Here is a 113,616-nt window from a genome sequence, read left to right as displayed (position 1 = left end):
GCGCGCGCCGGCCAGGCGCCGGCCGACCTTTCGATGATGTCGCAGACGGCCACGCTGAAGGGCCAGGCCAGCGAGCTGTGGACGCCGCTCGACGCCTCGAAGTTCAAGCACTACGACGACCTTCTGCCGCGCTTCATCAACAAATATCCGGACGGGCGCGTCGCCGGCATCGGCGCCGTGGCCTGGTACATCACGCTGGTGTCCAACACCGACGTGTTCAAGGAGGCGCCGACTTCCTGGGCCGCCTTCTGGGAAGAGGACAAGAAGGACAAGCTCGGCCTGCTGGCGCTGGCCTCCAACTCCTTCCTGCTGGACGTGACCGCCAAGACCTTCATGGGCGGCTCCAACGCCCTCGACACCGAAGAAGGCCTGGAGAAGGCCTTCGCCAAGCTGGCCGAGGTGAAGCCGAATGTGCGGCTGTGGTATCGCGACGAGGCGCAGTTCGAGCAGGCGCTGAAATCGGGCGAAATCCCGATGGGACAATACTACCACGACGTCACCGGCCTCGCGATCGCCGACGGCTTCCATGTCCGCTCGACCTTCCCGAAGGAAGGCGGCATCCAGGATTCCGGCAACTGGGTTCTGTCGAAGGCGTCCAAGAAGGTCGACGAGGCGCATGCCTTCATCGACTACATGACGCAGCCCTCGATCCAGGGCCTGATGTCGCGCAAGGTCGGCACCGCGCCGACGCTGGAGCGCAAGGTGCTCGACCTGACCGACAAGGAATTCGCGGCGGTGTCGTCCGAGATAGAGCCGATCATCCCGCGCTACGACCTCTATGTGTCGAAGGCCGACTGGATCAACCAGAAATGGACCGAGCTGATCGTCGGCTGAGAGGCCGGCTCGCGTAGCGGATCCATCGTGCCGCCGGCACGGTGACAGGCCGCGGGAGGAGGAGCGGGTTTGCGTTCCCCCTCCCCCCCATAAGCCGCTGCCACTTCCCGTATCGGCGCGAGGCCCTCGCCGCCGGGGAACATCCGGAACCGGAGATTTTGGAGAAGCAATGCCCGGCCTTTCCATCAATGCCGTCACCAAGCGCTTCGGCGACTTCAGCGCCGTGGACGACGTCAGCCTGTCGGTTCCGCACGGCACCTTCGTGTGCCTGCTGGGGCCGTCCGGCTGCGGCAAGACCACGTTGCTCAGGATGATCGCCGGGCTGGAAGAGCCGACGAGCGGCACCATCGCGCTGGACGGGGCCGACATCACCGACGTGCCGACCCACAAGCGCAATTTCGGCATGGTGTTCCAGTCGCTGGCGCTGTTTCCGCATCTTTCGGTGGGCGACAACATCGCCTATGCGCTGCGCATCCGCGGCGCCTCGAAAGGGGAGCAGAAGCAGCGGGTCGACGAACTGCTTACCCTGATCCATCTCACCGGCTTCGCCGACCGGCCGGTGGCCAAGCTTTCCGGCGGCCAGCGCCAGCGGGTCGCCATTGCACGCGCGCTGGCGCTCTCGCCGAAACTGTTCCTGCTCGACGAGCCGCTGTCGGCGCTGGACGCCAAGCTGCGCGAGGCCATGCAGGTGGAACTGCGCCAGCTCCAGCAGCGGCTCGGCATCACCACCATCGTCGTCACCCATGACCAGCGCGAGGCCATGACCATGGCCGACCTGGTGGTGGTGATGGGCAACGGCCGCATCCTGCAGGCCGCGCCGCCGACCGAGATTTACCGGCGGCCGGCGGACGCTTTCGTGGCCGACTTCATCGGCATCACCAACCTGCTGCCGGCGGAGGCCGACAATGCGGGCCGCGCCACCGTGCTGGGACATGCGGTGCCGGGGCTGAAGCTGCCCGCCGGCGCCAACAAGGCCTCCCTCTCGGTACGGCCGGAGGACGTGCGCATCGTCGCCCCCGGCGCGGGCGCGCTCGACGGCAACGTCACCTTCGTGCGCGATCTCGGCGGCACCATCGAGACCTTCGTGCAGGCGGGCTCCGCCACCATCGTGGCGGTTGCCACGCCGCGCGAAAGACCCGACGTCAGCGTCGGCCAGTTGGTGGGCATCGCGCTGCCGGCGGAAAGCTGCGTGGTGCTGAAGTCATGAGGCGCGAGCCGCCCAGAACCGCCGCCGACTACGCGCCGCTGGCATTCCCTGCGCTGATGCTCACGGTGTTCTTCGTGGCGCCGTTCTCGATCATGATCGCGGTGAGCTTCTTCCGCCGCGACCCGGCCGGCTTCTACAAGCCGGATTTCGTGCTCGACAACTATGCGCGCTTCCTCACCGCCTTCTTCGGCTCGGTGCTGGGCTTCTCGCTGATGCTGGCGATCCTGGTCGCAATCTGTTGCGTGACGATCGGCTTCCCCTTCACCTATCTGCTCACCCGCTGCGCGCGCCGGGTGCAGACGGTGTGGCTGGTGTGCCTCCTTTCGGTGCTGTCGCTGTCGGAGGTCATCATCGGCTTTTCCTGGTCGACGCTGTTTTCGCGCACCGCCGGCATCACCAACATCTTCGTCGCGCTCGGCCTGATGGACGAGCCGGTGGCGCTGCTGCCGAGCTTCGGCGCGGTGCTGACCGGCATGGTCTACCAGGCGCTGCCCTACACGATCCTGGTGCTCTATCCGGCGCTGGTGCGGCTCGACCCGACGCTGCTGGAGGCAGCGCGCACGCTGGGCTGCTCGCCGCTGCAGGCCTTTTTCAACGTGGTGACGCCGGCGCTGCGCAATTCCATCGTGGCCACGCTCATCATGGTCTTCGTCTTCGCGCTGGGTTCCTACCTCTTGCCGCAGATTCTCGGCCGGCCCCAGCACTGGACGCTTTCGGTGCTCATCACCGACCAGGCGATCTACCAGTCCAACATGCCCTTCGCCGCGGCGATGGCGGTGTTCCTGGTGCTGATCTCGCTGGCGCTGGTGGGGCTCACCCTTTTGATCGGACGCCGGGAGGAGGCATCGTGAACACCTTGCTGCGCCGCGCCTTCTTCGTCGCCGTTGGGCTGTTCCTGGCCGCACCGCTCATCGTGGTGGCCGGCGTGTCGGTCAACCAGCGGCAGGAGCTGACCTTTCCGCCGCGCGGCTTCTCGGCCGCCTGGTATGCGCAGATCTTCACCGACCCGGAGTGGCGTGCGGCGCTGATCCATTCGCTCACGCTGGCCGTCACGTCCGCTGCGATCGCGGTGGCGATCGCCCTGCCGCTGTCCTGGTTCCTGTGGCGGCGCATCGCGCCGTGGGCGAACGTCTTCCGCCTGCTGGGGATCGCGCCCTTCATCCTGCCGCCGGTCATCACCGCGCTCGGCTTCCTGTCCTTCTGGGCGACGGTCGGACTGTTCGGCCAGTTCTTCACCGCCATCATCAGCCACGCCATCTTCTTCGTGACCTTGCCGCTGGTCACGCTTTCGCTGGGCTTCGCGGCGATCGACCGCTCGCTGGTGGAGGCGGCCGCCACCATGGGCGCCGACGACCGCACGATAGCGCGCACCGTGGTGCTGCCGCTGATCCTGCCTTACCTGGTCTCCGGCTACGCCTTCGCCTTCGTGCTTTCGCTCAACGAATATATCGTGGCCTACATGACCATCGGCTTCACCACCGAGACGCTGCCGATCAAAATCTTCAACGCGCTCCGCTACGGCTACACGCCGACCATGGCCTCGGTGTCGGTGTTCTTCGTGGCCCTGGCGGCAGTGGTGTTCGGCCTGATCGCCGCCTTCGGCGACATCCGCAGGCTGCTGGGCGCCATGGGATCGCAGGAGTAGCTCAACTGAACGCCGCGGCCGGCGCCAGACGGTCACGGCGCAGCCACCGCGCCAGAAGCAGCACCGCCACCACCGCCAGGCCCAGCGCCAGCCCGATCCAGATGCCAATGCCGGCCATGCCGAAATGGAAGGCCAGCAGCACGCCGAGCGGCAGGCCGACGCCCCAGTAGCCGATGGCGGCGTAGATCATCGGCACGCGGGTGTCGTGCAGGCCGCGCAGCATGCCGGCCGCCACCGCCTGCGCGCCGTCGAAGACCTGGAACAGCGCCGCAAACGCCAGGAACGACACGGCAAGGCCGATCACATGGGCATTGGCGGGATCGGCGACATCGATGAAGGCGCGTATCAGCAGGTGCGGCGCCAGGATCATGGCGAGCCCGGTCAGCGCCATGAAGGACACGCCGATGACGAAGGAGGTCCATCCGGCCCGGCTGACGCCTTCGGGATTGCGCGCGCCATGCGCCAGCCCGACGCGCACCGTGGCGGCCTGGTTGAGGCCCAGCGGCACCATGAAGCTGATCGAGCCGATCTGGGTGGCGATGGCGTGGGCGGCCAGCGAATCGGCGTCGATCAGCCCCATGAGCAGGGCCGAAACGTTGAAGATCGTGACCTCGAAGGCCAGGATGCCGGCAATGGGGAGGCCCAGGCGCAAAAGCGTGCGCAGACGGGGCCAGTCGGAACGCCAGAAGCGGCCGAAAATCTGGTAGCGGCGGAATTTCTTCTCGACCACGACCACCAGGGCAAGCCCGGCGAACATCAGCACCGAAGACAGCGTGGTGGCGAAACCCGAGCCGGCAATGCCCATGGCCGGCGCGCCGAGATTGCCGAAAATGAACATCCAGTTGAGCAGCACGTTGCAGGCCACCGCAAGGAAGACGATGACAAGCGCCCAGCCCGGGCGCTCCAATGCCGAGATGAAGGAGCGCAGCACGATATAGCCGTAGAAGGGCAGCACCGCCCATTGCAGCCAGCGCAGGTAGATGCCGGCCTGGTGGGCCAGCGCCGGTTCCTGCCCCATGGCCAGCAGCACCGCCTCGCCGTGCCACAGGAACAGCCAGATGGGCACGGCGGCGAACACGGCCAGCCACAGGCCCTGGCGCACGGTGCGGCGCAGGTCGCGCACCGAATGCGGCATGCTGCCGAGCTTCGTCGCCATCATCGGCGAGGTGGCGAGGATCAGGCCGAGGCCGAAGATCATCGGCATGAAATAGAGGTTCGAGCCGAGAGCGCTGGCGGCGAGCGCCTGCGGCCCCAGCCGCCCCATCATCATCACGTCGGTGGCGGTCATGGCGGTCTGGCCGAGATTGGTCAGAACCATGGGCCACGCCAGCGCGACGGTGGCCCTGATTTCGGAGCGCCAAAGATTTGCCGGTGCGCGGGCGCCGGCCTGGATCGCAGACATCTTGTTCTTCCGGCCGCGGCGCGTCGGCGCAAAGCCGGAAGCCGCACGTCCGGCAGCGAGCGTCGAAATGGAGCGCTGCGCCGCCTTTGCTTGTTCAACTTCAGCGCGCGTGCACCGCATGGCCACGCGCAAGGCCAGGGTTTGTGCACGCAAGCGCCGGATATGGCAAGGGGAGCCGGCAAGGAAAAGAATGGGCCACGCCTCAGACGATGGCGTCCAGCGCCCGCCGCTGACGATGCATCTCCAGGAAGATGCGGTAGTCGCGGTCGAAGCGCGCGGCTGCGTCGGGACCGGGCGAGCGCATCTTCCCGCCCTGCTGCATGGCCGTGCAGGCGGCGGCAAGATCGCCATAGAGGCCGGCTGCGGTGGCCGCCACCATGCCGGTGCCCAGCAACACCGCCTCGTCGGCCAGCGGTTCGACCACCGCGCAGCCGGTGGCATCGGCATAAAGCTCCATCAGCAGCGGATTGCGGGTGTGGCCGCCGGTGATGTGCAGCGTATCGATCAGGTAGCCGTTTTCGTTCAGCGCCTCCAGCACGTGGCGCAGGCCGAGCGCGATCGCCACCGCCGTGCGCCAGTAAAGCGCGCACAGGCTGTCGAAGGAGGAATCGAGCTTCAACCCGCTGATGACGCCGACGGCGTGCGGATCGGCCAGCGGCGAGCGGTTGCCGTGGAAATCGGGCAGCACGTGCAGGCGGCCGGCAAAGTCCGGGCCTTCCGCCGCACGCAGTTCCATCACGCGCCGGGCGATCCTGCCGTGCATGGCAGCATCCGGCTCGCCGCCGGCGCCATGCCAGCGGATGATGTGGTCGAGCAGCGCGCCGGTGGCCGACTGGCCGCCTTCCGAGAGCCACAGGCCGGGCAGCGCGGCGCCGAAATACGGCCCCCACACCCCGGCGAAGGGCCGCGGGTGCTGCGACATGGCCATGACGCAGCTCGACGTGCCGGCGATGAGGGCCAGGTGCCGGCTGATATTCTTCTTGTCGCCGGCGAAGCCGCCCAGCACGCCGAGCGCACCCGCATAGGCGTCGATCAGACCCGCACCCACGCGGCAGTTCCCGGTGAGGCCCAGCGCGGACGCCGCGTCGGCGGTGAGCGGGCCAAGATCGGTGCCGACCGGGCTGGCGCGCTCCGGCAGGCCGCCATGCTCGAACAGATCGGCAAGCCCGACTTGGGCGAAGAAATCGCGCTGCCAGCCGGGCTCCTCATGCGCCAGATAGGTCCATTTGGCCGTCAGCGTGCATTGCGAGCGCGCCAGCGAGCCGCTCGCCTTCCAGGTCAGGAAGTCGGCCAGATCGAAAAAATAGCCCGCCCGCGACCATGTCTGCGCAAGATTGCGCTTGAGCCACATCAGCTTGGGCGTTTCCATCTCGGGCGACATCACCCCGCCGATATAGTCGAGCACCCGGTGGCGGCTGGCAGTGCATTCGTCGGCCTCGGCAAGCGCCCGGTGGTCGAGCCACACGATGGTGTCCCAGCGATCCTCGCCGCCGGTGGAAACGCTGAGCTGGCTGCCATGCCGGTCGCGCGCCACCAGCGAGCAGGTGGCATCGAAGGAGATGCCGGCCACCTCGGCGGCGGCGACGCCGGCCTTTTCGCGCGCGCCGCGCACGGCAGTGCAGACGGCCGCCCAGATGTCCTGCGAGTCGTGCTCGGCATGGTCCGGCTTCGGCCGGTTCATGGCGATCGGGTGCTCGGCCCGGCCAAGCATCCGGCCCGCGGCATCAAGGATGCCGGCGCGAGCGCTCCCGGTGCCGACATCGACAGCGCAGACGATTCCGTTGTTCAAGACGTTGCTTCTTTCGCTCCCAAGGCCACGCGGCGGCGTCGAGCGAGACTATAAGGTGCCGGCATGGGGAGGCAAGCCGCCCTTGCCGGCCGGGAACGGCTACCCGGCCAGATAGCGCCCCAGCACGGCGCGCGCACCGTCCGCCCACAGGCTGCCGAGCGCTGCCGAGAATGCACCGATAAACACGGAGGAACGGCCGACGTCCCCGTAGATGTCGTCCATGGCAAGCCATGCGGCGGGATCGTCTTTCGCCGCCCGGGCGGTTTCCTGCATGCGGTCCCAGTTCGGGTCGTTGGGCTCTATGGCCGCGCCGGAATCGGTGGTGCCGAAGCAGTAGCGGCACCACAGCGCCGATTCCAGCGCCAGGCCGGCGATGCCCTGCCCCGCCTTCAGCCGGTCGGCGATGGTGGGAATGATGAATTTCGGCTGGCGGTTGGAACCGTCGAGGCAGAGCCTGCGCACCGTGTCGCCGATCTCCGGATTGGAGAAGCGGTGGTCGATCTGCCGGAAATACTCCTCCAGGCTGGTGTCGGGCACCGGCGGCACGGTGGGGATGATCTCCTCGCGCTCCAGCTTTTCAAGGAAGCCGCGCACCAGCGGCTCCTGCATGGCCTCGTGCACGAAATGGATGTCCATCAGCCCGGCCGGATAGGCGATTGCCGCATGGCCGCCGTTGAGGATGCGTATCTTCATCAGCTCATAGGGCGAGACATCGCCCACGAACTGCACGCCGACTTCTTCCAGCGCCGGCCGGCCATCGGTGAAGCGGTCCTCCAGCACCCATTGCCGGAACGGTTCGCAGAACACCGGCCAGGCGTCATCCAGGCCGAATTCGCCGGCCAGTATGGCGCGCTCGCGGTCGGTCGTGACCGGGGTGATGCGGTCGACCATGGAATTGGGGAAGGCGACCTGCTCGCCCACCCAGTCGGCCAGTTCGTCGTCGACCAGCCTGGCAAGGCCGATCACGCCGTCGGCGGCGACCCGGCCGTTGTGGGGGATGTTGTCGCAGGACATGACCGTGAAGGGCACGATGCCGTTGCGCCGGCGCTGCACCAGCCCCGCCAGGATAAGGCCGAACACCGTCTTCGGGTTGGCCGGATCGCCGGCATCGGCCACGATGCCCGGATGGGTCGGGTCGAAGCGGCCCGAGGCCGGGTCGATGAAATAGCCGCCCTCGGTGATGGTCAGCGACACGATCCTGATGCGCGGGTCGGCCAGCCGGGCGATCGTGGCGGACATTTCCGCCGGCTCCACGAAGTCGATCATGGCGGCGGTGACGCGGGCCGACCGGCCCTTCTCGTCCTGCTCGACGACGGTGGTCAGCCAGTCCTGCGCGGCCAGCTTCTGGCGCGCGGCCCGCTCCGCGGCGAATACGCCGGCGCCGACGATGCCCCAGTCATGGCCGGCGCCTTTGTTGAACAGATCGTCGAGATAGACGGCCTGGTGGGCGCGATGGAAATTGCCGACGCCGAAATGCAGGATGCCGGGGGTCAGCGCGGCGCGGTCGTATTTCGGGCCGGCGACCCCGGAGGGAAGGGCTGCGAGCGTCTTGTCAGAGAGTTTCGTGGTCATGGCATGTCTCGCTGTGAAGGCCCCCTCCGCATCCCTGCGGCCTCACACCGCCCTTCCCTCCGCGTCGAAGCGGTGCATGCGGCGCTCGTCCGGCGTAAGGTAGACCGTGTCGCCGTGGTTGACGGTGACCTCGCCGTCGGCGCGCACATTGATGGTGCCCTGGCCGTCGGTGTGGACATGGACGAAGGTGTCGGAGCCCAGGTGCTCGGCCACGCCCACCGTGCCCTTCCATTCGCCGGCCGTGGTGGAGATGGCGATGTGCTCGGGGCGGATGCCGACGCGAACGGCGCCATGTTTCGAGGCGGCCGGGCCGTCGACGAAGTTCATGCGCGGCGAGCCGATGAAGCCGGCCACGAACAGGTTGGCCGGCTTGCGGTATAGCTCCAGCGGCGTGCCGACCTGCTCGATGTTGCCGGCGTTCAGCACCACGATCTTGTCGGCCATGGTCATGGCTTCGACCTGGTCGTGGGTGACGTAGATCATCGTCGTCTTGAGCTGCTGGTGCAATTCGGAAATCTCCAGCCGCATGGTGCCGCGAAGCGCCGCGTCCAGGTTGGAGAGCGGCTCGTCGAACAGGAAGGCGGTGGGCTGGCGCACGATGGCGCGGCCGATGGCCACGCGCTGGCGCTGGCCGCCGGAAAGCTGGCCGGGCCGGCGTTCCAGATAGTTGCTGAGATTGAGCACGCGGGCGGCTTCCGCCACCTTCTTGTCGATCATGTCCTTGCTTTCGCCGGCCATCTTGAGCGGGAAGGCGATGTTCCTGGCCACCGTCATGTGCGGGTAGAGAGCGTATGACTGGAACACCATCGCCAGCTTGCGCCTTGCCGGCGCCTCGTTGGTGACGTCGCGCCCGTCGATCATGATGGTGCCCGAGGTGGTGTCCTCCAGCCCCGCGATCAGGCGCAGCAGTGTGGACTTGCCGCAGCCCGACGGGCCGACGAAGACCACGAACTCGCCGTCCTCGATCTCGAGGTCGATGTCGGGGATGATGGTCGTCGCGCCGAAGGACTTGCTGACATTCCTCAGGACGATGTTGCCCATGTCGCTTCTCTCCTACTTCACCGCGCCGAAGGTGAGCCCGCGCACGAGCTGACGCTGCGAGAACCAGCCCATGATGAGAATGGGCGCGATGGCCAGCGTCGAGGCCGCCGAAAGCTTCGCCCAGAACAGCCCCTGCGGGCTGGAGAAGGAGGCGATGAAGGCGGTGAGCGGCGCGGCGTTGGTGGTGGTGAGCCGGATGGTCCAGAAGGATTCGTTCCAGGCCAGGATGATGTTGAGCAGCAGCGTGGAGGCGATGCCCGGCACCGCCATGGGGGTGAGCACATAGACGATCTCGCCCCACAGCGTGGCGCCGTCCATGCGCGCGGCCTCCAGGATCTCGCCCGGAATCTCGCGGAAATAGGTGTAGAGCATCCACACCACGATGGGCAGGTTGATGAGCATCAGCATGACCGTCAGCCCGATGCGGCTGTCGAGCAGTCCCCAGTCGCGGAACAGGAGATAGATCGGCACCAGCACGGCCACCGCCGGCATCATCTTGGTGGACAGCATCCACATCAGGATGTCCTTGGTGCGCTTGGTCGGCGAGAACGCCATCGACCAGGCCGCGGGGATGGCCACGATCAGCGCCAGAATGGTGGAGCCGACCGACAGGATGACGGAATTGAGGAACGGCTTGAAGTAATTGTACTGCGCCTGCACCTCGCGATAGCTCTCCAGCGTGCCGGACGGGATCAGGTTGAACCCGGCGATCGCCTCCGGCTCGGTCTTGAACGAGGTGACGATGGCGTAGAGGATCGGGAAGAAGAGCAGCAGCGCGACCGCCCAGGCCAGCACCGTCCAGCCGATCCTGCTGCGTGTGGAAACCATGCGTGCCATGCGCTTTCTCCCCTAACGATCCAGGTTCTTGCCGACGGCGCGCATCAGGAAGATGGCGACGATGTTGGCCAGCACGACCGCGATGATGCCGCCGGCCGAGGCGCCGCCCACGTCATAGCCCAGAAGGGCGGTGCGGTAGATGAGGAACGGCAGGTTGGTGGTGGCATAGCCGGGGCCGCCATTGGTGGTGACCAGGATTTCCGCATAGACCGCCAGCAGGAAGATGGTCTGGATGAGGATCACCACGGTGATGGCCCGCGACATGTGGGGAAGCGTGAGATAGATGAAGCGGCTGGCGGGGCCGGCGCCGTCCATCTCGGCCGCTTCCTTCTGCTCGGTGTCGAGCGACTGCAGGGCGGTGAGCAGGATCAGGGTGGCGAAGGGCAGCCATTGCCAGGCCACGATCAGCACGATCGAGAACAGCGGATAGGAAGCGAACCAGTCGACCGGCCTCATGCCGAGCGACCGCGAGATATCGGCGAACACGCCGTAGCCGGGGTGCATGATCATGTTCTTCCAGATCAGCGCGGCCACCGGCGGCATGACGAAGAAGGGCGAGATCACCAGGATGCGCACGATGCCCTGGCCGAAGACGGGCTGGTCGAGCAGCAGCGCCAGCGCGATGCCGCCGATGACCGTGATGAGAAGGACGCCGACGACGATGACCAGCGTGTTCCAGATCGACTGGAAGAAGGCGGGGTCGGTGTAGAAGAAACGGTAGTTGAACAGACCGGTGAAGCTGACATTGGCCGGGTTGAGCAGATTGTAGTTCAGGAAGGAGAACCACAGCGTCATGGCCAGCGGCACGACCATCCAGATCAACAGCAGGACGACCGAAGGCGCCATCATCAGGCGCGCCAGGGTGCGGGTCTGTCGAGTCGCCATGGCTCCTTCCCCTTGGTTCGACGATCCTGCGCGAGACGGGACGCCGTCATCTTCGAATCAGGATGCCGTTCCCTCGAACCGTCATCCTGAGCTGTCTCCTTGCCGGAGCGCTGCCCTTCTCCGAAAACCGCTGCGCGTTTCGGAAGCATGCCCCAAAAGCGGCCGCCCGCACAGATGCCGGGCGGCCGAAGGCGCCGGGAGGAGCCCTATTTGATATAGCCGGCCCTGGTCATCTCGCGCACCGAGGCGGACTGGGCCTGGGCTAGCGCGTCGTCCACCGACATCTGACCGGCAAGGGCTGCCGAGAAGAGCTGGCCCACCGTGGTGCCCAGTCCCTGGAACTCGGGGATGGCGACGAACTGCCCGCCGGTATAGGGCACCGGCTTGACGCTCGGCTTGGTGATGTCGGCAGCGTCCATGGCCGCCAGCGTCGGGCCGGCGAAGGGCGCGGCCTTCTGGTATTCCGGGTTCTTGTAGAGCGAGGTGCGGGTGCCGGGAGGTGCGGAGGCCCAGCCCTCCTTGGAGGCGACCAGTTCGGTATAGGCCTTGTCGGTGGCCCAGGAAACGAACTTCTCCGCCGAAGCCGCCTTCTGCGAGGAGGCGGGGATGGCCAGGTTCCACGACCACAGCCAGTTGCCGTGATTGTCGACGCCTTCCTTGTTCGGGAAGATGGCATAGCCGACCTTGTCGGCCACGGTCGAGTTCTTCGGGTCGGAGACGAAGGAGGCGGCCACGGTGGCGTCGATCCACATGCCGCACTTGCCCTGCTGGAACAGCGTCAGGTTCTCGTTGAAGCCGTTGGAGGAGGCGCCCTCCGGCCCGGCATCCTTCATCAGGTTGACGTAGAACGTCAGCGCGTCCTTCCATTCGGGCTGGTCGAACTGCGGCTGCCACTTCTCGTCGAACCAGCGCCCGCCGAAGGAATTGTTCATGGCGGTCAGGAAAGCCATGTTCTCGCCCCAGCCGGCCTTGCCGCGCAGGCAGATGCCGCTGATGCCGGCCGAGCGGTCGGTGAGCTTGCGCGCCGCATCCCCGATGAAATCCCAGCTCGGCTTGTCAGGCATCTTCAGGCCGGCCTTCTCGAACAGGTCGGTGCGGTACATGACCATGGCGGATTCGCCGTAGAACGGCGCGGCATAGAGCTTGCCGTCCACCGTCAGGCCACCCCGGATCGCCGGCAGAAGATCGTCGACGTCGTAGTCCGCGCCCAGATTGTCGAGCGGCAGCAGCCAGCTCTGCTTGGCCCAGATCGGCACTTCGTAATTGCCGATGGTGACGATGTCGTACTGGCCGCCCTTGGTGGCGATGTCGGTGGTTACGCGCTCGCGCAGCACGTTCTCTTCCAGCGTCACCCATTGCACGTCGATGTCGGGGTTCTTCTTCTTGAAGTCGTCCGTCAGCCTCTGCATGCGGATCATGTCGCCGTTGTTGACCGTGGCGATGGTGATGGTTTCGGCATGCGCGGCAAAAGCGAGCGCGCTCGCGGAGCACAGGCCGAGGACGAGGGTGCGCAGTTTCATGAAAATTCCTCCCGAAACAAAGTGAGCATTTGCTGTTTCTGTGGGCAATTACTCACTCTCTGTGATTTATGTCAAGGCGGATTCGTTGCTGCGCCGCACACGAAGGGCGCGACCCGCAGGTCGTCCAGTCGCCCCATCGCGTGAGATAGGGCGCGGCGGTCGAGTGGAAACGGGCGAAAATGCCGGAACGGGAAGAGCCGCTCAGCCGAGCAGGGCTGCGGCGGTGCGCTCGTCGGTGATGAGGCCGTTGACCAGGCGCCGGTTCACGGCGGCAAGGATGCCGGGCAGCTTGCGCTCGCCCATGGCCAGTGCCACCACCAGAGATTTCTCGCGGGAGGGCAGCGGGGCGGAAGCGACGCGCTCGTTGGTGATGCCGTCGATCATGCGACCTTCGCGATCGAACACCCAGCCGACGATCTCGCCGACGGCCCCGGCCTTCTGCAGCGCCCGCAATTCGCTCTCGGAGATGAAGCCGTCCTCGTAGAGCGGCGCCTTCGGGCCGAGGTCGCCGATACCGACGAAAGTGACGTCGGCACGCGCGGCCAGCGCCAGCGTCGGCTGGATCATCGGCTGGCCGAGCAGCATCGCGCGCTCCTCCGGCGACGAGGCGATGACCGGCAGCGGCATGGGGAAGGACCGCGCCTTTATGCGGTCGGCCATGGTGAAGATGACGTTGTAGAAAGCGGCCGAGCCGTCGGGCGAGATGTTGCCGGTCAGCGACACCACCTTGTGCTGCGGGCATTCCATCGGCGGAAGCTGCTCGATCGCCGCCTTCAGCGTGCGGCCGGTGCCAATGGCCATGACGATGGGCCGCTCCGAGCGCAGGCGCCGTTCGATCTCGGCCGCTGCCGCGCCGGCGATGCCGATGGTCGTGGAACTGGAATCGGGATCGCTCGGCACCACCTCGACCAGGTCGAGCGCGAAGCGCGAACGCAGATGCTGGGCAAAATCCAGGCATTGCGCGATCGGATGATCGACGCGCACCTTGATGAGCCCTTCGGACACGGCGAGCGAAACCAGGCGCTGCGCAGTCTGCCGCGAGATGCCGAGCTTGGCAGCGATCTGATCCTGCGTGTTGCCCGCGACGTAGTAGAGCCATCCGGCCCGGGCGGCATCATCGAGCCGCGTGCTCACGCTGTCCTGCCGCGCACTCATCCGCACTTCCTCCGAAGCGCTACTTTGCCAAGGATTTCATTGCTGCGCAATTATCTATTTCAAACGACAATTGCTCGCATCGCCAAGTGAGAAATCCGCTCGCGCCCGAGACGGATGCAATCCGACCCTCAGGCATCGCGCCGCCGCCGCAAGCTCCTGTTGCGGCGGCGGCAGACATGTGATGGTATGAAAAAAACCGCAGTTTCCGATCTGACAATCCAAAATGACAAATGGATGAAGGGGAGTTGCATGATGTCCACCAAAAGCAGAAGTTTTTCACGTCGCCGCTTCCTCGGCGGCAGCGCCGTCGCGTTCGCGGCCGGCATGCTGGGAATGCCCTTCGTGCGCACGGCGCGGGCGCAGGCGCCGACCTTCAAGGCGGGCGTCATCACCTCGCTGTCGGGCGACAACATCCTGGGCGGCAACCTGACCAAGCGCGGCTACGACCTGTGGGCCGACGCCATCAACGCCAAGGGCGGCGTGGAGGTCGGCGGCGATCGCTTCAAGGTCGACATGTTCTACGGCGACGACCAGAGCAACCCGGCGACCGGCGCCGACGCCGCCGAGCGGCTGATCGTGCAGAACGAGGTGGACGTGCTGTTCGGGCCCTATACCAGCGGCTCGACCATCGCCGTGCAGCCGATCTGCCAGAAATACCAGGTGCCGATGATCTCCGGCTCGGCGGAATCGCCGAACGTGTGGAAGGCCAAGCCCGAGTTCAACTTCGGCATCATCCCGTCCGTGGACACCACGTCCGGCATGTCGCTGGCGGTGCTGGCCAAGCTGTCCAACCCGCAGGCCAAGACGATCGCGGTGATCGGCGTCAACGAGCCGTTCTCGAAGGAGACGGGCGAAGGTTTCCGCGACGGCGTCAAGGCCGCCGGCCTGGACCTGGTTGCCTATGAGCTGGTGCCGCCGGAGGGCGACCTGACGCCCGTCATCTCGAAGATCGCCGCGCTCAATCCCGACATCGTCGCCGTGGGCGGCCACGAGGAACCGCTCATCAATGTCGTGAAGACGTCGAAATCGCTCAACTTCCGGCCGAAGGCGCTGATCATGCATTACGGCGTCACCAATCCCGCCTTCGCCCAGGCGCTGGGCGCGGACGCCGACGGCACGACGGGCGTGGCGGTGTGGCTGCCGACGGTGCCCTACAAGGACGATCTGTTCGGCACGGCCAAGGAATTCGCCGAAATGGCGCAGAAGAAGTCGGGCTCGGAGCCGGACTACACGGAAGCCGGCTGCGCGGCCAGCGGCCTGGTGCTGGGCGACGCGCTGAAGCGGCTGGGCAAGAAGCCGGCGCTCAAGCCGGAGGACCGCGTGGCGCTGAAGGACGCGATCGCCGAGACCGACATCCATACCTTCTACGGGCCGATCAAGTTCGAGAAGGAAGGCAACCACTATCACGACAATGTCCAGCCGGTGCCGGTGCTGATCCAGATTCAGGACGGCAAGACGGTTGCGGTCGGGCCGAAGGAAGCGGCGGCCGCGCCCTTCATCTACCCGCTGCCGGCATGGAAATAAGCCGCGTTCCGGCGGGGCGGGCGGCAGGATCGCCCGCCTCGCCGTCGGCGGAGCCGCCGCCGGCCGTGCTTTCCCGGTATTCTGACAGACGGACGGTGTCGCGTTGGACCTCTTTCTCCAGACCCTGCTGAACGGACTTCTGATCGGCGGCGTCATCGCCACCTTCACAATAGCCTTCCAGCTCGCCTTCGGCGTTCTGCACGTCATCGACTTCGCCGTGGGCGGCTGGGTGGTGCTGGGCGGCTACCTCGCCTACTACATGGCGGCGGGGCTCGGCGTGGACGGCTTCCTGGCCATTCCCGTGGCCTTCGTGCTGTTCGGGGCGGTCGGCTACCTGATCGGGCCGATCCTCTACAATGTCCGCAACAGCCGTACGGCGCGCCCGGAACTGATGGCGCTGGCGCTCACCTTCGGCCTGTTCACGCTGCTGCGCGGCGGCATGCTGACCTTCTGGGGCTTCAACACCCGCAGCGTGCCGACGGCGCTGAGCGGCGAGAGCCTCGCCATCGGCCCGGTGACGGTGCCGCTGATCCGCGTGGCGGCGGCCGTCTTCGCCGTCGTCATCGCCGGCGGGCTCTTCATCTTCCTCTACCGCACGCGCTACGGGCTGGCGATCCGGGCCACGGCCGAGAACCGCCAGAACGCCGCGCTGATGGGCGTCAACATCCGCAGGCTGAGCGCCAATGTCTACGGGCTCTATGCCGGCATCACCGCCATGGCCGGCGTGCTGATGGGCTCCATCTATTCCGTCAATCCGGAAGTCGGCCTGCGCTACACGCTGTTCGCCTTCTTCGTGGCGGTGCTCGCCGGCCTCGGCTCGGTCGGCGGCGCGCTGGTGGCGGCGCTGCTTCTGGGCGTCATCGAGGCCTACGTGTCCACCTATGTGGGCTCCAGCTATTCGTTGCTGGCGATCTTCGCCACGCTGTTCCTGGTCCTTCTGGTGTCCCCGCGCGGGATACTCCAGCGCGGATTGTGAAGGTGGGCCCGACCATGAAGCGAAGCTGGGCCGGCCTTGTCATCCTGATCGCGGCGCTGGCGGTGCTGGCGCTGCTGCCCTTCACGGTCAACAACTACTGGCTGCGCATCGCCACCGGCGCGCTGATGTGGGCGGGTCTGGCCTGCTCCTGGAACATTCTGGGCGGCTATGCCGGCTACATCAATTTCGGCCATTCGGCCTTTTTCGGGCTGGGCGCCTATGTGACGGCGCTGTTGATGGGCGACCCGCTCGGCCTGCCCTTCTTCGCCACCATTCCGGCCGGGATCGTGGTGACGGCGATCTTCGCCGTCATCATCGGCGCGCCGACGCTGCGCCTGCGCGGCGCCTATTTCGCCATCGCCACCTGGGCGTTCGCGGAGGTGCTCATCCAGTTCGCCACCGTGGTGGACTTCACCGGCGGCATAGGCGGCCTCGGCCTGCCGCCCTTCCTCGACGAGCGCTTCTTCTACTTCGCCATGTTCGGCGCGGCCGCCCTCACCTACCTGCTGACCTGGGCGCTGTTCGAGCGCTCGCGCTTCGGCCTGAAGGTCAAGGCCCTGCGCGACCACGAGCCGGCGGCGGAGGCGATGGGCATCAACACTGCGCTCGTAAAGCTGCAGACCTTCGTGCTGAGCGCGGTGACGGCTTCCGTGTTCGGCTCGATCTTCGCCTACTGGGTCACCTTCATCAATCCCAGAAGCGTATTCGGCGGCGACATCACCGACCAGATGGTGGTGATGGTGCTTTTGGGCGGGCTGGGCAGCCTGTGGGGGCCGGCCATCGGCGGCGTGGGGCTTTTCGTGGTCAACCGGCTGATCTGGATGAACTGGGGCGACACGGCCTTCTACATCGCCATCCTCGGCGCGGCCATCGTGCTGGTGGTGCTGTTCCTGCCCAACGGCATTGCCGGCCTGTTCGCCCGCCGCGGCGCCCGCTCCGTGACCGTGCTGGACAAGGCGGTCGGCAAGCTCGTCGGCGGCGCCGGAGGGCAGCGATGAGCGCGGCGCCCCAAATCATGCCGATGAAGGACGCGGGCCGGGCCGCCGACCCGATCCTAACCGTGCGCGACCTCTACCGGCACTTCGGCGGCATCAAGGCCGCCAACGGCGTCAGCCTTGAGGTCGGCCGCCGCGAGATCGCCGGCCTGATCGGCCCGAACGGCTCCGGCAAGTCCACCCTGTTCAGCCTCGTGGCCGGCACGGTGAAACCCGACCGCGGCCAGATCCGCTTCGACGGCCACGAGATCGCCGGCATGAGCGCGCACGCCATCGCGCGGCTGGGGCTTGCGCGCACCTTCCAGATCCCGGCCATGTTCGACAACATGACGGTGACCGAGAACCTCCTGGCCGCCGCCGCGCAAGGCCACTGGCCCGGCGCGCACGAGCGGGCGGCCGACACGCTTTCCCTGCTCAAGCTGGAGCCCGTCGCCGACAACCGCGCCTCCGACCTTTCCGGCGGCCAGCAGAAGCTGCTGGAATTCGGGCGCGTGGTCATGCGCCAGGCGAGCCTCATCCTGCTGGACGAGGTGACGGCGGGCGTTCACCCCAACATTCGCAAGATCATACTGGAAGCCATCGCCCGGCTGCGCGAGCGCGGCATCTCCTTCCTCGTCATCGAGCACGACATGGAGATGGTGCGCAACGTATGCGACCGCATCATCGTCATGGATTCGGGGCGCGTGGTGACCAGCGGCGTCTTCGAGGACATCGTGCGCGATTCCGAAGTCATGCAGACCTATCTGGGACGTCCGCAATGACCAGGCTCGCCGCCGAAAACATCGTCACAGGCTACGGCAAGCAGGAGATTGTCCACGGCGTGTCGCTGACGGCGGAGGCCGGCGAGATCACCTGCATCTTCGGGCCGAACGGCTGCGGCAAGTCCACGCTGCTCAAAGCGATCGCCGGCGCGCTGCCGGCATGGGAAGGCAGCGTCAGCCTGAACGGCGCGGTGCTGTCGCAACTGCCCGTCCACGAAGTGGTGCGGCAAGGGCTGGTGCTGATGCCGCAGGGCGGCGGCGTGTTCCCGCGCCTGACGGTGATGGAGAACCTGCGCATGGGCGGCTATGCCATTGCCGACAAGCGGCTGGTGGAAAGCCGCATCGAGGCGCTGATCGGTCAATATCCCTCGCTGGCGCGGCGGCGGCGCACGGCGGCCGGCTCGCTCTCCGGCGGCGAGCAGGCGATGCTTGCGCTCGCCCGCGCGCTGGTTTCGGAGCCGCGCTTCATCGTGCTCGACGAGCCGTCCGCCGGCCTGTCGCCGGCCATGGTGATCGAGACGCTGGAACGGATCACCGGGCTCACCGCCCAGGGCATCGGCATATTGATGGTGGAGCAGAACATCCGCGAAGCCATGCCGATCGCCGACAAGCTCTATATCCTCGCCGCCGGCGAGACGCGCTTCGAGGGCACGCCCGGGGACGTGCGCGACGACCGCCAGATCATGGACATCTATATGGGCGGCGCGTAGGCGAACGCCGCCAATCGCCGCCCTTGCAGGCCCGTTCGCCCTTGCCGCACCCCGCCGCTTCCGCTAGGACGCCGCTGTCCCCGGTCGTCCAGGTTACCTGGATGCCGCGATCGACGAGAGCGCAGGAAGACGGCGAGAAAAAATGGCTGACCGGTCCGAAAAGATGAAGGCGCGGCTGCCGCGCGGCCTGGTCGACCGCACTGCGGAGGACATCCGCGCGGTCGAGAAGATGATGGCGACGATCCGCTCCGTCTACGAGCTTTACGGCTTCGAGCCGGTCGACCAGCCGCTGATCGAATATACCGACGCGCTCGGAAAGTTCCTGCCCGATCAGGACCGGCCCAACGAGGGCGTCTTCTCCTTCCAGGACGACGACGAGCAATGGCTGTCGCTGCGCTACGACCTGACCGCGCCGATGGCCCGCTTCGTGGCCGAGCATTACGACCGGCTGCCGAAGCCTTACCGCAGCTACCGCTCCGGCTGGGTGTTCCGCAACGAGAAGCCGGGGCCGGGGCGCTTCCGCCAGTTCATGCAGTTCGACGCCGACACGGTGGGCACGCCCGGCGTGGCGGCGGATGCCGAGATGGCCATGATGATGGCCGACGTGATGGAAGCGCTGGGGATCAAACGCGGCGACTACGTCATCCGCGTCAACAACCGCAAGGTGCTCGACGGGGTTATGGAGGCGATCGGCCTCGGCGGCGACGGCAATGCCGGGCGCCGGCTCACGGTGCTGCGCGCGATCGACAAGCTGGACAAGGTGGGCGCCGACGGCGTGCGCGCACTTCTGGGCAAGGGCCGGCTCGACGAAAGCGGCGACTTTACCAAGGGCGCGGGGCTGGAGGACGGCCAGGCCGATCGGGTACTCTTGCTCACATCCGCCGCGGCGGGCGATCTCGCCCACACGCTCGACAAGATGAAAGGGGCGGTGGAAGGCTCGGCCCGCGGCGCCGAGGGCGTGCAGGAACTGGCCGATATCGGCGCCATGCTGGCCGCCGCCGGCTATGACGACGGCCGCGTCAACATCGATCCGTCCATCGTACGCGGGCTCGAATATTACACCGGCCCGGTCTACGAGGCCGAACTGCTGGCCGAGATTCCCAACGACGAAGGCAAGATCGTGCGCTTCGGCTCGGTCGGCGGCGGCGGCCGCTATGACGGGCTGGTGTCGCGCTTCCGCAACGAGCCGGTGCCGGCCACCGGCTTTTCCATCGGCGTCTCGCGCCTTATGACGGCGCTGAAGAACCTCGGCAAGCTCGATATGTCCGACGTTGTGGCGCCCGTGGTGGTGCTGGCGATGGACAAGGATACGGAAAGCCTCGGCCGCTACCAGAAGATGGTGTCGGACCTGCGCAAGGCGGGCATCCGCGCCGAAATGTATCTCGGCGGCGCCGGCATGAAGGCGCAGCTCAAATATGCCGACCGGCGCGGCAGCCCGGTGGCGGTGATCCAGGGCGGCGACGAGCGTGCCCGGGGCGAGGTGCAGCTCAAGGACCTGATCGAGGGCGCGCGCCTGTCGGCCGAGATCGCCGACAACGCCGAATGGCGCGCCGCGCGCCCGGCGCAGGCAACCGTCGCAGAGGCCGATCTGGTGGCCGAGGTGCGCAAGATCCTCGACGCCCAGGCCGAAGACCGCAGACAGGCAGGACAATGAACAAGGCCGCCTGCCGGGGGCCACGCCGCCCATGATCCCGCGCTATCCCTCCGTCGCCGCCGAGGTGACCAAGCTCTTCGCCGAGCGGGGTGCCGCCATGGTCGAGGTGCCGGTGTTACAGCCGGCCGATCCGTTTCTCGACATCGCCGGCGAGGATCTGCGCCGCCGCATCTTCCTGACCGAGAGCGAGACCGGGGCAAGCCTGTGCCTGCGGCCGGAATTCACCATTCCGGTGTGCCTCGACCACATCGCCGCCCAGGCCGGCACCCCGCGCCGCTATGCCTATCTGGGCGAGGTGTTCCGCCAGCGCCGGGAGGGCGGCAACGAGTTCTTCCAGGCCGGCATCGAGGATCTGGGCGACCCGCAGACGGCGGCCGCCGATGCGCGTTCGGTGGCGGATGCGCATGAACTGCTTTGCCGGGCGCTGCCCGGCCGCGCGCTCGCCGTCACGCTCGGCGACCAGTCGGTGTTCGAGGCGGTGCTGGCCGCGCTCGGCCTGCCGCGCGGCTGGCGCATGCGGCTGGCCCGCGCCTTCGGCTCGCACCAGATGCTGGAGGCAGCCCTGGCCGACCTTGCCGACCCGCCGCGCAATGGCGGCCTGCCGGCCGAGGTGGCGGCCCTGGCCGCAGATGCCGACATGGAAGGCCTGAGCGCCCACATCGCCGGGGGCATGGAGGAGGCCGGCCTGCCGGCTTCCGCCGGGCGCACGCCGGCCGACATCGCCCGCCGGCTGATCGAGAAGGCGCAATTGCGCAGCGTGCGGCTTTCCGAAGAGGCGTTTTCGGCCCTGAAGGCTTTTCTGGCCATCGAGGCGCCGCTTTCCGACGCCACCGCCGCGCTGGCGGATTTCGCCGCCGAGGCCGGGCTGTCGCTGGGGCCGGCGCTGGAGATCTTTGCGGCGCGCGCCGCGGCGATCGCGGAACACGGGCTGGCGGGCGAAGCGATCAGCTATGACGCGGCCTTCGGCCGGCCGCTCGACTACTATACCGGCCTGGTGTTCGAGATCGCGGCACGGGACGGCGACGGCTCCCCCGAACCTGCCCACGACCGTCCGCTGGCGGGCGGCGGCCGCTACGACCGGCTGCTGACGCTGCTCGGCGCGGAAGCGCCCATTCCCGGCGTCGGCTTCTCCGTCTGGCTCGACCGGGTCGAGGCCCTGCGGGAGGACGCGCGATGAGCGTGACGCTGGCGATCCCCTCCAAGGGGCGGTTGAAGGAGCAGGCGCTGGAGGTGCTGGCGCGCGCCGGGCTTGCCGTGCGCCTGCCGCAGGACGAGCGCCGCTATCACGCCCGCGTCGAGGGGCGCGACGACATCGACGTGGCGTTTCTGTCGGCCTCCGAGATCGCCGGCGAGATCGGCCAGGGCGCCGTGGACCTCGGCATCACCGGCGAGGACCTGCTGCGCGAAACCCTTGCCGACTGGCAGGCGCGGGCCGAGATCGCGGCGCGGCTCGGCTTCGGCCATGCCGATGTCGTGGTGGCGGTGCCCGACATGTGGCTGGACGTCGACACCATGGCCGATCTGGACGACGTGGCCGCCGACTTCCGCCAGCGCCATGGCCGCCGCCTCAGGATCGCCACCAAATACTGGCGGCTGACGCAGCAGTTCTTTTCCGGCAAGCACGGCATTCAGGTCTACCGCATCGTGGAAAGCCTCGGCGCCACCGAAGGCGCGCCGGCGGCCGGCTCGGCCGACATCATCGTCGACATCACCTCCAGCGGCTCGACGCTGCGCGCCAACCGCCTCAAGGTGCTGGCCGACGGCGTGGTGCTGGCCTCCCAGGCCTGTCTCGTCGCCTCGCGCCGGGAACGCACGGATGCCGATGCCGCCTGCCTGCGCGATATCGCGGTCAGGGTGGCGGCCGCGGTCGGCCGCAGCGGCTGAAGGCGCTCGACGCTGCGAAGCAGCGGGGTCATGCGCCTCGTCCTGCTGCATTGCACAAAACGCAGGGCTTCCATTCCAAATACGCAATGGAACTACGGGCCGATCCCGCCTATACAGGCCTCATCGAATTCCGCCGGGGACTTCCTCCTCCCAGAACCCGGTGGATACGGCCAGCATCTCCTCCTCCCGATGCCTGGCCGACCTATATGACGCCCGCCGCACCTCCTCCCGCGGCGGGCGTCATGCTTTTGGGCCCACCGATTTTCAAATCACCCGTGAAATGGCCGGGTCGGCATTCTTTCCACCCATCGGGGATTTGCGCCGGCCGCGCGCACTGCTAGGCTGTCGACGGCGCAGGGGTGCTGCCGGGCATCAAAATTTTGGGCCAGGTTCCGGTTGCCGGTTCCATGCCCAGGCGGAGGAGACCCATATGGCGACCGACCAGCCAGTTCCCGGCACGGCCGAACAAGGCCGCGACGAGGCCGCGGCAACCTTCATCGCGCCGCGCGACGGCCTTTCGCATGTGGCGGGCGACCGTTCGGCGCCGCTGCTCGAAAAGACCATCCCCGAGCTGCTGGCCGAGACGGTGCGCAGGCAGGGCCCGCGCGACGCGGCCGTTTTCCTTGCCCAGGACAAGCGCTTTTCCTGGGACGAACTGGGCGAGACAGTGGACGCTTTCGCCGCGGGGCTGCTTGCTCTCGGCCTCGACAAGGGCGACCGCATCGGCATCTGGTCGCCCAATCGCTGGGAATGGCTGGTGACGCAGTTCGCGACCGCGCGCGCCGGGCTGATCCTGGTCAACATCAACCCCGCCTACCGTCTGGCCGAGCTGGAATATGCGCTGAACAAGGTGGGTTGCCGGGCGCTGGTGACGGCCGCCCAGTTCAGGGCCTCGGACTATCTGGACATGCTGGCCAGGCTGGCGCCCGAGTTGCATGCGGCCGAGCCCGGCAAGCTCTCCGCGGCGCGGCTGCCGTCGCTGGAAATCGTCATCCGCATGGGCGAGGACAGCACGCCCGGCATGCTGAACTTCGGCGACGTGCTGGCCATGGCCGGCCGCGACGAATATGAGCGGCTCGACGCCATCACCGCGACGCTGCGGCCCGACGAGGCCATCAACATCCAGTTCACCTCCGGCACGACGGGAGCGCCGAAGGGCGCCACGCTCAGCCACCGCAACATCGTCAACAACGGCAACTTCGTCACCGCGGCGATCAGGCTGACCGAGGACGACCGCCTCTGCATCCCCGTGCCGTTCTATCATTGCTTCGGCATGTCGATGGGCTCGATGGGCTGCGTGACCAAGGGAACGACCATGGTGTTCCCCGGCGAAGGCTTCGACGCCGGGGCGACGCTGCAGGCGGTGGCGCAGGAGCGCTGCACCGGCCTCTACGGCGTGCCGACCATGTTCGTGGCCATGCTCGACCATCCGGACTTCGCAGGCTTCGATCTTTCCAGCCTGCGCACCGGCATCATGGCCGGCTCGCCCTGCCCCATAGAGGTGATGAAGAAGGTGGTGTCGCTGATGCACATGGGCGAGGTGACCATCGCCTACGGCATGACCGAGACCAGCCCGGTGTCGTTCCAGAGCAATGTGGACGATCCGCTGGAAAAGCGCGTCTCCACCGTCGGCCGTATCCAGCCGCATGTCGAGGTCAAGATCGTCGATTCCGAGGGCCGGACCGTGCCGGTGGGCGCGCCGGGCGAATTGTGCACCCGCGGCTATTCGGTGATGAAGGGCTATTGGGAGGACGAGGAGAAGACGGCCGAAGCCATCGACGAGCAAGGCTGGATGCACACCGGCGACCTCGCCACGCTGGATGGGGAAGGCTATTGCAACATCGTGGGCCGCGTGAAGGACATGGTCATCCGCGGCGGCGAGAACATCTATCCGCGCGAGATCGAGGAGTTCCTGTACCGGCACCCGAAGGTGAAGGAGGTACAGGTGTTCGGCGTGCCCGACGCCAGATATGGCGAGGAACTGGCCGCCTGGATCGTGACCGTGCCGGGCCAGACGCTGACGGAGGACGACATCAAGGCGTTCTGCGCCGACCAGATCGCCCGCTACAAGGTGCCGCGCTACGTGCGCTTCAAGGACAGCCTGCCGATGACGGTGACCGGCAAGGCACAGAAATTCCTCATGCGCGAGGCGATGATGGAGGAACTGGGCCTGACCGACGTCAGGACGGCATAGGCATTTCGGCATCCGCACCCGGCGCGGGCGCCGGCGCGCCGCCGTGGATGGCCCGGATAAAGCCCGCCAACTCCAGGCATTCGCCCTGCCGCGGCCCGTTGCGACGCCAGGCGAGGCAAACGGTGCGGGAGGGCGCCGGCTCGATGAAGGGCAGGACGCGGACGCCGCGCAAGCCCTGGGCCGGCTCGAGCGCCATTTCCGGAAGCAGCGTGACGCCGAGGCCGTGCGAGACCATCTGCAGCAGCGTGGTCAGGCTGGTGGCGCGGTAGCTGGTCATGGTGGCCGGGCGCACCCGCCCGCAGACGGCCAGCGCCTGGTCGCGCATGCAGTGCCCGTCCTCCAGCAGCATCAGCCGCTCCAGCACCGCGCTTTCCGGCGCGACCGGCGGGGCGACGAGATGCGGGTCGGCGGCGGGAACGGCCAGGAAGAAACGGTCGCAGAACAGTTCCTGTGCGGCGATGCTTGGAAAATCCAGCGGCAAGGCGGCGATGAAACCGTCCAGCCGACCCGCCGAGGTTTCCTCCACCAGCGCGGCCGTCACCGCCTCCCGGATCTCGATCAGCAGCGAAGGATGGCGCCGCTTCAGCTCCGGCAGAATGGCGGGCAGCAGGAAGGGCGCAACGGTGGGGATGATGCCCAGCCGGAACCGGCCCGCCATCGCCAGACGGTCGCGATGCATGGCCGCCTCCATCTCGCGCACTTCTGCAAGAATGCGCTCGATACGCGGCCTCAGTTCCTCGGCCTCGCCGGTCATGCGCACCACGCGGCCGGATCGGTCGAACAGCATGCAGCCCAGCCTCTCCTCCATCTCGGCGACCTGGGAGGACAGGGCCGGCTGGCTTACTCCCATCAACTCCGCCGCGCGCCCGAAATGCAGGGTCTGCGCGAGCGCGTCGAAATATTCCATCTGGCGCAATGTGACGCGTATCATAACGATAGATTATCGCAGCGAACAGGAAAGGCAATTTGCTTTTATGGGCGCGGCAGCCTAGTCTAGAATCATTCCAGATTCTTCCGGGCGTTGGCCCATCGGCGCAGGCCGAGGCGAGGCAAGGCCGGAGACGACCCGACCAGAACCAAGGAGAGAAGCCAAGCATGACGAAACCGACCATGACCACTTCGGCCGGCGCGCCGATTGCGGACAACCAGAATTCGCTGACGGCAGGCGAGCGCGGTCCTGTGCTTCTGCAGGACTACCAGCTCATCGAGAAGCTGGCGCACCAGAACCGCGAGCGCATCCCCGAGCGCGCCGTCCACGCCAAGGGCTGGGGCGCGCATGGCACGCTCAAGATCACCGGCGACATTTCCAGATACACCAAGGCCAAGGCGCTCCAGCCGGGCGCCGAGACGCCGCTCATCCTGCGCTTCTCCACCGTTGCGGGCGAGATGGGCGCGGCCGACGCCGAGCGCGACGTGCGCGGCTTCGCCATCAAGTTCTACACCGAAGACGGCAACTGGGACCTGGTCGGCAACAACACGCCGGTGTTCTTCGTGCGCGACCCGCTTAAGTTCCCCGACTTCATCCACACCCAGAAGCGCCATCCCAAGACGAACATGCGTTCGCCGACCGCCATGTGGGACTTCTGGTCGCTCAGCCCCGAAAGCCTGCATCAGGTCACCATCCTGATGTCGGACCGCGGCCTGCCGACCGACGTGCGCCACATCAACGGCTACGGCTCGCATACCTTCTCGCTGTGGAACGACGCCGGCGAGCGCTATTGGGTGAAGTTCCACTTCAAGACCATGCAGGGCCACAAGCACTGGACCAACGAGGAAGCCGAAAAGGTCATCGGCAAGACCCGCGAGTCCACGCAGGAGGACCTGTTCAACGCGCTGGAGCGCGGCGAATTCCCGCGCTGGAAGGTGCAGGTCCAGATCATGCCCGAAATGGACGCGGAAAAAACGCCGTACAACCCGTTCGACCTCACCAAGGTGTGGCCACATGCCGACTATCCGCCCATCGACATCGGCATCATGGAGCTGAACCGCAACGCGGAGAACTATTTCGCCGAGATCGAGAACGCGGCCTTCTCGCCGTCGAACATCGTGCCGGGCATCGGCTTCTCGCCCGACAAGATGCTGCAGGCCCGCGTCTTCTCCTATGCGGACGCGCATCGCCACCGGCTGGGCACGCATTACGAGTCGATCCCGGTCAACCAGCCGAAGAACGAGGTGCATCACTATCACCGCGACGGCCAGATGAACGTCTATGGCGGCATCAAGACCGGCAATCCGGACGCCTATTACGAGCCGAACTCCTTCGGGGGACCGGTCGAGCAGCCCGCCGCCAAGGAGCCGCCGCTGCGCATCTCCGGCGATGCCGACCGCTACAACCACCGCATCGGCAATGACGACTATTCGCAGCCGCGCGCGCTGTTCAACCTCTTCGACGAGGGTCAGAAGAACCGGCTGTTCTCAAACATCGCAGCCGCGATGGGCGGCGTGCCGGAATTCATAGTAGAGCGCCAGCTCGGCCATTTCGACAAGATCCATCCAGACTACGGCAACGGCGTGCGCAAGGCGCTGTCCGCCGCCGACGGCAAGGAACGGCCGGCGATCTCGGTGACCGAGAACACCCCGCAGGAAGCCGCCGAATAGGACGGCCTGCCCGAAAAGACGAAAAAGCGCGGAGCGATCCGCGCTTTTTTCATGGGGAGAAAGAAAGTCGCGCCGGAGCCGCCGATCTGTCGCCGGCGCGATGACCTATTGCACGGATCCGACCAGCACCGCCTGGCCGTCGCGGATCGATACCCAGCGGCCGGTGTTGTCGACGGCCTGCCGCTTGAGGAAGTGGTAGCCCGTCTGGTTCCACGGACGGACCTTGTCGGTGAGGTTGTCGAGGACGAAGTCGCCCTGGTCGGTCCGCACCGTCAGCACGGCATGGCCTTCGCCGTCGGGCTTGCGCACCACGGTGATGAGCAAATCGGCCAGCGAGATGCCGAGCCGGTTGAGGCGGCGGCGCTTCTCCAGCACATAGTCCTCGCAATCGCCGACGCCCTTGTCGGGATAGGCCCAGACCTCTTCCTTGCCGTATATTTCCATGTCGCTCAACGGCCTGACGGCTGCATTGACCGCAGCGGTGACGCCGGTAAGCTTGCGCCAGAGCGCGTTCGTCATCGGCGCCGGCGCCAGATCGCGCGGGCGGATCGAGCATTCCGTCGGACGGGCCCTGCAGAAGTCGTAATGGCCGATGGGTTGCGATGTCGGGCCGCCGGTCGCCATCGCCCCGGCCGCAGTGGCCGGCACCGAAGCCCAACCGAAAGCGGCCATCCCGATCGCCGCAGCCAAATAGCGCAAACCCGACGCCGCCGGTGAGGAATTCATTGTCCCCGCTCGCCCCTGTTCGTTAACGAAACGTTAAGGGCGCTTTACAGCGCGTGTCAATTCGTCTTCGCGATGGATTGCCGGGATGGTTACCCGCACGGGCGCAAAAGCGTCCATTCTGCAACACGCGACCGGTTCCGAGCGGAGCCGGTGCGGCCTTGCGGTCCCGCAGGGCCGGATCACATGCGGGCGACGCAGACAGCCGTGTGGCCGGAACTGACAAAGCCGAGCTGGCTGGCGGCGCCCCGCGACAGGTCGAGCATGCGGCCGCGCACGAAGGGGCCGCGGTCGTTGACGCGCACGATCACGCTCTTGCCGTTGCGCTGGTTGGTGACTTTCAGCCGCGTGCCGAAGGGCAGGGAGCGATGGGCGGCGGTGAGGGCGGAAGGGTTCATGCGCTCGCCGGAAGCGGTACGGGAATGGAGGGCGTACCAGGAAGCGCGGCCGCATTGCGCGGCGGAGGCGGCGGGGGAAGCGGAAGTGCCAAGCGCGAGGCCGGCAGCGAGGGTTGCCGCGGCGAGCGCGGCGCTTTCGATGATCTTCATGCAGAAGGACTTGGCTCCGTTGAATGAATGGGAGCCGTTAAGACGGGAAATGAGGCAGCAAATGCGGCGAACTGCCGGCTGTTCCAAGATACGGGAACAACTTTGGAGTCCTCCGGAAACAGTTTGTCAGAGAATTTTGGCGATTCTGGAAAGGAATCATTCAGAATTCGTCCGGCCTTCCGAGGTGACCGGGAGTCGATCGTCACGACTGGGAATGGATCATCAGCCGGTCGGGATCGCCGATCTTCAGGTGACGATCGGGCTCGATTCCGATAATGCCCACAGAGCTTGCGGCCCGCTGCAACCGCTTTCCTGTTGCTGTTGCCGCCGATGCGATCCGGCGCACCGTCCGGACCCGGCGCGTTTGCGGTACGCGGCGCAACGGGCTAGAGCAGCAGAGGCAGCGCAGGCGACAAGCAGCACTGCCGCTTTCGGAGAAGACTGGTCATGCCGTCCACCCTCACCATCGCCATCGACGGCCCGGCCGGTGCGGGCAAGGGCACGCTGGCGCGCCGGCTGGCCGACTACTACCACCTGCCGCATCTCGACACGGGGCTGACCTATCGCGCCGTGGCGCAGATGCTGCTGGCCAAGGGCTGGCCGCTCGGAGATGCGCCGCACGCGGTGGAAGCGGCACAGATGGTCGATCTCGGCCGCCTCGACAAGGCGACGCTTTCGGCCCATGCCGTGGGGGAAGCGGCGTCCAAAGTCGCCGTCATCGCCGAGGTGCGCAAGGTCCTGGTCGACAAGCAGCGCGCCTTCGCGCGCCAGCCCGGCGGCGCCGTGCTGGACGGCCGCGACATCGGCACGGTGGTCTGCCCCGACGCCGCGGTGAAGCTCTATGTGACGGCAAGCGCCGAAGTGCGCGCCAGGCGCCGGCTGGCGGAGATCGAGGCCAAGGACGGCACCGGCGACTTCGCCACCATTCTGGCCGACATCCTGCGCCGCGACGAGCGCGACATGGGCCGTGCCGACTCGCCGCTGAAGCCGGCCGCCGACGCGCACTTGCTCGACACGTCGGAAATGTCTATAGAGGCCGCGTTTCTGGCGGCCCGCGCCATCGTGGACGATGCCATGGCCAAGAGAGATGCGATCTGATCGGTTTTTCTTCCCTTTCCCTTGAGGAAATGAGGTAGGATAGCCACATCGGACCGGAACCAGCCTGCCAGCATTCTTGCATAGCGCCGCATTTGCCGCCACGGGCGGCCAGAACCCCAGGGTTCGGAACGCCGGCAGGCCAACGCAACGCTAACCACGGCGCCTGCCCCGGACGGGGCATTTCAGGAGACCATATGTCAGTAGCGAACCCTACTCGCGATGATTTCGCGAGCTTGCTCGAAGAATCATTTTCCGCCGGGCATTCCGGCGAAGGCCAGGTCGTGCGCGGTATCGTCACCGCCATCGAGAAGGACATGGCCATCATCGACGTCGGCCTGAAGGTCGAAGGCCGCGTGCCGCTGAAGGAATTCGGCGCCAAGGGCAAGGAAGGCAGCCTCAAGGTCGGCGACACGGTGGAAGTCTATGTCGAGCGCATCGAGAATGCGCTGGGCGAGGCGATGCTGTCGCGCGACAAGGCCCGCCGCGAGGAGAGCTGGGTCAAGCTCGAAGAGAAGTTCAGCAAGGGCGAGCGCGTCGAAGGCGTCATCTTCAACCAGGTCAAGGGCGGCTTCACCGTCGACCTGGACGGCGCCGTGGCCTTCCTGCCGCGTTCGCAGGTCGACATCCGCCCGATCCGCGACGTCACCCCGCTCATGCACAACCCACAGCCCTTCGAGATCCTCAAGATGGATCGCCGCCGCGGCAACATCGTCGTTTCGCGCCGCACGGTTCTGGAAGAGTCGCGCGCCGAGCAGCGTTCGGAAATCGTGCAGAACCTCGAAGAGGGCCAGGTGGTCGAGGGCGTGGTCAAGAACATCACCGACTACGGTGCGTTCGTCGACCTCGGCGGCATCGACGGCCTGCTGCATGTCACCGACATGGCATGGCGCCGCGTCAACCATCCGACCGAGATCCTGTCCATCGGCCAGACGGTCAAGGTGCAGATCATCCGCATCAACCAGGAGACGCACCGCATCTCGCTCGGCATGAAGCAGCTCGAGAGCGATCCGTGGTCCGACATCGGCACCAAGTTCCCGATCGGCAAGAAGATCCGCGGCACGGTCACCAACATCACCGACTACGGCGCCTTCGTGGAGCTGGAGCCGGGCATTGAGGGCCTGATCCACGTTTCAGAAATGTCGTGGACGAAGAAGAACGTGCACCCCGGCAAGATCCTGTCGACGACGCAGGAAGTCGACGTCGTGGTGCTCGAGGTCGATCCGGCCAAGCGCCGCATCTCGCTGGGCCTCAAGCAGACGCTGGAGAATCCGTGGGAGGCTTTCGCCCGCAACCATCCGGTGGGCTCGACCGTCGAGGGCGAGGTCAAGAACAAGACCGAGTTCGGCCTGTTCATCGGCCTGGACGGCGACGTGGACGGCATGGTGCACCTGTCCGACCTCGACTGGAACCGTCCGGGCGAGCAGGTCATCGAGGAGTATCAGCGCGGCCAGATGGTCCGGGCCCAGGTGCTCGACGTCGACATCGACAAGGAGCGCATCTCGCTCGGCATCAAGCAGCTCGAGCGTGATGCGGCCGGCGACGCCGCCGCTTCCGGCGAGCTGCGCAAGAACGCCGTCGTGACCTGCGAAGTGACCGGCATCAAGGACGGCGGCATCGAGGTGCGGCTGGTCGAGAGCGGGCTGGAGACCTTCATCAAGCGCTCCGACCTGTCGCGCGACCGCGACGAGCAGCGCCCCGAGCGCTTCACCGTCGGCCAGAAGGTCGATGCGCGCGTCATCGCCTACGACAAGAAGACCCGCAAGCTGCAGGTCTCGATCAAGGCGCTGGAAATCGCCGAAGAGAAGGAAGCGGTGGCCCAGTACGGCTCGACCGACTCCGGCGCTTCGCTCGGCGACATTCTGGGCGCCGCGCTCAAGAAGCAGGGCGGCAACTAAGCCCGCTCCCGTACGCGCCGTTCTCAACGGCGCGACACCAAGTCGAAAAAAACCCGCCGGAGCGATCCGGCGGGTTTTTTGTCCCTAGCCGACGAATTCGGCGCTAGAGTATCCGTTTTGGTCAAGGAAGTTATGGGGCCCATTTGCGGTGGTCCCTGAGCAGTGCGTTTGCGAGGACGATCAGCTTTCGCATGATGGCGGTGATGGCGACCTTGGAGGCTTTGCCGGCGGCCTTGAGCCCATCGTAGTTTGCCTTGAGGTCTGGATTGAAGCGCGTGGCGACGAGGGCCGGCATGTAGAGGGCCTGGCGAACGTTGGCCCGACCGCCTCTGATGAAGGCGCGGCCTGTCCATTTTCCAGACTGGCGTGCGACCGGGGCGAGGCCAGCGAGCGATGCAGCCTGGGTGTTTTCGAGGGTGCCGAGTTCGGGCATGTCGATGATCAGCGCGAAGGCGGTGATGGCCGAGACGCCGGGGATCGATACAAGGATGTCGAAGCGGTTGGCTAGGTCAGGATCGGCCTTGATGAGCTTCATGATCTCGACTTCGATCGCGGCGAGCTGGCGCTCGATCTGCCTGAGTTGCTCGCCATTGTGACGCTTGAGGATGGGTAAGGTCAGGTTCTTTGCTCTGTTCTTCGCCGCCGTGCGGTTTTTCACCAGCGCCTCGCGGGCCATGGAGAGATCCTTGAGATCATTAAGGAGCGGGCCGCGCGTCGGTCGGGCCTCGAGGTCGAGCAACATCCCCATGCGCGCCAGCATGGCGGCGTCGAGCCGGTCGGTCTTGGCAAGCCGGCCGGTGGCCTCGGCGAAGCGCCTTGCCTGACGCGGATTGACCTTGACAAGGGCGAAGCCGCCATCCGCCAGCCTCCGCTCGAAGGCTCGGTGATAAGGACCGGTCGGTTCGTAGACGATGCGGGTGTCAGGCTGTGCCAGCCACGCCAGGAATGCTCTATGGCCGGCCTTGTCGTTGCCAAAGCGGCGGCTTTTGCCATCGCTCATGCGGTGGGCGTCGAGATGGTTTTTCGAGATGTCGACGCCGATGGTATCGTTCATCATCTTTCGCTTGTCCTGTGCTTGTCGTCCGCAGCCGAACTGCGGGTATCCGTTCAGGCCTCAAGAGAAAGACGAGGGCGATCACACTCTAGCTCGACCCGTCAACGGTCAGCATTTCAACGATCCGACCCTCGCCGCCGACGAGGGGCTGCTACCCCTCCCGGCGGTCCCTTCTTCGCCCGTTCGGCAGCAAAAGTCATAAGACAAGCAATTCCAGGAAAAGTGGGAACCGGTTTTCCGTCCGGAATTGCGTCAAAACAAAGGGTTAGAGCGTTTCCGCGATTCGGAGAAAAGCGGAAGCGCTCCAGAGCATGTTGCTGCCAAGCGGAATCACCTGCGTCGCACACATGCGGCAAAATCAATCAGATAGACCATGATGTCGTCCGAAAACCGCTTCACGCTTTTCGGCATCATGGTCTAACGGCGCTTCAAGGCCTCGGCGAGCGCCGCCCCCAGCGCGCCCTGGGACTTGCCGCCCTGCCCGCCCGCCGCACCGGCGCGCGGCGGCTGACGCTGGGCAGAGGCGTGCTGCTGTGGCCTGGCATTGCTGTTTCGCCCCTGCGGCTGCCTGTCCGCGCCCCCGTCCTTGCGCATGGTGAGGCCGATGCGCTTGCGCTTGATGTCGACCTCGACCACGCGCACCTTCACCACGTCGCCGGCCTTGACCACCTCATGGGCGTCCTTGACGAAACGGTCGGCGAGTTGGGAAACATGCACCAGCCCGTCCTGGTGCACGCCGATGTCGACGAAGGCTCCGAAGGCCGCGACATTGGTGACGGTGCCTTCCAGCAGCATGCCGGGCTTCAGGTCCTTGATGTCGTCCACGCCCTCGGCAAAGGTCGCGGTGCGGAAGCCGGGACGAGGATCGCGTCCGGGTTTTTCCAGTTCGGCGATGATGTCGCGCACCGTCGGCAGGCCGAAGCGCTCGTCGACGAAGACGCGCGGGTCGAGCGCCTTGAGGGCCGCGCTGTCGCCCATCAGCGCGCGCACGTCGCGCCCGCAGGCGGCGACGATCTTCTTGGCCACGCCATAGGCTTCCGGGTGCACGGAGGAGGCATCGAGCGGCTCGGCGCCGTTGGGAATGCGCAGGAAGCCGGCGCATTGCTCGAAGGTGCGCTGGCCGAGCCGCGCCACATCCATCAGGCCGCGCCGGCTGGCGAAGGGGCCGTTGGCGTTGCGGTGGGCGACGATGGCCTCGGCGAGCGAGGCGCCGAGGCCGGAGACGCGCGCCAGCAGCGAGGCGGACGCGGTGTTGAGGTCGACGCCGACGGCGTTCACCGCATCCTCCACCACGGCGTCGAGCGCGCGCGCCAGCCGGAACTGGTCGACGTCATGCTGGTACTGGCCGACGCCGATGGACTTCGGCTCGATCTTGACCAGTTCGGCCAGCGGGTCCTGCAGGCGTCTTGCGATGGAGACGGCGCCGCGCAGCGACACGTCGAGGTCGGGGAATTCGGCCGCCGCCGTCTCCGACGCCGAATAGACCGAAGCGCCGGCTTCCGAGACGATCACCTTGAGCGGCTTGGGCCCGGACACACCCGATGGCATGTCGCCAAGCATCTCGGCCACCAGCTTCTCGGTCTCGCGGCTGCCGGTGCCGTTGCCGATGGCGACCAGTTCGACGCCATGCTTGCGGATCAATGCCGCAAGCATGGCCTGCGTGCCGCGCAAATCGTTCTTCGGCGGGAACGGGTAGACGGTCGTCGTGTCCACCAGCTTGCCGGTGCCGTCCACCACCGCCACCTTGACGCCGGTGCGGATGCCCGGATCGAGCCCCATGGTGGGCCGCGAGCCGGCCGGAGCTGCCAGGAGCAGGTCCTTCAGGTTACGGGCGAAGACGTGGATCGCCTCTTCCTCGGCGCGCTCGCGCAGGTCGCGCATCAAATCGAGCGTGAGGTGCAGGTTGAGCTTGACGCGCCATGTCCAGCCGGCGACCTCGGCCAGCCATTGGTCGCCCGCAAGCTGGCGGCCGATACCGTAGGCGTCCGCCACCATGCGCTCGGCCGGTTTGACCGGCGAGGTATCGTCGGCGTCCAGCTCGATGTCGAGGGCCAGCACCTCCTCGTTGCGGCCGCGCAGCATGGCCAGCGCCCGGTGGCTCGGCACGCCGGCCCAGCGCTCGACATGGTCGAAATAGTCGGAGAATTTTGCTCCGGCTTCCTGCTTGCCGTCGACGACCCGGGACCGGAGGAAGGCGCGATCCTTCATGTAGGTGCGCAACCTGCCGACAAGATCGGCGTTCTCGGCAAAAAGCTCGGCCAGAATGTCGCGCGCGCCTTCCAGTGCCGCTTTGATGTCCGGCACCTCTTCGCCGAGATAGGCGGCTGCCAGTTCGGCCGGCACGGCGGCGCGATCGGCCAATATGGCCTCCGCCAGCGGCCCCAGCCCACGCTCGCGCGCGATCTGCGCCTTGGTGCGGCGCTTGGGCTTATAGGGCAGGTAGATGTCCTCCAGTTCGGCCTTGGTGGCAGCCCCTGCGATCTTGCCTTCCAGCTCAGCCGTCAGCTTGCCCTGCTCGCGGATGGAGGAAAGGATGGTCTCGCGCCGCGCATCCATCTCGCGCAGGTAGACGAGCCGCTCGTCGAGCAGGCGAAGCTGGGTGTCGTCCAGCCCGCCGGTGACCTCCTTGCGGTAGCGCGCGACGAAGGGCACCGTGGCGCCCTCGTCCAGCAGCGAGATGGCCGCAGCGGCCTGCTCCGGCCGGGCGTTGATCTCGGCGGCGATGATTGCGGCGAGGCGTTTGGTGTCGGTGGCCATGGAAATCCCGGAATCATGGAACGGGCAGCGACCATAGAACCATTGCCGGACGGCGGCCAGCGCCGGTTTTCCACAGTGCGGCACGAGCGCGCGACGGGCCGGAGCAGATTGACGAAACCGGTATGGCTGGCTAGCCTGCGCGCGGAATTGGTTCCGCCGCAAGGCGGATGAAAAGGGAACGCGGTGCGGTCGGGAAACCGGCCAAAACCGAGACTGCCCCCGCAACTGTAACCGTTGAGCCTTTTTCCAGCACGCCACTGTCTGCCACGCGCGGCCGGGAAGGCGGAGGAAGGCCGAGACACGGAAGTCAGGAGACCTGCCTTTTCCAGTCACCCAAGCCTGGCCACGGGGTGTGGTTCGGCGCGGTCGTCCGTGGCGGTGACACTGAAGTGTTGCCGCATGCTGGAAACGGCCGGGGGTGGATGCGACAAGCCTGTCCGCGATCCGTCCTGCAGACCAGACCCGCTGCGGTTCGTCATGAACCTCGGGGCGAAGCATTTTCGCCGCCGATCCTTTTTGGGGGCGGATTTGAAGAAGACCATTTTGCTGGCCGGTGTCGCCGCACTGGCGCTGACGGGCCATGCCGGCGCGCAAGAGGCCGACAGCGGCGCGACGAAGCTCGACCGGATCCTGATCACGACGCCGCTGCGGCGCGAAAGCTCGCTGGAGCGCTCGACCTCGTCGGTGACGGTGATCGGCGCGGAAGACATCGCGCAGTCGGCCGCGCTCGACCTTCCGTCGCTGCTCAAGACGGTTCCCGGCATCACGGCGACCGCCAATGGCGGCCTGGGCGCGGATTCCAGCGTTTCCCTGCGCGGCACCACGCCCGCCCAGACGCTGGTGCTGGTCAACGGCGTGCGCGCAGGCTCGGCCACCACGGGAACGGTGAACCTGTCCAGCATCCCGCTTGCCTCCATCGAACGTATCGAGATCGCCAAGGGGGCGCATTCGGCCCAGTACGGCGCGGACGCCATCGGCGGCATCATCAACATCATCACCAAACAGGGCGGCCTCTGCGCCGACGGCAGCAGCGCCTGCGGCTCCGTCACCGTCGGGGTCACCCACCCGTGGGGCGGATATGCCTCCGCCGGCGTGCAGGGGCAGAGCCAAAGCGGCGTCAATTATGCGCTCGGCGGCCAGGTCCTCGGCACGCGCGGCTACGACTTCACCCTGCCGAGCGCCTGGGGCCACGAGCCCGGCCCCAACGGCTTCGTGCGCGGCTCGGCCAATTTCGCGCTGTCGAAGGACCTCGACTGGGGCCGCGTCTACGCCGACGGCCTCTATGCGCGCGGCCGCGTGTCCTACGACAGCGCGCCGCCTTCGGCCAACGAAGCCGACACGGACAATTTCTCCGGCCGCCTGGGCGCCCGCATCGACCACTCCGAGGACTGGTCGTCCACCCTCGAATTCTCGACGGCGCTCGACAATGCCGCCAATTTCCGTGGCGACGTCAAGGGCGACGATTTCGACACGACCCGCTACGGCGTGCTGGCCACGACGCAGAAGAGCTTCGAGACCGACACGGCCCGGCACGTGCTGCTGGGCGGCGTTGAAGCTTATCGCGAATCGGTCGCCGGCAGCTCCATCTTCGACGTGCCCTACGACCACACGAGCCGCGACCAGACGGCCGTGTTCGGGCAATATTCCTTCGAATACGAGGCGCTCACCGTCGATTCGGGCCTGCGCTACGACCATGACGGCCAGTTCGGCGGAGCCACCACCTACAATCTCGGCACCAGCTACGAGCTGACCGACGGGCTGGTGGCGCGCGCCTCGCTGGGAACCGGCTTCCGGGCGCCGACCTTCAACGACCTCTACTATCCCGACCCGTTCACACCCGGAAATCCCGACCTCAAGCCGGAAAAGTCGCGCTCCTACGAGATCGGGCTGACCTGGCAGCCGACCGCCGCCACCAGCCTGGACCTGGCGCTCTACCGCAACGACATCAGCGACCAGATCACCTGGGCGCCGATGGACCCGAACGACTTCTTCGGGCCCTGGCATCCGGACAACGTCCAGAAGGTGCGGATCACCGGCTTCGAGGCGGCACTTTCGCATCGCTTCAGCGAGGAATGGAGCGCCAAGGCGACGGTAGACGTGCGCGAGCCACTGAATCGCTCGGAGGGTCTGCACGGCCGCTACGTCATCTATGCCGACCGCTTCAAGGCCACCGCCGAGCTGGCCTACAGCCCCACCGAGCAGCTTCAGTTGATCGGCCGGGTGCTCTATGGCGCGGCCCGATACACGGACGAGGCCAACACGACCAAGCTGCCCGGCTATGTGACGGCCGACTTCACCGCCCTTTATGCGCTGGACAGCCGCTCGCAGTTCAAATTCTCGGTGGAGAACGTCTTCAACGAGCAATATGAAACCAAGGCAGGCTACCGGGCGCCGGGGCGCACGCTGGATCTCAGCTTCACCCGCGCCTTCTGATCCCGGGCCGGTCCAGGGCCGCGCCGGCCGCGAAGGAACCGCATGAGGCAGGCACGACAGATGCTCAACGCCTGCGCCGCCATCGCATTGGCGGCGGGGGCGGCGCTGTGCGGCGCGCCTGCCTTTGCCGGCGAGCCGCCGCGGCGCGTCGTCTCGCTCAACTTGTGCACCGACCAGATGGCCATGCTGGTGGCCGGCGAGGGCCAGCTCTATTCGGTCTCCGACCTGGCCGTCGATCCGCACTCTTCCGTCCTCGTCGGCGAAGCCGGGAAATACGCCATCAACCACGGCCTGGCCGAGGAGGTGTTCCTGATGCGGCCCGACCTGGTGCTGGCCGGCACCTACACCACCCGCGCCACCGTCGACCTGTTGCGCCGGCTCGGCATCCGCGTGGAGGAGTTCGCGCCCGAAAACTCCTTCGACGACATCCGCGCCGGCTTTCGGCGCATGGGCGAACTTCTTGGCCAAAAGGCGCGCGCGGACGGGATCGTCGCCCGGATGGATCGCGATCTCGTCGCCCTGCAAGCCAATCCGCGGCCGGACGTCACGGTCGCGGCCTGGGAGCCGAACAGCTACACCTCCGGCACGGGAACGCTGGTGGACGCCATCATCGGAGCCGCCGGGCTCACCAACATCGCCGGCCGCCTGGGTCTGACCGGCATGGCCAAGCTGCCGCTGGAACTGCTGATCCTGTCGCGGCCGGACATGGTGGCGGGCGAGAACCCGCATTATGCCGCCCCTTCGGTCGCACAGGACAATTTCGTGCATCCGGCCTTCCGCGAAGTGGTCCGCGACGCCGTCTCCGTGCCCCTGCCCGCCAGGCTGACGATCTGTGGCGGCCCCTTCACCGTGGAGGCGGCCCGCATGCTGCAGGCGGCTGCGTCGAGGATACCGGAGCGCCGATGAGCGGCACGACGCGATACCGGCTGCTGCTTTGCGGCCTCGGCGGGCTCACCGCCCTGCTGTTCCTGCTGTCGCTGAGCGTCGGCCCGGCGGCGATTGCCTTCTCCGACAGCATCCGGGCACTGTTTTCCGACCAGCGCGACGCGATCGCCCTGATCATGAAGGAGGTGCGGCTGCCGCGCGCGCTGCTGGGGCTGATGATCGGCGCTACGCTCGGCCTGTCTGGCGCGGCCCTGCAGGGCTACCTGCGCAACCCGCTGGCCGAACCGGGGCTGATCGGCATCAGCGCCGCAGCCTCGCTGGGCGCGGTGCTGGCCATCTATTCCGGCCTCACGGCGCTGTTCGCGCTGGCGCTGCCGCTGGCGGCCCTTGCCGCCGCCGTCGTCGCCGTCGTGGTGGTGCAGGCGCTGGCCGGCCTGCGCGGCGGCACGCTCAGCATCATCCTGGCGGGGGTGGCCGTGTCGAGCTTCGCCGGAGCCATGACCTCGCTGGCACTCAACCTGTCGTCCAATCCCTTCGCCGCCATGGAGATCATATTCTGGATGCTCGGCTCGCTGACCGACCGGTCCATGCTGCATGTGTGGCTGGCTGGACCGTTCATGATCGCGGGCTGGGTGATGCTGGCCCTGCTCGGCCGCGCGCTCGATGCGCTGACCCTGGGCAACGAAACCGCCGCCAGCATGGGCGTCGACCTGCGCCGGGTGCAGTTCCTGGCCGTGTTCGGCACCGCCGCCTCGGTGGGGGCGGCCACGGCCGTGGCCGGCGCCATTGGCTTCGTCGGGCTGGTGGTGCCGCATGTGCTGCGCCCGCTGGTGGGCGCGCGGCCCTCGCGCCTGCTGCCGGCCAGCGCGCTCGGCGGCGCCTGCGTGGTGCTGGCCGCCGACATCGCCGTGCGCATCATTGCCCCGGAACGCGACGTGAAGCTCGGCGTACTGACGGCGCTGGTCGGCGCACCCTTCTTCCTGTGGCTGGTCTACCGCACGCGCCGGAGGCTGGCATGAGCCTGCTTGCGGTGCGCGACCTGAAGGTGCGGCTGGGTGCCGTTCAAGCCCTCGACGGCGTTTCCTTCACCGTCGGCAGGGGCGAGTTCGTCGGCCTGATCGGGCCGAACGGCGCCGGCAAATCGACGCTGCTGCGCGCCGTGCTCGGGCTGCTTCCCGCGCAGGGCGAAATCACCATGGACGGCCGTGCCGCCGCCGGGATGAGCGCACGCGAGCGCGCGGCCCATATCGCCTATCTGGCGCAGGAACGCGAGATCGCCTGGGACGTGCCGGTGGGGACCGTGGTGGCGCTGGGGCGGGCGCCGCACCGCCCGGCCTTTGCCGGGCTGCGTGACGCCGACCGCGATGCGATCGAGCAGGCCATGCGGCGCATGGAGGTGGACGGTTTTCGCCAACGGCCGGCGACCGAGCTTTCCGGCGGCGAGAAGGCGCGTGTACTGATTGCGCGGGCCCTGGCGCAGGACACGCCGCTGCTTCTGGCCGACGAGCCGGCCGCCGGCCTCGACCCCGGCCACCAGATCGCACTGATGCGGCTGTTTGCCGAACTCGCGTCCGAGGGAAGAAGCGTCGTCGCCTCGCTGCACGACCTCGGCCTTGCCGCGCGCTGGTGCTCGCGCCTGATCCTGCTCGACCGCGGCCGCATCGCGGCCGACGGTACGCCCGGGACGGTGCTGACGCCGCAGCGGGTGCGCGAAATCTACGGCGTCACCGCCTTCTTCGGCACGGCCGCCGGCGGCAACGTGGTGCAGCCGCTCGACCTTGCCGAACCAGGCAAGGGCCGCGAGGACCCGTCCTGAGGCGAAGGCTCAGGCCGAGGGCGGCTGCGGTGCCTGCGCCTGCACCACCGTCAGCGCGATCATGTGATAGACGTCATCGGCGCTGCACCCGCGCGACAGGTCGTTGGCCGGTCTGGCCAGCCCCTGCAGCACCGGGCCGATGGCCTCGGCGCCGCCGATGCGCTGGGCAATCTTGTAGCCGATATTGGCCGCCTCCAGGTTCGGGAACACGAAGACATTGGCCTCGCCGCCGGTGGCCGAGCCCGGCGCCTTGGCGATGTTGACGCTTTCGACGAAGGCGGCGTCGAACTGCAGCTCGCCGTCGATCAGAAGGTCGGGCGCGGCCTGCCGGGCCAGCCGCGTGGCCTCGACCACCTTGCTGACGCGCTCGTGGGCGGCGCTGCCGCCCGTGGAGAAGGACAGCATGGCCACCTTGGCGCGCGCGCCGGTCAGCGCCTCGTAGGAACGGGCCGAAGCAAGCGCGATGTCGGCCAGTTCCGCGGCGTCCGGCTCGACCACGAGGCCGCAGTCGGCGAAGACGAAGGCGCCTTTCTTCTGGTGGTAAGGCTGGCACAGCATCATGACGAAGAAGGAGGAGACGAGCCGGCTGCCGGGCGCGCGGCCGATGATCTGGAGTGCAGCGCGAACGGTGTCGGCCGTGGTGGCGACCGCGCCGCCCACGGTGCCGTCGGCGTGGCCCAGCCGCACCATCATGGCGGCGAAGCCGAGCGGCGCGGTGACGGCCTGGTGGGCCTCGACGGCGCTGATACCCTTGGCCTTGCGCAATTCATGGTAGGTGGCGGCATAGCCGGCGACAACCGGCGAGCAGGACGGATCGGCGATGGCCACCTCGCCGTCGCCCGCGCCCTGTTCGGCGAGCCTGGCGGCAACCGCGGATTTCTTGCCGACCAGCGTGATGCGGGCCAGCCCCTCGCGTGCGGCGCGGAGCGAGCCCTCGACGACGCGCGGGTCCTCGCCCTCGGACATGACGATGTGCCTGGGCCCGGAACGGGCGGCCTCGATGATGCGCTCCAGCGGCTTCATATGTTCGACCCGGAAGACTGCCTGAAAATGAAGGAACGGCGGGGCGCTGCGCACCCCGCCGCGCTGTGGTTACGCCTGCGGGCGCATGTCGGCCTTGTCGATGCCGGCCACCGGCACCGGCTTCTTCATGGCGTCGCGGCGGAACGGCTCGCCGAGCTCCTGGTTCAGCACGATCTCGACAAAGGTGGTCACGCCCTTGGCCTGCTCCTCGCAGGCGGTGCGGATCGCCGCCGTCACCTTTTCCGGCGTGTCGGCCACCACGCCCTTGAAGCCGCAGGCTTCCGCCACCTTGGCGTAGCTGAAGCCGCGGTTCAGCTCGGTGCCGACGAAGTTGTTGTCGTACCAGAGCGTGGTGTTGCGCTTTTCGGCGCCCCACTGGTAGTTGCGGAACACGACCATGGTGATGGCCGGCCATTCCTCGCGGCCGATCGAGGTCATCTCGTTCATGGAGATGCCGAAGGCGCCGTCGCCGGAGAAGCCCACCACCGGCACGTCGGGACAGCCGATCTTGGCGCCGATGATGGAGGGGAAGGCATAGCCGCAGGGGCCGAACATGCCCGGCGCCAGATATTTGCGGCCCTGCTCGAAGGCCGGATAGGCGTTGCCGATGGCGCAGTTGTTGCCGATGTCGGTGGACATGATCGCATCGCCCGGCAGGCCGGCCTGGATGGCGCGCCACGCCTGGCGCGGCGACATCAGTTCGGCGTCGCGCTGGCGTGCTTCCTCGTTCCAGCTCGTGCCCGGATCGTCTTCCTCATGGTCCATGGAGGACAGGAGTTGCAGCCAGGCCGAACGGGTCTGGTGGATGGCCGCCTTGCGCTCCTCGCGCCCGGCATCGCCCGCCGCCGGGGCGAGCTGCTCCAGGATCTGGCGGGCCACCTGCCTGGCGTCGCCGCAGATGCCGACCGAGATCTTCTTGGTCAGGCCGATGCGGTCGGCATTGATGTCGACCTGGATGATCTTCGCTTCCTTGGGCCAATAGTCGATGCCATAGCCGGGCAGGGTCGAGAACGGGTTGAGGCGGGTGCCCAGCGCCAGCACCACGTCGGCCTTGGCGATCAGTTCCATGGCCGCCTTGGAGCCGTTGTAGCCGAGCGGGCCGACGGCGAGGCGATGGGTGCCGGGGAAGGCGTCGTTGTGCTGGTAGCCGCAACAGACCGGCGCGTCGAGCCGCTCGGCCAGCGCAACCGATTCAGGGATGGCGCCGCCGATCACCACGCCCGCGCCGTTGAGGATGACCGGGAACTTCGCTTCCGACAGCAGCCTGGCGGCGGCGGCGATCGCCTCCTTGCCGCCGGACGGCCGCTCCAGCCGCACGATCTGCGGCAGGTCGACGTCGATGACCTGGGTCCAGAAGTCGCGCGGCACGTTGATCTGCGCCGGCGCGCAGCCGCGCCAGGCCTTCTCGATCACCCGGTTCAGCACCTCGGGAATGCGGGACGGATCGCGCACCTCCTCCTGATAGCAGACCATGTCCTCGAACAGCGCCATCTGCGGCACTTCCTGGAAACCGCCCTGGCCCATGGTCTTGTTGGCGGCCTGCGGCGTCACCAGCAGCATCGGCGTGTGGTTCCAGTAGGCGGTCTTGACCGCGGTGACGAAGCCGGTCACGCCCGGCCCGTTCTGGGCGATCGCCATCGACATCTTGCCCGTCGCCCGCGCATAACCGTCGGCGATCAGACCGGCGTTGGTCTCGTGCGCGCAATCCCAGAAGCTGATGCCGGCCTTCGGGAACAGGTCCGACACCGGCATCATCGCCGAGCCGATGATGCCGAAAGCATGCTCGATGCCGTGCATCTGCAAAACCTTCACGAAGGCTTCTTCGGTGGTCATCTTCATTTTTGGGGTTCCTTTCATTCTTGTCGTTGCGCCGTTTGGGGGGCGGTCAGATCAGTTCGTCCTTGAGGTAGTACCAGTGATACATCGCCCGCTGGCCGATGCGCCGGAACGGCGTCAGCAGCCCGTGATGCGGGAGGGCGGAGGTGAAGATGGGCAGGTCGAGCCCCTGTCCCTTGCCGGCGACCAGTTGCGCCAGCCGCCGGCCGGCCTGGGCCGAATACATGACGCCGTTGCCGCCATAGCCCATCGCGTAGAACACCGACTGCGCCGGATCGGGCCGGAAGATGCGCGGCATCATGTCGTGACTGACGTCGACCCAGCCCCACCAGGAGTAGTCGATCTGGATGCCGCGCAGCGACGGGAACTTGCGGTGCATGCCCGCCAGCAGCAGATCGAGGTGCTTGCGGTTGTCCGCGTCGGCACCGGTGATGGCGCTGCGGGAGCCGATCTGCACACGGTTGTCGGGCATCAGCCGGTAGTAGTGGCGCAGCGTGCGCGTGTCGGTGAGCGGTATCTTGGCCTTGAAGTTCAGGGCTTCCAGCTCGCCGTCGCTCAGCGGGCGGGTGACGACGGAGTTGGACAGGACCGGCATCAGCCGATGCTTGGTCATCGGGTGCAGGCCGGGCGAGGTGTAGCCGGCCGTGGCAAAGGCCACGTTGCGGGCGCGAACGGTGCCGCCGGGCGTCGCCAGGTAATGGACGCCGTTGCGCTGGCTGTAGCCGACGACGGGGCTGGCGGTATGGACCTTGGCGCCCAGCTTGCGCGCCAGCTTCAGATAGCCGAACGCCAGCCGCGCGGCGTGGATGCCCATGCCGTCCGGCTCCAGCATCGCGCCCTTCGCCTCCTCGTCGCGCACGAAGTCGCGATGGATCTCTTCGCGGCCGAGAATGCGGGTCGGGTAGCCGAACACCTCGTTCAGGAGTTTCGATTCCTTCTCCAGCGCCGGCATCATCTTCTCGCGATGGGCGATGTAGAGGTGGCCGCCGTCCTGCGGCAAGCAGTCGATCTCAGGCTCCTTGATGAGGGCCCGGAACAGGTCGAAGCCCTCGGCGATCTCCTTGTGCAGTTTTTTGGCGACGTTGACGCCCCAGCGCTCGATCCATTGCGAGCGCTTGAGCCGGCCTGCCGAGATCTGCGCCTGGCCGCCATTGCGCGTCGAGCAGCCCCAGGCAACGCCGTTGGCCTCCAGCACCACGGCCTTGATGCCGTGTTCTCGCGCCAGATGGATGGCGCAGGAGAGCCCCGTATAGCCGGAGCCGACGACGACGACGTCGGCGTCCATGTCGGCCGTCACCGGGCCGTCGTCCGCCGGCGGCTCGCCCGCGGTGCCGATCCAGTAGGTGGGCGCGTAGTCGCGCCCGTGACCCGGATGGGGCGCCACCACCGGATCATAGGCCGGGTCGTAGGGCTTGCGAGCCCGGTTCAGTTCGATTGCCTGATGTTCCATGTTCGTGTCCTCCGTCCGTGCGGACGGTCGCTGTCATGCCTTGATGAGGGGACGGTTCTTGCGGAAAGCCTGCTTCCTGACGATCTTGCCGTCGCGCAGGGTGAACAGGTCGCAGCCCTCGGCCTCGACGCGGCTGCCGTCGGCGTTGGTGCCCGAGAAGGTCCATTCGGACACCGCGCGGTCGCCGTGGACGAAATGGCTGTCGCCGCCGTGCTCCCAGCGCGCGTCCTTCATGGCGCCCCACACGCCGGAGAAGGCGGTCGCAATCGCTTCGGTGCCGACGATGCGGGTGCCGCAGGCATCCGGCCCGCCAACGGCGTTGAACACGCAGTCCGGCGCGAAGAAGGCCATCACCGCATCGATGTCGTGCCTGTTGAAGGCGTCGAACAGCGCGCCGAGATCGGTTGCGGTAAGCTGCGGCTTGGTCATTTCGGTGTCCTTCCTTTCAGGTCGGCGCAGACATGCGCCAAGGGTTCGGGCGTGCGGCGCCCGCTGTGATCGTCGAGAATGCAGGATGCTGGATCGGGCGTTCCGCTAGGACGGGGGCGAGGCCCCCGTATGCGCTATCCGTTTCATCAGACGCGGCCCTTCCAGGGAATGAACACCTTCTCCAGGTAGCGGATCAGGAGATCGAAGGCGAAGGCGAACACGCCGATGACGATGATGCCCATGATGACCGTGTCGCTGGCCAGGTATTCGGCCGCGTTCAGCACCATGAAGCCGAGGCCGCGGCTGGCAGCGACCATTTCGGCCGCGACCAGCGTGGTCCAGCCGACGCCGATGCCGATGCGCATGCCGGTGAAGATTTCCGGCAGCGCCGCCTTCATGATGACCTGGGTGATGACCTGGGTGCGGGTGGCGCCCATGGCGTAGGCGGCATGGATCTGCTCGGTGGAGACCGAGCGCACGCCGGCTCGCGCTGCGATGGCCATCGGCGCGAAGATCGCCAGGAAGATCAGGAAGACCTTCGGAAACTCGCCGATGCCGAGCCAGATGATGACCAGCGGCAGGTAGGCCAGCGGCGGCAGCGGCCGGTAGAACTCGATGATCGGATCGAGCAGGCCGCGCACGACGCGGTTGACGCCCATCAGGATGCCCAGCGGAATGGCGGTCAGGCATGCCAGCGCGAAGGCGCCGAAGACGCGGCCGAGACTGGCCAGCGTGTGCTGGATCAGCGTCGAGTTGGCGACGCCGTCGGTCATGGCGATGATGAACTTGTTGTAGACGGCAAACGGAGAGGGCAGGAACAGCGGCTTCACCCAGCCCATGCCGGTGACGAGGAACCACAGCGCGATCAGCACCACCGCGGTGAGAAGGCTGATGTGGCCGCTGTAGCCGTCGCCCGGCGCGCCGTAGATCTTGCCCGGCTTGGCGGACTTCGCCTTTGCAATACGCTCAAGCATCGACCAGCTCCGGATTTCCTGCAGCTCGCTCGTCGCCATAGATGATCCCCAGGATGGTTTCCCGCATCTCGATGAAGTCGGGACTGGATTTGATCGCGCGCGCATCGCCCGTGGCGAGGAAGCGCCGGTTGAAATCGAGTTCGTAGGTGTGGGTGATGCGGCCGGGGCGCGGTGACATCACGATGAGCCTCGACCCTATGAACAACGCCTCTTCCACGCTGTGCGTGATGAAGAAGAACATCTTGTGGGTGTGCTCCCACACGCGCAGCAGCAGTTCCTGGATGGTCTCGCGGGTGAGCGCGTCGAGCGCGGCCATCGGCTCGTCCATCAGCAGCATGGCCGGGTCGCAGGTCAGCGCCCGGGCGATGCCGACGCGCTGCTGCATGCCGCCGGAGAGATGGTAGATCATGTGCTTGTGGAAGTCCTGCAAGCCGACCAGCGCCAGGTTGCGCACGGCGCGCTCGCGGCGCTCGGCCTTCGGCACGCCCTGCAGCTTCAGGCCGAACTCGGTGTTGTCGATGACGTTGAGCCAGGGCAGCAGCGCGTGCTTCTGGAACACCACGCCGCGATCGGCGCCCGGGCCGGAGATGTGGCGCCCGCCCAGCGTGATCTCGCCGGCGGTCGGCGCCATGAAGCCCGCCATCAGGTTGAGCAGCGTGGTCTTGCCGCAGCCGGAGGCGCCGAGCGCCACCACGAAGTCGCCGCTGTTGATCGTCAGATTGACGCCCTTCAGCGCGATGACCGCTTCATGCGAATGCAGGCCTGGATAGGTCAGGTTCACATTGCTGACGTTGAGAGTTTCCATATCGTGCCTTCTTGGGTCCCGCCCTTTGGGCAAAGCTCCAGGGTTACGGGCCGCTGTCGACCCGTAGGGGGATTTGCCGGCGGCGGTGCCGCCGGCAGGCATTTCAGATCGCTACTTGGCAGCCGCCGTCGCGAAATCCGCGTTTACGAAGCCGCTATAATCCGGCAGCGCAGCGTCGATCTGCTTCTGCTCCACCAGGAATTTAGCACTTTCCGTCAGCGCGCGCACCGCCCCGGCCTTGTCGCCGCCGCCGAGCCAGGCGTCGGAGGCCTGCTCCTGCACGGTCGGGAAGACCAGCAGCTTCAGCGCTTCGACCACGTCCGCCGGCTCGCCGCCGATCATCTTGACGATGCCCTTGACCTCTTCGGAGTCTGCGGTCCAGCCGGCGCCCTTTTCCTTGTAGTCGGCATAGGCCTGGGCCAGAACCTTGGTGAAGGCCTCCATGAACTTCGGATTGTCGGCGGCGAACTTCTTGTCGGCGACGATGCCGTCGAAGGTGGGCACGCTTTCCTTGCCGATGACCTCGGAGTCGGAGATGACCTTGCCGTTCTTCAGGATCTCGGACAGGGCCGGCGGCCACACATAGGCGGCGTCGATGTCTCCGCGCTGCCAGGCGGCGACGATCTGCGGCGGCTTCATGTTGAGGATGTCGACCTCGCGCGGATCGACCTTCCACACTTTCTCCAGCCCGACCAGAAGATGGAAGTGCGAGGTGGAGACGAACGGCACGCCGACCTTCTTGCCCTTGAGGTCCTCCGGCTTCTCGATGCCGGAGCCGTTGCGGGCCACCAATGCCTCGGACCTGCCGATATTGTCGAGAATCCAGAAGAGCTGCAGGTCGACGCCGCGGGTGGCCGCGGCCGCGGTGCCGGTGGAGCCCAGCACGCCGATCGGCACGTTGCCCGAAGCAAGCGCGGTGGAGATGTCGCCGCCGGAGGAGAACTGGCGCCAGTCGACGGTGTAGCCGGCCTCCTTCAGAGCGGCGTCGAAGCGCCCGTCGGCGATGGCGCTGACGAAGGGGCCGACGATCTGCTGGTAGCCGACCACCACGGTCGTCTGCGCAAACGCAGCCCCGGCATAGAGCACCGACGCCGCAAAGGTAGCGGCGCACGTAAATCCTTTCAGTGCCTTCACGAAACTCATCGAATTCCTCCCGATTGGAAACTGCGCGGATGTGTTGTCCGCGGCCAGCTATGACTTCCTTGGTCAGTCGTTATTCTGGCACCGATAGGAATAGGAGAACCCGGGAACTTGCCTTATATCCAATCTGGAACTTGAATGAGTCCAGTTTGAAGGAGCAAGGCCGCTTGGACCAGCAGACGGTACCGGAAACCATATTCTTCGTGGACCGCGAAAACCGGAAAAGCCTGCAGAGCCAGATCCGCGAAACCCTCGTCTCGGCCATCCTTTCGGGCAGGCTCTATCCGGGTGCGCGCCTGCCCTCCACGCGCAGGCTTGCGGACTATCTCAACATCTCGCGCATCACGGTGACGCTGGCCTACCAGGAACTGGCCTCGCAGGGCTATCTGGAGGCGAAGGGGCGCAGCGCCTATCTGGTGGCCGGCAGGCCGCCGCTCACCGGCCTGGAGACGGGCGACCGGCACGACGGCGGCCACAAGGTGGACTGGGGCGCCAAGATCAAGGTCCGGTTCTCCATCGCCAAGCCGATCAAGAAGCCGCTGGACTGGCGGCCCTATCCGTTCCCCTTCCTGTACGGCCAGATGGACCCGACCCTGTTCGACCTCTCGGCATGGCGCGACTGCGCCCGCCGCGCGCTCGCCCGGGAGGATTTCGAGCTGATGGCTGGCGACTTCTCGGCCGAGGACGACGTGCAGCTCGTCAACTATATCTGCTCGCGCACCCTGCCCGGCCGCGGCATCGAGGCGCGTCCCGACGAGATCCTGGTGACGGTGGGGGCGCAGAACGCCCTGTGGCTGGTCATCCAGCTTCTGCTGAACAAGGGCTCAAGCGCCGTGTGCGAGAACCCCTGCCATCCGGACCTGTCGGCGGCGCTGCTGCTCAGCGGCGCGCAGGTCACCGCCGTCGACGTGGACGAGGCCGGCCTGCCGCCGGGCCGGCTGCCGCCGAGGACGGACGCCGTCTTCGTCACGCCCAGCCATCACGCCCCGACGGCGGCGACCATGCCGATGCAGCGCCGGCTGGAATTGCTGCGCCATGCCGGGGAGCAGGATTTCGTCATCGTGGAGGACGACTACGAATTCGAGATGAGCTTCCTGAAGCCGCCCTCGCCGGCGCTCAAGTCGCTCGACCGCGACGGACGGGTGCTTTATGTCGGCAGCTTCTCGAAATCGCTCTTCCCCGGTCTGCGGCTGGGCTATCTGGTGGCGCCGGCGCCGGTGATCCGGGAAGCGCGCGCGCTCAGGGCCCTCATGCTCAGGCATCCGCCGGGGCACCTGCAGCGCATCGTCTCCTATTTCCTGGCGCTCGGCCACTACGACGCCGTCATCCACCGCATGCGCACCGAATACCAGAAGCGCCACGAGGTGATGGCAGCCGCGCTCGAAAGGGAGGGGCTGAAGATCTCCGGCGCGGCGGATTTCGGCGGCTCCTCCTTCTGGATCGAAGGCCCCCAGGGGCTCGACGCCACGGCGCTTATGCACGAACTGCGCCAGGATGGCGTGCTGATCGAATCCGGCTTTCCCTTCTTTGCCTATGACGACAGACCCTGCCGCTACTTCCGCATGGCCTATTCGTCCATTCCGGCGGAGCGGATCGCCGAAGGCGTCGCGCGCACCGCGGCGCGCATCGCCCGCATCACCGGCGGCTGATCGTCAGGCCCTGCCGTAGAGCGGCACCAGCGCGCCGCTGACGGCGACATTGGCCGGCGAGGCGAGATAGATGATCGCCTCGGCCGCCGCCTCCAGGCTGATCCACCTTGTGAAATCGGCGTCCGGCATGGCCTGGCGGTTGGCGGCGGTGTCGAGCGTGGAAGGCGCGACCGCGTTGACCAGGATGCCGTTGCCCTTCAACTCCTCGGCGAGCGCAACCGTCATCGCCGCGACCGCCGCCTTGCTGGCCGCGTAGGCGACCATGCCGGCGCCGCGGCGCGGCTCCAGCCCCGGCCGGGCGGAGACGTTGACCAGGCGCCCGCCGGTCTCGGAGACCAGCATGGCGCGGACTGCCGCGCGGCAGCACAGGAAGGTGGTGCGCGCGTTGGTGTCCATCATCTCGGCATAGGAGGCGGATTCGGTCTTCTCCATCGGGGCCATGGCGAAGCCGCCCGCCAGATGGATGGAGGCCCACAATTCGGGCACCTCACCGTAGAAGGCGCTGACCGCCTCGGTATCCGAAAGATAGACGTTGTGCTTCAGCTTCACCCGCTCGTGGTCGGTGAAGGTGAAGTGCGGCGGCGCGGCCGCGTGGCTGTTGGGCACGTGGCAGATCGCGCCCTCCTCCAGCAAACGTCCCACCACCACCGTGCCCAGAGCGCCCGTGCCGCCGGTGACGACAACGTGCCTTCCTTCCAGCGCAGTCGTCATCTGCGACCACTCCTGTCCCGATAATTCACCCTGCCCAAGGGTTGCGCCTTTTGCGGGTTCACTCAACAGAAATCTCGATGAGGACCGGCTTTCCCGCCGCCCTGGCGCGGATCAGCGCATCGGCCAGGCCCTGCGGACCGGCGAGCCGCTCGGCGGCGATGCCGTAGGCTTCGGCCAGCTTGGCGAAATCGGGCGGCGCCGGCGACACGCCCACCGGCTCGACATCCACGGCGCGCATCGAAGTCTCGATCTCGCGATAGCCGCGATTGTTCCACACCACGAAGATGACGGGGGCGCCCGCCTCGAGCGCGGCACCGATCTCCGGCAGGGTGAACTGGAAACCGCCGTCGCCGGACAGGCACACCACCGGAGCCTCCGGCACGGCGAGTGCGGCGCCGATCGCCGCCGGCGGGCCGTAGCCCAGCGCGCCGAAACCGGTGGCGGCGTTGAACCATCCGCCCGGCCGGTCGTGGTCGTAGAAGAGGTTGGCGGCATAGACCGGCTGGGTGGAATCGCCGACGATGATGGCGCCCGGCAGCGCATCGCGGATCGTCTCCACCACCTTGATCTGTTCGCGCAGGGCCGCATCGAGGCCGGCAAAGGCCGCCTCGCGCGCCGTGCTGGCCCGCGCCGCGCCGTCGGGCGCGGGCGCGGCGTTGGCGGGCAGGCGCGCCAGCAGCGCCTCCAGCGCCGCCGCGCAGTCCGCCTTGATGGAGACGGTGGCGGGGTGACGGGCAAGCTGGGCCGCGTCGATGTCGATGCGCACCAGGGCAGGCGGCACGACGAAGCCGTCGTCGCCATACATATCGTAGTCGGTCGGGCCGAATTCGGTGCCGGCCGCGATCACCAGATCGGACCCGGCCATCAGTTCGCGCACGGCGGGCAGACTGGGGCTCGCCGGCACGGTCAGTGCATGGCCATGCATGAGGCCGCGCGCATTCGTGGTCTGGACGACCGGCGCGCCGAGCCGCTCGGCCAGCCGCAGCAGCGCAGCTTCGGTCCGCTTGGCGCCGCCGCCGGCCAGGATCAGCGGCCGGCGCGCTGCAGAGGCGAGCCGCGCCGCCTCGGCCACGGCGCCGGGGTCGGGCGGCGGCGGGGCGAGGCCTTTATCCAGCGGCGCCAGCCCTTCGGCTGGCAGGGCCATCACGTCGATGGGTATCTCGATATGCACCGGGCCCGGCCGCTCCGAGGAAAACAGCGCGAAAGCGCGCGAGAGCGCGGCCGGCAATTCGGCGGGCTCGACGATTCGCTGCGAGAACATGGCCACCGTCTGCATCATGCCGCGCTGGTCGGGCAGTTCGTGCAGGAAGCCGAGGCCCTTGCCCAGAGTCGGCAGGGCGTTGACGCCGGAAATCACCAGCATGGGCACCGAATCCGCACGCGCCTGCCCCATGGCGGTGATGGCGTTGGTGAGCCCCGGCCCGGTGATGACGAAGGCGACGCCCGGCCTGCCGCTGGCGCGCGCATAGCCGTCGGCCATGAAGGCCGCGCCCTGCTCGTGACGGGGCGTGACGTGGCGGATGCGGGACCGCGCCAGCCCCCGGTAGAGCTCCACCGTATGCACACCGGGAATGCCGAATACGGTGTCGACGCCATGCGCCTCGAGCAGGCCGATCAGCGCTTCGCCCAGCGTCGTCATGAGAAACACCTTTGTCCGCACGCGCCCGCCCGCCGCAATGTCGCGGCGGCCGCCCCCTTTGCATGTGCCTTGGCCAAATGGTTCCTCCCTGGTCAGGACCCGGGCCGCGCGAACGGCCCTTCCCGCACCCTGCCCCTCAATAAGCATTGCTGCGGCGCACGATCAAGGGGGGCAAAAATCCCCCGTTGACGGAAACGAGCCGAACGGTCCATCCTGCGTGCGGGAGGGTACGGACGCGTAATGACGACGGGCAGGGGAACGCATCAGCCGCAAAACCGGCCGCTCGGCGGAGCGGTTCGGCCGTGACCGCTCCCGCAGTTGCGCACAAGGCCGACGCGGCCACGCCGGCACCCGAAGCCCTCCACATCGGGAACCTGCACAAGAAGTTCGGCGAGCTGCACGTGCTGAAGGGCGTATCGCTGTCGGCGCGCGACGGCGAGGTGATCGCCATCATCGGTGGCTCGGGGTCGGGCAAGTCGACGTTGCTGCGCTGCATCAACTGCCTGGAAAACCCGACCAGCGGCACCATCCGCGTCAATGGCGAGGAGATCCGGCTGAAGGCCGACAGCCACGGCAATTCCGTGCCGGCCGACCGCAGGCAGATCGAGCGCATCCGCTCGGGGCTGGGCATGGTGTTCCAGAACTTCAACCTGTGGAGCCACATGACGCTGCTGGAGAACGTCATCGAGGTTCCTGTCCACGTGCTGGGCGTCGCGCGCGAAGAGGCGATCGCCACGGCCGAGGCGCTGCTTGCCCGCGTGGGGCTGGCCGAGAAGCGCGACGTCTATCCGGCCTTCCTTTCCGGGGGCCAGCAGCAGCGCGGCGCGATCGCGCGCGCGCTCGCCATCCAGCCGCGCGTCATGCTGTTCGACGAGCCGACCTCGGCGCTCGATCCCGAACTTGTCGGCGAGGTGCTGAAGGTGATCGGGGACCTTGCCCGGGAGGGCCGCACCATGGTGCTGGTCACGCACGAGATGAAGTTCGCGCGCGAGGTCGCCACCCATGTCATCTATCTCTGCAACGGACTGGTCGAGGAAGAAGGCCCGCCGGAGCAGCTCTTCGGCGCGCCGAAATCGGAGCGGCTGAAGCAATTCCTGCGCAACGTGGGATAAGCGCGGGAAACAACGCAGGCCGGCCAAGCCGGCGCCGCGAAAAAGCAAAACCAGAATGGGAGAACCTCGAAAATGAAGACTTTTCTGAAAACCGCAGCGGCCGCGGCCGTGATCGCGCTGGCGGGCGCCTATGCCGCGAGCGCCGAGACCGTCAAGGTCGGCTTCTCGCCGGAGGCCTACCCGCCCTTCTACACGCAGGATTCCTCCGGCAAGTGGGGCGGATGGGAAGTCGAGATCGCCATGGCCATTTGCGAAGCGGCGAAACTCGACTGCGTGCTGACGCCGATCCCGTGGGACGGCCTGATCCCGGCGCTGAAGACCAAGAAGATCGACGCCATCATGAATTCCATGTCGATCACCGCGGAACGCCAGAAGGAAATCGACTTCTCCGACAAGTACTACAACACGCCGACCGCGGTCGCCGGCGCCAAGGACCAGACCTTCGACGCCACCCCTGAAGGGCTGAAGGGCAAGGTGCTGGGCGTGCAGGTGTCCACCGTGCATGCGGTCTATGCCAAGAAGCATTTCGGCGACAGCGCGGCCGAGATCAAGGAATACCAGACCCAGGACGAGGCCAACCAGGACCTGGCCGCCGGCCGCATCGACGCCACGCAGGCGGACGGCATCGCCCTCGACGAGTTCCTGAAGTCGGACGAGGGCAAGGCGTGCTGCGACCTCAAGGGCTATGTCGCGCCCGACCTCGAGGTGCTCGGCCCCGGCGTCGGCGCCGGCGTGCGCAAGGGCGACACCGAACTGGCGGGCAAGATCAACGCCGCGATCAAGGAAATCCGTGCCGACGGCAAATATGCCGAGATAACCAAGAAGTATTTCGACTTCGACGTCTACGGCGACAACGAGCAGTCCAACTGAGGCGAGCCTTCTCCTTGACCGGACATCGGACCGGAAGACGGGCTTCGCCTTTCGGGCCGGTGTTTTCGGCCGGGCTGCCGCGCCGGGTGCCCCGCGCACTCGTCAAGGCGGCCGGGCCGCATGCGAACCCCGGGGGCCGACCCTGACCAGCGCATTCATCACCGCCGCGGCCGGCGGCGTCGCCGAACTGCTCTCGCTCCAGCCGCCGGGCTGGGGCGCCAATCTGCTGCGCGGGCTTATGGCCTCGTTCGAGATCGCGCTCGGCGCCTTCGGGCTCGGCCTGGCGATCGGCATCTGCGGCGCCTGGGGCAAGCTCTACGGCAGCCCCATGGCGCGCGACCTGTTCGGCCTCTACACCACGATCGTGCGCGCGGTGCCGGAGCTTGTGCTCATCCTCATCCTCTATTTCGCCGGAACCGACCTGGTGAACCGCCTGATCGGATTGCTCGGCTACGCGCCGGTGGACATAAATGGTCTGGTGGCCGGCATCTGCGTGCTCGGCGTGGTGCAGGGCGCCTACTCCACCGAGGTGCTGCGCGGCGCGATCCTGGCCATTCCGCAAGGCCAGATCGAGGCGGCGCGCGCCTACGGCATGTCGCCGGGCCTGATGCTGCGCCGCATAACGCTGCCGGCCATGCTGCCCTTCGCCATCCCGGGTCTGGCCAATCTGTGGCTTATCGCCACCAAGGACACCGCCCTTCTGGCCATCGTCGGCTTCAACGAGCTGACCCAGACGACGCGGCTGGCGGCCAGCGCCACCAAGGCCTATTTCACCTTCTTCGTCGCTGCGGGCATCCTCTACCTGACGCTGACCCTGTTTTCCAACGCCATCATCGGCCGCGTCGAGCGCTGGGCGCGACGCGGCCAGCCGTCGATCGCGGAGACGCGCTGATGACGCCGGAAGCAACCGCGCTGCGCCGCGCGGCGAAAGCCTCGCTCTGGCTCCAGCCGCACCGGGTCATCCTGATGCTTGCCGCCGTGGTCATCGTGCTGGCGGCGATCCGCTTCATGCGCTGGGACTGGTTGCCGGCCTATATGCCGCTGGCGCTGGAGGGCATCTGGCGCACCGTCTGGCTGCTGGTGGTGACGGCCACGCTCGGCATCTCGCTGGCGATCCCGCTGGGGCTGGCGCAGGCGGCCGGCCCGCCATGGCTGGCCGTGCCGGCACGAGCCTTCTGCACGGTCATCCGCGGTACGCCGCTGCTGCTGCAATTGTGGCTGCTCTACTACGGGCTGGGCTCGCTGTTTCCGCAATTTCCCTGGATACGCGAATCGTTCCTGTGGCCGTACCTGCGGCAAGCCTGGCCCTATGGGGTGCTGGCGCTCACTCTGTCCTATGCCGGCTACGAGGGCGAAGTGATGCGCGGCGCCTTCGCCGGCGTGCCGCGCGGCCAGCTCGAAGCCGCCCGCGCCTTCGGCATGAGCCGCTGGACTGCCTTCCGCCGCATCTGGCTGAAGCAGGCGCTGCACCGCGCCCTGCCGACGCTGGCGGGCGAGACCGTGCTGCAGCTCAAGGCAACGCCGCTGGTGGCCACCATCACTATGATCGACGTCTATGCGGTGGCCTCGCGCGTGCGCCAGGAGACCTTCGTCACCTACGAGCCCTTGCTGCTGCTGGCGCTGGTCTATATGGCCATCACCGGCGTCATCGTCTTTCTCTTCCGCCGGCTGGAAGCGCGCATACCGACGCGGCTTGGCTGATCCGCAGGCCGAAGCCGGACGGGGAAGAACTGAAAACGGCGAAAGGGCCCGATCATGCAATTGAGCCTCGATCAGGCGAAGGTGCTGTGCCGCGCGGCCGCGATCGGCGCGGGCGCGAGCGAAGCGGCGGCCGACGCGCTGGCGGACGCGTCGGTGACGGCGGAGGCCGAAGGCCGTTCGTCGGTCGGGCTGTCGCATTTCATCGACTATCTGGAGGCCATGGATGCCGGCCGCCTCGACGGCAAGGCGGAGCCCGCGATCTCGCGGCCGGCGCTGGCCATGTTCCTTTCGGACGCGCGAAAGGGCGCGGCGCATACCGGCTTCGCCCGCATCTTCGAAGACCTCGTCAAGGCGGCGAAGCTGTTCGGCGTGGCGGTGTTCTCCCAGAAGAACGCCTATACCTGCGGCGAACTCGGCTATTTCACCGGCCGTCTCGCCGCCCAGGGTCTGGTGGCGCTGGCCGCCACCAACGGCCCGGCGCTGCTGGCCGGTTCCGGCGGCACCAGGCCGGTCTACTGCACCAACCCGCTCTCCTTCGCGGCGCCGGCCGCCGACGGCCCGCCCCTGCTCATCGACCAGGCTTCCAGCGCCACCGCCTTCGTCAACATCCGCAAGGCGGCGGCCAAGGGCCAGACCATCCCGCCGGGCTGGGCGGTGGACGCCGCCGGGAACCCCACGACCGACCCGGCGTCGGCTATGAAGGGCGCATTGCTGGCCTTCGGCGGTGAACGCGGCGCCAACATCGCGCTGATGGTGGAGGTGCTGGCGGCGGGCCTCACCGGCGCCAACTGGTCCCTGGATGCGCCGTCCTTCATGGCGGGAGCGGAAAACCCCGGCACCGGGCTGTTCGTGCTGGCGCTGGAGCCGAAACTGCTCGACGCGCGGTTCGAGCAGCGCATGCGCGCGCAGATGGATCGGCTGGGTACGCAATACGGCGTCTACATGCCTGGCGCCGGCAAGGCGCAAGCCGCGGCACGCGCGTCCGCAGCGGGAGTGGACGTACCGACGGAGGTCGTGAAACGAATTTCCGACTTCGCCGCGCGACGCCCGCCGGCCTCATAGAGGCCGCCATCAGCCCGGCTGCACGAGGTTCCAGCGGCGGATGATCGGCTCGTCCGGATCGTGCTCGTAACCCAGAATGCTTTGGCTCGCGGTGTCGAGCGCCAGCAGCGCGCCGGCCTGCGGCGGCAGCCCCAGCCAGCGGGCGGCAAGCACGCGCAGGAAATGCGAACTGGAAAACAGCAGAGCGTTGCGGCCGAGCTCCCGCAACCGCGCCACGACGCGGTCGGCGCGCAGGCCGATTTCCGCCACGCTTTCGCCGTCGGGACAGCCGTCGCGGAAAAGTCGCCAGCCGGGGCGCCGGGCCAGGATCTGCTCCGTGGTCAGTCCCTCATAGGCGCCGTAGTCCCATTCCGCCAGGTCCGGATCGACGACGCTTCCGGCCCCGAAGCCGGCAAGCGCGCAGGTTTGGCGCGCACGCTGGGAGGGGCTTGACCAGACCGCCGCGACCCGCAAGCCCTGCAGGCGCGTCTGGAGCCGGCGCGCGGCCGCCTCGCCCGCCGCCGTCAGGGCGATGTCGGTGCGGCCGGTGTGCCGGCCGGTGGCGCTCCATTCGGTCTCGCCATGCCGCACCAGATGAATTTCGGGAAAAGCGCTGCCCATCCTGTCCTCCCAACTTCCGCCATGGTCCTTGCCCGCATACCGCAAAACGACGGCAGGGGCGTCAGCGTTCCAGCCGGCGGCGACGATGACAAGCCTTCTCTGCTGGCGCCGATGCGACGATGCGTCCGGCCCGTCGCGGGACCCTTTGCCTTTGCCGCGAAACCGACTATGAAACGGCTTCAGCCAAGCCCCAGCCGCGTCTGGAAAAGTGCCGGAGCCAGCCATGACCGAGATATTGCAGACTCCCAAGCTCGTCGTCGTTTTCGGCGGCTCAGGCTTCCTGGGCCGGCACGTGGTGCGGGCGCTCGCCCAGCGCGGCTACCGCATCCGCGCCGCCTGCCGCAGGCCGGACCTGGCCGGCCACCTCCAGCCGCTCGGCAATGTCGGCCAGATCCAGCCGGTGCAGGCCAACCTGCGCGTGCGCTGGTCGGTGGACAATGCGGTGCAGGGCGCCGACCATGTCGTCAACCTCGTCGGCATATTGCACGAGAGCGGCCGGCAGCGCTTCTCGGCGGTGCATGATTTCGGCGCACGCGCCGTGGCCGAGGCCGCGCGCAATATCGGCGCCGGCCTCACCCATGTTTCGGCGCTGGGCGCCGACCTCAATTCGGCTTCCGCTTACGCCCGCACCAAGGCGCGGGGCGAAAAGGCGGTTCTGGAGACGGTGAAGGACGCGGTGGTTTTCCGGCCGTCGATCAATTTCGGCCCCGAGGACGGCTTCTTCAACCGCTTCGCCAACATGGCGCGCTATTCCCCGGCGCTGCCGCTGATCGGCGGCGGCGCGACCAAGTTCCAGCCGGTCTACGTGGCCGACGTGGCCGAGGCCGTCGCCAGCTCCGTGGACAACGTCATCGAGCGCGGCCGTATCTACGAGCTGGGCGGACCGGAAGTGCTGACCTTCAGGGAATGCATGGAAGAGCTGCTCAAGGTGATCGACCGCAAGCGCCTGCTGGTGCCGGTGCCGTGGTGGCTGGCCGATCTCCAGGCATCGTTCCTCGGCCTGTTGCCAAACCCGATGCTCACCCGCGACCAGGTCACCCAGTTGCGGCAGCACAACATCGTCTCGGAGACTGCGGCACGGGAAGGCCGCACCTTGCAGGGCCTCGGCATCCAGGCGCAGTCTGTGGGTACGATCCTGCCCAGCTATCTGTGGCGCTTCCGCGCCGCCGGCCAGTTCCAGCGCAAGCCGGCGGCCTGACGCCCCGGCCCCGCGACAGCGGGGCGGCTCAGCCCCAGACGAAGAGGGCGGCCAGACCGAGCCCCCCGACGACCAGCCGCCACCAGCCGAACAGTGCGTAGCCATGCCGCGAGACGTAGCCGAGCAGGCTGCGCACCACGATGACCGCCACGACGAAAGCGGCGACGAAGCCGATGGCGATGACCGGGAAATCGGCGGCCGAAAGGATGTGCCGGTTCTTGAACAGGTCGAGCGTGAACGCGCCCAGCATGGTCGGCACCGCCAGGAAGAAGGAGAATTCGGCCGCCGCGCGCTTGTCCACCCCCATCAGCATGGAGCCGACGATGGTGGCGCCCGAGCGCGAGGTGCCGGGGATCATCGCCAGGCACTGGAACAGGCCGATCTTGAGGCAGGTCGACAGCGGCAGCTCCGAGGCGTCGTGGTGGCGGGGCTTGAGGTCCAGCCGGTCGATCCACAAGAGCACGATACCGCCGAGGATCAGCATGATGCAGATCAGCTTCGGCGTCTCGAACAGCACTGTCTTGATGAAATCATGCGCGATGACGCCGATCACCGCCGCCGGCAGGAAGGCCAGCACCACCCCGACCATCAGACGCACCGAACGGTCCTTCGGCAGGTCCGGCGCCAGGAAAAGGTTGGGGCGGCGGCGTCTGAGCGTCGCAGTCACCACCTCCCAGGCGCAGCCGCCCAGCCAGACGATGGAGGCCAGCACGCCGACGATCGTCTCGCCCAGCAGCTTGATCGCGTCGGGCCGCCGCAGGAAGGCGAAGATCTTGCCCGAATAGACGGTGAGGATGGCAAGGATGGCGCCGAGCTGGATCAGCACCTCGAACACCTTGCCGGTGGATTCGAAGCCGAGGAAGTGGCCGGCGAGCAGGATATGGCCTGTGGACGAGACGGGAATGAACTCGGTCAATCCTTCCAGCAGGCCGAGCAGCAGCGCCTCGACGATCGTGTGCGTTTCCATGCGGTCTCCAGCGCTTGCTTGTCATGGCGCGCAAGTGACCCTATAGCTCGCAGCACCCGACGGCCCGCTTGTCCGGGCCGCCAAGATTTATCGGCGCGGCCGGCGATTCGCCAGACGCTTTTGTCATCACGGAACCATGCTGACGCTTTTCCATCATCCGATGTTCGCCTCCTGCCGGTTCGTGCGTCTCGCTTTCGGCGAGTACGGCGAGGAGTTGGCGCTGGTCGAGGAGAAGCCGTGGACGCGGCGCAAGGAGTTCCTGGCGCTCAACCCCGCGGGCACGCTGCCCATCCTGCTGGCGGAGGGCGACGTGCCGATCGTCGGCGCCACCGTGATAGCCGAATATCTGGACGAGACGCGCGGCGTGCTGAAGCGCGAGCGTCGGCTGTTCGTGGAAGGGCCGATGGAGCGCGCCGAAATCCGCCGGCTGATGGACTGGTACCTGGCCAAGGCCGAGAGCGAGGTGACCCGCCATCTGGTGCGCGAGCGCGTGCTGAAGCCGCAGATGCCGCCCGAGGCCGGCGGCGGCTCGCCCGATTCGGCCGCCATCCGCGCCGCCCGGGCCAATATCCGCCAGCATATGAAATACACAAACTGGCTGGCCGGCACCCGCCACTGGCTGGCCGGCACCCGCCCGACCTATGCCGACCTCGCCGCAGCGGCCGCGCTTTCGGTGCTCGACTATCTGGGCGAGATCAACTGGGACGAATATCCCGCCGCGCGCGAATGGTACACAAGGGTCAAGTCGCGCCCCTCGTTCCGGCCTCTGCTGGCCGACCGGGTGCGCGGCATTTCGCCGGTGTCGCATTATGCGGACCTCGACTTCTGACAGCGCCAAGCTTCGCGCGCTGATCGACCGGGAGGCAGCGGCCGCCGGCTTCGACGCCGTCGCCGTCACCCGGCCCGATGCCATTCCCCAGGCGCCGGCGCGGCTCGCCGAATTCGTCGCCGCCGGCTTCCACGGCTCGATGGACTGGATCGCCGAGACACTGCAGCGCCGCGCCGATCCCTCCGTTCTGTGGCCCCAGGTGCGCTCCATCATCGTGCTGGCCATGAACTACGGCCCGGACGAGGATCCCCGCCCGCTGCTGTCGCGCCGGGACCGCGGCGCGGTGTCGGTCTATGCCCGCAACCGCGACTATCACGAGGTGATGAAGGGGCGGCTGAAGGAGATCGCGGGCAAGCTGGCCTCCCGCGCCGGCGGCGACGTCAAGGTGTTCGTGGATACGGCGCCCGTCATGGAAAAGCCGCTGGCCGCCGCCGCCGGCATCGGCTGGCAGGGCAAGCACACCAACCTGGTCAGCCGCGCGCACGGCTCCTGGCTGTTCCTGGGCTCCATCTTCACCACGGCCGAGCTTGAACCGGACGCCCCCGAGACCGACCGTTGCGGCTCCTGCCGCGCCTGCCTCGACGCCTGCCCGACGAAGGCCTTTCCCGCGCCCTACAAGCTCGATGCGCGGCGCTGCATCTCCTACCTCACCATCGAGAACAAGGGCCCGATCCCGCGCGAATTCCGCGCCGCGATCGGCAACCGCATCTATGGCTGCGACGATTGCCTGGCCGCCTGCCCGTGGAACAAGTTCGCGCAGGCCGCCTCGGAAGCAAAGCTCGCCGCGCGCGAGGACCTGCGCGCGCCGAAGCTGACCGACCTGCTGGCGCTGGACGATCCCGCCTTCCGCGCCTTCTTCTCCGGCTCGCCGGTGAAGCGCATCGGCCGCGACCGTTTCATCCGCAACGTGCTGGTGGCGGCAGGCAATTCCGACGACATCTGCCTCGTGCCGCAAGTGCGGATGCTGCTTGCCGATCCGTCGCCGCTGGTGCGGGGCGCCGCGGTGTGGGCGCTGTCGCGCCTGGCCTTGGAAGAGGTTCGCGCTGCCGCCCGAGCGTCGCTTGCAGCGGAGACCGACGAGGACGTGCGCGCCGAGTGGCGCGCGGCATTGGCCGACGAGATGGAGACGCACGCGTGACCGGGACAGGAACCTTCATCTTCGGCGCCGGCTATTCGGCCAGGGCCTTCGCGCACGCCAACAGGGATTTCGGCGCCTTCGCCGGCACGACGCGCACGGAGCAAAAATTCGAGGCACTGCGCGCAGCCGGGATCTCGCCCCTGGTCTTCGATGGCGCGCTGACGCCTCGGATCGAGGCGGCCCTTGCCGAAACGACGCATCTGGTCGTCTCCATAGCACCGGAGGAAGCCGGCGATCCCGTGCTGAGGGCGGCGCGCGATGCGATCGGGTCGAAAATGCCGGGGCTGGCGTGGATCGGCTATCTCTCCACCGTCGGCGTCTATGGCGACCGCGGCGGCGGCTGGGTCGACGAGACGGGCGAGGGCCGTCCGGTATCGCGCCGCTCGAAGCTGCGGCTGGAGGCCGAGCGGGCGTGGCAGGCGCTGGCCCAAGAGACGGGCCTGCCAGTGGCGATCTTGCGGCTTTCGGGCATCTACGGGCCGGGCCGCAACGCCTTCGTCAACCTCGAAAACGGCACGGCGCGGCGGCTGGTCAAGCCCGGGCAGGTGTTCAACCGCATCCACCGCGACGACATCGCCGGTGCGCTGCGGCATCTGGCCGAGCGGCGGCTGGGCGGCATCTTCAACGTCACCGACGACACGCCCGCGCCGCCGCAGGACGTGGTGGCCTACGCGGCCTCGCTCATGGGCGTCGCGCCGCCGCCGGAGACGGATTTCGAGACCGCCCAACTTTCGCCCATGGCACGGTCATTCTATGGCGAGAACAAGCGAGTCGCCAACACGGCCCTCAGGCGCGCAGGCTATCGCCTGCGCTTTGCCGACTACCGCGCCGCGCTGGACCACATGTGGGCTGCCGGCGACTGGACCGAGGGCGCGGCGCGCAGCCCGATGAAACGCCCGTAGGCCGGCGTTAACGAACGGGTAAGCATGGCGGGGCACTGTCGCAGGCAGAGGTGCGAATTCCATGAAGATGCTGAAACGATCCCTGTGCGCCATCTCCGCGCGCCTGCTGGCCGGGCTGGCGGTCGCGGCCACCCTTGCCGGGCCCGGCCCGGCGGGGGCCGAGCAACTGGCCAAGAACCTGTTCGGCGCCGAGCAGTTGCCGGCGGCAACGGTGCCGCAGTCGATCGGCTTCTATTCGAAGGGCTGCTTCGCGGGCGGCGTCGCCATTCCGATGACCGGCCCGACCTGGGAGGTCATGCGCCCCTCACGCAACCGCAACTGGGGACATCCGGCGCTGATTGCGCTGCTGGAGCAGTTCTCGCGCGACGCGGTGGCCGACGGCTGGCCGGGCCTGCTGATCGGCGACATCTCGCAGCCGCGCGGCGGGCCGATGCGCGACGGCCATGCCTCGCACCAGATCGGGCTCGACGCCGACATCTGGTTCAGGCCCATGCCGCCGCAGCCCTATTCGCTGGCCGAGCGCGAGAAGGTGCCGTTCGTGTCGATGCTGAAGCCGAACTCGCTGACGGTCGACGACAGGCGCTGGACGCCCGCCCACACGCTGCTGCTGAAGCGCGCGGCGAGCTACAGCCAGGTCGAGCGCATATTGGTGCATCCGGGCATCAAGAAGCGGCTGTGCGACACCGTCGTCGGCGACCGCTCGTGGCTGCGCAAGATCCGGCCCTTCTGGGGCCACGACGCGCATTTCCACATCCGCATCGGCTGCCAGCCCGGCTCGCCCGACTGCAAGAAGCAGGCTGCGGTTCCGACTGGCGAGGGCTGCGACAAGTCGCTGGCCTGGTGGTTTACCGCCGAGCCCTGGCGGCCGAACAAGAACCCCGACGCCCCCAAGGCGCGCGACCTGATGACCATGGCGAGCCTGCCGAAGGAATGCAGGGCGGTGCTGGCCGCGCCCAACCCGCCCTCCATGGAAGCCGCCACCTATCGCGGCGGTAGCGCCGTGGCCGCCGCGCCCGCCGCGCCGCCCACGACGATCGGCGGCGAGGCGCCTGCCATCCCCGTCACCGCCAGCGCCTTTGCGCCCACGCCCGCCATCGGCGTGCCGCTGCCGCGCCCGCGGCCGGGAAATTGACGTTTAACTGCCCCGCGCCTCTTTTGCGCTGGCGTTCGCTTGGCTATAGGCTCAACCGATCCGAGCGCGAACGGGGAATGCGAATGCCAGGCGAGGACCAGACGGAGCTGCGCTTTCCGATTCTGATCGGCGACATCGGCGGCACCAATGCGCGCTTCTCGGTCGTGCTCGACGCGCATTCCGAGGCGGGCGAGCCGCAGATCGTGCAGACCGCCGACTTCGCCACCATAGACGACGCGATCCGCGTGGCCGTGCTCGACCGTTCCTCGGTGCAGCCCGCATCGGCCGTGCTGGCCGTCGCGGGGCCCGTCGATGGCGACGAGATCCCGCTCACCAACTGCCCCTGGGTGGTCAAGCCGAAATGCATGCTGGCAGGCCTGGGGCTGAGCGACGTGGTGGTGCTCAACGACTTCGAGGCGCAGGCGCTTGCCGTGGTGGCGCTGGGCGAGGAGCACATGGAAAAGATCGGCGGCGGCACGCCCGAGCCGCATACCGGACGCGTGGTGCTCGGTCCCGGTACCGGGCTCGGCGTCGCCGGGCTGATCCATGTGCTCGATCGGTGGATTCCCGTGCCCGGCGAGGGCGGGCACATGGACATCGGCCCCCGCACGCCGCGCGACTATCAGGTTTTCCCGCATATCGAGACGATCGAGGGCCGCGTCTCGGGCGAGCAGATCCTGTGCGGGCGCGGGCTGGTCAACACCTACCGCGCCGTGGCGGCGGCCGACGGCAAACCCGCCCCCTTCACCAGGCCGGCCGAGATCACCGCCGCGGCGCTGGCCGACAGCGATCCGGTGGCGAAGGAGGCGCTGTCGACGTTCGTCACCTGCCTCGGCCGCACCGCGGGCGACCTGGCGCTGGTGTTCATGAGCCGCGGCGGCGTGTTCCTCACCGGCGGCATCGTGCAGAAGATCGTGCCGGCGCTAAAGGCCGGCAATTTCCGCGAGGCCTTCGAGGACAAGGCCCCGCACCGCGAATTGCTGCGCGCAATGCCGGTCTATGTCATCACCCATCCGCTCGCGGCCCTTGCCGGGCTGGCCGCCTATGCCCGCGCGCCCTGGCTGTTCGGCGTTTCCACCAAAGGCCGCCGCTGGCAGGCCTGAGCCGCCAGGCCGCGAATCCGGACCGCCCCGGCGCTTTGGCCATAGGCAAGCGCGGCCTATGCCTATATGAGGAAGCCGGGCGCGGCAGGCGCCTGCGCACAACGTGCCGAGCGGACCCGAGACGTGACTTCCAGCGACCCTAAAAGACGGCCAGCGCCCGGCGAGGTCATCGCCGTCATCAAGCGCATCCTGGCCGAGAACGGCCGCGACTATGTCGGGCTCTACGCGCTGGCGTCGGTGTGCCTCGTCGCCGTCGCGGCCACGACCGGGCTCGCGGCCTGGATCATGAAGCCGCTGGTGGACGACATCTTCGTCGAGCAGCGCTACGACCGCGCGCCGCTGATCTGCGGCGGCGTGATCCTCATTTTCCTCGTGCGCGGCCTGGCCAACTATGGCCAGGCCGTCACCCTGTCGAAAATCGGCAACAGCGTGGTGGCCCGCTACCAGAAGCGCGTCTTCAGCCACCTGATGCGGCTGGGCATCGGCTTCTACAACGAGACCCGCTCGGGCCGGCTCGCCGCCCGCATCAACGAGAACGTCGCCGGCATACGCGACCTGCTCGGCATGACCCTGAAGTCGGTGATCGGCGACCTGGTGACGCTTGTGGGCCTGATCGGCGTGATGGTCTGGCAGCAGCCCTTCCTGGCGCTCAGCGTGCTCGTCATCGGCCCGCCGCTGGTGTGGGCGGTCAGCTACATCATGCGCCGGGTGCGCCGCGTGACGCGCGAATCGGTCGAGATCAACTCCTCCCTCATCGGCGCCATGCAGGAGGCGGTGCAGGGCATCTCCGTGGTGAAGGCCTTCACCATGGAGGACCAGCTCACGGCCAAGATCGGCGAACTGGTCGACCGGGCGGAGTCGCGCTACAACAAGATCGCGCGCGTGTCCGAGCGGCTGACGCCGCTTTCGGAGATGCTGGCCGGCTTCGCCGTGGCCGGCGTCATCGGCTATGCCAGCTACCGGGCGGCCGTCGACAACCATCCTCCGGGCGACGTGCTGTCCTTCATCACCGCGCTGCTGCTGGCCTACGACCCGGCGCGGCGGCTTGCGCGCACGCAGGTCTTCGTCGAGCGGGCGCTGGTCAACGCGCGCATGATCTACGAGCTTCTCGACCTCAAGCCGCAGGGCGACGCGCCGGGAGCGCATGAGGCCCGCATCACGCAGGGCGAGGTGCGCTTCCGCAACGTCTCCTTCGGCTACGCGCCGGACGCGCCCGTGCTGCGCGACCTCTCCTTCACGGCCGCCGCCGGCAAGACCACGGCGATCGTCGGCGCCTCCGGCGCCGGCAAGACCACGCTGGTGGCGCTGCTCCAGCATTTTCACGACCTCGATTCCGGCACGATCGAGGTGGACGGCCAGGACATAGCCGAGGTGACGAAGCGTTCGCTGCGCCGCGGCATCGCCTATGTCTCGCAACAGCCCTATCTGTTCGAGGGCAGCATCCGCGACAATATCCGCTACGGGCGACCGGACGCCGGCGACGAGGAGATCGAGACCGCGGCGCAGCTGGCGCAGGCGGACGGCTTCATCCGCCACCAGCCGCAAGGCTACGACACGCCGGTGGGCGAGAACGGCGTCACCCTTTCGGGCGGGCAGCGCCAGCGCCTGTCGATCGCCCGCGCCATCGTGCGCCGAGCGCCGATCCTGCTCCTGGACGAGGCGACCTCGGCGCTGGACACCGAATCGGAGGCACGCGTGCAGGAGGCGCTGGCCGAGGTGATGCGCGAGCGCACCACCATCGTCATCGCCCACCGCCTGTCGACGGTGGTCAATGCCGATCACATCGTGGTGCTGGACGCGGGGCGCCTGGTCGAGGAAGGCACGCATGCCGAACTGATGGCCAAGCCGCGCGGCGTCTATGCCCGCTTCCACCGCATGCAGGGCGGCAACGGCCTCGGCCTGGTGGACGACGGCGCCGCCGAGGGAATAGATACCGACGGCGGCAAGCCGAGGAAGACGGCCGGGAGAAGCGCATGAGCGAAGCTGGATCGGAGATGGGGCTGGTGGTGGTCGGCGTTGCCGGCCGCATGGGACAGGCGCTGATCCGCGCCGTGGCCGCCATGCCCGGCGCGCGCGTGGCCGGCGCCATCGAAAGGGCCGGCTCCGCGCATATCGGCAAGGACGCCGGCGAGCTTGCCGGCATCGGCCATATCGGAGTGGCGATCGGCGACGACCCGCTGCCGGCCTTCGCCAAGGCCGACGGCGTGCTCGACTTCACCACGCCGGCGGCAAGCGTGGAATTCGCCGGCTATGCCGCGCAGGCGCGCATCGTCCATGTCGTCGGCACCACCGGCTGCACCGCCGGGGACGACGCCAGGATCGCCGCGGCCGCCCGCCACGCCACCATCGTGAAATCGGGCAATATGAGCCTCGGCGTCAATCTGCTGGCCGTGCTGGCGGAGCAGGCGGCGCGTGCGCTGGGGCCTGACGACTTCGACATCGAGATCCTGGAAATGCACCACCGCCACAAGGTGGACGCGCCTTCCGGCACGGCGCTGCTGCTGGGCGAGGCCGCCGCCGTCGGGCGCGGCATCGCGCTTTCCGGCAACGACGTGCGCGTGCGCGACGGCCACACCGGCGTGCGCCGGGCGGGCTCGATCGGCTTCGCCACGCTGCGGGGCGGCTCCGTGGTGGGCGAGCATTCGGTGATGCTGGCCGGCACTGGCGAGCGAATCACGCTGACCCACCAGGCCGAGGACCGCGCCATATTCGCGCGCGGCGCGGTGAAGGCGGCGCTGTGGGCCAGGGACAGGAAACCCGGCCTCTATTCGATGCGGGACGTGCTCGGGCTGGCCTGAGCCTTGCCGGAAAAGCTGAAGGAGAAGAAATGACGCGGACCCTCGTGCTCGTGCGCCACGGCCAGAGCGAATGGAACCTGAAGAACCTGTTCACCGGCTGGCGCGACGTGGACCTGACCGAGCAAGGACACGCCGAGGCCAGGGCCGCCGGCGAAAAGCTGAAGGCGCGTGGGCTGAAGTTCGACGTCGCCTTCACCTCGGACCTGCAGCGCGCCCAGAAGACCTGCCGGCACATTCTCGACATCGTCGGCCAGAGCGGGCTGGAGACGATCCGCAACCAGGCGCTGAACGAGCGCGACTACGGCGACCTCTCCGGCCTGGACAAGGACGATGCGCGCAGGAAATGGGGCGAGGACCAGGTGCATGTCTGGCGCCGCTCCTACGACATCGCGCCTCCCGGCGGCGAGAGCCTGAGGGACACCGGCGCTCGCGTGTGGCCCTATTATCTGCACGACATGCAGCCGCGCGTGCTGGGCGGCGGCACGGTGCTGGTGGCGGCCCACGGCAATTCCCTGCGCGCGCTCATCATGGCGCTGGACGGGCTGTCGAAGGAGGAGGTGGTGAAGCTGGAACTCGGCACCGGCGTGCCGATCGTCTACACGCTCAACGCCGATTCCACGGTGGCTTCGAAGGAGGTCCTGGCCGGCTGACGGCCGCGCGGACGCCCATGCGGGGGCGCCGGCCGGCAAGTCGCGGTGCGCAAATGAAAAAAGCGCGTTGACACGGGCGGCCGGCCCGCTTACATGAGCCCGCACCAGCCCAGATGGCGGAATTGGTAGACGCGCACGGTTCAGGTCCGTGTGCCGCGAGGCGTGGAGGTTCGAGTCCTCTTCTGGGCACCAATCCAACACTAACGTGTTGACGCTGCATAGAATTCAATGAAAATAATGGCTTAAAGCTACCCGGTGATACACACGGGTGACGCACATGGTGCTAGCGATGAGCCGTCCTTGGAAGCATCCGAAGACCGGAATTTACTGGCTGCGAAAACGGGTGCCGACGAAAGTGGCTGCGATAATCGGTCGCAGCATAGTCACCAAGAGCCTGGAGACCCGCGACCCTGAAGAGGCCAAGCGGAAATTCGCCGACGCTCTCGCTGACCTGACGTCGCAATGGGCCTCGATCGGCGAGCACAAGCGAACCATTACGGATCGTGAGGCGCACTTCCTCGCGAAAGCGATCGAAAAGGATTGGCTCGAAAAATTCCGTGACAACCCGAGTGAGCAGCTCTGGTGGCACACGGAAATCTACTGCGGAATGTGGGGCGCTAAATATCCACGGGCCGAAACGCCAGCCCGTCCGGGTGAACCGGGAACAATGCCGGTGGACAACGTTTTTTGGCGCTCCATGCGCAGCGGCTGCATGGAGCTAGCCAGCGACCTTCTCAAGGAAAACAACTTCGACGACGATGAATGGAGCCTCTTGAAGACCGCCCGGGCGGTGAGCGATGCAATTCAGCGTGCCTGTGTGGTTCTGGCACGCGAAGAACGGGGTATATACGAGCCTGGAGGAGCTCCGGCTGGGCTCGGCGAATTGGCGCGCGACAGTGCCACACCTTCAGCCACGGGCATGCCGGTGCGGAATCAGCATGTGGCGACTGGTGCCGCGCACAGCGCCATCTCCCCGGCCGTGGGCATACCCGCCCTGTCGCGCCGTGGGGGCAATAGCGTCTCTCTTGTCGGCCTCGTGGAAGACTGGTGGCTGGAAGCCAAGGCGACCGGGCGAAAACCAAGTACCTATGAAAGCTACCGAAACACCTTCGCAAACTTCCGGGCCTTTCTGGGTCACGACGATGTCGGTCGTATCGGACGCCAAGAGGTGATCAGCTTCAAGGATCACCGGTTGAGCGCACCCTCGCGCCGGACTGGCAAACAGGTTTCAGCAAAGACGGTGAAGGACACCGACCTAACCGCGCTTCGCGTCGTTTTTGGCTGGGCAGAGACGAACGGCAAAGTCGCCAGCAATCCGGCGTCGGGCGTATCAATTCGCCTCGCTAAGAAGGCGAAACTGCGCTCGAAGGGCTTCACCGAGGGGGAAGCGAAAGCCATTCTCATTGCGGCGATGAAGCACAGGCGTGGGTCGGAGGCACCCAAGACATTCGCAGCCAAGCGCTGGATACCGTGGCTGTGTGCTTTCACGGGGGCACGGGTGGGTGAACTGGCACAGCTGAGAAAGCAGGACGTATTTCAGCAAAATGGCCATTGGATCATACGCATCACACCCGAGGCGGGCACGGTGAAAACAAACGAAGCACGAGAAGCGGTGCTCCACGCGCAGCTGATCGAACTCGGCTTCCCCGAGTTTGCAGCGGCAGCAGCCGATGGCTATCTTTTTCTCTCACCCGCTGATGATGGCAGTGTTCGCGGGCCGCTCCAGGGGTTAAAGAACAGGCTGGCGGAATTTTCCCGCAAAATAGTATCGGACCCGAATGTCGCGCCCAATCATGGGTGGCGGCACCGCTTCAAGACGATCGGCATGGAAGCGGGCATACCAACGCGCGTATTGGATGCCATCCAAGGTCACGCGCCTCGTTCCGTGTCGGACTCGTACGGCGACGTGACGATAAAAACGATTGCTGTCGAAATAGCAAAATTCCCAAGTTTTGACCTACAGGAGCCGCCGAAATCGCTTGAATAGGCAGGAACCACCTGGCCCCGTTTATGCGCCGCGCGCCAAGCGAGGAGACGGTGACGTCGTTAGAGGATGCACAGTGCGCAATAGTGGTCGGTCGTTTCGATTTTTCTCGTCGGAGAAAACGGCTCAGGGCTGCGAATTCATTGGCTTTGACGGTGAGCCGATGGCCTGGACTGATCATCCAACTTGGAAACAAGCGTCGGGTGCTTTCTCGTCCGTCGTGTCAGTTCTCGGATCAAATCGTCCACCCAAGGCGCGTGACGAATAATCCACTGCTGCCCTCTGCCACCGAGTTGAGGACGAATTTCAATAATATGTCCCGTCACGCTCGGGGTGGGTATGGGAGATTTGCCGAGATCCTTTATGAAAGGCCGTTGAACGGCTCCCGCTCTTGCCCAGGTGTCCAAACCATGGCCCGCATTACGGCTGAGCGCATCCACGTCTCCTGGCAGTATCTTTTCGGACCAGAGATATACGATGGCTTGCTTATCGCGGCTCTTGTTCCGTCTGTCGCCGTAGCTGATCCGGTTCTCCAATTCGGCATTGATCGCGTCGCCAGCGCGCTTGTTTGGGGCCTTTGTCCCGGCTCCCAGCTCATCCCAGCGTAGAATCGCCCCCGCATAGGCCTCCGCAATGAGGCCAAGATATTCCTCCCGGCTCGGCTTTCTGGTCAGCGCCTCCGTCTTTGTTAGCCGAATGGACTGCTTTGGCTTTCTGGTGCCGATTGCCGCCGCGCTTTCCTTCATTTCCGCAGTGGGCCGCTCGACACGGGCACCCATGGATTTGCGCTGCGGGCCAGCTGGCACTTTTCCAGACATCTGATCCAGCAATGTTGTCGGTTTCCCGGGCATCAATTCCTCCATTTTTGTCGGTTTCCCCGAAAGTATTGATCCGTTTCCCGGACAATTTCAAGACGCCGATTTTTTGGCGGAAGCGCCGGTAAAGGGCCTGTGGCGCAATGCCAATTCCATATGGCGGCCCATTTCGGTCGACGGGAACAGCCCCTTCCGAAACCCGCCCTCAGACGCGCGTGATGATGGTTCGAGTAGAACCAGCATACGTTCGGACTGTGGCTTGGGGGCGACTTTAGTGGCTGAGAACATCACAAGCGTCGAAACCAAGTAGCAGCCGGTCAACAACCTCGTAGGTCAGCAATCCCCTGGAAGGACAGTGAAGATGCCCACCATCAACGAATACATGCAGGAACATGTGAACTGGATGCAGTCATACCTGGACCGCGGTTTCGAGGTCACGTTCCTGAGCATTATGTTTAACCCGCTGCCTGAATCCCAGCACGTGAAGAAGCTCATGATGGAGGAGGCAATTTTCGACTGCTACCGCAAGGCAGTGAAGGCGATGTTTCGGAGACCGCGCTCGGTCAGAATGCAGGATTTGCCATTTTGGGTCACGTCCCACGACTGGCCGGTGTGGAAGGGCGATCACAAGATGAAGCGTGACCATCTCGTCAACATCGCCATCAATGATGGCCTGCACCTCCACGCCATGTGCTTGACCCCGCCGAACACGCGGCTTGGGATGTCGTTTGAATTGCACCATCATGAGAATCAGTTGCGCTACGCACCAAAGGACGGCCCAATCAACCGCATCCACGCCAGCACGGTAGCTGAAGAAAATGTTAAAAAGACCGCACGTTATGCGCTGAAATCCATCGAGCGGCGGCGTATCGGTGTCGGCGACGCCATCATCTTGCCGAAAAGTCACTCGGAATTTTCGCGGCTGGGCAAAATCGAAACACCCCGTGATGCCGCCCAGAGGCGTATGTTCGATTTCGCGCTGCGCCGAACTGATGCCAATTGAGTCCGACAACAAGATTTTTTCGATCGTCTTTTCCGAGGCAACCACGTCCAACCCGGAAGACGTCCTATTCGCAACGCTCCTGGAGCGCACCATGAATGCCGCGCCCACGGCGAAGGACCTCGTGAAACTGCGCAATATGATCGGCGTCCAGGAATTGCCTCACGGCCATTTATGGGCCCGCACTGTCATTTTCGAGAACGCAATCCGCGACAAGCGGTGGGGCGAGCAATGCCAGAAGGAATTCGCCGGATTCGTCCAGGACCTGACCGAGTACCGGAGCACGATCGAAGTGTTCGAGATCATGCTTGCGATGGCGGCCAACAAGCGCGACTTCGCATCGGTACGCAGCCTGACCATCCGAGCGAAACCGAAAACGGCGAAGAAGTATGCTTCCCGGCCTTGCTCCGACGCTCTCCCGATACTGCGACGCCCGAGGACATCCACTGTTTTCAGTTGTATCAACATGAGAACGGCGTCGTGCCTACGACCATCAACGGCATGGGCTCGGCGTTTCGATTCCTGTTCCTGGTGACGCTGAAGCGGCGGAATCTGGCACGTGTGCTGGTGATCATGCGCTAACCACGCAAGCTGCCAGAGGTGGTGAGCGTGGAGGGCGCAGCGCGGCCCTGCTCGAAGCAGCACCTGCCATTAAGTACAAGGCCGCGCTCGGTGTCGCCTATGGCGCGGGTCTGTGCGTATCGGAGGTCGCGCACCTCAAGGTCGACGATATCGACAGCGCACACATGCTGATCCGGGTCGAACAGGAGGGACGCAAGGATCGCAACGCCATGCTCTCGCTGCAACTCTGGGAACTACTAAGAACCTGCATTGATAAATTTGTCATTGCTAAATTAATCGCGTATTGCCCGATTTTCGCGGGTCATGAACTCTCAGTTCGATCATGTGTTAATGACCGATCTGGTGCGCCGCTCCCGAACGATTACGAGCTCTTCATGGAATACCAAAATCTGGCCGAAACGCTGGGATTGCCTGTCGGCGACCTTTTCAAGATCTTGACGGATGCCGCTCCTGGTTTCGTCTGGGTTGCCGATCACCGTGGGAACGTAACTTACGCGAACAAGAGCTGGTGTGGTTTTACAGGGTTTACGATCGATGCATCGTTGCGCCACGGCTGGCTCGATGCCCTTCACCCAGATGACGCCGATAAAATAAGAAAATTGCTGGACACGCCGCGACCCGGTTTCTCGAATTTCGAGATGGCGGTTCAATATCGCCGATATGACGATGTTTATTTTTGGCACATGGTTCGGGCATGCCCAATTCCTTCCGCGCCTGGGTTTTGGATCGGGTGCGCCGTCGAAATCCATAATCAAGCCATATCCCGGGAGAAGGCTGACGCCCAGGTGCGCATTCTGGAGATGGTCGCATCAGGCGCAGCGATCCATGACATCCTGGCGGCGCTGTGTATCTATGCGGAGAACATACTTCCAGGCGCGAAGTGTTCGATCCTGCTCGTCGATGCAGAGGAAGGAGTATTCACTGGAGGTGTCGCGCCAACACTTCCTCCAATTATGACAGAAGCGCTGGCGGGTATCGGCATTGGAACTGGTGTAGGCTCCTGCGGTACGGCCGCATCCGAGCGGCGCGATGTCATTGTGTCGGACATCGCGACAGACCCTTTGTGGTTGGACTGGCGAGAGCTGGCGCATTCCAATGGTCTGCGCGCGTGCTGGTCTCGGCCCGTTTTTTCATCAACTGGAGTGGTCTTGGCCACTTTCGCATTTTATTTTGCTGAAAAGCGGTCGCCGACATCGGATGAAACAAGCCAGATGGAGGGCATTACACATATCGCATCCTTCGCGCTTGAGCACAGTCATACCGCAAGCGCGCTGTCAGAAAGCGAGGAGCACTACCGCCATTCGGTCGAGCTCAATCCGCAAATACCGTGGACCGCCGATCCGGACGGCAACGTCCTTTCTGTTTCTTCTCGTTGGACTGCCCTGACCGGGCTGACGCAACAGGAGGGGCTTGGGAGCGGGTGGGGAAGGTCGATTCATCCTGAAGATGTTGAGGCAACTCTGGCTCAGTGGCATGAATGTCTCTCCAGTGGCGGCATTGAGGATTTTCAATACCGCATGCGCCTTCGGGACGGTAGCTATCGATGGGTCAGAGCGCGGGCGGCACCAAGACGCGACGAGCAGGGCAACATCGTTCGTTGGTACGGGACGCTTGAGGACGTTCATGAACATCGTCTCGCGGAAGATGCCCTTCGGCGCGCAGCATATGTCGACGACCTGACGGGACTGCCAAACCGCCGACACTTCGACGAGGAACTGCAGCAGGCATTGCGCTCGCGCGGTCAGAACCAGGGAGTTGTCGGGTTGCTCGTGCTCGACATGGACGACTTCAAGCAAGTGAACAGCCGCTTTGGCCGTGCGGCGGGAGATGCCGTGTTGCGCCTATTCTCTCGTCACCTGCGAAAACTGATGATGCCGACCGAATTCGCGGCGCGATTGGGCGGGGACGAGTTCGGAGTTATCCTGAAGGCGGTCGACGATGAGCGAGAGGTGCAGGCGCGAGCCATGCAGTTGATGGCGTCGCTCGACACCTACCTCAAGCGGAGCGTAAGAGCACGAAATTGCCATGCAAGCGTTGGCGGCGCGGTCTCGACCCCGGGGGACAGTGCCGACGAACTGTTCAAGAAGGCAAGCTTGGCTCTCTATTCGCTGAGGAAAACAAAGCAACGCGCCGTCAAGTTATTTACGCCTGAGATCGGCATCCGAAATCGGCAAAAAATCGACCAAATCGAACTGGCACGCGAGGCGCTGCGATTCGGTTGGATCATACCTTATTACCAACCCAAAATTTCCTTGCTGGATGATAGGATTGTCGGCCTCGAAGCGCTGATCCGAATTTCGCACCCGGAAGAAGGAATTCTCCCGCCTGCGCGTATTCTGGCTGCGCTTGACCACCCCCATGTTGGCAGCGAGCTTGGGGAAAGGATGATGTCGCTGGTCATCCAGGATCTGAAAGCGTGGCGGGCAAACGGAACAGTCGTCGGCCATGTTGCGCTCAACCTTTCCGCGGAGCATCTGACCCGGCCCGATTTTGCCGACCACCTTCTTGCCGATCTCCAGCAAGCACGCCTGGCAAGCGACTCGCTCAAGCTCGAGATCACGGAGCGGGTTTTGATCGAGGAATTGTCTGGGGATATCAGGGATGCGCTGGTTAGGTTGCAAGAAACTGGAGTCGGAATCTCGCTCGACGATTTTGGTACCGGCTACGCTTCCCTGACCCATTTGCAGTATTTCCCAGTCAATGAAATCAAGATTGATCGCTCGTTCGTCGATAGACTGGCGGGTGATGCTGGCAACGCAGCCATCGTGAAGGCGATGATTCAACTCGGGCGAAGCCTCGATGTTGATTTCCGCTGAGAGCTGACCCGGGATTTTCGCCGAGAAGTGACCCGCCTTCATGTATGGTTTGGGTCTTAGGTTTTGGTCAAGGGGCGGCTTTCTCCTTCTTGCTCGTTGCGGCCTGTGCTGAGCTGTTCTTGAAGCGGAAGCTGTCGTTTCCGGTTTCCAAGATGTGGCAATGATGGGTGAGGCGATCGAGCAGCGCCGTCGTCATCTTGGCATCACCGAAGACGGTCGCCCATTCGCTGAAGCTGAGGTTGGTGGTGATGACGACGCTGGTGCGCTCGTAGAGCGTGCTCAGTAGATGGAACAACAGCGCCCCGCCTGACGCGCTGAAGGGCAGATATCCGAGTTCATCGAGGATGACGAGATCGGAATGGGCGAGCCGGTTGGCGATCTGGCCGGCCTTGCCTTGGGCCTTCTCCTGCTCGAGCGTGTTGACAAGCTCGACGGTGGAGAAGAAGCGCACACGCTTGCGGTGATGCTCGACCGCCTGCACGCCAAGGGCGGTGGCGACGTGGGTCTTTCCGGTGCCAGGGCCGCCGACAAGCACGACATTGTTGGCATCGCCCATGAACTCGCATCGATGGAGCTGACGCACGAGGGCTTCATTGATCTCGCTGCTGGCGAAGTCGAAGCCTGCCAGGTCGCGATAGACCGGGAAGCGTGCACTCTTGAGCTGATAGGCCACGGATCTGACCTCTCGCTCGGCCATCTCGGCCTTCAGCAGCTGCGACAGGATCGGGATGGCGGCCTCGAAGGCGGGAGAAGCCTGCTCGGTGAACTCGGCGACGGCCTGCGCCATGCCGTGCATCTTGAGGCTCCGGAGCATGATGACGATGGCGCCGCTGGCGGGATCATGACGCATGACGCACCTCCCGAACCTGGCGCAGCGCATCGTAGCGCTCGACATTGGCCTGTGGCTCCTTGACCAGGCTCAGCGCCTGCGGCGCATCCACGACGGGTGCCGTGATCGGCTTGCCGTCGACCAGCCGATGCAGGAGATTAAGGATATGGACCTTGGTCGGCACGCCAGCCTGCAGGGCCATCTCCACTGCCGTCAGCACGACCTGCTCGTCATGTTGCAGGACAAGCGACAGGATCTCGACCATCTCGCGGTCGCCGCCGGGCTTCCTGAGCAGGTGCTGCTGCAGCCGTTTGAAGGCTTCGGGGAGTTCAGTAAAGGGAGCGCCGTTGCGCAGAGCACCGGGCTTGCGCTGGATGACCGCCAGATAGTGACGCCAGTCGTAAACGGTGCGACCGGGGCCGTCATGCGAACGCTCGATGATGCGGCGGTGCTCGCACACGATCTGCCCCTCCGCGGCAACCACAATCCGCTCCGGATAGACCCGGAGACTAACCGGCCGGTTGGCAAAGGACGCCGGCACGCTGTAGCGGTTGCGCTCCAAATGGACGAGGCAGGTCGGAGAGACCCGCTTGGTGTATTCGACGAAGCCATCGAAGAGGCGTGGCATCGGCATCAGGAACCGCGCTTCCTCGGCCCGGATGTCTTCGATCGTTCCCGGCCTAAGGCCATGGGGAATCTGTTGCCACAGCGCCCGACACCGCTGTTCCAGCCAGTCGTTCAAGGCCTCCAGCGAGGGAAAGCGCGGCATTGGCTGCCATAACCGGTGGCGCGCATCCTGGACGTTCTTCTCGACCTGTCCCTTCTCCCAGCCCGAAGCCGGATTGCAGAACTCGGTCTCGAACAGATAATGGCTGGCCATGGCCGAGAAGCGGGCATTGACCTGCCGCTCCTTGCCGCGGCCGATCCTGTCGACCGCCGTGCGCATGTTGTCGTAGATCCCGCGCCGGGGAACGCCGCCCAGAACCCGGAAGGCGTGGTTGTGGGCGTCGAACAGCATCTCGTGCGTTTGCAGCGGATAGGCCCGCACGATGAAGGCACGGCTGTAGCTGAGCTTGAAGTGCGCCACCTGAAGTTTGGTGCGCTCGCCGCCGATGACCGCCCAGTCTTCCGACCAGTCGAACTGGAAGGCCTCCCCGGGCTCGAACGCCAGCGGCACGAAGGTGCCGCGCCCGCTCGTTTGCATCTGACGCTGGCGCTCTTCCTTCCAGGTCCGCGCAAAGGCGGCGACACGACCATATGAGCCCTCATAGCCGAGGCTCATCAGATCGGCGTGCAACTGCTTGATCGTGCGCTTCTGCTTGCGCGGCCTGTTTGCTTCCGTCCTCAGCCAGGCAGACAGCCGCTCGGCATAGGCATCAAGCTTGCTCGGCCGCTCCGGCGCCTTGAAGCGGGGCTCGACCTCACCTGATCGCAGGTATTTGCGGATCGTATTCCGCGACAGTCCCGTGCGCCGTGCAATCTCCCGGATCGAATGTCCATCTCGCAGATGCCAGCGTCGGATAACGCTCAGTAACGCCATGTCTATCACTCCAAAGTCCCCTGCAATCAACCAGCAGGGGTGGGTTCAAACATGGGTCACTTCTCAATGGAAAAATCCCTCAATCCCGGGTCAGCTCTCAGCGGAAATCAACAAGCGGTCTTCACCAAGAACCGTTCGCAGCAGGACGGAGAAGCCGTTCGCTGCCTTTTTGGGCCGCTTCGATAGATGCATCAATCGTCCTCATCGTCATCGAGAATCTTCAGCATCTCACGCAGGCGCTCCTTGCTTCGTGGTTTCATGCGCTGATACTTCCGAAAGAACGCCGTATCGGCGGCGTCCTGCTGGGTTACCGCTTCCACCGCGAGCAAGTATTCAACTGTTGTATCCAAGGCTTTCGCTATTTGCTGAAGCTTTTCGGCAGACGGTCGGGCAACGTCCTTGTTCTCGATCTGCCATATGTAACTCTTGCTGGACTCGACCTTTTCGGCAAGCGCTTCAAGCGTGAGTCCTTTTGCCAGTCGAGCTTCCCGCACCCGTTCGCCTAAGGGGGTTGACATCATTCGCCTCCTTTGCGGGATAAAGTTCGCTATCACGTCACTTCCTATGCTTGACAGACGCCACACGCAACCCCATCTTTCGCCAAGTTCGCAATCGCGAACTTCGATTCCCTGTTTTGCGAGACGAGGAGCGTGCAATGACCAGAGGAAAGAATGTAAGTGGGACGCATCATATTGTCCCCAATTCTGGGGGCGGGTGGGATATCCGCCGCGGTGGTAGCAGCCGATCGAGTGGCCACTTCGACACTAAGCAGGATGCGGTCGATCGTGGACGCCAGATCAGCCGCAATGCCGATACCGAGCTGAAAATCCACAATCGGGATGGCCGGATCGGGCAATCGGACTCGCACGGCAACGATCCCCGCAACATCAAAGGCTGACCAAATGAACGCGCCCGTTCTCATGTCGAAGCAAGCCGAGGAACTGCTCGAAGATCTGGCGGAGTCCTTGCAGGTTCCACCTTCTCGATATGAGGCGGCAGAGCGTAGCTACAAGTCGGTAGGGGATTGGCTCCATCGTGAGGCCTCCAGCCTGAGGTTCGCCGCCCCCCAGGTCTACGTTCAAGGATCGTTTCGCCTCGGCACGGCAATCCGGCCTTTCGCCGAGGATGAGGATTACGACATCGATCTCGTGTGCGAGCTTTCGGTGTCAAAATCTCATCTCAGCCAAGTGCAGTTGAAAGCTGCGCTCGGCAAGGAAATTGTCGCTTACGCGGATGCTCATAAGATGCAGCGCCCGACGGAGGGGCAGCGATGCTGGACGTTGGCCTATGCCGATGGTGCCCAATTCCACCTCGATACCTTACCGGCCATCCCGGACGGCCCGCGTCAACGGCTTCTTCTTGAGAATCGTGGCTACTCGACCCAATGGTCCGAAACGGCGATCGCGATCACCGACCAAGACCATTATGCGTATCGTGAGATTGCGGATGATTGGCCGCACAGCAATCCCAAAGGTTTCTGCAACTGGTTTCGCTCGCGGATGGCCGTGATCTTCGAGGCGCGCCGCCGCGCGCTCGCTCTCGAGGCCCGTGCCAGTGTCGAGGATATTCCGGAATATAGAGTGCGCACGCCGCTCCAGAGTGCGATCCAGATCCTCAAGCATCATCGCGACCGAATGTTTGTTGGCAGGGGCGATGAAAAGCCCATTTCGATCATTCTGACGACGTTGTCGGCGCGTGCCTATCAGCAAGAACCCACGATCTCGGCTGCTCTCTTCAGCATTCTCCGGGGCATGGCGAATTTCATCGAGTATCGGAACGGCGTCGCCTGGATCGAAAACCCGACCGACCCGGCCGAGAATTTCGCTGATCGGTGGCAGAGCCATCCCGAACGCCGGGGGGCGTTCTATGAGTGGCTGAATCAGGCTCAAGCTGACTTCACCAACGCGGCGATCGCTGCCACGAGGGACGCAGCCATGGCCGCACTCGAGCCTCGCCTTGGCAGGCAATTGATGGAAGCGGCGAATGCCCGACGCGCTGGAGGGAATGCAAACGGGCTTCTCGGCCGTATCGTGGGAGGTGCCCGTGCTGTCGGACGGGTCCTGAATCCGTCGCACAAGCAAGCGGCCCCGTGGAATATCCTCGAACAGGGGTCCGTCGATATTGAGCGCGCGACGATGCAACGCAATGGCTTCCGGCCCGAGGAATTCGTCAGTGACGGAGGCCCTCTGCCAAAGCATTGCAGCTTGCGTTTCGAGGCGGAAACGAACGTGCCCAAGCCGTACAAAGTCTACTGGCAGGTGGTGAACACCGGGCGAGAGGCCGCGAATGCAAACGGGCTTCGCGGCGGTTTCGATGAGGGGATCGTGTCGGTTGGAAAGCTGACGCGGGACGAATCGACCAGCTATTCGGGCACCCACAGCATCGAGTGTTTCATCGTCAAAAACGGTCTTCTCGCGGCAAAGAGCGGCCAGTTCATCGTGAATATCCAGTGAGGCCGCGGGGGATGTCCGAACTTCTACGACACGCAATAAGAACTTTTATCGATTGGATCTTTCGACGCCGATCGCCAGCACTCCAAGTGATGCGCATCGGGCTCTCATGCCTGACTATAGCGCTAAGTGTTAGCTGGGCGCTCGATATTTCGATTCCTCTCCAGGGCGGCAGGCTCGCGTTCAACGTCAATACCGTTGAAGGAACGCCTGGTCTTGTGGTTGGTGGCGTGGCTCTCCTCGGCGGACTGCTTATCCTCATGGGGTTGATTTGGGAGATCGTTCGCTACCGCGCGGAACAGCGCCGACTATCTCGCAAGAAGGTCATTGTCGTCGAAGCACGCGGTCTCCGTGACGGCGTTGGCAAGGCGCTTGCCGACGCCGTGCCGAAGAATGTCGAAGGGCATCGCGATCCCGTGATTCTTGATCTGCGCCAAGGCGTGGTCGACGGCCAAATAGTGAGCCCACAAGCAGCCGTCGACAAACTCGTTTCCCTTCCCGTCGATCTGGCAAGGCGCGAAGCAGGTCTGGATCGCAGCGACCTGCAGCGCATCTATGGCGGTTTGGCGCCCGTGCCATTGACGTTTCTGACGGGGGTGCTGATCGATGACGAGGCCTCGACAATCATCTTCGATTGGGACCGCCATCAGCAAAAATGGCGTCCATTGGATGCGCCCGACGACCAAAAGCGTTTTGTCATTGATGGAATCGATAAGATCTCGGCTGGCGCTGAAGAAGTCGCTCTGCTTGTTTCCGTGTCGTATCAGGTTGATGCGGTCGGCATCGGGAAGAAGCTCGAAGGCATTGCACAGATGTCTTTGTCCTTGGACGGTGGTCTTCCGGACAGCCATTGGTCAGAAGACAAGCAGCGAGCGCTGGGTCAGCAGTTTCTCGAAACGGCGATCCGCTTAGGTAACCTGGGCATCCGTCGCATCCATCTTTTCCTGGCAGCCCAGAACAGCGTCGTTTTCCGATTCGGATGTCTGTACGACAAGCGCAACCTTCCCGAATTGATCGTGTATCAGTACCAAAGGGAAGCCAGCCCGCCTTACCCATGGGGTGTTCTCATGCCCATCAGCGGACGTCTCAAACCCGAGATCATCTGATATTGATCCCCATTGGCTTGGGAGATGATCGGCGCTCATTCATGAATGAGCGCGAGGTACGCGAGTCTGCTTTGTTAACCTCGATGTCCGTAACCGGCCAGTCTCCTTGCGGCCGCTCTTCCGTCCTTGAGGAAGCCAAACGAATGTGAAGTTTCGGGCGACGAGCGACTGAGATGCGATCGATGACGGGGGGCAGCATATCGCGAATTCTGCCGAAACTGGACTGATGGGGAATGGCCCCCGATAAGGCGATTCCTACAAGATCAGGGAAGCCACCATCGCATCGGGAACCAGGTGTCATGACGCGATTAGCAGTCCCGATGATCACTGCGCCATCCGTGGCGTAATCCGCTTCACACGGCGGCAACCCAGTTCGGCACCGCTTCGCTGGCCGGTCCATAGCGGGCTTCATCGAAGCTATGGGCGTTGGCCGAGGGTTCGAGGTTGATCTCGCAGGTGCGGATGCCAGCTCGGTTGGCATCCTCGACCAAGCCCGCGGCGGGATAGACGGCGCCAGACGTGCCGATGGCGACGAACAAATCGGAACCCAGAAGCGCAGCATTGATTGCTTTCAGGTGGAACGGCGTCTCACCGAACCAGACGACGTGCGGCCGCAGCGTTCCTGTGCGCTGGCAGGCGGGACAAGAATCCGTCACGTTGAGATCGTCGCGCCAGACGTTCACCGTCTTGCAGGCAGTGCAGCGCGCCTTCAGCAACTCACCGTGCATATGCACAATCTGCCGGGAGCCCGCGCGCTCGTGCAGGTCATCGATATTTTGGGTGCAGAGGAAGAGTTCGCCGCCCCTGTCCGCCAATCCAGCCTCCAGCCGAGCCAGCGCCTGATGGGCGGCGTTGGGCTCGGCCCGAAGCAGGGCTGCGCGCCGGGCATTGTAGAAGGCATGGACTTCCCGAGGGGTGCGGGCAAACGCGGCAGGCGTTGCCAGCTTCATCGGATCGTAGCGCGCCCACAGGCCGTCCCGGTCACGAAACGTGCCAAGCCCGCTTTCGGCGGAGACACCGGCGCCGGTGAGAACGAATATTCGTTTCGCGCGGTTGCTCATTTGACGCCCTTTCATTCTCTGCTCAGTCTGGAACTTACCGCGGCTGACGTCTGGTCCTACGCGCCTTCTCCCTCCTCTCCGATGATCTTGTTGCGCATGCGACGGAACTGCGCAGCATCGATGGCGCCGTCGTCGAGCAGGCGCTTGAGCCGTTCGAGGCGGCCAATGAGATCGGTGTTGTCCGGCGGTGGCGGCAACGGCGGCGGCAAGGCTTCGAGGCGAACCCGCTTCACGTCGTTGGCAACGATGTTCAAGCCCGATTCGCCGCCATGGCTGCCGCTGGGATCGTCAGTGAGGTGAACGGCCTTGAAGGCCCACACGAGGCAGCCGAGCCAGACGATAATCGTGCCGCCCAACACCACGTTGAGGATCAGGATCACCCAGCGGTTGGGGTGCTGGCGGTGGAAGGCGATGATCGTCGGCAGGAAATAAACCACCCCGAGGATCACCAGCACCAACAGGAAGCCGAGGACGGTGGCCACGACGTCGTCGTCCTGCGCGGCCGCTGGCGTGAGCACGGCGAGGCTGACCAGCAATGACAAGCCGACCGACGCAAGAGCCCGGGAAATCATCCGTAGATTACACCGTAGAAGATCACATACACCACGACCGAGCCGATCCATAGCCAGAGCGGAGTAAGCGGCAATCCGGCGATCGATTTGCGGCGCAGGAAATAACCGATCTGGGTGAGCAACAGGAACGGCACCAACGTTCGGTTCTCGCGATTGAGACCGGCAGCCTTAATTCGGTTCGCGTCCTTGTAGGCAAACAGAAATGATAGGGCGGCCGTCCAGAATGTCCCCCCTCTCTGGAACGCCCGGCTGTAAGGGCTGACGCCAACAGCGAGTGCGATAATCTCCATCGCCATGACAATCATAAGGACAAGAGCGAGCAGGTTCGCGTAGGTCGGCTTGTAGGCGACAGTGGCGCTTGCCGCACTGTAAGCCCCCGCTTGAACAGGCGGCGTATACCGAGCGGCGCCGAGCGGCGGCGGCGCGCCTGCACCGCCGGTTAGCGGCGGCGGCCCGCCTGCGGCGTGAAGTTCGGTTTGTGAGGCGGGCAGCCAGCGTGTACCGAACTTGGCCGTCCACACACGTGTGTCGTGTGCCAGCAGCCCGTTGCCGAGCATCACCCGCAGGTCGGCTTCCGACACCGGCCCGCGCTGGGCGCCGCTCTCTTCATAGTACCAGTCTGTCATGCTTATCCCCCTCACTCTGATGTTGAAAGCACCGGATCAATGGCCCGCATCGAGCCGATCCCCGGTGGTCCAGCCCAACGATCCCCGGTTAATATGGGATCACCGGTCCGTCGATTGTCAAGCCGCATGTCTGGCTTGTACGACCCATGGACGCCAAAACCATCCTCGGCCTCAATCTGCGGCGCCTGCGGGTCGAACGCGGCTACTCCCAGGAGCGGCTCGCCCTCGATGCGGGCATCGATCGCGCCTATGTCGGCCGCATCGAGCGCGGCTCCGAAAACGTCACCATCGCGCGGCTGGAAGCGCTTGCCGCCATCCTGCAGGTGCCGGTCGCGGCCCTGTTTGCGGAGCCTGCCGATCACAAGCCGCCTGCGCTGCGGCCGGGCCGCAAGCCGAAGGCGCGCTAGCTGAACGGACTCGGCTGCCCTGCCTGTCGCGTCCGTGCTGATCATTCTTGCCTCTTTGCGTGACGTTGCTGTTGGTTGACGTGGATTACATACTATAGTTGATAAACTCAACGCCCAAATTCCCGAATGGTCGGCGCATGAACATGCGCAAGCTCGTCGGGCGGAATTTTGCGCGCCTGCGCGCGGCAAGCGGCCTCACCCAGGAGGCCGTGGCCGAACGGGCGAATCTGAGCCAGCAATATATCAGCGGGCTGGAGCGCGGCACCCGCAACCCGACCGTGGAGACGCTGGCCGACATTGCGCGCGCCCTTGGCGTCAGCCATGTCGAACTGGTCATGCCGACCGACCCGAACGAAAGCCCGGACGAATAGGCGCCGCAGGCTCCAGCATCGCTTGCAGGATCGCCATGACATGTTCGCTTGATGGCTCGTCGCCGTCGAAGAGGGCAAGCAGGTAGCGGGCCTTGGCGTGGCGTTCGGCGTCGGTGCTGGCCGGACGGGCGCACAGGCGCATCAGCAGATGGCGCTCGCGGTCGCTGGCCATGTCCAGCCGCCGCCATTCCTTCGATGTCGGTTCGCGGCCGAGGACGACCGCGTCGGTCTCCTGCGAGAGGCGGCGCAGATCCGCATAGGCGACACAGTGATCGCAGATCGAGTCGATTAGGGCCTGCGAGACGTTCTCGGCGGCGCCGATATGGACGGCTTCCTCGGCGATGGGTTCAGCAGCGGAAATCGTCGCCCGGGCCTCGACCGGCGTCTCCCTCGGTATTCTGCCAGCAGCGAGCGGCGCCAGCACAACGTTCGGCAGGGTGGCAAGCACGCTGCGACGCGTGGGGGCGGCAGGAAGACCGGCCATGCTCAATACTCCTCGGCCAGCATGATGGTGAGCACGCGGCGGGTGACGGCGGGATCGGCCGGGTCGGCCGAGGCAAAGCTCAGGCTCGGATCGTAACAGTCGATCTTCCACAGGATGCTGTCATGGCCGACCTCGACCATGGCGCAGTCATGCTCGCCATGCGGATCGTTGTCTGGGGTGAAGGCATCGAAGCGGGCGACGGCCGCGACGATGGCGGCGATCACGGCCTGCTGGCGGGTCGCCACGCCTGCGGTGAGCACAATGCGGCCGCCGGAACCGGTGCGGCGCAGACGGTCGTTGAGCTGGCGAATGCGCTCGGTCGATCCGCTGGGGGCGGTGGTGGTGACCATGCCTGAACACTCCAAAACGATTGCGGGGTTGGGAATGCGTAGCAGCAAGAAGCGGGGGGCCCGGGCTCAGCTCTGCCCGTGCCCGAAGCAGCAGCCGGTCAATGGGACGCGGCGACATAGGCGGGGTGCAGCCGGGCGATGTGCTCGGCCCGCCGCACGATCCGGCCGAGTTCGGGCCAATCGCGCCATGTCAGCGTGAACAACTCGCCCCGCAGTTCCACCACGCGGGCCTCATACCAGCCCTCGGCCTCGCCCTCTTCCTTGGCCAGCACGAGGTCGCCCGCCGTGATCACCGCCCAGCCGCTTTGCCGGGCCGGGTCGGCCGGGCTTGCGGCGGTGGTCGTGCCGACAGGGTTGGCCGGTTCAGGCTTGGTTTGGGCGGCGCTGCCGCTGTTCGACTCAGCCGGGCCGCCCTGTGCGCTGGCGGCGGTTTCGGCTGGCGGGGCAGCCCCTGCGCCCCGATCGCGCCCAGCGGGCTTGTGCGGGGCGGTGGCGGGCGTTGCGTGAACCCCGGCGGCCTTGGCGGCCCTTGCACCAGCCTCGGCACCCTCGGCGGCAGCCCCAGCCCCGGCGGGCAACTGTGCCACAAGCTCGCTGTACAGCCCGCCCTTGACGAAGGGCACGAAAGCCCGCCCGCTGGCGAACACCCGCCCGGCGGGTAGTTGTGCAGCCAGCCGCCGCAGCGCCTCGCTGGTCGCCGCGACCGCGACCATGCCCATCATCGCCGCCGCCTTGCGGGCCAGCGCCACATCTTCGTCGCCAAACCACGAGGCATGCGGCCGACCGTTGGCGTCGAGGCCGAACACGATCAGACACGCGGCGGGCAGTTTTGCCACTAGCTTGGAAATCGGCTTGGAGATTGTCTGGCTGGCTGGCGTGGCCAGCGGCTTGCCGGGCGGCAGTGCCGAAGGCGTCACGGCGGCAGCGACGGAAGGGCTCATGATTTGCTTCCCCATAAAAGAAGAGGGAGCCAAATCGGCTCCCTCAGGTTGATCGTTCGGATGCTGGCGGCGTCTATCCGGCATGGCCCTGCCCACTGACGAAAATGGCTGAAAACCGGCTCATGCGACCTCGCCCGTTGCGCGCTGCCGATCGGCAGCAAACAGGGCAAGTATATAGGAATAAATACCTCTTGTCAAGGTGGCGGGCTTTTGCCCGGCAACTTCCGCCTGCAAAGACATCAAGCCGCCCATGCCCCGCGCCCGGCCGGGCAGGCCCGGTTTGCGGGTGTTTTAGCGCCTCGCAAGATGGTCCCACGGGGGTGATGATCATCGACGGCGAGATGAACCGGCACCGACCCCGCGCCTTGGCCCTTGGTGGGAAGGTTCAAGACCTCGACGTGGCGGCGCTTGAGCGCAACATCTCGATCTGCACACGGCAGGGCCAAGGAGCAAATGCCCGGTTCCCTGACGCGACCGATCTTGATGACCATCGGCGCAACATGCAATGCATCGACAGGCTCAGGCCCGATGCCGTGATTGTCCTGGATAGTCCGACCGGGCCGAACAGTGACGAGATCGTCGGTGCGAACGGCTTACGCCGCGTCCAGTGTCGGGATGGCCGAAACATCGACCTCGCGTTCGGCATGCCATGCGTCATAGGCAGCCTGCATGCGGAGCCACACACCAGGACCATCACCGAACAGCTTGCCCAGTTTGGCCGCAATGGTAGGAGAAACCGGCTTCTTCTCGCGCAGGATGTCGTAGAGCTGCTGGCGCGAAATGCCGAGCAGTCCCGCAATTTCCACCTTGGTCTTTCCAGTTGCCGGGATGATATCCTCAAGCAGCGCGCCGGGGTGGGACGGGCAGCGCGCGATCGGACGCTTCGGCCTGTGCTCGCTCATATAAGGACCTTCTCCAGTCGCCGCCTCTAGTGATATTGCTCGAAATCGACACGGGCGGCGTCTGTGCCATCGAACTCGAATGTGGTGCACCACGGACCGTTGACGTGAACGGTGTAGCGCGTCGGGTTGAAGCCGCTCAAAGCGTGAAAGTCGAAACCGGGAAGGTTCATGTCTTCCGGACGCTCGGCGGCTTCCAGGCGGTCGAGCCGGACGAGAATGCGCTTGTGAATTTTGGCGTCGATCTTAGCAGATTTCCCGGTTGCGAAGAGGTCTGCCAGCGCCTTGTTCTTGAACGACTTGATCATCGCTCATGTAAGCGAATTGCTGACACCAAGTCAAGCTAAATGTAAGTCAATAACTGACGGGAAGCGCGGAAGCTCGGCGCCGTTGGCTGCGCTGAAAGCACGTCAGGTAGGGCAAGCACCGGTCGCGCGGCGTCCCCAAATTCGGGGCCCCCTCCCGCATGTCCAGACCATAGGAGCTGTCGGCACTTTGGCAAAGCCCCGTTTCGGGCCTTGCTTTGGCTTCGCCGGGACTGTTGCCGGATCATTGTCGGGGCGGCTTGGCAGCGCCGTGCAAAGCGATCCGGCAGCATAGGCCTGCCGCCGGACAGCAGGTGCTGCGGCAGGGCTGGCGATCGTCGATGCGGTTGCCATTGCAGATGTCGAACTCGCCTTGGGCGCAGAAGCGCCAAAGCGCATGCTGGACGAAACGCGGAAAGCAGGCCGGGAAGCCCGGATTGAACCGCCGCGCGTCGATCCTGTCCGCCAACGCCGCGACGATGTCGGCGCAGCCGCCCGCTCCGTAACAGCCGGGGCCATAGGGATGGTTGGCCTTCAGCCGCTGCAGGATGCCGGTGCGGTGCAAGAAATTGTGCACCAGCGTGTCGATGACGATCATGCCGATGCCGGTGGTCAGCCAGCGCTCCCGGCCGTTGGCGGTTCCGATCAGCAATGTCGACAGCGCCATCGCCAGCACCTTGTCCGAGACGCCGTGAATATTGCGCATCGGCTCCAGGACGGCTTGGCGCATGACCGCGGCTCGATGCTGAGGATCCGCGAGCCGGTGGTCTGCCTGTTCCAGCCGCGCATCGATCCAGCCGACGATGTCGCCGTCGCAGACGTCGCGGATGAACAGCAACAGGCTGTAGGCGCCTTGGCTCAGCCGTCCGTTGCGCAAGGGCTGCCGTGGCAGCGGACAGGCCTCCAGCAGGGCAGGTTCGGCGCATGTGCGGGCCGTCTTGCGATAGCCGCAACCGTCGAAATGCCAATAGCTCTTCAGCCTCGGACAGGCGGGACGACCCCGAATAGGCAGTGTGTCGGAAATCCCAGCCCAGCCGACGGGGGCGTTGGTGTGGACAAAAGCTTCCGCCGCGGCATCGGAAATGCCCTGATGCTGCATGGCGTGCAGCAGCCAGTCATAGATGGCGGCGGAATCCCGATCCAGCACCGCCGCCGCTACGCCCTCGGCCGCCAGCCGCGTCCGCATCTCCAAGAGGAAGCCGCGATCGCCCAGCACCAGTGCCGGTTCGATCACCGCCAGCGCCCAGTCCAGCCCCTCCTCGTCCACCGCCGCCATCGCCCGCAACGTGCAAATCGCACCGGTAAGCGGCATACCAGGGCCGAAATAGGCAGCGTCAAGTGCTCTCCCGACTGGCCGGATCTCGCACGCTTTCCTGTCGAATTCTCAGAACTCCGCTGATGTGCCGCTATGGATTTTGCAACACAATGGTGATACACACCGACGTGCTAACGGTAGCAAAGCCCACTGTTTTCATTGTCTTTTCTGCGCTATCTGCCCAGTCCTCTTCTGGGCACCATTCCCATCCCGACTACCAACGGGATCAAGAAGTTAAGCCTTTCCAAAGCGTTGCGCTCACCACACTGTGTTACAAAGGGTGTGTCACAATGCTTTTTCGGCTGGTGCGCCGTCATCATGGATCTGGTCTGCCCCCTGAAAAGTGGTCCTCTTTGAAGTAGGCTATTGAGCCTGAGAGAGGACGTTGGAATGCCCCAGAAGAAGCACAAGCCCGAAGAGATCGTCGCAAAGCTACGCCAGGTCGATATTCTGTTGTCACAAGGCCGCTCGGTCGGAGAAGCGGTTCGTACAATCGGCGTGACGCAGTTTACGTATTACCGCTGGCGCAAGGAGTTTGGTGGCCTGAAGGGCGACCAGGTGAAGCGCCTGAAAGAGCTCGAGAAAGAGAACGACCGGCTGCGCAAGGCGGTGTCGGATCTGACGCTGGAAAAGCTGATCCTGAAAGAGGCTGCAGCGGGAAACTTCTGAGCCCCGCCCGCCGTCGGCGCTGTGTCGATCATGTCGTGGCGAAGCTGTCCGTCTCGGAACGCTTTGCCTGCAAGGTTCTCGGCCAGCACCGTTCGACCCATCGCAAAAAGCCACATGGCCGGCCTGATGAAGAGGCGTTGATCGCCGACATCGTCCGACTGGCCTCGCGCTACGGCCGCTATGGCTATCGCCGGATCACGGCGATGCTGCGGTCCGAGGGCTGGACGGTGAATGCCAAACGCGTCGAGCGCATCTGGCGACGGGAGGGGCTGAAGGTTCCCCAGAAACAACCGAAGAAAGGCAGGCTCTGGCTGACTGACGGATCGTGCATCCGGCTTCGGCCCGAGCACCCAAATCATGTCTGGTCCTATGACTTCGTCGAGGGCCGGATCCACAATGGCAGGAAGTTCCGCATGCTCAATATCATCGACGAGTTCACCCGGGAGTGCCTGGCGATCCGCATCGATCGCAAGCTCAACTCGACCGACGTCATCGACGCCCTGTCGGACCTGTTCATCCTGCGGGGTGTGCCCGGCTATGTTCGTTCTGACAACGGCCCGGAGTTCATTGCCAAGGCGGTGCGAGAGTGGATCGTGGCCGTCGGCGCAAAGACCGCGTTCATCGAGCCGGGTAGCCCATGGGAGAACGGCTATTGCGAGAGCTTCAACTCGAAGCTGCGTGACGAACTGCTCAACGGGGAGATATTCTACAGCCTCGCTGAGGCAAAGGTCATCATCGAGGCATGGAGACGCTACTACAACACTGAGCGGCCGCACTCATCGCTTGGATATAGACCCCCGGCACCGGAGGCTATTATCTGGCCTGCGCCGCCGCGCGGATCGGCACCACCATCTGCCCAGGCAATAGCCGAAAAGCCGATCATGCACTAAGACTGAAACCGGACCACCTTATGGGGTCAGGCCAGATCGTGCCGGTGACACACCACCGCCAATCTCGGCATCCCAAAAGTATCACACCGATCTTCCTGTCATCGCAGGCGCCGGAACAGCCTGGGCTCCATTGCGAAAATCCGTGGGCGTGATGCCATATCTGCGGCGAAACGTGCGGTTGAAGTAAGACAGGTCGTTGAAGCCGCAGGCATGCGCGACCGATGCGATGGTAAAGATCGTCCGCACCGGGTTGCGCAGCAATTGCCGCGACCGCTCCAGCCGCAGGAACAGGACGAAATCGGAAAAGGTCGTCTGTTCCTCCTGGAACAGCTTGCGGACATAGCGCGCCGAGATGCCGTGGCGCATGGCGATCAGGTCGATGGAAAGGGCCGGTTCGCAAAGATGCCTACCGATATCGGCCTTGATGGCCCGCAGCCGCGCCGCGCGCACGCCTCCGCGCTCGCCGCCGGGCGGACCGCGATCCGGTTCGAATCCGACCATCGCCGCCATCAGGTCGCGGATATGGCCGGCGGCGAGCCGGCCGAGTTCGTCCGAGAACGGCTGCGGCCGAGCCTGCAGCAGCCGTACATAGCCGAGGAGCAGGTCGAGCACATCGCTTTGCCGGCTCACCACGGTCATAGAAAAGTCCCGGCCACCCGCGAGCAGCGGCACCAGATCGTCGGTCGGGACCGATATATTGGTGAACTTCGCCCTGTCGCCGGACCGGATGACGCTGCGCTCGCCGCCCCTCAGGAAGATGGCGTCGCCGGCGTCGAGCACATGCTCGCGGCCGTTCTGGGCGACATGGAGCGGTACGTCGGCGGTGACGACGAAGACCATGTCCGCTTCGTCGCCGGCGATGAGCTTTTGCGTGCGCGATACCCTGACAGGAGTGGCCGTCACCGAGGCGAGGGCAGCGCCCGGCAGCACGCGCAGTTCGCCTTCGGCGTGAAAGGAGGTGTCCTTCACCGGCTCGATATCGAGCCGCACCATGGTCTGCCCGAACACCTCGCGCCAGACCGGGAGTCGATCACGCGCAGGCAGCGCACTCGTCGAAAGGAACAGCGGCGAGGATGGCGCCGGGGCCGGTTCGTCCAGGTTCTCCATGCACGCTTTCCCCCTTTTGCGACGATGCAACAGCGCCGCCCGAACGTCAATTTTGTTCCGTTTCGTCCGCATCCGGTTCCCTCCGGTCCATGACGAGGGGTTGCGGGGGCGGCATTATGGGAATCGATTAGGGGCGTGGAGGGACAAGATCCGAATGAGCATGCCGGGAGGCGCCGCCGCCAGCGCTGATGATGAAGCTTCGACCAGCCTGCCGCCTCGCCCGGGAAAGGCCGGCCGGGTGCTGCTGTTCTTTCTCTATTTCTTCGGTGTCGCCTTTGCGGTCCCGATGATCGTCGTGGCGGCGGTCCAGGCGAAATATGGATTGATCGACGGGCCGCCCTCGTTTCCGGCCGATACGTTCGGCGAGACGGTCAAGAAAGTCGCCTTCTACGGCATCTTCGTCTGGGCCGGCTTGCAGTTCTTCATCTTCGGGCGGGTCGCCTCGTGGGCCGCCCAGGTGCCGGCCATTCCCGGTGTCGAGCCTGTGGCGGCCGAGGCTCTGATGCAGCGACTGCTTTCCATCAACGAACAGGACGTTCCCTATACGATAAAGCACGGCAACCGCCCAAACGAGATCGTCGTCGACTGGCGCTATGCCGACGCCAAATGGCTCGACCTGATGCGCATCCACGGCATGAAAAAAGGCTACCGGCTGGTGCTTCGCTTCGACGAAGGCGCGCGCACCGTCCGGGCGCAGGACAGATATGCCTCGTTCGACTGGTCGGCGGGGCGCGGCCCGGATTTGCTCAGCCTCAACTGGAACATGTCGCTGGGCATCACCTTCTACGAATACCGGCACGAGCGGATCTTCGGCCTGCAATTCAGGGACGGCAAGCCGACCTTCGACCTCAGCTATGCCTACACGTTCGACCTCAACGAACTGAAGCAGCCGATGATCGAAATCATCCGCCATTCAGGCTGGAACTTCCGGCCGGTCATCACCTTCTTCCGCCCGGTCGGCGGATAGGAACAGGAGCCGATATGCAACACGTTTACCGGACCTTGCTTGCAGCAGCCATGATCGCGCTTTTGCCGGTCGCGCTGCTGTCGGCGACCGCGCAGGAGGAAGAACAGCCGCGCTGGTTCGGCAGCGACGACGGCCGTTCGACGATGCTTCTCTACGGCGTGCCGGACAGCGACTATGTGATGCTTCATTTCTCCTGCGCCATCGGCAAGCCCGTTGTGAACGTCCATGTGCAGGACGAGGAAAGCAGCGCTGAGGAGGGAGCGGCCATGCACGTGCGCCTGTCGGCGGGCGGGCGACAGGTCGCGTTTTCGGGAAAAGCCATCTCCAACGAAGATTCCGGCGGAAAGGACGTCAAGGGCGAGTTGCCGCTCAACGATACGCTGCGGGCCATCCTGGCCGCGAAGGGCACACTGGAGATCGTCGTCGACGGGCACACGCAGCGCTACGACATGGACGGCGCGGCCGAGCCGGCGGTGGTGATGCTTGCCGCCTGCGACGCGCCAATGCCGGCCGGCGACCTCGACGTGATGGTGACGAACAAGGCGAGGCGGCCCTTACAGAGCTTCGCCTGGTCGGAGGCCGGCGTGAATTCCTTCGACAGTGACGCCTTCGGCTATGACCCGCTGGAATCGGGCGCAAGCCGGACATTCACCATTTCCGGCGGCCGCGAAGCCTGCACCTTCGACGTGTCGGTGAGCTTCGCCGAAGAGGACGACGAGGAATGCTGCAGCGATCTGACGCCGGCCGGCACACAGAATCTGTGCGAAAACAGCACGTTCGTCGTCCATGACTAGGTTTTTGAAGATCAGGCTCGCCTGCCTCCTGAGTCACCGATCTCGGCCACGGCAGGATCGAACTCAAAATGCGCAAGCGTGCTGCAGGGTCGCCTGCCGTCTGGTCCATCCGCAACCCTGCGGCGGCGAATTCCCGGCGGAGCAGGACGAACGCGCACCTCAGAGTTTTGCCTTGCGCGCCGGCCCGAGTCGGAGGTGAGCCAATGAGGCACGTCGGATTTGCAGCGGTCTGCGGCGGGGCCATCCTTCCGGCACTGTCTGCGCCGGCCGTTGCCCAAGACGAGGGCCGCGGCATCGGCTATGCCGCCACCGGCCCGGTTTTCGAGCTGCCGGGAGCCATGAGCGTCGAGCGGCAGGACGTCCATATCTCAATCTATTCTGTCCGGCTGACCTACGTCTTCAAATCTTTCAGACACCAGAGCGTGCTTTTCAGCTTCGCCATGCCCGAGGTGCCGGTGGATGCCAGCCCCGACATCGCGGCGCTCGACGAAAACTCCGAGGCTGCGGGACTTGCCGCCGACGCGCAGCCGGCCAACTACCTGCGCCTCTCGGTGCGCGTGAACGGGCAGAAGCTGGCGCTTACCGGCCATGGCCGGGCGCTGAGCGAGGGGAAGGACGTGACCCGGCAATTGCTCGATACCGGCGTGCCCTTGCTCTCCGGACCCGACGGTAATCCGACATGGCGGCACCTGCCGCCGGAAAAGCAGACAAAGCTCGAAGCGAGCGGCCTGATCGACGGTGGCTCGGCGCTATGGACCTATCAGGCCGATTTCGAGTGGGGCCTGTCTTTTGAGCCAGGTGAAACACGCGTCGAGGTCAGCTATTCTCCGTTTTTCGACTACTGGAGCGACATCAATCTCGACGATTTCCCCGAAATCGAGCCCCGCGGTTCGGCAACGCAAGCCTATTGCATCGACGGCGCCATACGCCGCGCATTCCTTTCCGGCAAGCATCCGTACGAGATGTACACCGTCACCCATCTGGCGCCGTCGGGTGGTTGGCGCGGACCGGTCGGGCGGTACCGGCTCGTGGTCGACAAGGAACATCCCACCGACCTGGTCGCATTCTGCCCGCTCGAAGCAAGGAAGACCTTGCCGACGCGCTTCGAGTGGACGGCCACGAACTACACCCCAGGTAGTCAGACCGGCGTGTTGTTCTTCATGGACCCGGACGCCGCAGCCGCCGGCGGACAGGAATGATCATGGAGCGATCGATCCGGCATCTGCTCTCCGCGCCAGCCCTGCAGCCCGCAGCACCAGCGCTTGGCTGCCAAGTCCGACTATCCGGTCATCGGCCTCGCCACGGTGTGGAGGGCTGCTCGGGCGCCCGCCGACTGTCTTGCGGAAGGAAAACGGCATGAAAACAAAAATTGACGTCGCAGCCCTCGTTCTTCTCGGCTTCCTGCTGGCCGACCCGGCGCGGGCGCAGATTGCAGACGGCGAGCAGGAATTTCAGGCGATGGCGGCGGCGCTGAAAGCCAATGATGCCGAGCGACGATCAGCGATCGAGACCTGTATCGGCCAGGGCATCGGCTCCAATCTGGCTGGCCTGGCCGAATTCATGGGCGTGCCGGAGGAAAGAGCGACCGAGGCGTGGTGCACGCGCATGACCAACGGAATTGCAAACGGCAGGCTGACCCTGGCTGACGTCAACGCACTGAACGAAGGCACGATCACGCCCGGCGCGCAGGAAGTTCTGACGACTGCGTCAGAAGGTAGATAGAAGCCGGGCAGGAACCCCGAACGCGCCGGACATCGATTCCGATTGCGGGGGACTGATTGGCCGCCTTGAACATGAATGGCTTTCGACGGAAAATGCCGGCCGCCTTGGCACATCGATGCCGTCGAAGAGCGTCAACCCATCCGAGCCCGCGCGCGCGGGTTCGCGCCACGGCGGCATGGCAACCTCATGGAAGCTCCGACAGCGGCAGGCCCGCTCGGCTTCCCGCCATGGAGATGTGCTTGCGCATGTAGTAGCTGGCGCCCTCGGGATCGCGGATGGCGATCGCCTCGAGAATGCTTTCGTGTTCCTGCACCGCATGCATGAGGTTGCCCCGACGCTCGGTGGGCAAGCGCTGGCTCTCCAGCAATATGCTGGAGAAGGTCTGGTGCATGTCGACCAGCAGCTTGTTGCGGCAGATGCGCATGATGAGGTGGTGGAAGTCGAAGTCCGCCTGTGCGTAGAGGGAGATATCGCCGGCCAGGGCGGCCCGGCGAAATGTCTGCACGCATTCCCTCAGTTCCGCCAGCTCGGGATCGGTATGGCCTATGGCGGCGAGCTGGGCCGCGTAGCTCTCCACGACATGGCGGAACTGGTAGACCTCCCTCAGCGAGTAGCGCGCGGCGAAGCGCCACGAAGGGGTTGCGGGCTTTTCCCCCGGGTCGGCGCAGACAAAGCCCCGCCCGCTCGGCTTGGCCGTGATCTCTCCTATCGTGGCCAGGATGGAAAGGGCCTCGCGCAGCGTGGCGCGGCTGACACTCAGGTCGCGGGCGAGATTGCGCTGCGGCGGCAAGCTTTCGCCGGGCTTGAGGTACCCGGTGCGGATCATCGTCTGAATCGCGTCCACGGTCGCCTGGGCGACGCTGACGGCCGGCCCGCGCCGCCGCTCCGGCACAAAACCTGCGGCTTGTAAGTCCTGCGCCGTAACGGGCTTCATCATGAAGTTCCACGCATGCCAGATTCAGACCATGACATCCCCGCCATTCGGGTTCATGGTCGCGCCTATGTAGTACGAGCCTTCCTCGGACGCCAGCAGCACGGCAGTGGGGGCGATCTCTTCCACGCTGCCGGCACGCCCGATCGGCAACTCGGACAGCTTGCGCGCCTTCCAGTCCTGCGGCAGGGCCTGGAACAGGGCAGTGTCGATGGGGCCGGGACATATGGCGTTGACCGTCACGCCGTCACGCGCGACCTCGTAGGCCAGGGATCGGGTGAAGCCGATCACGCCGGCCTTTGCCGCGGCGTAGTGGGCCATTTCGGGCGCTCCCTTGTGGCCGAGCTGCGAGGCGATGTTGATGATGCGCCCGAACTTGCGACCGATCATCGGCTTCAGCACCGCGCGCGTGCACAGGAACACGCTGCGCAGATTCACGGCCATCATCTGATCCCACATCTCTGTGCTCATGTCGGCGACCACCGAAGTGGTGTCTATCCCGGCATTGTTGACGAGGATGTCGATCTTGCCGAGTTCCGCCTGGGCCTTGGCGACGGCCGCCTCCACCTGTTTCTCGTCGCTCACGTCGGCGGCAAGCGCGCAGGTCCTGACGCCGAATTGCTTCAGGGCGGCGGCGCTTTTCTCGGCCGCGGCGGGCTTGAGGTCGAGGACGGCGACGTCGGCCCCCTCCCGCGCGAAGGCGGTGGCGATCGCCGCACCTATGCCGCCGGCCGCGCCGGTGACCAGGGCCGTCTTTCCTGCAAGGCGTCCAGTCATGTCGAAGTTCCCTTTCCTGCAAGCTGATGTTGGATGGAATGATCGGGCGGCACGGCACCGCCTGGCACGGCACGGCCGAGAATGCGCTCGGCTTCGCGCATGAAGGTGTTGAAGGTGTCGGACGCCGGAACTGTCGCGGCGACGTCGGCATGCCGGAAGCAATGGACGGCATGCCGCTTGCCCACTATTTCCTGCGGCGGCATCTCATGGCGGCAGCGATCCACCACGAAGGGGCAGCGCGATGCCAGGAAGCAGCCCTTGGGCAGATTTATGGGGCTCGGGATTTCGCCTTTCAGACTGACGCTGCTTTCCATCTTCAGATGCGGATGCGGCAGCATCACCGAAGACAGCAGGCCACTGGAATAGGGATGCTGCGGACGGTTGAACACGGTTTCGGCGTCGCCCTGCTCCACGATCATGCCAAGATACATGACGGCGACGCGATGGCTGATGAAACGCACGGTCGAAAGGTCGTGCGAGATGAACAGATAGGCGGTGTTGCGTTCAGCCTGGATACGCCTGAGCAGGTCGATGATCTCGGCTCTCGCCGTCGGATCGAGCGCCGAGGTCGGCTCGTCGAGCACGACCAGTTCGGGCTCGGTGACCATGGCGCGGGCGATACCGACGCGCTGCTGCTGGCCGGACGAAAGCTCGGACGGATAGGCGTTCAGCAATTCCGGGTCCAGCCTGACCAGGGCAAGGGCGTCGGCGGTCTTCCTCCGGCGTGTTTCCCGGTCGAGCTTCAGCGGCAGCAGGGGCTCGCTGATGGTCTCGCCGATCTTCATGCGCGGGTCCAGGGACTCGTTGGGCTCCTGGAACACGAACTGGATCTTGCCGGCCAGTTGCCTGCGATGCTGCCTGCGCAGCGCAAGGTCCGTGTCGCGGAACCGTATGCTGCCGCCGCTCGGCTCCAGCAGGCCCACGATGCAGCGGCCGACGGTGGTCTTGCCGGACCCGCTTTCGCCGACCAGGCCGAGCGTCTCGCCGGGCTCTATCGACAGGCTCACGCCGTTGATCGCCTGGACGACCATCTTCGAGCCGGCGATGGGGAAGCGCTTGTAGAGATTGTCGATGGTGAGGATCGCGCTCATGCAGGCCTCACCGGAAAATGGCAGCGTGCGAAATGCCCGGGTGCGATTTCCGCGAAGGCGGGCCGTTCGGCCCGGCAGACCGGCTGGGCAATGGGGCAGCGCTGCGCATACTGGCATCCGGCGCGCGTCTGCCGCCGCACTCCCGTATCGGGGACGCTCCAGCTCTCCCGCAGCTTCGGACTATGGGAGAAAGCGGCAAGGAGCATCAGGGTGTAAGGATGGGCCGGCCTCAGGAAAAGATCCTCGCGGGAGGCCATCTCCATGATCTCGCCCGAATAGAGCACGGCTGTGCGGCTGCAGAAATGCGCCGTTATGCCGACGTCGCGCGTAATGAAGAGCATCGCGCTTCCCTGGTCCGCGGCCAGCTTGGCGAGCAGATCGAGGATTTGCGCCTGTACGGTGACGTCGAGCCCGCTGGTGGCGTCGTCCGAGATCACGAAGGCCGGGTTGCAGATGAGCGCCATGGCGATGACGACACGTTGAGCCATGCCGCCCGACAGCTCGTGCGGGTAGGCGTTCAGGCGCCGCTCCGGGTCCGGGATCTGGACGTCGCGCAGGATCTGCAGCGCCATTTTCTGCGCTTCCTGCGAACCGACATTGAGGTGGATTCTGGCCATGGAGGCGATCTGGCGCCCAACCGTTAGGAGAGGATTCAGCTCGGCGCGCGGGTTGGGAACCACGACGGAAAGCCTGCGGCCGCGCAGCCCCCTCAACTCCGGTTCCGAAAGCTTCAGGATTTGCCTGCCTTCGAAGAGCACCTCGCCGGCGCTGATGCGGCCGGGTGGCGGCGGCAGGCCAAGGATGGAGCGCGCCATGGTCGTCTTGCCGGCCCCGCTTTCGCCGACGAGGCCGACGATCTCGCCCGGTTGCACCGCAAGGTCGATACCTTTGAGCACCTCCTTGGGCTCGCCGTTGCTCGAAGGGAAGGTCACGCGCAGGTTCCTGACCTCGATGAGCGGCTCTGCGGTCCGGACCGATCCGGTCTGCGGGGGCAAGACGACGGTTGTCATGGTCGATGGAGCCTTCGCATCAGTTCGTGATCCGCGGATCGAGGAGGAAATAGATCAGGTCCACCACAATGTAGACGACAAGGGAGAAGACCGCCGAGAACAGCACGAAACCGAGCACCGGATAGATGTCGGAGTTCAGCACGCCCTGCACGGCGTATTGACCTGCACCGCCCCATGAAAAGACGATCTCGACCAGCACGGCGCCGCCGATGAGGAAACCGTAGAGGACGGAGATGATCGTCACGATCGAAGGCAGGGCGTTGCGCAATGCGTGCCGCACCACCAGCCTCTGGGGCACGCCGCACAGAACCTCGTAGCGGCTGAAATCCGCTTCGAGCATCTTTTCCATGGTGGACTGCGTCATCTTGAGGATCGGGCCGGCGTTCAGCAGGCCGAGGGTGAGAACCGGCAGCACGAGATGCGCGCAGGCCGACTTGAACGCCTCGAAATCGCCGGCCAACAAGGAATCGATGGTCAGCGCGCCGGTCACCGGCATCGGCGGAAGCACGATCATGTCGATGCGGCCGAGCGGCGCCGGCGCCCAGCCGAGAACGGTGTAGAAGATGAAGATCAGCACCAGCGCGAACCAGAAATCGGGCAGCGCGCCCGCGCTGATGCCGTAGAAGTCGGTGACCCGCGCCACCCAGCCGCTCGGATTTCGCGCCGCGTAGACGCCGAGGGTGACGCCGATCAGGATGGCGAGGACGAGCGAGTAGGTCACCAGTTCGAGCGTGGCCGGGAACCGTTGCACGAGATCTTCGAGCACCGGCCGCGTCGTCTGCCAGGAGGTGCCAAGGTCGCCGTGCAGGAGGTCGCGGACATAGATCAGGAACTGCGTGTAAAGGGGCTGGTCGAGGCCAAGCTGCTGTTGCAGCGCGGCGATGGCCGACGGAGTGGCGGTGGGGCCGAGCATCAGCACGGCCGGATCGCCCGGTATGCTCTTCACGAGCAGGAAGCTGACAAGGACGATGCCGAGAAGCTGCGGCACCACGAAGACGAGGCGCTTGCCCAGATAGAACAGTACCGACATCAGACCGCCTCCCGGCGCGCGCGCCGGCTCTCGCTGCGTTCCCGTGCCTCTGCCAGGAGCTGGCGACGTTTGGCGGGGTCGGCCAGCACCTCGATCGACGAGCCGACCAGGGAAAAGCCGAATACGGTGATGGCCAGCATGGCACCTGGAAACATGGAAGGCCACCATTGCCCGGTGACGACATTCTGAAAGCCCATGGCGATCATGCTGCCCCACTCGGGCGTCGGCGCCCGCACGCCCGCGCCGACGAAGGAGAGCGCTGCGGTGAGCAATATGCCCCAGCCGACATTGACGGAGAGCTGGGCGAGCACCGGTGCCATGGCATTGGGCACCACATGGCGGACAATGGTGCGCAGGTCGGACAGGCCGTTGACCTGGGAAGCCTCGACATAGCGCATCGACCGTATGCTGAGCACCTGGGAGCGCATCAGCCGCAGATAGATCGGCGCGTTGACGAAGGCGATCGCCAGTACGACCGTCTGTATGCTCTGGCCGAGGCTGGCCACGAGCGCGATGGCGAAGACGAACACCGGGAAAGCCTGCAGCACGTCGGCGGCGCGCATGACCGCGAACGACAACCACACGCGAATGCCGCGACCGGTGCTGTAGAAGCCGACCAGCGCGCCGATCGTTCCGCCGACCAGGGCGGAAAGAAGGGTGCCGAGTATGGCGATGGTCAGGTCGATGCGCGGGGCGTAGATGGCACGGCTGAATATGTCCATGCCGACATTGTCGGTGCCGAACAGATGCGCGGCACTGGGCGGCTGCAGGAAGCTCACCGAGTCGGCCTCGGTCGGCGAATAGGGAGCGATCCATGGCGCGGCGATCGCCAGCAGCGCGATGGCCGTCACGATGATGTAGCCGGCCGCGAAACGCGGCCGCAGGGCGGCCAACCTTGCGAGCAGGCCCAGCTTGCGAAACATGGTTGATCTTCCTCGATGCGCCGTGCCCACCAACCCGGACCATGGAGCCTCCCGCCAAGGCGGCGGGAGGCTCGCGCTGGAACTAGCCTCGCGAGAAGTCCTGGAAACGCAGGTTGTTGGACGAATAGTAGGTGTAGCCCTTCAACCCCGCCTTCCGGGCGAGCGTGTATTTCGGATAGGCGATGAAGCCCCAGGGCGCCTCGTCCATCAGGGTCTTCTGCACCGCCGCGTATTTCTCCATGCGCACGGAGTCATCCAGCGTCGCAAGACCTTCGGTGATCGTGCGATCCACTTCGGGATTGTTGTAGTTTGAATAGTTCACGTAGCTCTCGGAATTGAAATAGAGGTAGGTCGAATAGCCGGGGTCCGGGGTCCACGGGGAATCCAGATAGAAGATCATCGGCTTCGCGCGTTTGGTGACGTTCTCGTAGAATACGCCGGCCGGCAGCTTCTCGAGCGTGAGCTCGATGCCGATCTGCTTCAGAGAGGTCTGGATCAGGAGCGCAATGGGTTCCTGGGTCGGATCGCCGGCGTTGTAGGACAGTGTGGTCGAGAGCGGCCCGGTCACCCCGGCCTTCGCGAGCATCTCCTTGGCCTTGGCCAGATCGTAGGCGTAGTTGAAGAAACTCTCGTTCGCCATCGGATAGATGTATGGCATCGGCGCCTTCTGCTCGTCCGCATAGCCATAGTAGATGGTGCGGATGATCTCGTCGCGCGGTATGGCCAGGTTAACGGCCCGCCTTACGTCGACATTGTCGAAGGGCGCGATCTTGGCGTTCAGTTCGAGCCAGATCATGTAGGAGGCGTTGACCGCATCCACCGCGACGCCCGGCTGGGTCTTGAGCGCTTCAAGCTCGCGCGGCTGGAGGAACTGGGCGATGTTGACCGCGCCGCCCTGCAGCAGCGAGAAGCGGCTGGCGGACTGCGGCACCTCCCGCATGATCACGCGCTTCATGAACGGCTTTTCGTCCCAGTAGTCGTCCCGCGCCTCGAAGACCGCCTGCTGCCCGCGCACGAGTTGGGCAAGGCGATAGGGGCCGAAGCCCGCGCTGTCGTTCTTGAGGAAGTTGACCGCCCAGGGGTCGTCCGAGCCGCCGACCTCGGAGCATTTGGTGGCGTCGTAGATGGGATTGGCCAGGTTGCACTGCTGCTTGAGCAGGATGGGGTTCGGCTGATCGAGATTGAAGGAGATGGCGTAATCGCCCTCGACCTTGACTTGATCCGGCGACTTCAGGCCCAGAACCGCCGTCTGGAACAGGCCCTGGCCCTTGAGGTTGAATTTCCGGTCCCACGTCCACTTGACGTCCTTGGACGTGAACGTGTTGCCCCAGTTCGAAACCACGCCCTCGCGCAGCTTGAAGGTGGCCTTGCGCCCGTCCGGCGAAACTTCCCATTTCTCGGCGAGGCGTCCGCGCAGGGCAAGGCCGTTCGGCTTGTCGGCATGCACCGAGGTATCCTCGCGCATGGCATCGGGCGAATTGGGGTCGGCAATCTTTTCGTAGCCAAGCATGTATTCGTACAGCGCGCCCAGCGAGTCGATGGAGCCGAGGCTGACGTCGAACTCGATGTCCAGACCCTGCGGGGTTGCAGGCGCCGCAATTACCAGCGTGGTGTTCGCGTCCTGGGCCATCGCGTCTCCCACCCGCCCCATGGACGAGAACATGGCTGCGCCGCCGAGCGCGGCAGACCCCTGCAGAAACCGGCGCCGCGTCGTGCCTATCGCGATTCTCGTGAACTTGTCAGACATTGCCACTCCCCTTGATCGCGCATTTCGCGCAGCCGCTAACCTTGCAATCTTTTGGCCTGACCAAAATGGCCATTATCAATGTTCGCGAATTTGGCCGGACCGTCAATACGGAAAATATGGAGGAAATTGATACTATTTCGGTCATAATCTGCGCATCAAAAACAAAGCTTGCCATCTTGGTCAGGCCAAGGCTACCTACGTCGCAGTACGTTGCCGAAGGCCAAGAGCAGGAGGGGTGACCGATGAAGAGGGTACTGCTGATCACCACCGGGGGAACGATCGCGTCCAGGCGCGATGCCGCCAGCGGCCATGTCGTCTCCACCGTCGGCGCTGCCGGCCTGCGCAGCACCCTGCACGACCCGCTCGACGGCATCGAGCTGGAAATGGAGGAGTTCTGCAATGTAAGCAGCTTCGCGCTCGACCTGCCCACGGTGCTGGGGCTTGCCGGGCGGGTGGCCGAGCGGCTGCGCGGCGACGACTATGCGGGCGTGGTGGTGACCCACGGCACCGACACGATGGAGGAAAGCGCCTTCATGGCCGACCTTCTGGTCGGGTCAGACAAGCCCGTTGTCTTCACCGGCGCACAACGGCCCTTCGACGCGCCCGACCCCGACGGCCCGCGCAACATCGCCGATGCCATCCGCCTCGCCGCGTCGGACGAGGCGCGGGGGCTGGGGGCGCTCATCTGCTTCGAGCAGGAGTTCCATGCCGCCCGCGACGTCATCAAGTCGCACACCTCCCGCGTCGACACGTTCATTTCGGCAGAGCACGGCAAGCTGGGCGAGATCGACGGCGAACATGTGGTGGTCCACCGCCGCCCGACGCTGCGGCGCAGCTTCGCCATGCCCGAGGCGGTGGCCGAGGTGGAACTGCTGAAGCTGGCCATGGGCACGAGCGGCGGCTTCATCGCCTTTGCCGTGGCCAACGGCGCCAGGGCCATCGTCATCGAGGGCTTCGGGCGCGGCAATGCACCGCCGGCCGTCACCGCCGCGGCGAAGGAGGCAATCGCGCAGGGCGTGCCCGTCATTATGACCAGCCGCTGCCTGCGCGGCCGCGTGAAGCCGGTCTACGGCAATGGCGGCGGCAAGACGCTGGCCGAAGCCGGCGTCATCTTCGCGGGCGACCTGAGCGGGGTGAAGGCGCGCATCCTCGCCGCCGTGCTGCTTGGCCTCGGCTGCGACGACGGCCGCCTGCGGGCCGAGTTCGACTACATGGCCGGATAGGCCCGGCCCGGATCAGGCGCACGGTCGCGCACGCATATTTTGGGCGACGGCCGGGCAGGGCCGACGCGGATTGGTTTTCGAAGGAGGGCTTCTTGGCCAGGAACACTTACAGGATCGCAGTCATCGCCGGCGACGGCATCGGCAAGGAGGTGGTGCCGGAAGGGCTCCGCGTTCTGGAGGCGGCGGCCGACCGCTTCAATATCGGCCTGGCCTTCGACCACTTCGATTTCGCCTCCTGCGACTACTACCTCGAGCACGGCAAGATGATGCCGGACGACTGGAAGGCCAGGATCGAGAAGCACGACGCCATTTTCTTCGGCGCGGTCGGCTGGCCCGACACGGTTCCCGACCATGTCTCCTTGTGGGGCTCGCTCCTTCAGTTCCGGCGGGAGTTCGACCAGTATGTCAATCTGCGCCCGGTGCGGCTGATGCCCGGCGTGCCTTCGCCGCTGGCCAACCGCAAGCCGGGCGATATCGACTTTTTCGTCGTGCGGGAGAATACCGAAGGCGAATATTCCTCCGTGGGCGGCCGAATGTATGCCGGCACGGAGCGCGAGATCGTCGTGCAGGAAACCGTCATGTCGCGCATCGGAATCGATCGCATCCTGCGTTACGCCTTCGAACTGGCACGGCAGCGGCCGCGCCGCCATGTGACGTCCGCGACCAAGTCCAACGGCATTTCCATCACGATGCCCTACTGGGACGAGCGTGTGGAGGCGGTGGCCGCCGACTATCCCGACATTTCCTGGGACAAGTACCATATTGATATCCTGACCGCGCATTTCGTGCTCAATCCGGACCGCTTCGACGTCGTGGTGGCCTCCAACCTGTTCGGCGACATCCTTTCCGACCTGGGCCCTGCCTGCACGGGCACAATCGGGATCGCGCCATCCGGAAACATCAACCCCGAGCGGCACTTTCCCTCGCTGTTCGAGCCGGTGCACGGATCGGCCCCGGACATCGCCGGCAAGGGCATCGCCAATCCCATCGGTCAGATCTGGGCGGGCGCCATGATGCTCCAGCATCTGGGGGAGACCGAAGCCGCCGCCGCCATCGTCAAGGCCGTTGAAGCCACCTTGGCCGACAGCGCGACGCGAACCGGCGATCTGGGCGGCACCGCCGATACGGTCGCATGCGGCCGCGCCGTGGTCGCCGCGCTCGCCTCCCAGCGCTGAGCGAGCCGCCGTGCGTATCCTCGACATCCGTGAAAAGACGGCCTCGATCGCCTCGCCGATCGCCAATGCCTATATCGACTTCTCCAGGATGACCTGCTCGGTCGTGGCCGTGGTGACCGATGTGGTGCGCGACGGCAAGCCCGTCGTCGGCTACGGCTTCAACTCCAATGGACGCTACGGGCAGGGCGCGCTGATGCGCGACCGCTTCATTGCCCGGGTGATGGAGGCCGACCCCGAAACACTGATCGATCGCGACAACGACAATCTCGATCCCTTCGCCATCTGGAAGGCTTTGATGACCAACGAGAAGCCCGGCGGCCACGGCGAGCGCTCGGTGGCCGTCGGCACCATCGACATGGCCGTCTGGGATGCAGTGGCCAAGATCGCCGGCGTGCCGCTGTGGCGGCTGCTGGCCGACCGCTATCGCGGCGGCGTCGCCGACGAGAAGGTGTGGGTCTACGCGGCCGGCGGCTACTACTACCCGGGCAAGGACCATTCCAAGCTTCAGGACGAGATGCGATCCTATCTTCAGCGCGGCTACAAGGTCGTGAAGATGAAGATCGGCGCCGCCCCGCTGGCGAAGGACCTGCGCCGCATCGAGGCCGTCCTCGACGTGGTCGGCGAAGGCAGATATCTCGCCGTGGACGCCAATGGCCGCTTCGACGCGGAGACGGCGATAGCCTACGCCCGGGCGCTGCGGCCCTACGGCCTGTTCTGGTACGAGGAAGCGGGCGATCCGCTCGACTACGCGCTGCAGGCAAAGCTGGCCGAGCACTACGACGCCCCGATGGCCACGGGCGAGAACCTGTTTTCCCATCAGGATGCGCGCAATCTGCTGCGCTATGCGGGCATGCGGCCGGACCGCGACTTCCTGCAGTTCGACTGCGCCCTGTCCTACGGGCTAGTCGAATATCTGCGCACGCTCGAAGTCATGAAGGATCAAGGCTGGTCGACGCGCCGCGTGGTGCCGCATGGCGGGCATCAGATGTCGCTCAACATCGCGGCCGGTTTGCACCTGGGCGGAAACGAATCCTACCCCGACGTGTTCCAGCCTTTCGGCGGATTCGCCGACGGCATCGCCGTCGAGGACGGTCATGTGAGGCTGCCCCAAAGCCCGGGCGTCGGCTTCGAGGAGAAGGCGAAACTGTACGAGCTCATGCGCGAACTGGCGTAAGGAGCCGCGGCAAGACGAGAAAGGCGACCGCCATGGTCATGACCCCGCGCGAACGCATTGCCTATTCGGCCATTGTCGACCGCCCGGCCCTCGATCTCCCGGACGGGGTCCGGATGCCGGTATGGGTCATCGTCAATGTCGAGAACTGGGACATCCGCCGGCCCATGCCGCGTGCGGTCCTGCCGCCGCCGATGGGAAATCCTCTGGTTCCCGACGTGCCCAACTGGGCCTGGCATGAATATGGTATGCGCGTAGGCTTCTGGAGGCTGATGAAAGCTCTGAAGCGGCGCGCCATAACGCCTACGCTTGCCACCAACGGCTCGGTCTGCGAGGTCTATCCGCGCGTCGTCCAGGCGGCGCATGACGAGGGCTGGGAGTTCATGGGCCATGGCTGGCTGCAAGGCCCCATGCACGCGCTCGAGGATCAGGCAGCCTCCATCGCACGCACCATCGAGGCCATCCGCGCGATCACCGGGAAGGCGCCGCGCGGCTGGGAAAGCCCCGGCCTGACCGAAACGGCCGACACCGTCGACCTGCTCTCCAAGGCTGGAATCGAATATGTCGCCGACTGGGTCCTGGACGACCAGCCCTGCATGATCGAAACCGCCTCGGGCCCGATCGTCTCGGTGCCCTACACGGTCGAGATCAACGATGTGTCCATCATGGCTGTCGCCCAGCACTCGTCGGACGAGTTCCTGAAGCGCGGCATTCGCCAATTCGACAGGCTCTATGCCGAAAGCCAGAGATTGGCCCGCATCATGTCGATCAGCGTGCATCCCTATCTCAGCGGCGTGCCCCACCGCATCGGCTATTTTGAAGAGCTGCTGGACCATGTCGCCTCGAAACCGGGCGTCGTGTTCTGGACCGGCGAGCAGATACTCGACTGGTTCACATCCTCGACCCAAACGAACAGGTCATAGGTTCCGTTGCAGTGCGCTACGGTGCCGCTAGGCATGCCGCCGTTCCACACATATCCGTTCAGAACTTGATCGCAGCCGCGCCGTCTCCAGATGCCGGGCCAGTCTTGGCGGCTTGCGCCTGCAAGAGCTTTCGGCTCGCGGAATAGGTCAGGATATAGTTGTCGAGGTCGGTGAGCGTCATGTCCAGCTCCATCGCCGGCCGGGCGGCTCCCTGGGCATCGAGGAGAGAGACAGTCACCAGAGGACCACAGCCCGCCGTCAGCTTGTTGGCGGCGTTGAGAGGATCGTAGAGGCCAATCGAGAGCGCCGGTCCGCTCACATAGGTGCTGTTCGGGGAGCCGATCGCGGCGGGCCGCCCGGACTCCGTCCAGTCCTGCGCCAGCGGCCTGGCGCGCACGGCGCCGAAAAGCGACGGGCAATTCGCGCCGGCCGGGTTGTACCAGCCCGAAATCGATCCGGCCTGGAGCGGGCCGGCGTAAGGCCCGGTCGGCGGCCCGTATTTTTCCGTGATCTTGGCGAAGAGTTCTTCCGGCGCGTAGGTGGCGGCCGGAACATAGACGCGCCGCCATGCCGCCACGACCCGGCCGCCGGCCGCCGGAGGCTCGTCGATCAGCGCTACGAATTCGCGGCCGTCCTTGGAAATGAAGAGCTTTCCGGACGTCATCGGTTCATTGAAGCCCGACTTCACCTTCTCGTCGGAAGCCCGTTTGCCGTCCAGCACCCGTCCCACTTCCATGTGCTTGCGCACGATGGCCTCGGCCTCGTCAAAGCTCATGCCGAGCCTTACGCCGACGAGATCGGGACCGTAGGACTGCGTCGTCGCCTGCGGCGCGGGCGAAGTCTTCTGGATCTTGCGGAATTCATCGGCAAGCGACTGCAACTGCGACCGGTCGGAAGGCTGGAGCGCGGCCAGTTGCTTGCCGCTCTCATCGAGGACCCGCATCGACGCGAGGTGCGCGGCCAGCGTCACGAACTCCGAGCCCGGCCTGGTGTCCGGCTTCGATATCCGGACCACTTGCGCCAGCGACGCCTGCATGTCGGTCGGCAGCGCCTCGATCGGTTGAGGCGGCTGCGCGGACCAGTCCACGCCGGTAATTTCGAGGATCATGCTTGCCTCGATATTCCTCGTGCTGCCGAGAATGTCGATATCGGGCAAGGAAAGGTCCTGGTCGAAGCTGACGGCGCTGGTGACGGGATCGGCAAAGGGCATCTCGACATTGGCGTTGCAGGCGGCGCCCGTCGCCTTCAGCAGACCCAGGCTCGCAAGGGCCGCCTGCCCTGCGATGCACTGCAGCTTTTCCTGCTGGTTCGCCGTTCCGTCCGCCACCTTGCGCTGGCAGTTCCCCATGCCGGAATTGATGCCCATGGTGAGGTTGTTGTCGGCTGTCAGGCTCGCATAGCTGCCCCCGAAGCAGTCGAGGTTGCTCCACGAAAGGCCCTGCCCTTTTCGGATCGAAAGCTTCTGCCGCAGCGTCACGCGCATCGGAAGCGAGGATATCCGGCTCTTTGCCCAGGCGACGAACTGCGGCCCAAGCTCCGCCGCTTCCATCGGCGTGGGCTGGCGCTTGCCGACGACGAAGAAGCGGTCGCCGCCGACAGGATCGCCGGAATTCTCGACAGCCCAGCGCCGGGTGACGATGAAGGCCAGCGCCTCGCGCGACAGCTTTTCTCCGACGGTGCCGGCCGTCAGCAGGTCGATCGTGCTGCGATCCAGCGGCAGCGGCCCGGCGGTCTCCCGCGCGGCCGGCGGGACCGGGTTGGCGGTGAAGGCGCCCGACAGCGAGGGCACGTCGTAGACGTGCGAATCGATGATCCTTCCTCCGGAGCTGATCGCGATGGACTGCGGCGCCAGCCGGATCAGCAGCGCCGGCCGGCCGCCGTCGAGCGCCCGGGCGCTCGCTTTGCCCAGACGGAAGCTCGCCTGCGCCGAATACGGCCCGGGCGAGCTCGCCGCCTTTTCAGGAGGAAGCGTCGCGGCATAGGCCGAAACCCGGTTCGGCAGCACGAAAAGGATCGACATGTCGTAAAGCGTGGTGCGGCTCAACTGGTCGAGCTGAAGACTTTCCGCGTCCACAAGCGACTTCACCTCGTAGATCGAGGGAGTTCCCCAGGAAAGGGCCGGGAACCACTTTCCCGACGGCGTGTCCGACCCCGTCGCTTCGGGCGAAACCACGAGATGGTCCGCGAGTCCGGCGGCATAGGCGCCGGCCCAGCGCAGAAAGGCCGCACGGCTTTGCGCGTCGAGCGGTGCGCCGCCGCGCGGGAAGAAGGGCCGCGCGGCATCGGCCGGGTCGAGCGCCGCCGTCGCGGCGCCGGACTGGTAGAAGCGCTGGTCCCGCTCGGCGACATCCTGCCAGCATCTTTGAAATTCGGGATCGGGGGTTTGCGCGCCATAGGCCGACAACAATTCGGCGCAGACCGTCCATTCGTCGAGCGGAGCCGGCGAAGGAACTTCAAGCGCGGCGGGAATCGCGGCCGTCAGAAACGGCGCCATATCGTTGTGGACGGGGAAATCATACAGCTTGGTTCTGCCGTCGGGCGTGTACAGGCCGAGCTCGCCCAGCCCGATGCGGGCATTGCCGGTGGCGCCGTCGATGCTCTTCACCTCGACGCGCGCGACCAACATGACCGAGCGGTGCGAATTGAGCTTGTGCAGCGCGGCAGGCGCCTGTGCCCGCGGCATGTGCCAGAGCATGACCGGCGGCTCGAAATCGGCCTCGGCCTGCAGTCCGCCGGTTCGCATGGCGTCGCGCAGGTCGGGGAATCTGGACAGCTGGAATGCACCACGCGTCTCGTCATATTCTCCGACATGCAGGCTGGCGGCGTAGTAGAATTCGAAAGGAGCCTTTGGCGCCACTTTCAGAAGTGCCGGCTTGAACCGCGTTTCGAACAATTGCCGGGAGCGCGCCTGCGCGAATTCGTCCTTGCCCTTCCAATGGTAAGTGGAAAATGGATCGACAATGTCTTCTTGCGCCTGTGCGGTGAGGTACTCTCTCGCCGCCCGATTTTCCGTATATTCGTCTATCGGGGCTTGCGGGCGTGCCGCATAGCGAACGAGGCCGAAGAACTTCGGCCCTTGCCTGGACATAATGACGGGATGCCCGCCGACACTCTGCAGGACCCAGGGCTCCACGCCGGGAGGCGGCGCGGTCAACCCGGAAATCGGATCTTTTGCGGAAATCGCCTGGTGATTGAGCCCCGAAACATCAAAGGAAAAAAGTTCGGTGTCCAGGCTGTCGTCGTATATGGCGAGCTTTTTCAGCCGCGTCGAAAGGGTGAGCGTCTCGGCGTTGCCGCTCGTTGCCTCCAGGACCGCGAGCAGGCGCACGCGGCGGCCGGAGGATTGGCCCGGGGTTCCCGCCCGGATCTTCTTCAGCGCCTGGCGCGCCTGTGCTTCTCCTGCAGGCCAGAAAAGGGGTGACGGCCAGTCGAAATCCGGCTGCAACGTGACGCCCCCGGACTGAAAGCCGGAGATCGACCTGTCGCTCAGATGCAGGGTCCCGATGTCCGGCAAGGCGTATCCGCCGCGCGCGGCATCGTAGTCGGGCAGATTGAATTCGTAGGTATAGGCGAAGGAGAAGGGCGCCTTCGGCGCGATACCGCGGAAAAAGTCCGCATAGCGGGTCAGGAACGCATTGCGGGTATCCCTTTTCTCGAATTCGTCCTGGCCCGGCCAGCCATAGCCCTTTTCGGCCAGCGGGTTGTCGGGCGCCAGGAAATGGTTCGAGAACATCGCGGCTTCGTCCACCGAGCCTTGCTGCTCTTCGATGAATTGCGGCCGCATGCCCAGCGCCGCCAGGTCGATGAACGATTCCTGGTCGCCGCTGTCGGGATGGTTGAGCACCACCAGGCCGTGCCAAATGAAAAGCTTCTGCGGACGAAAGCCTGCCGGGGGATGGATCAGCATATCCGCTGAAAAGGCCGACCCGGAGAGCGACGTGCCGGCCGGCGACAACTCGCCCGCAGTTCCCGCCGCTTCCATGGGCGCCGGCTTGCCTTCGCCGGACGGCGCGCCATTCGCCGCCATGGCCTCGAGTGTGCCGAGACGTGCCGTCAACGATTGGCGAAGGCAGGCCACATCGGCGCCGCACGCCTCGCTTGCGCTGACCCAGTTCCGTTCATCGAGCCTGATTTCGTCCGCGGCCGCGGTCGATGCGGCGGAGGCCCGAGCCCTGTCGTATGCCTCGCCCACGGCCGCATCGAGCCGGGCCAAATCCGGCGTCCGGCAAATGGTGATCTCACGCGCGCTGGCGGCCCGCCGGCAATCGAAGCTTGCCGCTGCCGGAGCGCCGGCCTCCTCCGGAGAAGGCTGGGCGCTTCCCGTCGCAGCCGCGTCGAGGGCCGCGATGGTCGGCTGGTCGGGCGCGCCCGTCAGCGGCAATCCGTGATCGCGCTGGAAGTCCATCAGGGCTTGCGCGGTGCGGGGTCCGAAAACGCCATCCGGAACGCCCGTCGCGTATCCCATGCTGTCGAGCTTGCGCTGCACGTCCCTGACGATACCGGCATCGAAATCGCGCTTCCTGCCCTGTTCGACAGGCGTCCGGCCGTAGCGGGGAGGAGGACGTTCGTAAGGCGAGAGCATGTTCTGGCCGCCCTGGCCGGTGAGGATCTGGAGAAGGGTATTCAGGTTGTCGGCCGAAGCAAGAGCGTCGGAGAAGCCGAGAACGGCGAGGCTCAGCACGACCCGGGCCATGACCCGCGCCAATCGCTTTTTCGGGAGCTTGTCCGCGCGTCGGAAATTTTTCAGGGGTCGATATGGCGACCTGGACGTCATTGGAAGCCCCCGACATAAACGGCTTCCTCACGTTGCTTTCACGAGGAAGGCCTCTCCAAAGTCCCAGCATACGGCAGCTTGTGCGGAGCCATGGCCAATACTTGTGTCGACCGGACATAGGTATTTTGCAGTAGCAGCCATGGCTGCAACATCCCGGCCTACCCCGTGACGGCATCACAGGACGGCACGTGGGCGCCATGCTTCAAGGAAAGCCGGCCCGCCTTGCGCGACCCCAGGCCGGGGGCCGGGGGAGGTTGCGATGCCACCGTTGCGGCACGGCCCATCTTTGCTCCATATAGCGGCGATGACGATCTCACCTGCATCAACCAGCCGAGGATAGCTTTGGAGCAGACAGCAGCCACCGCTTCGAGGCCGGGGCTCGCGGGCAGCGCACGGGCGGTGTTCCGGCGACTGGCTCTGGACGGGCCGTCGACGCGTCCGCAGATCGGCCTCATACTCGGCCTTTCCCGCCCGACCATGTCGGCAGCCATAGCCGAACTGGAGCGGGCCGGATATGTGGAGCTGATCGGAGCGGTCCAGGGGCCGCTCGGCCGCAGCGCGGCACAATATCGCGTCGGCAGCGGAGCCGGGCATGTGATCGCGGTCGACGCGGGCGCGACCCATATCCGCCTGCGCGTGTCCACTCTCGACCGACGGCTGCTGAGCACGCGGGTGCTGCGTCTGCCGGCGAGCCAGATTGCCATCAACGAGCAGGTCAGCAGCGCCGTCGCCGGCGAGGTCGCCGCCATCCGGACCAGCGCGAAGGCAGAATGGGGACCGCTCAGGGCGCTCGGCATCGCCGTGCCGACGCGGGTCGTGGGGCCGGGCGGCGACGTGGCGTCCAGCCGCCAGGACGTCGTGTTCAGTGCGTTTCATCCGCCCGAGGGCGTGACGCTCGTGTTGGAAAACAACGTGAACTGCGCTGCGGTGGCCGAACAGCATTATGGCGCCGCCAAAGGCGAGAAAACCTTTGCCTACGTGCAGATCGGCCTGAAGATCGGCATGGGCCTGATCCTCGACGACCAGCTCATCCGCGGCCGCGCCGGCGCCACCGGAGAGATCGGCCACCTGAGCTTCCCCTTCGGTCCCGGACTGGAGCCCCAGGCCGGAGCCGCCGAGCAGTATCTCGGCACCGAGGCGTTGATCGCGCGCGTCCATGGCGACTGGCCGGCGGAGGCCGGACCGCCGCCGGCGGATACGGCTGAACTGCTGTCGCTCGCCGAGGCGGGCAGCGCCGCCGCGCTTTGTCACGTCAACCGCCATGCCGCCGATATCGGCGCCGTCGTCGCGTCCTGCGTCAGCGTCGTCGATCCGGGAGTGGTGGTGCTGGGGGGAGGCCTGGGAGCCTCTGCGCTTCTTCTGCCGGGCGTACAGGAAACGGCGAATCGGCTTTCCTACGCCGCCGAGGTTCGCAGCAGCCTGCTGGGCTCCGATGCCACCGTTCTGGGCATCGAACGACTGGCCATCGAGGCCGCGCTCGCCCACCTTCTGGGTGAAGAGGACTGACAGACAGAAATTTGCAGCGGTTGCGCACGCCCATGTGCGGAAAGCGCTTGACGACTGCGTGATTCATTTTGTTAGTTAAGATGCCTAATTTATGATGGCAGCTGCCGTAGCCCACGGCGCAAGCTTCCAAGAGGAGGGAAAATGAGGATGTTCAGCAAACTTCGTTCCGGCGTGGCCGCTGTTGCCGCGCTGGCGGCAATCGGGGCCGCCGGCAAGGCTGCCGCCGAGGATGTCACCCTGGAATATTGGGTCTATTCGGACTTCGCCCAAGGCGACGCGCTTGCCCTTCAGCAGGAGTTCATCAAGGAATTCACGGACAAGCATCCCGGCGTGAAGATCAACATCACGGGCAAGGGCGACGACGACCTGACCGCCGGCGAGGTGGCAGGCGCCGCCAGCGGCAACCTGCCCGACGTCTTCATGAACGGCCTGTCGGTGGGCGCCCAGCTTGTCGAAGTGGGCGCGATGGCGAACCTCTACGACAAGTGGATGGCCATGCCGGAAGAGTTCCGTTCCCAGTTCGACGCGGACGCCATCAAGAACTGCATGCCCGCGCCCGACAAGCTGTACTGCCTGCCCTACACCGGCTTCGGTTCGCTCCTGTTCCGCAACCTGACCGTCCT

102 protein-coding genes, 1 tRNA gene and 1 riboswitch (2 of these 104 running past the window's edge) are annotated in these 113,616 nt (G+C 65.6%); of the genes, 57 read left to right on the top strand and 46 right to left on the bottom strand.

Annotated elements, in window-relative coordinates:
- The 4 genes from ACTDI4_RS03980 to ACTDI4_RS03965 form a co-directional block, all read left to right on the top strand.
- Positions 1-834 carry the 3' portion of an ABC transporter substrate-binding protein gene (locus ACTDI4_RS03980; protein WP_442839924.1) on the top strand. Its footprint begins 255 nt before the window's first position, so 834 of the gene's 1,089 nt are visible here — the last part of the coding sequence; the start codon falls outside the window, past its left edge; it ends in the stop codon at positions 832-834.
- 169 nt (positions 835-1,003) lie between these two features.
- Positions 1,004-2,041 carry an ABC transporter ATP-binding protein gene (locus tag ACTDI4_RS03975; protein WP_442839923.1) on the top strand — a complete coding sequence of 346 codons (1,038 nt, stop codon included), beginning with the start codon at positions 1,004-1,006 and terminating at the stop codon, positions 2,039-2,041.
- Positions 2,038-2,892 carry an ABC transporter permease gene (locus ACTDI4_RS03970; protein ID WP_442839922.1) on the top strand — a complete coding sequence of 285 codons (855 nt, stop codon included), beginning with the start codon at positions 2,038-2,040 and terminating at the stop codon, positions 2,890-2,892. The genes ACTDI4_RS03975 and ACTDI4_RS03970 overlap by 4 nt, the downstream gene beginning before the upstream one ends.
- Complete coding sequence (locus tag ACTDI4_RS03965) at positions 2,889-3,686, top strand: ABC transporter permease (RefSeq protein ID WP_442839921.1); 798 nt, start codon at positions 2,889-2,891, stop codon at positions 3,684-3,686. Before ACTDI4_RS03970 ends, ACTDI4_RS03965 begins: the two co-directional genes overlap by 4 nt.
- A gap of 1 nt (position 3,687) precedes the next feature.
- Here the strand turns inward: ACTDI4_RS03965 and ACTDI4_RS03960 are convergent, their stop codons facing one another.
- From ACTDI4_RS03960 to ACTDI4_RS03925, 8 genes are all read right to left on the bottom strand, one after another.
- A complete protein-coding gene (locus ACTDI4_RS03960; protein WP_442839920.1) occupies positions 3,688-5,088 on the bottom strand; it encodes an MATE family efflux transporter in 1,401 nt (466 codons plus the stop codon).
- A gap of 202 nt (positions 5,089-5,290) precedes the next feature.
- A complete protein-coding gene (locus ACTDI4_RS03955; protein WP_442839919.1) occupies positions 5,291-6,877 on the bottom strand; it encodes an FGGY-family carbohydrate kinase in 1,587 nt (528 codons plus the stop codon).
- Between the two features lie 99 nt (positions 6,878-6,976).
- Positions 6,977-8,449, bottom strand: a complete 1,473-nt coding sequence (locus tag ACTDI4_RS03950; protein WP_442839918.1) for a mannitol dehydrogenase family protein — start codon at positions 8,447-8,449, stop codon at positions 6,977-6,979.
- 42 nt (positions 8,450-8,491) lie between these two features.
- The gene (locus ACTDI4_RS03945; protein WP_442839917.1) at positions 8,492-9,490 is read right to left on the bottom strand and encodes an ABC transporter ATP-binding protein; all 999 of its coding nucleotides are present in this window, start codon (positions 9,488-9,490) and stop codon (positions 8,492-8,494) included.
- Positions 9,491-9,502: 12 nt separating this feature from the next.
- A complete protein-coding gene (locus tag ACTDI4_RS03940; RefSeq protein WP_442839916.1) occupies positions 9,503-10,327 on the bottom strand; it encodes a carbohydrate ABC transporter permease in 825 nt (274 codons plus the stop codon).
- A 12-nt stretch (positions 10,328-10,339) separates the two neighbouring features.
- Positions 10,340-11,212 (bottom strand): carbohydrate ABC transporter permease, encoded by an 873-nt coding sequence (locus ACTDI4_RS03935; protein ID WP_442839915.1) that lies wholly within the window; start codon positions 11,210-11,212, stop codon positions 10,340-10,342.
- A gap of 206 nt (positions 11,213-11,418) precedes the next feature.
- Entirely contained in the window at positions 11,419-12,732 is a 1,314-nt protein-coding gene (locus ACTDI4_RS03930) for an ABC transporter substrate-binding protein (protein ID WP_442839914.1), read from the bottom strand.
- Between the two features lie 201 nt (positions 12,733-12,933).
- On the bottom strand, positions 12,934-13,887 hold the full coding sequence (locus ACTDI4_RS03925; protein ID WP_442839913.1) for a sugar-binding transcriptional regulator: 954 nt from the start codon (positions 13,885-13,887) through the stop codon (positions 12,934-12,936).
- A 249-nt stretch (positions 13,888-14,136) separates the two neighbouring features.
- Here ACTDI4_RS03925 and ACTDI4_RS03920 point away from each other — a divergent pair, with 249 nt between their 5' ends.
- The 9 genes from ACTDI4_RS03920 to ACTDI4_RS03880 all read left to right on the top strand — a co-directional run bounded on the left by ACTDI4_RS03920 (position 14,137) and on the right by ACTDI4_RS03880 (position 24,585).
- A complete protein-coding gene (locus tag ACTDI4_RS03920) occupies positions 14,137-15,411 on the top strand; it encodes an amino acid ABC transporter substrate-binding protein (protein ID WP_442839912.1) in 1,275 nt (424 codons plus the stop codon).
- Positions 15,412-15,514: 103 nt separating this feature from the next.
- The gene (locus tag ACTDI4_RS03915; RefSeq protein WP_442839911.1) at positions 15,515-16,387 is read left to right on the top strand and encodes a branched-chain amino acid ABC transporter permease; all 873 of its coding nucleotides are present in this window, start codon (positions 15,515-15,517) and stop codon (positions 16,385-16,387) included.
- A 14-nt stretch (positions 16,388-16,401) separates the two neighbouring features.
- On the top strand, positions 16,402-17,385 hold the full coding sequence (locus ACTDI4_RS03910) for a branched-chain amino acid ABC transporter permease (RefSeq protein WP_442839910.1): 984 nt from the start codon (positions 16,402-16,404) through the stop codon (positions 17,383-17,385).
- On the top strand, positions 17,382-18,143 hold the full coding sequence (locus tag ACTDI4_RS03905) for an ABC transporter ATP-binding protein (protein WP_442839909.1): 762 nt from the start codon (positions 17,382-17,384) through the stop codon (positions 18,141-18,143). Before ACTDI4_RS03910 ends, ACTDI4_RS03905 begins: the two co-directional genes overlap by 4 nt.
- Positions 18,140-18,853: an ABC transporter ATP-binding protein gene (locus tag ACTDI4_RS03900; protein WP_442839908.1), complete on the top strand. Its 714-nt coding sequence runs from the start codon at positions 18,140-18,142 to the stop codon at positions 18,851-18,853. The genes ACTDI4_RS03905 and ACTDI4_RS03900 overlap by 4 nt, the downstream gene beginning before the upstream one ends.
- 142 nt (positions 18,854-18,995) lie before the next feature.
- A complete protein-coding gene (gene hisS / locus ACTDI4_RS03895; RefSeq protein WP_442839907.1) occupies positions 18,996-20,507 on the top strand; it encodes a histidine--tRNA ligase in 1,512 nt (503 codons plus the stop codon).
- Positions 20,508-20,538: 31 nt separating this feature from the next.
- Positions 20,539-21,684 (top strand): ATP phosphoribosyltransferase regulatory subunit, encoded by a 1,146-nt coding sequence (locus ACTDI4_RS03890; protein WP_442839906.1) that lies wholly within the window; start codon positions 20,539-20,541, stop codon positions 21,682-21,684.
- The gene (hisG, locus tag ACTDI4_RS03885) at positions 21,681-22,391 is read left to right on the top strand and encodes an ATP phosphoribosyltransferase (protein WP_442839905.1); all 711 of its coding nucleotides are present in this window, start codon (positions 21,681-21,683) and stop codon (positions 22,389-22,391) included. The genes ACTDI4_RS03890 and hisG overlap by 4 nt, the downstream gene beginning before the upstream one ends.
- Positions 22,392-22,821: 430 nt before the next feature.
- The gene (locus tag ACTDI4_RS03880; protein ID WP_442839904.1) at positions 22,822-24,585 is read left to right on the top strand and encodes an AMP-binding protein; all 1,764 of its coding nucleotides are present in this window, start codon (positions 22,822-22,824) and stop codon (positions 24,583-24,585) included.
- Here the strand turns inward: ACTDI4_RS03880 and ACTDI4_RS03875 are convergent.
- Positions 24,572-25,516, bottom strand: coding sequence for a hydrogen peroxide-inducible genes activator (locus tag ACTDI4_RS03875; protein ID WP_442839903.1), 945 nt, complete (start codon positions 25,514-25,516; stop codon positions 24,572-24,574). The two genes, ACTDI4_RS03880 and ACTDI4_RS03875, sit on opposite strands and share 14 nt — an antisense overlap.
- Positions 25,517-25,680: 164 nt before the next feature.
- On the opposite strand from ACTDI4_RS03875, the gene katA reads away from it, so the two are divergent.
- Complete coding sequence (gene katA, locus ACTDI4_RS03870) at positions 25,681-27,183, top strand: catalase KatA (protein WP_442839902.1); 1,503 nt, start codon at positions 25,681-25,683, stop codon at positions 27,181-27,183.
- Between the two features lie 105 nt (positions 27,184-27,288).
- Here katA and ACTDI4_RS03865 read toward each other — a convergent pair whose 3' ends face one another.
- Positions 27,289-27,909, bottom strand: a complete 621-nt coding sequence (locus tag ACTDI4_RS03865) for a transglutaminase-like cysteine peptidase (protein ID WP_442839901.1) — start codon at positions 27,907-27,909, stop codon at positions 27,289-27,291.
- A gap of 179 nt (positions 27,910-28,088) precedes the next feature.
- Positions 28,089-28,454: a septal ring lytic transglycosylase RlpA family protein gene (locus ACTDI4_RS03860; RefSeq protein WP_442839900.1), complete on the bottom strand. Its 366-nt coding sequence runs from the start codon at positions 28,452-28,454 to the stop codon at positions 28,089-28,091.
- A 447-nt stretch (positions 28,455-28,901) separates the two neighbouring features.
- On the opposite strand from ACTDI4_RS03860, the gene cmk reads away from it, so the two are divergent.
- Positions 28,902-29,552 carry a (d)CMP kinase gene (gene cmk / locus ACTDI4_RS03855; RefSeq protein WP_442839899.1) on the top strand — a complete coding sequence of 217 codons (651 nt, stop codon included), beginning with the start codon at positions 28,902-28,904 and terminating at the stop codon, positions 29,550-29,552.
- A gap of 194 nt (positions 29,553-29,746) precedes the next feature.
- Positions 29,747-31,447, top strand: coding sequence for a 30S ribosomal protein S1 (gene rpsA, locus ACTDI4_RS03850; protein ID WP_442839898.1), 1,701 nt, complete (start codon positions 29,747-29,749; stop codon positions 31,445-31,447).
- A 130-nt stretch (positions 31,448-31,577) separates the two neighbouring features.
- Here the strand turns inward: rpsA and ACTDI4_RS03845 are convergent, their stop codons facing one another.
- Both ACTDI4_RS03845 and ACTDI4_RS03840 read right to left on the bottom strand, forming a co-directional pair.
- Positions 31,578-32,504 carry an IS110 family transposase gene (locus ACTDI4_RS03845; RefSeq protein ID WP_442839897.1) on the bottom strand — a complete coding sequence of 309 codons (927 nt, stop codon included), beginning with the start codon at positions 32,502-32,504 and terminating at the stop codon, positions 31,578-31,580.
- A 414-nt stretch (positions 32,505-32,918) separates the two neighbouring features.
- Positions 32,919-35,258, bottom strand: coding sequence for a Tex family protein (locus ACTDI4_RS03840; RefSeq protein WP_442839896.1), 2,340 nt, complete (start codon positions 35,256-35,258; stop codon positions 32,919-32,921).
- 131 nt (positions 35,259-35,389) lie between these two features.
- Positions 35,390-35,596, top strand: a riboswitch (cobalamin riboswitch).
- Between the two features lie 139 nt (positions 35,597-35,735).
- Between ACTDI4_RS03840 and ACTDI4_RS03835 the strand changes: the two genes are divergently transcribed.
- From ACTDI4_RS03835 to ACTDI4_RS03820, 4 genes are read left to right on the top strand one after another with little or no spacing between them, the layout of a single operon-like run.
- Entirely contained in the window at positions 35,736-37,691 is a 1,956-nt protein-coding gene (locus ACTDI4_RS03835; protein ID WP_442839895.1) for a TonB-dependent receptor plug domain-containing protein, read from the top strand.
- A gap of 42 nt (positions 37,692-37,733) precedes the next feature.
- Positions 37,734-38,597, top strand: coding sequence for an ABC transporter substrate-binding protein (locus ACTDI4_RS03830; protein WP_442839894.1), 864 nt, complete (start codon positions 37,734-37,736; stop codon positions 38,595-38,597).
- On the top strand, positions 38,594-39,595 hold the full coding sequence (locus ACTDI4_RS03825) for a FecCD family ABC transporter permease (protein WP_442839893.1): 1,002 nt from the start codon (positions 38,594-38,596) through the stop codon (positions 39,593-39,595). The genes ACTDI4_RS03830 and ACTDI4_RS03825 overlap by 4 nt, the downstream gene beginning before the upstream one ends.
- The gene (locus ACTDI4_RS03820) at positions 39,592-40,392 is read left to right on the top strand and encodes an ABC transporter ATP-binding protein (RefSeq protein WP_442839892.1); all 801 of its coding nucleotides are present in this window, start codon (positions 39,592-39,594) and stop codon (positions 40,390-40,392) included. The genes ACTDI4_RS03825 and ACTDI4_RS03820 overlap by 4 nt, the downstream gene beginning before the upstream one ends.
- 9 nt (positions 40,393-40,401) lie before the next feature.
- Here the strand turns inward: ACTDI4_RS03820 and pta are convergent, their stop codons facing one another.
- From pta to tauA, 7 genes are all read right to left on the bottom strand, one after another.
- Positions 40,402-41,415, bottom strand: coding sequence for a phosphate acetyltransferase (pta, locus tag ACTDI4_RS03815; RefSeq protein WP_442839891.1), 1,014 nt, complete (start codon positions 41,413-41,415; stop codon positions 40,402-40,404).
- A 69-nt stretch (positions 41,416-41,484) separates the two neighbouring features.
- Positions 41,485-43,254, bottom strand: a complete 1,770-nt coding sequence (gene xsc, locus ACTDI4_RS03810; protein WP_442839890.1) for a sulfoacetaldehyde acetyltransferase — start codon at positions 43,252-43,254, stop codon at positions 41,485-41,487.
- A 46-nt stretch (positions 43,255-43,300) separates the two neighbouring features.
- On the bottom strand, positions 43,301-44,701 hold the full coding sequence (locus tag ACTDI4_RS03805) for an NAD(P)/FAD-dependent oxidoreductase (protein WP_442839889.1): 1,401 nt from the start codon (positions 44,699-44,701) through the stop codon (positions 43,301-43,303).
- Between the two features lie 33 nt (positions 44,702-44,734).
- Positions 44,735-45,130 carry a nuclear transport factor 2 family protein gene (locus ACTDI4_RS03800; protein WP_442839888.1) on the bottom strand — a complete coding sequence of 132 codons (396 nt, stop codon included), beginning with the start codon at positions 45,128-45,130 and terminating at the stop codon, positions 44,735-44,737.
- A gap of 146 nt (positions 45,131-45,276) precedes the next feature.
- Positions 45,277-46,104 carry an ABC transporter permease subunit gene (locus tag ACTDI4_RS03795; RefSeq protein WP_442839887.1) on the bottom strand — a complete coding sequence of 276 codons (828 nt, stop codon included), beginning with the start codon at positions 46,102-46,104 and terminating at the stop codon, positions 45,277-45,279.
- Positions 46,097-46,909 (bottom strand): taurine ABC transporter ATP-binding protein, encoded by an 813-nt coding sequence (locus tag ACTDI4_RS03790; protein ID WP_442839886.1) that lies wholly within the window; start codon positions 46,907-46,909, stop codon positions 46,097-46,099. The genes ACTDI4_RS03795 and ACTDI4_RS03790 overlap by 8 nt, the downstream gene beginning before the upstream one ends.
- 111 nt (positions 46,910-47,020) lie before the next feature.
- On the bottom strand, positions 47,021-48,052 hold the full coding sequence (gene tauA / locus ACTDI4_RS03785; RefSeq protein ID WP_442839885.1) for a taurine ABC transporter substrate-binding protein: 1,032 nt from the start codon (positions 48,050-48,052) through the stop codon (positions 47,021-47,023).
- 164 nt (positions 48,053-48,216) lie between these two features.
- Here tauA and pdxR point away from each other — a divergent pair, with 164 nt between their 5' ends.
- Positions 48,217-49,698 (top strand): MocR-like pyridoxine biosynthesis transcription factor PdxR, encoded by a 1,482-nt coding sequence (gene pdxR, locus ACTDI4_RS03780; RefSeq protein ID WP_442839884.1) that lies wholly within the window; start codon positions 48,217-48,219, stop codon positions 49,696-49,698.
- Between the two features lie 3 nt (positions 49,699-49,701).
- Here the strand turns inward: pdxR and ACTDI4_RS03775 are convergent, their stop codons facing one another.
- Together ACTDI4_RS03775 and ACTDI4_RS03770 are read right to left on the bottom strand one after the other, a co-directional pair.
- Complete coding sequence (locus ACTDI4_RS03775) at positions 49,702-50,409, bottom strand: SDR family NAD(P)-dependent oxidoreductase (RefSeq protein WP_442839883.1); 708 nt, start codon at positions 50,407-50,409, stop codon at positions 49,702-49,704.
- Between the two features lie 58 nt (positions 50,410-50,467).
- Positions 50,468-52,048 carry a 5-guanidino-2-oxopentanoate decarboxylase gene (locus ACTDI4_RS03770; RefSeq protein ID WP_442839882.1) on the bottom strand — a complete coding sequence of 527 codons (1,581 nt, stop codon included), beginning with the start codon at positions 52,046-52,048 and terminating at the stop codon, positions 50,468-50,470.
- 302 nt (positions 52,049-52,350) lie between these two features.
- Between ACTDI4_RS03770 and ACTDI4_RS03765 the strand changes: the two genes are divergently transcribed.
- The 5 genes from ACTDI4_RS03765 (at position 52,351) to ACTDI4_RS03745 (ending at position 56,793) form a co-directional block, all read left to right on the top strand.
- The gene (locus ACTDI4_RS03765; protein WP_442839881.1) at positions 52,351-53,160 is read left to right on the top strand and encodes an ABC transporter ATP-binding protein; all 810 of its coding nucleotides are present in this window, start codon (positions 52,351-52,353) and stop codon (positions 53,158-53,160) included.
- Between the two features lie 72 nt (positions 53,161-53,232).
- On the top strand, positions 53,233-54,030 hold the full coding sequence (locus ACTDI4_RS03760) for a transporter substrate-binding domain-containing protein (RefSeq protein WP_442839880.1): 798 nt from the start codon (positions 53,233-53,235) through the stop codon (positions 54,028-54,030).
- Between the two features lie 157 nt (positions 54,031-54,187).
- Positions 54,188-54,922, top strand: a complete 735-nt coding sequence (locus ACTDI4_RS03755) for an ABC transporter permease (protein WP_442843256.1) — start codon at positions 54,188-54,190, stop codon at positions 54,920-54,922.
- Positions 54,922-55,731: an ABC transporter permease gene (locus ACTDI4_RS03750; RefSeq protein ID WP_442839879.1), complete on the top strand. Its 810-nt coding sequence runs from the start codon at positions 54,922-54,924 to the stop codon at positions 55,729-55,731. Before ACTDI4_RS03755 ends, ACTDI4_RS03750 begins: the two co-directional genes overlap by 1 nt.
- A gap of 54 nt (positions 55,732-55,785) precedes the next feature.
- Entirely contained in the window at positions 55,786-56,793 is a 1,008-nt protein-coding gene (locus tag ACTDI4_RS03745) for an Ldh family oxidoreductase (protein WP_442839878.1), read from the top strand.
- 9 nt (positions 56,794-56,802) lie between these two features.
- On the opposite strand, the gene ACTDI4_RS03740 is transcribed toward ACTDI4_RS03745, so the two are convergent.
- Positions 56,803-57,393 (bottom strand): histidine phosphatase family protein, encoded by a 591-nt coding sequence (locus ACTDI4_RS03740; RefSeq protein ID WP_442839877.1) that lies wholly within the window; start codon positions 57,391-57,393, stop codon positions 56,803-56,805.
- Between the two features lie 223 nt (positions 57,394-57,616).
- On the opposite strand from ACTDI4_RS03740, the gene ACTDI4_RS03735 reads away from it, so the two are divergent.
- Positions 57,617-58,591 (top strand): complex I NDUFA9 subunit family protein, encoded by a 975-nt coding sequence (locus ACTDI4_RS03735; protein ID WP_442839876.1) that lies wholly within the window; start codon positions 57,617-57,619, stop codon positions 58,589-58,591.
- Between the two features lie 28 nt (positions 58,592-58,619).
- Here the strand turns inward: ACTDI4_RS03735 and ACTDI4_RS03730 are convergent, their stop codons facing one another.
- The gene (locus ACTDI4_RS03730; RefSeq protein ID WP_442839875.1) at positions 58,620-59,558 is read right to left on the bottom strand and encodes an undecaprenyl-diphosphate phosphatase; all 939 of its coding nucleotides are present in this window, start codon (positions 59,556-59,558) and stop codon (positions 58,620-58,622) included.
- A 136-nt stretch (positions 59,559-59,694) separates the two neighbouring features.
- Between ACTDI4_RS03730 and ACTDI4_RS03725 the strand changes: the two genes are divergently transcribed.
- From ACTDI4_RS03725 to ACTDI4_RS03680, 10 genes are all read left to right on the top strand, one after another.
- Positions 59,695-60,387 (top strand): glutathione S-transferase family protein, encoded by a 693-nt coding sequence (locus tag ACTDI4_RS03725; RefSeq protein WP_442839874.1) that lies wholly within the window; start codon positions 59,695-59,697, stop codon positions 60,385-60,387.
- A complete protein-coding gene (queG, locus tag ACTDI4_RS03720; protein WP_442839873.1) occupies positions 60,368-61,525 on the top strand; it encodes a tRNA epoxyqueuosine(34) reductase QueG in 1,158 nt (385 codons plus the stop codon). Before ACTDI4_RS03725 ends, queG begins: the two co-directional genes overlap by 20 nt.
- Complete coding sequence (locus ACTDI4_RS03715; protein WP_442839872.1) at positions 61,522-62,427, top strand: SDR family oxidoreductase; 906 nt, start codon at positions 61,522-61,524, stop codon at positions 62,425-62,427. Before queG ends, ACTDI4_RS03715 begins: the two co-directional genes overlap by 4 nt.
- A gap of 61 nt (positions 62,428-62,488) precedes the next feature.
- Positions 62,489-63,559, top strand: a complete 1,071-nt coding sequence (mepA, locus tag ACTDI4_RS03710; protein WP_442839871.1) for a penicillin-insensitive murein endopeptidase — start codon at positions 62,489-62,491, stop codon at positions 63,557-63,559.
- An 83-nt stretch (positions 63,560-63,642) separates the two neighbouring features.
- Positions 63,643-64,662, top strand: a complete 1,020-nt coding sequence (locus tag ACTDI4_RS03705; RefSeq protein ID WP_442839870.1) for a glucokinase — start codon at positions 63,643-63,645, stop codon at positions 64,660-64,662.
- 66 nt (positions 64,663-64,728) lie between these two features.
- Positions 64,729-66,639 (top strand): ABC transporter ATP-binding protein, encoded by a 1,911-nt coding sequence (locus ACTDI4_RS03700; RefSeq protein ID WP_442839869.1) that lies wholly within the window; start codon positions 64,729-64,731, stop codon positions 66,637-66,639.
- The gene (dapB, locus tag ACTDI4_RS03695; protein ID WP_442839868.1) at positions 66,636-67,460 is read left to right on the top strand and encodes a 4-hydroxy-tetrahydrodipicolinate reductase; all 825 of its coding nucleotides are present in this window, start codon (positions 66,636-66,638) and stop codon (positions 67,458-67,460) included. Before ACTDI4_RS03700 ends, dapB begins: the two co-directional genes overlap by 4 nt.
- Positions 67,461-67,489: 29 nt before the next feature.
- Positions 67,490-68,110 carry a 2,3-bisphosphoglycerate-dependent phosphoglycerate mutase gene (locus ACTDI4_RS03690; protein WP_442839867.1) on the top strand — a complete coding sequence of 207 codons (621 nt, stop codon included), beginning with the start codon at positions 67,490-67,492 and terminating at the stop codon, positions 68,108-68,110.
- A 107-nt stretch (positions 68,111-68,217) separates the two neighbouring features.
- Positions 68,218-68,302 (top strand) — tRNA-Leu (locus tag ACTDI4_RS03685).
- Positions 68,303-68,387: 85 nt separating this feature from the next.
- Complete coding sequence (locus ACTDI4_RS03680; RefSeq protein WP_442839866.1) at positions 68,388-70,097, top strand: DUF6538 domain-containing protein; 1,710 nt, start codon at positions 68,388-68,390, stop codon at positions 70,095-70,097.
- Between the two features lie 137 nt (positions 70,098-70,234).
- Here ACTDI4_RS03680 and ACTDI4_RS03675 read toward each other — a convergent pair whose 3' ends face one another.
- The gene (locus ACTDI4_RS03675) at positions 70,235-70,957 is read right to left on the bottom strand and encodes a hypothetical protein (RefSeq protein WP_442839865.1); all 723 of its coding nucleotides are present in this window, start codon (positions 70,955-70,957) and stop codon (positions 70,235-70,237) included.
- A 313-nt stretch (positions 70,958-71,270) separates the two neighbouring features.
- Between ACTDI4_RS03675 and ACTDI4_RS03670 the strand changes: the two genes are divergently transcribed.
- Genes ACTDI4_RS03670 through ACTDI4_RS03660 form a run of 3 tightly spaced genes read left to right on the top strand, consistent with a single transcriptional unit; the run spans position 71,271 to position 75,307 of the window.
- Positions 71,271-71,912, top strand: a complete 642-nt coding sequence (locus tag ACTDI4_RS03670; protein ID WP_442839864.1) for a hypothetical protein — start codon at positions 71,271-71,273, stop codon at positions 71,910-71,912.
- Entirely contained in the window at positions 71,902-72,444 is a 543-nt protein-coding gene (locus ACTDI4_RS03665; protein WP_442839863.1) for a hypothetical protein, read from the top strand. Before ACTDI4_RS03670 ends, ACTDI4_RS03665 begins: the two co-directional genes overlap by 11 nt.
- The gene (locus ACTDI4_RS03660) at positions 72,428-75,307 is read left to right on the top strand and encodes an EAL domain-containing protein (protein WP_442843255.1); all 2,880 of its coding nucleotides are present in this window, start codon (positions 72,428-72,430) and stop codon (positions 75,305-75,307) included. The genes ACTDI4_RS03665 and ACTDI4_RS03660 overlap by 17 nt, the downstream gene beginning before the upstream one ends.
- Positions 75,308-75,374: 67 nt before the next feature.
- Here ACTDI4_RS03660 and istB read toward each other — a convergent pair whose 3' ends face one another.
- The 3 genes from istB to ACTDI4_RS03645 all read right to left on the bottom strand — a co-directional run bounded on the left by istB (position 75,375) and on the right by ACTDI4_RS03645 (position 78,197).
- Complete coding sequence (istB, locus tag ACTDI4_RS03655; protein WP_442839862.1) at positions 75,375-76,157, bottom strand: IS21-like element helper ATPase IstB; 783 nt, start codon at positions 76,155-76,157, stop codon at positions 75,375-75,377.
- On the bottom strand, positions 76,147-77,676 hold the full coding sequence (gene istA, locus ACTDI4_RS03650) for an IS21 family transposase (protein ID WP_442843254.1): 1,530 nt from the start codon (positions 77,674-77,676) through the stop codon (positions 76,147-76,149). Before istA ends, istB begins: the two co-directional genes overlap by 11 nt.
- Before the next feature lie 191 nt (positions 77,677-77,867).
- Complete coding sequence (locus ACTDI4_RS03645; RefSeq protein WP_442839861.1) at positions 77,868-78,197, bottom strand: helix-turn-helix domain-containing protein; 330 nt, start codon at positions 78,195-78,197, stop codon at positions 77,868-77,870.
- Between the two features lie 134 nt (positions 78,198-78,331).
- Between ACTDI4_RS03645 and ACTDI4_RS03640 the strand changes: the two genes are divergently transcribed.
- The 3 genes from ACTDI4_RS03640 to ACTDI4_RS03630 are packed head-to-tail and all read left to right on the top strand — an operon-like array spanning position 78,332 to position 81,232.
- Positions 78,332-78,574: a DUF2188 domain-containing protein gene (locus ACTDI4_RS03640; protein ID WP_442839860.1), complete on the top strand. Its 243-nt coding sequence runs from the start codon at positions 78,332-78,334 to the stop codon at positions 78,572-78,574.
- Positions 78,575-78,578: 4 nt separating this feature from the next.
- Positions 78,579-80,129 carry a nucleotidyltransferase gene (locus tag ACTDI4_RS03635; RefSeq protein ID WP_442839859.1) on the top strand — a complete coding sequence of 517 codons (1,551 nt, stop codon included), beginning with the start codon at positions 78,579-78,581 and terminating at the stop codon, positions 80,127-80,129.
- An 11-nt stretch (positions 80,130-80,140) separates the two neighbouring features.
- The gene (locus tag ACTDI4_RS03630) at positions 80,141-81,232 is read left to right on the top strand and encodes an SAVED domain-containing protein (RefSeq protein WP_442839858.1); all 1,092 of its coding nucleotides are present in this window, start codon (positions 80,141-80,143) and stop codon (positions 81,230-81,232) included.
- Between the two features lie 353 nt (positions 81,233-81,585).
- Here the strand turns inward: ACTDI4_RS03630 and ACTDI4_RS03625 are convergent, their stop codons facing one another.
- The 3 genes from ACTDI4_RS03625 to ACTDI4_RS03615 are packed head-to-tail and all read right to left on the bottom strand — an operon-like array spanning position 81,586 to position 83,491.
- Positions 81,586-82,293, bottom strand: a complete 708-nt coding sequence (locus ACTDI4_RS03625; RefSeq protein ID WP_442839857.1) for an NAD-dependent deacylase — start codon at positions 82,291-82,293, stop codon at positions 81,586-81,588.
- 56 nt (positions 82,294-82,349) lie between these two features.
- Positions 82,350-82,829: a superinfection immunity protein gene (locus ACTDI4_RS03620; protein ID WP_442839856.1), complete on the bottom strand. Its 480-nt coding sequence runs from the start codon at positions 82,827-82,829 to the stop codon at positions 82,350-82,352.
- Between the two features lie 32 nt (positions 82,830-82,861).
- Positions 82,862-83,491 (bottom strand): DUF4339 domain-containing protein, encoded by a 630-nt coding sequence (locus ACTDI4_RS03615; RefSeq protein WP_442839855.1) that lies wholly within the window; start codon positions 83,489-83,491, stop codon positions 82,862-82,864.
- Between the two features lie 146 nt (positions 83,492-83,637).
- Here ACTDI4_RS03615 and ACTDI4_RS03610 point away from each other — a divergent pair, with 146 nt between their 5' ends.
- Both ACTDI4_RS03610 and ACTDI4_RS03605 read left to right on the top strand, forming a co-directional pair.
- Positions 83,638-83,898: a helix-turn-helix domain-containing protein gene (locus tag ACTDI4_RS03610; protein WP_442839854.1), complete on the top strand. Its 261-nt coding sequence runs from the start codon at positions 83,638-83,640 to the stop codon at positions 83,896-83,898.
- A gap of 137 nt (positions 83,899-84,035) precedes the next feature.
- On the top strand, positions 84,036-84,269 hold the full coding sequence (locus ACTDI4_RS03605; protein WP_442839853.1) for a helix-turn-helix domain-containing protein: 234 nt from the start codon (positions 84,036-84,038) through the stop codon (positions 84,267-84,269).
- Here ACTDI4_RS03605 and ACTDI4_RS03600 read toward each other — a convergent pair.
- The 6 genes from ACTDI4_RS03600 to ACTDI4_RS03575 form a co-directional block, all read right to left on the bottom strand.
- Positions 84,232-84,753, bottom strand: a complete 522-nt coding sequence (locus ACTDI4_RS03600; protein ID WP_442839852.1) for a hypothetical protein — start codon at positions 84,751-84,753, stop codon at positions 84,232-84,234. The genes ACTDI4_RS03605 and ACTDI4_RS03600 overlap by 38 nt on opposite strands.
- A gap of 2 nt (positions 84,754-84,755) precedes the next feature.
- On the bottom strand, positions 84,756-85,103 hold the full coding sequence (locus tag ACTDI4_RS03595) for a DUF3768 domain-containing protein (protein WP_442839851.1): 348 nt from the start codon (positions 85,101-85,103) through the stop codon (positions 84,756-84,758).
- A gap of 98 nt (positions 85,104-85,201) precedes the next feature.
- Positions 85,202-86,044: a hypothetical protein gene (locus ACTDI4_RS03590; RefSeq protein WP_442839850.1), complete on the bottom strand. Its 843-nt coding sequence runs from the start codon at positions 86,042-86,044 to the stop codon at positions 85,202-85,204.
- Between the two features lie 593 nt (positions 86,045-86,637).
- Complete coding sequence (locus ACTDI4_RS03585) at positions 86,638-86,946, bottom strand: HigA family addiction module antitoxin (RefSeq protein ID WP_442839849.1); 309 nt, start codon at positions 86,944-86,946, stop codon at positions 86,638-86,640.
- A 26-nt stretch (positions 86,947-86,972) separates the two neighbouring features.
- Positions 86,973-87,251, bottom strand: coding sequence for a type II toxin-antitoxin system RelE/ParE family toxin (locus tag ACTDI4_RS03580; RefSeq protein WP_442839848.1), 279 nt, complete (start codon positions 87,249-87,251; stop codon positions 86,973-86,975).
- 241 nt (positions 87,252-87,492) lie between these two features.
- Positions 87,493-88,560 carry a hypothetical protein gene (locus ACTDI4_RS03575; protein WP_442839847.1) on the bottom strand — a complete coding sequence of 356 codons (1,068 nt, stop codon included), beginning with the start codon at positions 88,558-88,560 and terminating at the stop codon, positions 87,493-87,495.
- 393 nt (positions 88,561-88,953) lie between these two features.
- On the opposite strand from ACTDI4_RS03575, the gene ACTDI4_RS03570 reads away from it, so the two are divergent.
- Positions 88,954-90,122, top strand: a protein-coding gene (locus tag ACTDI4_RS03570) for an IS3 family transposase (protein ID WP_442839846.1) whose coding sequence is annotated in 2 segments (ribosomal slippage) — positions 88,954-89,215 and positions 89,215-90,122 — 1,170 coding nt in all. Because the reading frame shifts where the segments join, the coding sequence is not laid out codon by codon here.
- A gap of 81 nt (positions 90,123-90,203) precedes the next feature.
- Here ACTDI4_RS03570 and ACTDI4_RS03565 read toward each other — a convergent pair.
- Complete coding sequence (locus ACTDI4_RS03565; RefSeq protein ID WP_442839845.1) at positions 90,204-91,229, bottom strand: AraC family transcriptional regulator; 1,026 nt, start codon at positions 91,227-91,229, stop codon at positions 90,204-90,206.
- Positions 91,230-91,383: 154 nt separating this feature from the next.
- Here ACTDI4_RS03565 and ACTDI4_RS03560 point away from each other — a divergent pair, with 154 nt between their 5' ends.
- The 4 genes from ACTDI4_RS03560 (at position 91,384) to ACTDI4_RS03545 (ending at position 94,712) form a co-directional block, all read left to right on the top strand.
- Positions 91,384-92,196, top strand: a complete 813-nt coding sequence (locus ACTDI4_RS03560) for a hypothetical protein (RefSeq protein WP_442839844.1) — start codon at positions 91,384-91,386, stop codon at positions 92,194-92,196.
- Positions 92,197-92,210: 14 nt separating this feature from the next.
- On the top strand, positions 92,211-92,990 hold the full coding sequence (locus ACTDI4_RS03555) for a hypothetical protein (RefSeq protein WP_442839843.1): 780 nt from the start codon (positions 92,211-92,213) through the stop codon (positions 92,988-92,990).
- A 203-nt stretch (positions 92,991-93,193) separates the two neighbouring features.
- A complete protein-coding gene (locus tag ACTDI4_RS03550; RefSeq protein ID WP_442839842.1) occupies positions 93,194-94,189 on the top strand; it encodes a DUF4424 family protein in 996 nt (331 codons plus the stop codon).
- Between the two features lie 139 nt (positions 94,190-94,328).
- Positions 94,329-94,712, top strand: coding sequence for a hypothetical protein (locus ACTDI4_RS03545; protein WP_442839841.1), 384 nt, complete (start codon positions 94,329-94,331; stop codon positions 94,710-94,712).
- A gap of 184 nt (positions 94,713-94,896) precedes the next feature.
- Here the strand turns inward: ACTDI4_RS03545 and ACTDI4_RS03540 are convergent, their stop codons facing one another.
- The 7 genes from ACTDI4_RS03540 to ACTDI4_RS03510 form a co-directional block, all read right to left on the bottom strand.
- A complete protein-coding gene (locus ACTDI4_RS03540) occupies positions 94,897-95,649 on the bottom strand; it encodes a FadR/GntR family transcriptional regulator (RefSeq protein ID WP_442839840.1) in 753 nt (250 codons plus the stop codon).
- 21 nt (positions 95,650-95,670) lie between these two features.
- Complete coding sequence (locus ACTDI4_RS03535) at positions 95,671-96,420, bottom strand: SDR family NAD(P)-dependent oxidoreductase (RefSeq protein ID WP_442839839.1); 750 nt, start codon at positions 96,418-96,420, stop codon at positions 95,671-95,673.
- Complete coding sequence (locus ACTDI4_RS03530) at positions 96,417-97,511, bottom strand: ABC transporter ATP-binding protein (RefSeq protein ID WP_442839838.1); 1,095 nt, start codon at positions 97,509-97,511, stop codon at positions 96,417-96,419. The genes ACTDI4_RS03535 and ACTDI4_RS03530 overlap by 4 nt, the downstream gene beginning before the upstream one ends.
- Positions 97,508-98,521: an ABC transporter ATP-binding protein gene (locus ACTDI4_RS03525; RefSeq protein WP_442839837.1), complete on the bottom strand. Its 1,014-nt coding sequence runs from the start codon at positions 98,519-98,521 to the stop codon at positions 97,508-97,510. The genes ACTDI4_RS03530 and ACTDI4_RS03525 overlap by 4 nt, the downstream gene beginning before the upstream one ends.
- A 19-nt stretch (positions 98,522-98,540) precedes the next feature.
- Positions 98,541-99,551, bottom strand: a complete 1,011-nt coding sequence (locus ACTDI4_RS03520) for an ABC transporter permease (protein WP_442839836.1) — start codon at positions 99,549-99,551, stop codon at positions 98,541-98,543.
- On the bottom strand, positions 99,551-100,474 hold the full coding sequence (locus ACTDI4_RS03515) for an ABC transporter permease (RefSeq protein WP_442839835.1): 924 nt from the start codon (positions 100,472-100,474) through the stop codon (positions 99,551-99,553). Before ACTDI4_RS03515 ends, ACTDI4_RS03520 begins: the two co-directional genes overlap by 1 nt.
- Positions 100,475-100,556: 82 nt before the next feature.
- Entirely contained in the window at positions 100,557-102,221 is a 1,665-nt protein-coding gene (locus tag ACTDI4_RS03510; protein WP_442839834.1) for an ABC transporter substrate-binding protein, read from the bottom strand.
- A gap of 11 nt (positions 102,222-102,232) precedes the next feature.
- Between ACTDI4_RS03510 and ACTDI4_RS03505 the strand changes: the two genes are divergently transcribed.
- From ACTDI4_RS03505 to ACTDI4_RS03485, 5 genes are all read left to right on the top strand, one after another.
- On the top strand, positions 102,233-102,460 hold the full coding sequence (locus ACTDI4_RS03505; protein WP_442839833.1) for a hypothetical protein: 228 nt from the start codon (positions 102,233-102,235) through the stop codon (positions 102,458-102,460).
- A 3-nt stretch (positions 102,461-102,463) separates the two neighbouring features.
- Positions 102,464-103,444, top strand: a complete 981-nt coding sequence (locus tag ACTDI4_RS03500; protein WP_442839832.1) for an asparaginase — start codon at positions 102,464-102,466, stop codon at positions 103,442-103,444.
- Between the two features lie 92 nt (positions 103,445-103,536).
- On the top strand, positions 103,537-104,619 hold the full coding sequence (locus ACTDI4_RS03495; protein WP_442839831.1) for a tartrate dehydrogenase: 1,083 nt from the start codon (positions 103,537-103,539) through the stop codon (positions 104,617-104,619).
- A 10-nt stretch (positions 104,620-104,629) separates the two neighbouring features.
- On the top strand, positions 104,630-105,793 hold the full coding sequence (locus tag ACTDI4_RS03490; protein WP_442839830.1) for a mandelate racemase/muconate lactonizing enzyme family protein: 1,164 nt from the start codon (positions 104,630-104,632) through the stop codon (positions 105,791-105,793).
- Positions 105,794-105,825: 32 nt separating this feature from the next.
- Complete coding sequence (locus ACTDI4_RS03485; RefSeq protein WP_442839829.1) at positions 105,826-106,713, top strand: polysaccharide deacetylase family protein; 888 nt, start codon at positions 105,826-105,828, stop codon at positions 106,711-106,713.
- 58 nt (positions 106,714-106,771) lie between these two features.
- Here the strand turns inward: ACTDI4_RS03485 and ACTDI4_RS03480 are convergent, their stop codons facing one another.
- Positions 106,772-111,406 (bottom strand): peptidoglycan-binding protein, encoded by a 4,635-nt coding sequence (locus tag ACTDI4_RS03480; protein ID WP_442839828.1) that lies wholly within the window; start codon positions 111,404-111,406, stop codon positions 106,772-106,774.
- 423 nt (positions 111,407-111,829) lie between these two features.
- Between ACTDI4_RS03480 and ACTDI4_RS03475 the strand changes: the two genes are divergently transcribed.
- Both ACTDI4_RS03475 and ACTDI4_RS03470 read left to right on the top strand, forming a co-directional pair.
- Complete coding sequence (locus ACTDI4_RS03475; protein ID WP_442839827.1) at positions 111,830-112,993, top strand: ROK family transcriptional regulator; 1,164 nt, start codon at positions 111,830-111,832, stop codon at positions 112,991-112,993.
- Positions 112,994-113,140: 147 nt separating this feature from the next.
- Positions 113,141-113,616, top strand: the 5' portion of a protein-coding gene (locus ACTDI4_RS03470; RefSeq protein WP_442839826.1) for an ABC transporter substrate-binding protein. Its footprint extends 793 nt past the window's final position; 476 of the gene's 1,269 nt are visible here — the first part of the coding sequence; its start codon is at positions 113,141-113,143; its stop codon lies off the right edge, out of view.

Source organism: Mesorhizobium sp. PUT5 (assembly GCF_052216645.1).
Taxonomy (GTDB): domain Bacteria; phylum Pseudomonadota; class Alphaproteobacteria; order Rhizobiales; family Rhizobiaceae; genus Mesorhizobium.
This window is presented reverse-complemented; position numbering and strand designations above follow the sequence as displayed.

Excerpts from the sequence above, each read along its gene's own strand:
- ACTDI4_RS03975 (WP_442839923.1), top strand. The coding sequence starts at position 1,004 with ATGCCCGGCCTTTCCATCAATGCCGTCACCAAGCGCTTCGGCGACTTC.
- ACTDI4_RS03970 (WP_442839922.1), top strand. The coding sequence starts at position 2,038 with ATGAGGCGCGAGCCGCCCAGAACCGCCGCCGACTACGCGCCGCTGGCA.
- ACTDI4_RS03960 (WP_442839920.1), bottom strand. The coding sequence starts at position 5,088 with ATGTCTGCGATCCAGGCCGGCGCCCGCGCACCGGCAAATCTTTGGCGC.
- ACTDI4_RS03950 (WP_442839918.1), bottom strand. The coding sequence starts at position 8,449 with ATGACCACGAAACTCTCTGACAAGACGCTCGCAGCCCTTCCCTCCGGG.
- ACTDI4_RS03945 (WP_442839917.1), bottom strand. The coding sequence starts at position 9,490 with ATGGGCAACATCGTCCTGAGGAATGTCAGCAAGTCCTTCGGCGCGACG.
- ACTDI4_RS03940 (WP_442839916.1), bottom strand. The coding sequence starts at position 10,327 with ATGGCACGCATGGTTTCCACACGCAGCAGGATCGGCTGGACGGTGCTG.
- ACTDI4_RS03935 (WP_442839915.1), bottom strand. The coding sequence starts at position 11,212 with ATGGCGACTCGACAGACCCGCACCCTGGCGCGCCTGATGATGGCGCCT.
- ACTDI4_RS03930 (WP_442839914.1), bottom strand. The coding sequence starts at position 12,732 with ATGAAACTGCGCACCCTCGTCCTCGGCCTGTGCTCCGCGAGCGCGCTC.
- ACTDI4_RS03925 (WP_442839913.1), bottom strand. The coding sequence starts at position 13,887 with ATGAGTGCGCGGCAGGACAGCGTGAGCACGCGGCTCGATGATGCCGCC.
- ACTDI4_RS03920 (WP_442839912.1), top strand. The coding sequence starts at position 14,137 with ATGATGTCCACCAAAAGCAGAAGTTTTTCACGTCGCCGCTTCCTCGGC.
- ACTDI4_RS03910 (WP_442839910.1), top strand. The coding sequence starts at position 16,402 with ATGAAGCGAAGCTGGGCCGGCCTTGTCATCCTGATCGCGGCGCTGGCG.
- ACTDI4_RS03905 (WP_442839909.1), top strand. The coding sequence starts at position 17,382 with ATGAGCGCGGCGCCCCAAATCATGCCGATGAAGGACGCGGGCCGGGCC.
- ACTDI4_RS03900 (WP_442839908.1), top strand. The coding sequence starts at position 18,140 with ATGACCAGGCTCGCCGCCGAAAACATCGTCACAGGCTACGGCAAGCAG.
- hisS (WP_442839907.1), top strand. The coding sequence starts at position 18,996 with ATGGCTGACCGGTCCGAAAAGATGAAGGCGCGGCTGCCGCGCGGCCTG.
- ACTDI4_RS03890 (WP_442839906.1), top strand. The coding sequence starts at position 20,539 with ATGATCCCGCGCTATCCCTCCGTCGCCGCCGAGGTGACCAAGCTCTTC.
- hisG (WP_442839905.1), top strand. The coding sequence starts at position 21,681 with ATGAGCGTGACGCTGGCGATCCCCTCCAAGGGGCGGTTGAAGGAGCAG.
- ACTDI4_RS03880 (WP_442839904.1), top strand. The coding sequence starts at position 22,822 with ATGGCGACCGACCAGCCAGTTCCCGGCACGGCCGAACAAGGCCGCGAC.
- ACTDI4_RS03875 (WP_442839903.1), bottom strand. The coding sequence starts at position 25,516 with ATGATACGCGTCACATTGCGCCAGATGGAATATTTCGACGCGCTCGCG.
- katA (WP_442839902.1), top strand. The coding sequence starts at position 25,681 with ATGACGAAACCGACCATGACCACTTCGGCCGGCGCGCCGATTGCGGAC.
- ACTDI4_RS03865 (WP_442839901.1), bottom strand. The coding sequence starts at position 27,909 with ATGAATTCCTCACCGGCGGCGTCGGGTTTGCGCTATTTGGCTGCGGCG.
- ACTDI4_RS03860 (WP_442839900.1), bottom strand. The coding sequence starts at position 28,454 with ATGAAGATCATCGAAAGCGCCGCGCTCGCCGCGGCAACCCTCGCTGCC.
- cmk (WP_442839899.1), top strand. The coding sequence starts at position 28,902 with ATGCCGTCCACCCTCACCATCGCCATCGACGGCCCGGCCGGTGCGGGC.
- rpsA (WP_442839898.1), top strand. The coding sequence starts at position 29,747 with ATGTCAGTAGCGAACCCTACTCGCGATGATTTCGCGAGCTTGCTCGAA.
- ACTDI4_RS03845 (WP_442839897.1), bottom strand. The coding sequence starts at position 32,504 with ATGATGAACGATACCATCGGCGTCGACATCTCGAAAAACCATCTCGAC.
- ACTDI4_RS03840 (WP_442839896.1), bottom strand. The coding sequence starts at position 35,258 with ATGGCCACCGACACCAAACGCCTCGCCGCAATCATCGCCGCCGAGATC.
- ACTDI4_RS03835 (WP_442839895.1), top strand. The coding sequence starts at position 35,736 with ATGAACCTCGGGGCGAAGCATTTTCGCCGCCGATCCTTTTTGGGGGCG.
- ACTDI4_RS03830 (WP_442839894.1), top strand. The coding sequence starts at position 37,734 with ATGAGGCAGGCACGACAGATGCTCAACGCCTGCGCCGCCATCGCATTG.
- ACTDI4_RS03825 (WP_442839893.1), top strand. The coding sequence starts at position 38,594 with ATGAGCGGCACGACGCGATACCGGCTGCTGCTTTGCGGCCTCGGCGGG.
- ACTDI4_RS03820 (WP_442839892.1), top strand. The coding sequence starts at position 39,592 with ATGAGCCTGCTTGCGGTGCGCGACCTGAAGGTGCGGCTGGGTGCCGTT.
- pta (WP_442839891.1), bottom strand. The coding sequence starts at position 41,415 with ATGAAGCCGCTGGAGCGCATCATCGAGGCCGCCCGTTCCGGGCCCAGG.
- xsc (WP_442839890.1), bottom strand. The coding sequence starts at position 43,254 with ATGAAGATGACCACCGAAGAAGCCTTCGTGAAGGTTTTGCAGATGCAC.
- ACTDI4_RS03805 (WP_442839889.1), bottom strand. The coding sequence starts at position 44,701 with ATGGAACATCAGGCAATCGAACTGAACCGGGCTCGCAAGCCCTACGAC.
- ACTDI4_RS03800 (WP_442839888.1), bottom strand. The coding sequence starts at position 45,130 with ATGACCAAGCCGCAGCTTACCGCAACCGATCTCGGCGCGCTGTTCGAC.
- ACTDI4_RS03795 (WP_442839887.1), bottom strand. The coding sequence starts at position 46,104 with ATGCTTGAGCGTATTGCAAAGGCGAAGTCCGCCAAGCCGGGCAAGATC.
- ACTDI4_RS03790 (WP_442839886.1), bottom strand. The coding sequence starts at position 46,909 with ATGGAAACTCTCAACGTCAGCAATGTGAACCTGACCTATCCAGGCCTG.
- tauA (WP_442839885.1), bottom strand. The coding sequence starts at position 48,052 with ATGAGTTTCGTGAAGGCACTGAAAGGATTTACGTGCGCCGCTACCTTT.
- ACTDI4_RS03775 (WP_442839883.1), bottom strand. The coding sequence starts at position 50,409 with ATGACGACTGCGCTGGAAGGAAGGCACGTTGTCGTCACCGGCGGCACG.
- ACTDI4_RS03770 (WP_442839882.1), bottom strand. The coding sequence starts at position 52,048 with ATGACGACGCTGGGCGAAGCGCTGATCGGCCTGCTCGAGGCGCATGGC.
- ACTDI4_RS03760 (WP_442839880.1), top strand. The coding sequence starts at position 53,233 with ATGAAGACTTTTCTGAAAACCGCAGCGGCCGCGGCCGTGATCGCGCTG.
- ACTDI4_RS03750 (WP_442839879.1), top strand. The coding sequence starts at position 54,922 with ATGACGCCGGAAGCAACCGCGCTGCGCCGCGCGGCGAAAGCCTCGCTC.
- ACTDI4_RS03745 (WP_442839878.1), top strand. The coding sequence starts at position 55,786 with ATGCAATTGAGCCTCGATCAGGCGAAGGTGCTGTGCCGCGCGGCCGCG.
- ACTDI4_RS03740 (WP_442839877.1), bottom strand. The coding sequence starts at position 57,393 with ATGGGCAGCGCTTTTCCCGAAATTCATCTGGTGCGGCATGGCGAGACC.
- ACTDI4_RS03735 (WP_442839876.1), top strand. The coding sequence starts at position 57,617 with ATGACCGAGATATTGCAGACTCCCAAGCTCGTCGTCGTTTTCGGCGGC.
- ACTDI4_RS03730 (WP_442839875.1), bottom strand. The coding sequence starts at position 59,558 with ATGGAAACGCACACGATCGTCGAGGCGCTGCTGCTCGGCCTGCTGGAA.
- ACTDI4_RS03725 (WP_442839874.1), top strand. The coding sequence starts at position 59,695 with ATGCTGACGCTTTTCCATCATCCGATGTTCGCCTCCTGCCGGTTCGTG.
- queG (WP_442839873.1), top strand. The coding sequence starts at position 60,368 with ATGCGGACCTCGACTTCTGACAGCGCCAAGCTTCGCGCGCTGATCGAC.
- mepA (WP_442839871.1), top strand. The coding sequence starts at position 62,489 with ATGAAGATGCTGAAACGATCCCTGTGCGCCATCTCCGCGCGCCTGCTG.
- ACTDI4_RS03705 (WP_442839870.1), top strand. The coding sequence starts at position 63,643 with ATGCCAGGCGAGGACCAGACGGAGCTGCGCTTTCCGATTCTGATCGGC.
- ACTDI4_RS03700 (WP_442839869.1), top strand. The coding sequence starts at position 64,729 with ATGAGGAAGCCGGGCGCGGCAGGCGCCTGCGCACAACGTGCCGAGCGG.
- dapB (WP_442839868.1), top strand. The coding sequence starts at position 66,636 with ATGAGCGAAGCTGGATCGGAGATGGGGCTGGTGGTGGTCGGCGTTGCC.
- ACTDI4_RS03690 (WP_442839867.1), top strand. The coding sequence starts at position 67,490 with ATGACGCGGACCCTCGTGCTCGTGCGCCACGGCCAGAGCGAATGGAAC.
- ACTDI4_RS03680 (WP_442839866.1), top strand. The coding sequence starts at position 68,388 with ATGGTGCTAGCGATGAGCCGTCCTTGGAAGCATCCGAAGACCGGAATT.
- ACTDI4_RS03675 (WP_442839865.1), bottom strand. The coding sequence starts at position 70,957 with ATGGAGGAATTGATGCCCGGGAAACCGACAACATTGCTGGATCAGATG.
- ACTDI4_RS03670 (WP_442839864.1), top strand. The coding sequence starts at position 71,271 with ATGCCCACCATCAACGAATACATGCAGGAACATGTGAACTGGATGCAG.
- ACTDI4_RS03665 (WP_442839863.1), top strand. The coding sequence starts at position 71,902 with ATGCCAATTGAGTCCGACAACAAGATTTTTTCGATCGTCTTTTCCGAG.
- istB (WP_442839862.1), bottom strand. The coding sequence starts at position 76,157 with ATGCGTCATGATCCCGCCAGCGGCGCCATCGTCATCATGCTCCGGAGC.
- istA (WP_442843254.1), bottom strand. The coding sequence starts at position 77,676 with ATGGCGTTACTGAGCGTTATCCGACGCTGGCATCTGCGAGATGGACAT.
- ACTDI4_RS03645 (WP_442839861.1), bottom strand. The coding sequence starts at position 78,197 with ATGATGTCAACCCCCTTAGGCGAACGGGTGCGGGAAGCTCGACTGGCA.
- ACTDI4_RS03640 (WP_442839860.1), top strand. The coding sequence starts at position 78,332 with ATGACCAGAGGAAAGAATGTAAGTGGGACGCATCATATTGTCCCCAAT.
- ACTDI4_RS03635 (WP_442839859.1), top strand. The coding sequence starts at position 78,579 with ATGAACGCGCCCGTTCTCATGTCGAAGCAAGCCGAGGAACTGCTCGAA.
- ACTDI4_RS03630 (WP_442839858.1), top strand. The coding sequence starts at position 80,141 with ATGTCCGAACTTCTACGACACGCAATAAGAACTTTTATCGATTGGATC.
- ACTDI4_RS03625 (WP_442839857.1), bottom strand. The coding sequence starts at position 82,293 with ATGAGCAACCGCGCGAAACGAATATTCGTTCTCACCGGCGCCGGTGTC.
- ACTDI4_RS03615 (WP_442839855.1), bottom strand. The coding sequence starts at position 83,491 with ATGACAGACTGGTACTATGAAGAGAGCGGCGCCCAGCGCGGGCCGGTG.
- ACTDI4_RS03610 (WP_442839854.1), top strand. The coding sequence starts at position 83,638 with ATGGACGCCAAAACCATCCTCGGCCTCAATCTGCGGCGCCTGCGGGTC.
- ACTDI4_RS03605 (WP_442839853.1), top strand. The coding sequence starts at position 84,036 with ATGAACATGCGCAAGCTCGTCGGGCGGAATTTTGCGCGCCTGCGCGCG.
- ACTDI4_RS03600 (WP_442839852.1), bottom strand. The coding sequence starts at position 84,753 with ATGGCCGGTCTTCCTGCCGCCCCCACGCGTCGCAGCGTGCTTGCCACC.
- ACTDI4_RS03595 (WP_442839851.1), bottom strand. The coding sequence starts at position 85,103 with ATGGTCACCACCACCGCCCCCAGCGGATCGACCGAGCGCATTCGCCAG.
- ACTDI4_RS03590 (WP_442839850.1), bottom strand. The coding sequence starts at position 86,044 with ATGAGCCCTTCCGTCGCTGCCGCCGTGACGCCTTCGGCACTGCCGCCC.
- ACTDI4_RS03585 (WP_442839849.1), bottom strand. The coding sequence starts at position 86,946 with ATGAGCGAGCACAGGCCGAAGCGTCCGATCGCGCGCTGCCCGTCCCAC.
- ACTDI4_RS03580 (WP_442839848.1), bottom strand. The coding sequence starts at position 87,251 with ATGATCAAGTCGTTCAAGAACAAGGCGCTGGCAGACCTCTTCGCAACC.
- ACTDI4_RS03575 (WP_442839847.1), bottom strand. The coding sequence starts at position 88,560 with ATGCCGCTTACCGGTGCGATTTGCACGTTGCGGGCGATGGCGGCGGTG.
- ACTDI4_RS03565 (WP_442839845.1), bottom strand. The coding sequence starts at position 91,229 with ATGGAGAACCTGGACGAACCGGCCCCGGCGCCATCCTCGCCGCTGTTC.
- ACTDI4_RS03560 (WP_442839844.1), top strand. The coding sequence starts at position 91,384 with ATGAGCATGCCGGGAGGCGCCGCCGCCAGCGCTGATGATGAAGCTTCG.
- ACTDI4_RS03555 (WP_442839843.1), top strand. The coding sequence starts at position 92,211 with ATGCAACACGTTTACCGGACCTTGCTTGCAGCAGCCATGATCGCGCTT.
- ACTDI4_RS03550 (WP_442839842.1), top strand. The coding sequence starts at position 93,194 with ATGAGGCACGTCGGATTTGCAGCGGTCTGCGGCGGGGCCATCCTTCCG.
- ACTDI4_RS03540 (WP_442839840.1), bottom strand. The coding sequence starts at position 95,649 with ATGATGAAGCCCGTTACGGCGCAGGACTTACAAGCCGCAGGTTTTGTG.
- ACTDI4_RS03535 (WP_442839839.1), bottom strand. The coding sequence starts at position 96,420 with ATGACTGGACGCCTTGCAGGAAAGACGGCCCTGGTCACCGGCGCGGCC.
- ACTDI4_RS03530 (WP_442839838.1), bottom strand. The coding sequence starts at position 97,511 with ATGAGCGCGATCCTCACCATCGACAATCTCTACAAGCGCTTCCCCATC.
- ACTDI4_RS03525 (WP_442839837.1), bottom strand. The coding sequence starts at position 98,521 with ATGACAACCGTCGTCTTGCCCCCGCAGACCGGATCGGTCCGGACCGCA.
- ACTDI4_RS03520 (WP_442839836.1), bottom strand. The coding sequence starts at position 99,551 with ATGTCGGTACTGTTCTATCTGGGCAAGCGCCTCGTCTTCGTGGTGCCG.
- ACTDI4_RS03515 (WP_442839835.1), bottom strand. The coding sequence starts at position 100,474 with ATGTTTCGCAAGCTGGGCCTGCTCGCAAGGTTGGCCGCCCTGCGGCCG.
- ACTDI4_RS03510 (WP_442839834.1), bottom strand. The coding sequence starts at position 102,221 with ATGTCTGACAAGTTCACGAGAATCGCGATAGGCACGACGCGGCGCCGG.
- ACTDI4_RS03500 (WP_442839832.1), top strand. The coding sequence starts at position 102,464 with ATGAAGAGGGTACTGCTGATCACCACCGGGGGAACGATCGCGTCCAGG.
- ACTDI4_RS03485 (WP_442839829.1), top strand. The coding sequence starts at position 105,826 with ATGGTCATGACCCCGCGCGAACGCATTGCCTATTCGGCCATTGTCGAC.
- ACTDI4_RS03480 (WP_442839828.1), bottom strand. The coding sequence starts at position 111,406 with ATGGCCCGGGTCGTGCTGAGCCTCGCCGTTCTCGGCTTCTCCGACGCT.